This is a genomic window from Rheinheimera texasensis (genome assembly GCF_964031785.1).
GTDB classification, from domain to species: domain Bacteria; phylum Pseudomonadota; class Gammaproteobacteria; order Enterobacterales; family Alteromonadaceae; genus Pararheinheimera; species Pararheinheimera texasensis_A.
Map to the genome: position 1 here is coordinate 461,374 of NZ_CAXIRE010000021.1, position 115,343 is coordinate 576,716.

Annotated in this window: 100 protein-coding genes and 4 tRNA genes (2 of these 104 only partly in view); 63 read left to right on the forward strand and 41 right to left on the reverse strand. The window is 52.2% G+C overall.

The window, feature by feature from the left end; translation table 11 throughout:
• From ABNT34_RS13610 to ABNT34_RS13630, 5 genes are all read left to right on the forward strand, one after another.
• Window positions 1–1,423 carry the 3' portion of a BatD family protein gene (locus tag ABNT34_RS13610; RefSeq protein ID WP_348732510.1) on the forward strand. It extends 224 nt beyond the left edge of the window, so the window shows 1,423 of its 1,647 coding nt (coding positions 225–1,647); its start codon lies off the left edge, out of view; the stop codon is at window positions 1,421–1,423.
• 75 nt (window positions 1,424–1,498) lie between these two features.
• Window positions 1,499–2,008: a sigma-70 family RNA polymerase sigma factor gene (locus tag ABNT34_RS13615; RefSeq protein ID WP_348732512.1), complete on the forward strand. Its 510-nt coding sequence runs from the start codon at window positions 1,499–1,501 to the stop codon at window positions 2,006–2,008.
• Window positions 2,001–2,711, forward strand: coding sequence for a DUF3379 family protein (locus ABNT34_RS13620; RefSeq protein WP_348732514.1), 711 nt, complete (start codon window positions 2,001–2,003; stop codon window positions 2,709–2,711). The genes ABNT34_RS13615 and ABNT34_RS13620 overlap by 8 nt, the downstream gene beginning before the upstream one ends.
• A gap of 156 nt (window positions 2,712–2,867) precedes the next feature.
• The gene (gene putP, locus ABNT34_RS13625; RefSeq protein WP_348732516.1) at window positions 2,868–4,358 is read left to right on the forward strand and encodes a sodium/proline symporter PutP; all 1,491 of its coding nucleotides are present in this window, start codon (window positions 2,868–2,870) and stop codon (window positions 4,356–4,358) included.
• Window positions 4,359–4,486: 128 nt separating this feature from the next.
• Complete coding sequence (locus ABNT34_RS13630; RefSeq protein ID WP_348732518.1) at window positions 4,487–5,710, forward strand: HDOD domain-containing protein; 1,224 nt, start codon at window positions 4,487–4,489, stop codon at window positions 5,708–5,710.
• A gap of 98 nt (window positions 5,711–5,808) precedes the next feature.
• Here the strand turns inward: ABNT34_RS13630 and ABNT34_RS13635 are convergent, their stop codons facing one another.
• On the reverse strand, window positions 5,809–6,129 hold the full coding sequence (locus tag ABNT34_RS13635; protein WP_348732520.1) for a helix-hairpin-helix domain-containing protein: 321 nt from the start codon (window positions 6,127–6,129) through the stop codon (window positions 5,809–5,811).
• A gap of 220 nt (window positions 6,130–6,349) precedes the next feature.
• Here ABNT34_RS13635 and ABNT34_RS13640 point away from each other — a divergent pair, with 220 nt between their 5' ends.
• From ABNT34_RS13640 to ABNT34_RS13655, 4 genes are all read left to right on the forward strand, one after another.
• Window positions 6,350–6,850, forward strand: coding sequence for a glycine zipper 2TM domain-containing protein (locus ABNT34_RS13640; protein WP_348732521.1), 501 nt, complete (start codon window positions 6,350–6,352; stop codon window positions 6,848–6,850).
• A gap of 81 nt (window positions 6,851–6,931) precedes the next feature.
• Entirely contained in the window at window positions 6,932–7,612 is a 681-nt protein-coding gene (locus ABNT34_RS13645; RefSeq protein WP_348732523.1) for a response regulator transcription factor, read from the forward strand.
• Entirely contained in the window at window positions 7,609–8,928 is a 1,320-nt protein-coding gene (locus tag ABNT34_RS13650; protein ID WP_348732525.1) for an ATP-binding protein, read from the forward strand. The genes ABNT34_RS13645 and ABNT34_RS13650 overlap by 4 nt, the downstream gene beginning before the upstream one ends.
• A 137-nt stretch (window positions 8,929–9,065) precedes the next feature.
• On the forward strand, window positions 9,066–9,959 hold the full coding sequence (locus ABNT34_RS13655) for a TIGR01777 family oxidoreductase (RefSeq protein ID WP_348732527.1): 894 nt from the start codon (window positions 9,066–9,068) through the stop codon (window positions 9,957–9,959).
• 7 nt (window positions 9,960–9,966) lie between these two features.
• On the opposite strand, the gene ABNT34_RS13660 is transcribed toward ABNT34_RS13655, so the two are convergent.
• On the reverse strand, window positions 9,967–12,522 hold the full coding sequence (locus ABNT34_RS13660) for an FtsX-like permease family protein (protein ID WP_348732529.1): 2,556 nt from the start codon (window positions 12,520–12,522) through the stop codon (window positions 9,967–9,969).
• On the reverse strand, window positions 12,512–13,228 hold the full coding sequence (locus ABNT34_RS13665) for an ATP-binding cassette domain-containing protein (RefSeq protein WP_348732531.1): 717 nt from the start codon (window positions 13,226–13,228) through the stop codon (window positions 12,512–12,514). The genes ABNT34_RS13660 and ABNT34_RS13665 overlap by 11 nt, the downstream gene beginning before the upstream one ends.
• Between ABNT34_RS13665 and ABNT34_RS13670 the strand changes: the two genes are divergently transcribed.
• On the forward strand, window positions 13,227–13,835 hold the full coding sequence (locus ABNT34_RS13670; RefSeq protein WP_348732533.1) for an arylesterase: 609 nt from the start codon (window positions 13,227–13,229) through the stop codon (window positions 13,833–13,835). The genes ABNT34_RS13665 and ABNT34_RS13670 overlap by 2 nt on opposite strands.
• A 162-nt stretch (window positions 13,836–13,997) precedes the next feature.
• On the opposite strand, the gene ABNT34_RS13675 is transcribed toward ABNT34_RS13670, so the two are convergent.
• From ABNT34_RS13675 to ABNT34_RS13690, 4 genes are all read right to left on the reverse strand, one after another.
• Window positions 13,998–14,073 (reverse strand) — tRNA-Ala (locus tag ABNT34_RS13675).
• Between the two features lie 25 nt (window positions 14,074–14,098).
• A tRNA-Glu gene (locus tag ABNT34_RS13680) sits at window positions 14,099–14,174 on the reverse strand.
• A 29-nt stretch (window positions 14,175–14,203) separates the two neighbouring features.
• A tRNA-Glu gene (locus tag ABNT34_RS13685) sits at window positions 14,204–14,279 on the reverse strand.
• A gap of 13 nt (window positions 14,280–14,292) precedes the next feature.
• Window positions 14,293–14,368 (reverse strand) — tRNA-Ala (locus ABNT34_RS13690).
• 288 nt (window positions 14,369–14,656) lie between these two features.
• On the opposite strand from ABNT34_RS13690, the gene ABNT34_RS13695 reads away from it, so the two are divergent.
• Complete coding sequence (locus tag ABNT34_RS13695) at window positions 14,657–15,724, forward strand: XrtA/PEP-CTERM system-associated ATPase (RefSeq protein WP_348732535.1); 1,068 nt, start codon at window positions 14,657–14,659, stop codon at window positions 15,722–15,724.
• 50 nt (window positions 15,725–15,774) lie between these two features.
• Here ABNT34_RS13695 and ABNT34_RS13700 read toward each other — a convergent pair whose 3' ends face one another.
• The 4 genes from ABNT34_RS13700 to ABNT34_RS13715 are packed head-to-tail and all read right to left on the reverse strand — an operon-like array spanning window position 15,775 to window position 20,508.
• A complete protein-coding gene (locus ABNT34_RS13700; protein ID WP_348732537.1) occupies window positions 15,775–17,406 on the reverse strand; it encodes a hypothetical protein in 1,632 nt (543 codons plus the stop codon).
• A complete protein-coding gene (locus tag ABNT34_RS13705) occupies window positions 17,396–18,271 on the reverse strand; it encodes an XrtA-associated tyrosine autokinase (RefSeq protein ID WP_348732539.1) in 876 nt (291 codons plus the stop codon). The genes ABNT34_RS13700 and ABNT34_RS13705 overlap by 11 nt, the downstream gene beginning before the upstream one ends.
• Window positions 18,268–19,854, reverse strand: a complete 1,587-nt coding sequence (locus tag ABNT34_RS13710; protein ID WP_348732541.1) for an XrtA system polysaccharide chain length determinant — start codon at window positions 19,852–19,854, stop codon at window positions 18,268–18,270. The genes ABNT34_RS13705 and ABNT34_RS13710 overlap by 4 nt, the downstream gene beginning before the upstream one ends.
• 24 nt (window positions 19,855–19,878) lie before the next feature.
• Window positions 19,879–20,508, reverse strand: a complete 630-nt coding sequence (locus tag ABNT34_RS13715) for an XrtA/PEP-CTERM system exopolysaccharide export protein (protein ID WP_348732543.1) — start codon at window positions 20,506–20,508, stop codon at window positions 19,879–19,881.
• Window positions 20,509–20,696: 188 nt separating this feature from the next.
• On the opposite strand from ABNT34_RS13715, the gene ABNT34_RS13720 reads away from it, so the two are divergent.
• The 18 genes from ABNT34_RS13720 (at window position 20,697) to ABNT34_RS13805 (ending at window position 43,083) form a co-directional block, all read left to right on the forward strand.
• On the forward strand, window positions 20,697–22,103 hold the full coding sequence (locus ABNT34_RS13720; protein ID WP_348732544.1) for a TIGR03013 family XrtA/PEP-CTERM system glycosyltransferase: 1,407 nt from the start codon (window positions 20,697–20,699) through the stop codon (window positions 22,101–22,103).
• A 5-nt stretch (window positions 22,104–22,108) separates the two neighbouring features.
• Window positions 22,109–22,966 carry an XrtA system polysaccharide deacetylase gene (locus ABNT34_RS13725; RefSeq protein ID WP_348732546.1) on the forward strand — a complete coding sequence of 286 codons (858 nt, stop codon included), beginning with the start codon at window positions 22,109–22,111 and terminating at the stop codon, window positions 22,964–22,966.
• 24 nt (window positions 22,967–22,990) lie between these two features.
• Window positions 22,991–24,022, forward strand: coding sequence for a FemAB family XrtA/PEP-CTERM system-associated protein (locus ABNT34_RS13730; protein WP_348732548.1), 1,032 nt, complete (start codon window positions 22,991–22,993; stop codon window positions 24,020–24,022).
• A gap of 3 nt (window positions 24,023–24,025) precedes the next feature.
• A complete protein-coding gene (locus ABNT34_RS13735; RefSeq protein ID WP_348732549.1) occupies window positions 24,026–25,237 on the forward strand; it encodes a TIGR03087 family PEP-CTERM/XrtA system glycosyltransferase in 1,212 nt (403 codons plus the stop codon).
• Window positions 25,224–26,648 (forward strand): exosortase A, encoded by a 1,425-nt coding sequence (gene xrtA, locus ABNT34_RS13740; RefSeq protein WP_348732550.1) that lies wholly within the window; start codon window positions 25,224–25,226, stop codon window positions 26,646–26,648. Before ABNT34_RS13735 ends, xrtA begins: the two co-directional genes overlap by 14 nt.
• A gap of 5 nt (window positions 26,649–26,653) precedes the next feature.
• Complete coding sequence (locus ABNT34_RS13745; protein ID WP_348732552.1) at window positions 26,654–27,742, forward strand: TIGR03088 family PEP-CTERM/XrtA system glycosyltransferase; 1,089 nt, start codon at window positions 26,654–26,656, stop codon at window positions 27,740–27,742.
• A 9-nt stretch (window positions 27,743–27,751) separates the two neighbouring features.
• Window positions 27,752–29,638 carry an XrtA/PEP-CTERM system amidotransferase gene (locus tag ABNT34_RS13750; protein ID WP_348732554.1) on the forward strand — a complete coding sequence of 629 codons (1,887 nt, stop codon included), beginning with the start codon at window positions 27,752–27,754 and terminating at the stop codon, window positions 29,636–29,638.
• A gap of 12 nt (window positions 29,639–29,650) precedes the next feature.
• Window positions 29,651–30,859 carry a TIGR04063 family PEP-CTERM/XrtA system glycosyltransferase gene (locus ABNT34_RS13755; protein WP_348732556.1) on the forward strand — a complete coding sequence of 403 codons (1,209 nt, stop codon included), beginning with the start codon at window positions 29,651–29,653 and terminating at the stop codon, window positions 30,857–30,859.
• On the forward strand, window positions 30,856–31,944 hold the full coding sequence (locus ABNT34_RS13760) for a glycosyltransferase family 4 protein (protein WP_348732558.1): 1,089 nt from the start codon (window positions 30,856–30,858) through the stop codon (window positions 31,942–31,944). Before ABNT34_RS13755 ends, ABNT34_RS13760 begins: the two co-directional genes overlap by 4 nt.
• A complete protein-coding gene (locus tag ABNT34_RS13765) occupies window positions 31,944–33,299 on the forward strand; it encodes an AMP-binding protein (protein ID WP_348732560.1) in 1,356 nt (451 codons plus the stop codon). Before ABNT34_RS13760 ends, ABNT34_RS13765 begins: the two co-directional genes overlap by 1 nt.
• A gap of 111 nt (window positions 33,300–33,410) precedes the next feature.
• Window positions 33,411–34,754 (forward strand): putative O-glycosylation ligase, exosortase A system-associated, encoded by a 1,344-nt coding sequence (locus ABNT34_RS13770; protein WP_348732562.1) that lies wholly within the window; start codon window positions 33,411–33,413, stop codon window positions 34,752–34,754.
• On the forward strand, window positions 34,732–35,742 hold the full coding sequence (locus ABNT34_RS13775) for a polysaccharide deacetylase family protein (protein ID WP_348732564.1): 1,011 nt from the start codon (window positions 34,732–34,734) through the stop codon (window positions 35,740–35,742). The genes ABNT34_RS13770 and ABNT34_RS13775 overlap by 23 nt, the downstream gene beginning before the upstream one ends.
• A gap of 40 nt (window positions 35,743–35,782) precedes the next feature.
• Window positions 35,783–37,024, forward strand: a complete 1,242-nt coding sequence (locus ABNT34_RS13780; RefSeq protein ID WP_348732566.1) for a hypothetical protein — start codon at window positions 35,783–35,785, stop codon at window positions 37,022–37,024.
• Window positions 37,003–38,019 carry a polysaccharide deacetylase family protein gene (locus ABNT34_RS13785; protein WP_348732568.1) on the forward strand — a complete coding sequence of 339 codons (1,017 nt, stop codon included), beginning with the start codon at window positions 37,003–37,005 and terminating at the stop codon, window positions 38,017–38,019. The genes ABNT34_RS13780 and ABNT34_RS13785 overlap by 22 nt, the downstream gene beginning before the upstream one ends.
• Window positions 38,019–39,236, forward strand: a complete 1,218-nt coding sequence (locus tag ABNT34_RS13790; RefSeq protein ID WP_348732570.1) for a glycosyltransferase — start codon at window positions 38,019–38,021, stop codon at window positions 39,234–39,236. Before ABNT34_RS13785 ends, ABNT34_RS13790 begins: the two co-directional genes overlap by 1 nt.
• 15 nt (window positions 39,237–39,251) lie before the next feature.
• Entirely contained in the window at window positions 39,252–40,754 is a 1,503-nt protein-coding gene (locus ABNT34_RS13795) for a lipopolysaccharide biosynthesis protein (RefSeq protein WP_348732572.1), read from the forward strand.
• Between the two features lie 2 nt (window positions 40,755–40,756).
• Entirely contained in the window at window positions 40,757–41,893 is a 1,137-nt protein-coding gene (locus ABNT34_RS13800) for a hypothetical protein (protein ID WP_348732574.1), read from the forward strand.
• A gap of 71 nt (window positions 41,894–41,964) precedes the next feature.
• Window positions 41,965–43,083 (forward strand): acyltransferase, encoded by a 1,119-nt coding sequence (locus tag ABNT34_RS13805; RefSeq protein ID WP_348732576.1) that lies wholly within the window; start codon window positions 41,965–41,967, stop codon window positions 43,081–43,083.
• 46 nt (window positions 43,084–43,129) lie between these two features.
• Here the strand turns inward: ABNT34_RS13805 and ABNT34_RS13810 are convergent, their stop codons facing one another.
• Together ABNT34_RS13810 and ABNT34_RS13815 are read right to left on the reverse strand one after the other, a co-directional pair.
• Window positions 43,130–44,266, reverse strand: coding sequence for a hypothetical protein (locus tag ABNT34_RS13810; protein WP_348732578.1), 1,137 nt, complete (start codon window positions 44,264–44,266; stop codon window positions 43,130–43,132).
• A gap of 49 nt (window positions 44,267–44,315) precedes the next feature.
• Window positions 44,316–47,291 carry a hypothetical protein gene (locus tag ABNT34_RS13815; protein ID WP_348732580.1) on the reverse strand — a complete coding sequence of 992 codons (2,976 nt, stop codon included), beginning with the start codon at window positions 47,289–47,291 and terminating at the stop codon, window positions 44,316–44,318.
• A 193-nt stretch (window positions 47,292–47,484) separates the two neighbouring features.
• On the opposite strand from ABNT34_RS13815, the gene ABNT34_RS13820 reads away from it, so the two are divergent.
• Genes ABNT34_RS13820 through ABNT34_RS13830 form a run of 3 tightly spaced genes read left to right on the forward strand, consistent with a single transcriptional unit; the run spans window position 47,485 to window position 51,393 of the window.
• Entirely contained in the window at window positions 47,485–48,564 is a 1,080-nt protein-coding gene (locus ABNT34_RS13820) for a sugar-transfer associated ATP-grasp domain-containing protein (protein WP_348732582.1), read from the forward strand.
• Window positions 48,551–49,555 carry a GNAT family N-acetyltransferase gene (locus ABNT34_RS13825; RefSeq protein ID WP_348732584.1) on the forward strand — a complete coding sequence of 335 codons (1,005 nt, stop codon included), beginning with the start codon at window positions 48,551–48,553 and terminating at the stop codon, window positions 49,553–49,555. Before ABNT34_RS13820 ends, ABNT34_RS13825 begins: the two co-directional genes overlap by 14 nt.
• Complete coding sequence (locus ABNT34_RS13830; RefSeq protein ID WP_348732586.1) at window positions 49,552–51,393, forward strand: alpha/beta fold hydrolase; 1,842 nt, start codon at window positions 49,552–49,554, stop codon at window positions 51,391–51,393. The genes ABNT34_RS13825 and ABNT34_RS13830 overlap by 4 nt, the downstream gene beginning before the upstream one ends.
• Before the next feature lie 57 nt (window positions 51,394–51,450).
• On the opposite strand, the gene ABNT34_RS13835 is transcribed toward ABNT34_RS13830, so the two are convergent.
• The 3 genes from ABNT34_RS13835 to ABNT34_RS13845 are packed head-to-tail and all read right to left on the reverse strand — an operon-like array spanning window position 51,451 to window position 55,732.
• Window positions 51,451–52,893 carry a right-handed parallel beta-helix repeat-containing protein gene (locus ABNT34_RS13835; protein ID WP_348732587.1) on the reverse strand — a complete coding sequence of 481 codons (1,443 nt, stop codon included), beginning with the start codon at window positions 52,891–52,893 and terminating at the stop codon, window positions 51,451–51,453.
• A gap of 45 nt (window positions 52,894–52,938) precedes the next feature.
• Window positions 52,939–54,198 (reverse strand): pyridoxal-dependent decarboxylase, exosortase A system-associated, encoded by a 1,260-nt coding sequence (locus tag ABNT34_RS13840; RefSeq protein ID WP_348732589.1) that lies wholly within the window; start codon window positions 54,196–54,198, stop codon window positions 52,939–52,941.
• Window positions 54,191–55,732 (reverse strand): AMP-binding protein, encoded by a 1,542-nt coding sequence (locus ABNT34_RS13845; RefSeq protein ID WP_348732591.1) that lies wholly within the window; start codon window positions 55,730–55,732, stop codon window positions 54,191–54,193. Before ABNT34_RS13845 ends, ABNT34_RS13840 begins: the two co-directional genes overlap by 8 nt.
• Before the next feature lie 143 nt (window positions 55,733–55,875).
• On the opposite strand from ABNT34_RS13845, the gene ABNT34_RS13850 reads away from it, so the two are divergent.
• Window positions 55,876–56,130 carry an acyl carrier protein gene (locus tag ABNT34_RS13850; RefSeq protein ID WP_031565358.1) on the forward strand — a complete coding sequence of 85 codons (255 nt, stop codon included), beginning with the start codon at window positions 55,876–55,878 and terminating at the stop codon, window positions 56,128–56,130.
• A gap of 73 nt (window positions 56,131–56,203) precedes the next feature.
• The gene (gene prsT, locus ABNT34_RS13855; protein ID WP_348732594.1) at window positions 56,204–58,960 is read left to right on the forward strand and encodes an XrtA/PEP-CTERM system TPR-repeat protein PrsT; all 2,757 of its coding nucleotides are present in this window, start codon (window positions 56,204–56,206) and stop codon (window positions 58,958–58,960) included.
• 509 nt (window positions 58,961–59,469) lie between these two features.
• Here prsT and ABNT34_RS13860 read toward each other — a convergent pair.
• From ABNT34_RS13860 to ABNT34_RS13875, 4 genes are all read right to left on the reverse strand, one after another.
• Window positions 59,470–60,285, reverse strand: a complete 816-nt coding sequence (locus ABNT34_RS13860; RefSeq protein ID WP_348732596.1) for a THxN family PEP-CTERM protein — start codon at window positions 60,283–60,285, stop codon at window positions 59,470–59,472.
• A 135-nt stretch (window positions 60,286–60,420) separates the two neighbouring features.
• Window positions 60,421–62,088, reverse strand: coding sequence for an FAD-binding protein (locus ABNT34_RS13865; protein WP_348732598.1), 1,668 nt, complete (start codon window positions 62,086–62,088; stop codon window positions 60,421–60,423).
• A gap of 67 nt (window positions 62,089–62,155) precedes the next feature.
• On the reverse strand, window positions 62,156–63,034 hold the full coding sequence (locus tag ABNT34_RS13870; protein ID WP_348732600.1) for a PEP-CTERM/exosortase system-associated acyltransferase: 879 nt from the start codon (window positions 63,032–63,034) through the stop codon (window positions 62,156–62,158).
• 156 nt (window positions 63,035–63,190) lie between these two features.
• Window positions 63,191–64,072, reverse strand: coding sequence for a patatin-like phospholipase family protein (locus tag ABNT34_RS13875; RefSeq protein ID WP_348732602.1), 882 nt, complete (start codon window positions 64,070–64,072; stop codon window positions 63,191–63,193).
• A gap of 49 nt (window positions 64,073–64,121) precedes the next feature.
• On the opposite strand from ABNT34_RS13875, the gene ABNT34_RS13880 reads away from it, so the two are divergent.
• Genes ABNT34_RS13880 through prsR form a run of 3 tightly spaced genes read left to right on the forward strand, consistent with a single transcriptional unit; the run spans window position 64,122 to window position 68,412 of the window.
• On the forward strand, window positions 64,122–64,961 hold the full coding sequence (locus ABNT34_RS13880) for a serine protease (protein WP_348732604.1): 840 nt from the start codon (window positions 64,122–64,124) through the stop codon (window positions 64,959–64,961).
• 9 nt (window positions 64,962–64,970) lie between these two features.
• Window positions 64,971–66,995, forward strand: a complete 2,025-nt coding sequence (gene prsK / locus ABNT34_RS13885; RefSeq protein ID WP_348732606.1) for an XrtA/PEP-CTERM system histidine kinase PrsK — start codon at window positions 64,971–64,973, stop codon at window positions 66,993–66,995.
• A 28-nt stretch (window positions 66,996–67,023) separates the two neighbouring features.
• Window positions 67,024–68,412 carry a PEP-CTERM-box response regulator transcription factor gene (gene prsR / locus ABNT34_RS13890; protein WP_348732608.1) on the forward strand — a complete coding sequence of 463 codons (1,389 nt, stop codon included), beginning with the start codon at window positions 67,024–67,026 and terminating at the stop codon, window positions 68,410–68,412.
• 190 nt (window positions 68,413–68,602) lie between these two features.
• On the opposite strand, the gene ABNT34_RS13895 is transcribed toward prsR, so the two are convergent.
• From ABNT34_RS13895 to tkt, 10 genes are all read right to left on the reverse strand, one after another.
• Window positions 68,603–69,859, reverse strand: a complete 1,257-nt coding sequence (locus ABNT34_RS13895) for a hypothetical protein (protein WP_348732610.1) — start codon at window positions 69,857–69,859, stop codon at window positions 68,603–68,605.
• A 2-nt stretch (window positions 69,860–69,861) separates the two neighbouring features.
• Window positions 69,862–70,482 (reverse strand): energy transducer TonB, encoded by a 621-nt coding sequence (locus ABNT34_RS13900; RefSeq protein WP_348732612.1) that lies wholly within the window; start codon window positions 70,480–70,482, stop codon window positions 69,862–69,864.
• A gap of 1 nt (window position 70,483) precedes the next feature.
• On the reverse strand, window positions 70,484–70,885 hold the full coding sequence (locus ABNT34_RS13905) for a biopolymer transporter ExbD (RefSeq protein ID WP_348732614.1): 402 nt from the start codon (window positions 70,883–70,885) through the stop codon (window positions 70,484–70,486).
• Between the two features lie 13 nt (window positions 70,886–70,898).
• Window positions 70,899–71,423, reverse strand: a complete 525-nt coding sequence (locus ABNT34_RS13910; protein WP_348732616.1) for a MotA/TolQ/ExbB proton channel family protein — start codon at window positions 71,421–71,423, stop codon at window positions 70,899–70,901.
• The gene (locus ABNT34_RS13915) at window positions 71,423–72,787 is read right to left on the reverse strand and encodes a MotA/TolQ/ExbB proton channel family protein (protein WP_348732618.1); all 1,365 of its coding nucleotides are present in this window, start codon (window positions 72,785–72,787) and stop codon (window positions 71,423–71,425) included. The genes ABNT34_RS13910 and ABNT34_RS13915 overlap by 1 nt, the downstream gene beginning before the upstream one ends.
• A 6-nt stretch (window positions 72,788–72,793) precedes the next feature.
• Complete coding sequence (locus ABNT34_RS13920; protein WP_348732620.1) at window positions 72,794–73,720, reverse strand: DUF3450 domain-containing protein; 927 nt, start codon at window positions 73,718–73,720, stop codon at window positions 72,794–72,796.
• Between the two features lie 83 nt (window positions 73,721–73,803).
• A complete protein-coding gene (gene fba / locus ABNT34_RS13925; RefSeq protein ID WP_348732622.1) occupies window positions 73,804–74,868 on the reverse strand; it encodes a class II fructose-bisphosphate aldolase in 1,065 nt (354 codons plus the stop codon).
• Window positions 74,869–75,000: 132 nt separating this feature from the next.
• Window positions 75,001–76,182, reverse strand: coding sequence for a phosphoglycerate kinase (locus ABNT34_RS13930; RefSeq protein ID WP_348732624.1), 1,182 nt, complete (start codon window positions 76,180–76,182; stop codon window positions 75,001–75,003).
• Window positions 76,183–76,228: 46 nt separating this feature from the next.
• On the reverse strand, window positions 76,229–77,239 hold the full coding sequence (epd, locus tag ABNT34_RS13935; RefSeq protein WP_348732626.1) for an erythrose-4-phosphate dehydrogenase: 1,011 nt from the start codon (window positions 77,237–77,239) through the stop codon (window positions 76,229–76,231).
• A gap of 77 nt (window positions 77,240–77,316) precedes the next feature.
• Window positions 77,317–79,314: a transketolase gene (gene tkt, locus ABNT34_RS13940; RefSeq protein ID WP_348732628.1), complete on the reverse strand. Its 1,998-nt coding sequence runs from the start codon at window positions 79,312–79,314 to the stop codon at window positions 77,317–77,319.
• A gap of 364 nt (window positions 79,315–79,678) precedes the next feature.
• Between tkt and metK the strand changes: the two genes are divergently transcribed.
• Window positions 79,679–80,830: a methionine adenosyltransferase gene (gene metK / locus ABNT34_RS13945; RefSeq protein WP_348732630.1), complete on the forward strand. Its 1,152-nt coding sequence runs from the start codon at window positions 79,679–79,681 to the stop codon at window positions 80,828–80,830.
• A 165-nt stretch (window positions 80,831–80,995) separates the two neighbouring features.
• The gene (locus ABNT34_RS13950) at window positions 80,996–82,552 is read left to right on the forward strand and encodes an AbgT family transporter (RefSeq protein WP_348732632.1); all 1,557 of its coding nucleotides are present in this window, start codon (window positions 80,996–80,998) and stop codon (window positions 82,550–82,552) included.
• Between the two features lie 70 nt (window positions 82,553–82,622).
• On the opposite strand, the gene ABNT34_RS13955 is transcribed toward ABNT34_RS13950, so the two are convergent.
• The gene (locus tag ABNT34_RS13955) at window positions 82,623–83,648 is read right to left on the reverse strand and encodes an ABC transporter permease (RefSeq protein WP_348732634.1); all 1,026 of its coding nucleotides are present in this window, start codon (window positions 83,646–83,648) and stop codon (window positions 82,623–82,625) included.
• Window positions 83,645–84,571 carry an ABC transporter ATP-binding protein gene (locus ABNT34_RS13960; protein ID WP_348732636.1) on the reverse strand — a complete coding sequence of 309 codons (927 nt, stop codon included), beginning with the start codon at window positions 84,569–84,571 and terminating at the stop codon, window positions 83,645–83,647. Before ABNT34_RS13960 ends, ABNT34_RS13955 begins: the two co-directional genes overlap by 4 nt.
• Before the next feature lie 77 nt (window positions 84,572–84,648).
• Here ABNT34_RS13960 and rsmE point away from each other — a divergent pair, with 77 nt between their 5' ends.
• From rsmE to ABNT34_RS13985, 5 genes are read left to right on the forward strand one after another with little or no spacing between them, the layout of a single operon-like run.
• Window positions 84,649–85,377, forward strand: coding sequence for a 16S rRNA (uracil(1498)-N(3))-methyltransferase (gene rsmE / locus ABNT34_RS13965; RefSeq protein ID WP_348732638.1), 729 nt, complete (start codon window positions 84,649–84,651; stop codon window positions 85,375–85,377).
• A 12-nt stretch (window positions 85,378–85,389) separates the two neighbouring features.
• Window positions 85,390–86,349 carry a glutathione synthase gene (gene gshB / locus ABNT34_RS13970; protein WP_348733720.1) on the forward strand — a complete coding sequence of 320 codons (960 nt, stop codon included), beginning with the start codon at window positions 85,390–85,392 and terminating at the stop codon, window positions 86,347–86,349.
• A gap of 10 nt (window positions 86,350–86,359) precedes the next feature.
• The gene (locus ABNT34_RS13975; protein ID WP_348732640.1) at window positions 86,360–86,917 is read left to right on the forward strand and encodes a YqgE/AlgH family protein; all 558 of its coding nucleotides are present in this window, start codon (window positions 86,360–86,362) and stop codon (window positions 86,915–86,917) included.
• Between the two features lie 27 nt (window positions 86,918–86,944).
• Window positions 86,945–87,361, forward strand: coding sequence for a Holliday junction resolvase RuvX (gene ruvX, locus ABNT34_RS13980; protein WP_348732642.1), 417 nt, complete (start codon window positions 86,945–86,947; stop codon window positions 87,359–87,361).
• Window positions 87,342–87,644, forward strand: a complete 303-nt coding sequence (locus ABNT34_RS13985; protein WP_348732644.1) for a DUF1653 domain-containing protein — start codon at window positions 87,342–87,344, stop codon at window positions 87,642–87,644. The genes ruvX and ABNT34_RS13985 overlap by 20 nt, the downstream gene beginning before the upstream one ends.
• 68 nt (window positions 87,645–87,712) lie before the next feature.
• Here the strand turns inward: ABNT34_RS13985 and ABNT34_RS13990 are convergent, their stop codons facing one another.
• Entirely contained in the window at window positions 87,713–88,837 is a 1,125-nt protein-coding gene (locus tag ABNT34_RS13990) for a PilT/PilU family type 4a pilus ATPase (RefSeq protein ID WP_348732646.1), read from the reverse strand.
• 11 nt (window positions 88,838–88,848) lie between these two features.
• Window positions 88,849–89,901, reverse strand: coding sequence for a type IV pilus twitching motility protein PilT (locus tag ABNT34_RS13995; protein ID WP_348732648.1), 1,053 nt, complete (start codon window positions 89,899–89,901; stop codon window positions 88,849–88,851).
• Between the two features lie 43 nt (window positions 89,902–89,944).
• On the opposite strand from ABNT34_RS13995, the gene ABNT34_RS14000 reads away from it, so the two are divergent.
• The 12 genes from ABNT34_RS14000 to ABNT34_RS14055 all read left to right on the forward strand — a co-directional run bounded on the left by ABNT34_RS14000 (window position 89,945) and on the right by ABNT34_RS14055 (window position 101,283).
• Window positions 89,945–90,664 carry a YggS family pyridoxal phosphate-dependent enzyme gene (locus ABNT34_RS14000; RefSeq protein WP_348732650.1) on the forward strand — a complete coding sequence of 240 codons (720 nt, stop codon included), beginning with the start codon at window positions 89,945–89,947 and terminating at the stop codon, window positions 90,662–90,664.
• A complete protein-coding gene (gene proC / locus ABNT34_RS14005) occupies window positions 90,661–91,476 on the forward strand; it encodes a pyrroline-5-carboxylate reductase (protein WP_348732652.1) in 816 nt (271 codons plus the stop codon). Before ABNT34_RS14000 ends, proC begins: the two co-directional genes overlap by 4 nt.
• Window positions 91,477–91,525: 49 nt before the next feature.
• Complete coding sequence (locus ABNT34_RS14010) at window positions 91,526–92,071, forward strand: YggT family protein (protein ID WP_348732653.1); 546 nt, start codon at window positions 91,526–91,528, stop codon at window positions 92,069–92,071.
• A 2-nt stretch (window positions 92,072–92,073) separates the two neighbouring features.
• A complete protein-coding gene (locus ABNT34_RS14015; RefSeq protein ID WP_348732655.1) occupies window positions 92,074–92,388 on the forward strand; it encodes a DUF167 family protein in 315 nt (104 codons plus the stop codon).
• Window positions 92,389–92,424: 36 nt separating this feature from the next.
• Window positions 92,425–92,865, forward strand: coding sequence for a DUF4426 domain-containing protein (locus tag ABNT34_RS14020; RefSeq protein WP_348732657.1), 441 nt, complete (start codon window positions 92,425–92,427; stop codon window positions 92,863–92,865).
• 12 nt (window positions 92,866–92,877) lie between these two features.
• Complete coding sequence (gene rdgB / locus ABNT34_RS14025; protein WP_348732659.1) at window positions 92,878–93,486, forward strand: RdgB/HAM1 family non-canonical purine NTP pyrophosphatase; 609 nt, start codon at window positions 92,878–92,880, stop codon at window positions 93,484–93,486.
• Window positions 93,487–93,488: 2 nt separating this feature from the next.
• Window positions 93,489–94,652 carry a radical SAM family heme chaperone HemW gene (gene hemW / locus ABNT34_RS14030; RefSeq protein WP_348732661.1) on the forward strand — a complete coding sequence of 388 codons (1,164 nt, stop codon included), beginning with the start codon at window positions 93,489–93,491 and terminating at the stop codon, window positions 94,650–94,652.
• Window positions 94,653–94,708: 56 nt separating this feature from the next.
• Window positions 94,709–96,565, forward strand: coding sequence for a DUF885 domain-containing protein (locus tag ABNT34_RS14035; RefSeq protein ID WP_348732663.1), 1,857 nt, complete (start codon window positions 94,709–94,711; stop codon window positions 96,563–96,565).
• Between the two features lie 140 nt (window positions 96,566–96,705).
• Window positions 96,706–97,674, forward strand: a complete 969-nt coding sequence (locus ABNT34_RS14040) for a magnesium transporter CorA family protein (protein ID WP_348732665.1) — start codon at window positions 96,706–96,708, stop codon at window positions 97,672–97,674.
• Between the two features lie 131 nt (window positions 97,675–97,805).
• On the forward strand, window positions 97,806–99,155 hold the full coding sequence (gene mgtE / locus ABNT34_RS14045; RefSeq protein WP_348732667.1) for a magnesium transporter: 1,350 nt from the start codon (window positions 97,806–97,808) through the stop codon (window positions 99,153–99,155).
• A gap of 92 nt (window positions 99,156–99,247) precedes the next feature.
• Window positions 99,248–100,138 (forward strand): 30S ribosomal protein S6--L-glutamate ligase, encoded by an 891-nt coding sequence (gene rimK / locus ABNT34_RS14050; protein ID WP_348732669.1) that lies wholly within the window; start codon window positions 99,248–99,250, stop codon window positions 100,136–100,138.
• On the forward strand, window positions 100,138–101,283 hold the full coding sequence (locus ABNT34_RS14055; protein WP_348732670.1) for a succinylglutamate desuccinylase/aspartoacylase family protein: 1,146 nt from the start codon (window positions 100,138–100,140) through the stop codon (window positions 101,281–101,283). Before rimK ends, ABNT34_RS14055 begins: the two co-directional genes overlap by 1 nt.
• Before the next feature lie 9 nt (window positions 101,284–101,292).
• Here ABNT34_RS14055 and ABNT34_RS14060 read toward each other — a convergent pair whose 3' ends face one another.
• From ABNT34_RS14060 to ABNT34_RS14075, 4 genes are all read right to left on the reverse strand, one after another.
• Window positions 101,293–102,051 carry a DUF2884 family protein gene (locus ABNT34_RS14060; RefSeq protein ID WP_348732672.1) on the reverse strand — a complete coding sequence of 253 codons (759 nt, stop codon included), beginning with the start codon at window positions 102,049–102,051 and terminating at the stop codon, window positions 101,293–101,295.
• A gap of 96 nt (window positions 102,052–102,147) precedes the next feature.
• Entirely contained in the window at window positions 102,148–103,827 is a 1,680-nt protein-coding gene (locus ABNT34_RS14065; protein ID WP_348732674.1) for a FapA family protein, read from the reverse strand.
• Window positions 103,828–103,923: 96 nt separating this feature from the next.
• A complete protein-coding gene (locus ABNT34_RS14070; RefSeq protein ID WP_348732676.1) occupies window positions 103,924–104,259 on the reverse strand; it encodes a hypothetical protein in 336 nt (111 codons plus the stop codon).
• A gap of 64 nt (window positions 104,260–104,323) precedes the next feature.
• Window positions 104,324–104,989, reverse strand: a complete 666-nt coding sequence (locus tag ABNT34_RS14075) for a DUF2982 domain-containing protein (protein ID WP_348732677.1) — start codon at window positions 104,987–104,989, stop codon at window positions 104,324–104,326.
• Window positions 104,990–105,225: 236 nt separating this feature from the next.
• On the opposite strand from ABNT34_RS14075, the gene ABNT34_RS14080 reads away from it, so the two are divergent.
• The 6 genes from ABNT34_RS14080 to ABNT34_RS14105 all read left to right on the forward strand — a co-directional run bounded on the left by ABNT34_RS14080 (window position 105,226) and on the right by ABNT34_RS14105 (window position 112,845).
• Window positions 105,226–106,278 carry an efflux RND transporter periplasmic adaptor subunit gene (locus ABNT34_RS14080; protein ID WP_348732679.1) on the forward strand — a complete coding sequence of 351 codons (1,053 nt, stop codon included), beginning with the start codon at window positions 105,226–105,228 and terminating at the stop codon, window positions 106,276–106,278.
• 3 nt (window positions 106,279–106,281) lie between these two features.
• Complete coding sequence (locus ABNT34_RS14085) at window positions 106,282–109,386, forward strand: efflux RND transporter permease subunit (protein ID WP_348732681.1); 3,105 nt, start codon at window positions 106,282–106,284, stop codon at window positions 109,384–109,386.
• 199 nt (window positions 109,387–109,585) lie between these two features.
• Window positions 109,586–110,374 (forward strand): ABC transporter ATP-binding protein, encoded by a 789-nt coding sequence (locus ABNT34_RS14090; protein WP_348732683.1) that lies wholly within the window; start codon window positions 109,586–109,588, stop codon window positions 110,372–110,374.
• Window positions 110,371–111,354 (forward strand): iron ABC transporter permease, encoded by a 984-nt coding sequence (locus ABNT34_RS14095; protein ID WP_348732685.1) that lies wholly within the window; start codon window positions 110,371–110,373, stop codon window positions 111,352–111,354. Before ABNT34_RS14090 ends, ABNT34_RS14095 begins: the two co-directional genes overlap by 4 nt.
• Window positions 111,344–111,958, forward strand: coding sequence for a cob(I)yrinic acid a,c-diamide adenosyltransferase (gene cobO / locus ABNT34_RS14100; protein WP_348732687.1), 615 nt, complete (start codon window positions 111,344–111,346; stop codon window positions 111,956–111,958). Before ABNT34_RS14095 ends, cobO begins: the two co-directional genes overlap by 11 nt.
• Before the next feature lie 41 nt (window positions 111,959–111,999).
• Window positions 112,000–112,845, forward strand: coding sequence for a helical backbone metal receptor (locus ABNT34_RS14105; protein WP_348732689.1), 846 nt, complete (start codon window positions 112,000–112,002; stop codon window positions 112,843–112,845).
• A gap of 3 nt (window positions 112,846–112,848) precedes the next feature.
• Here the strand turns inward: ABNT34_RS14105 and ABNT34_RS14110 are convergent, their stop codons facing one another.
• Together ABNT34_RS14110 and ABNT34_RS14115 are read right to left on the reverse strand one after the other, a co-directional pair.
• Window positions 112,849–113,226 (reverse strand): PH domain-containing protein, encoded by a 378-nt coding sequence (locus ABNT34_RS14110; protein WP_348732691.1) that lies wholly within the window; start codon window positions 113,224–113,226, stop codon window positions 112,849–112,851.
• A gap of 51 nt (window positions 113,227–113,277) precedes the next feature.
• Window positions 113,278–114,351: an FAD-dependent oxidoreductase gene (locus tag ABNT34_RS14115; RefSeq protein WP_348732693.1), complete on the reverse strand. Its 1,074-nt coding sequence runs from the start codon at window positions 114,349–114,351 to the stop codon at window positions 113,278–113,280.
• Window positions 114,352–114,440: 89 nt separating this feature from the next.
• Here ABNT34_RS14115 and msrA point away from each other — a divergent pair, with 89 nt between their 5' ends.
• Complete coding sequence (gene msrA / locus ABNT34_RS14120; protein WP_348732695.1) at window positions 114,441–114,992, forward strand: peptide-methionine (S)-S-oxide reductase MsrA; 552 nt, start codon at window positions 114,441–114,443, stop codon at window positions 114,990–114,992.
• 9 nt (window positions 114,993–115,001) lie between these two features.
• Here the strand turns inward: msrA and ABNT34_RS14125 are convergent, their stop codons facing one another.
• On the reverse strand, window positions 115,002–115,343 hold the end of the coding sequence (locus ABNT34_RS14125) for a hypothetical protein (protein WP_348732697.1). It continues 588 nt past the right edge of the window; the window shows 342 of its 930 coding nt (coding positions 589–930); the start codon falls outside the window, past its right edge; its stop codon occupies window positions 115,002–115,004.

Consider the following 115,343-nt stretch of genomic DNA (forward strand, 5'->3'; position numbering starts at 1 on the left):
GCAAATCATTAACGGCCAATCGAGCCAAAGTACCGCCTGGCAGCTGAGTTTATTTCCGCGCCGTACCGGCAGTTTGACCATCCCGGCTTTTACTGTCGGCAATATCAGCAGTGCGCCCATCAACATCGAAGTGCAGCCGGCGAGCCAAAGCAGCGGCAAAGGCGCAGAACTCTTTCTGGAAAACAGCTTCAGCCATGAAGCAGTGCATGTGCAACAGATGCTGTATTACGAAATTAAAATCTACTTTAAAGGCGAATTGCAACGCGGCAATTTAAGCCAGCCTGAGCTTGCCGGCGCTGAAGTGGAGCAAGTCGGCAAAGATGTCGAAAACAGCGAAATCGTCAACGGCGAGCGTTACCAGACGATCACCCGGCGCTACAGTGTGGTGCCGCAAAAAAGCGGAAATTTGACGCTGAATGCGCCGTTTTTTAACGGCGAAATGATAGACCGCGATAATTCGCGTTATGACTATTTCGCCCGCACCAAAGCGGTGTCTGCAGAAGGCGAACCGCTGACATTAACAGTTAATGCCATTCCCGACGGCCAGCAACATCATTGGTTGCCCTCAGAACTGGTGGCATTGACCGAAGAATGGTCGCCTTCGTCGCAGCAACTGGTGCAGGGCGAACCGGTGACCCGCACTATCACTTTAACGGCACTGGATTTGGCCGACCATCAACTGCCGGACCTGACACTTGGCACAGTGAACGGCGCTAAAATTTATCCGGAACAACCACAAAGCCACAAAGCCGAGCGCAAGGGCCGCATCGTAGCGCAAAAGGTGTTCAGCTACGCCATCATCGCCGACAAAAGCGGCACTCTGACTATGCCGGAAGTCCAGGTGCACTGGTGGAATACCAAAACCAATCAGCCTGACGTTGCCGTTTTACCAGCTGTTATTTTGCAGGTCAGTCCCAATCCGCAACAATCCGACAACAGCGTCAGTGCGGCCCCGGAACAAAGGGTCAGCACAGTAGCAGCAGAGCCGGTCTCCGACTGGTATTTCAGTTACAGCAGTTGGCTGTTGCTGGTGTTGTGGTTAGGTACTGTCGCGATGTGGCTGTTGCAGCAGTGGTATCAGCGCCCACCAACAGTCGAGCTGCCGGTCGCAGATTCTGCGGTGCGCTTTAATCCGAGAAAACTGAAACAAGCCTGCCAGCAAAATGACGGGGTCCAGGCCCGTGAACAGCTGCTGCGCTGGGCTCAGCAGTTGATAGACCCGCAAATCACCACGCTGTCTGACATTCTGCCGCACCTGCCGGACGGGGCGTTAAAGTCACAGATCCAGCAGTTGAGTTATCAGGGCTACCAGGCGGCCGGTAAAACCTGGCAAGGCCATGGCCTGCTGGAAGCCTGGGCGCATTTTCAGCATCAACCAGCTCAGACTCCAGCCGGCCTTGCACCGCTTTATCCGGGCCGGTAATTTATTTTTGCTGGCCTGCACAAAAATCGCAGGCCAGCCGGTCTTTGTGGTGATCTCAGAATTTGCGGAGCGCAAATGAGCCACGCCCAACAACGTTATGAAGCTTTGGTCCGGACTTACACGCCGGACCTGTATCGATATGCTTATTGGTTATGCCGCTCCAAAAGCATCGCCGAAGATCTGGTGCAGGATACCCTGCTACGCGCCTGGAAAAATCTGGCGCAATTGCAGGAAGCGCAGGCCGCTAAGGCCTGGCTGTTGACGATTCTGCGCCACGAGAACGCCAGAAGATTTGAACGGAAGCAGTTTGAATACAGCGACGTCGAACAGGATAGTCTCGAAGATCCCCATCAATCGCCGGAGCACGGTGTTGCTACCGATCGGCTGCACCGGATGATCCTGGAATTACCACAAGACTACCGGGAACCTCTGGTTATGCAGCTGTTACTGGGCATGACCGGCGATGAGATTGCCACAGTACTGCAGCTCAATCTCAACACTGTGAATACCCGGCTTTTTCGCGGCCGCGCCCAGCTACGCGCCAGACTGCAACCTGAAGCGGCAGGAGTCCCATCGCATGGATAATCTTTCGTTACGCCGGGCTTTATACGAAGACCCGCGCAGTGTCAGCGCTGAAGCGTTGCAGGACCAGCCGCAACTACTGCAGCTGCAACAGGAATTACAGCAACTCGATGATAGTTTGCGCCAGCAACTCGCCATTGAGGTGCCATCGCAACTGACCGAGCGGGTGCTGTTAAATCAGCGCATGTTGCCCATGCAAAAGCGCTGGTACCAGCGGCCATTGCCTTACGCCACCGCTGCAGCGCTGCTCGTCACTGTCCTGTACTGGCAGCAGCCGCTGCAACAGAGGCCGACCGACCTTGGGCAACATGCGCTGTCGCATGTCTATCACGAGATGGCGGCGCTGCGTGCAGAAGCATTGTTAAGCCCGGCTGATATTAGTCCGATGTTTAGTCAGCTCGGCATCAGCGCCGATTTCCCGGTACCGGTACGTTATGCCCGTTTCTGTGACTTTGACGGTGTCCGATCGTTACATTTGGTGTTGGACATCAATGGCGAAGCGGTGACTTTGTTTGTGGTGCCAGACTCCGGGCAGCCGGTTCTTGCTGCGCCAGGCCGGATAAAACCTGCGCAGTTCGCCGATGCGCGTTTTTTTGGCGAGGCTGTAACCAGGCACCAACACCAGTTGGTGCTGGTGGCGGAACAACCACAGCTGCTGGCGGCGACTAATGCGATGCTGGAAAAGTCACTTCGTTTTAACATTTAACCGTCACTGGTAGCAGCCAACCGGCAGTTCACAGAAAACTGCTGGTTCTGCGCATCGACTATTGCTAGCATGGCGGCGCCAATAACTGCGGCGCTGCCCTACTCTGCACACACCGCCATGGCAGCATAACAATAATCAACAGGTCGAGGAATTTCAGTGGAAACAGGTACCATCCTTGCGCTTGCGATCTATTTCATCGCAATGCTCGCTATCGGACTTTATGCCTATCGGCAGTCCAGCAGTAACTTGTCCGAATATATGCTGGGCGGACGTAAACTAGGCCCCGGTATCACTGCCTTATCCGCCGGCGCTTCAGATATGAGTGGCTGGTTGTTAATGGGCCTGCCCGGTGCCCTGTACGCGGCCGGGATCTCGCAAATCTGGTTGGCTGTTGGTCTGATTTTGGGAGCCTGGGCGAATTATTTGTTTTTAGCACCACGCTTTCGCCTCTACACCGAAATCGCCAACGACTCTATTACCTTACCAGACTATTTTGAACACAGATTTGCTGACAAAACCCGGGTATTGCGGCTTATTTCTGCTCTGGTCATCGTGGTATTTTTCACACTTTATACCGCTTCAGGCGTCGTAGCCGGCGGCAAATTATTTGAAACTGTGTTCCAGCTGGATTATTTCTACGGCTTGGCCCTGACAGTTTCGGTGGTGATTGCCTACACCCTGCTCGGTGGTTTTCTGGCGGTCAGCATGACGGACTTTGTGCAAGGCATCATCATGTTTTTAGCGTTGGTCATAGTGCCGTTAGTGGCATTAAACGTGGTCGGCGATTTTGACACCACCTTAACTATTGTGGAATCGCTGAATCCAAGCCATCTGGACCTGTTCACCGGTACCAGCGCTTTGGGTATTGTTTCTCTGCTTGCCTGGGGTTTCGGTTATTTTGGTCAGCCACATATCATCGTACGTTTTATGGCTATCCGTTCTGTGAAAGATTTCCCTGTGGCACGCCGCGTTGGCATGTCCTGGATGATCATCTCGTTACTGGGTGCTGTGGCGACTGGTTTTATCGGTATCGCTTACGTGCATCAGACCAAACAGCCGTTACAAGACCCGGAAACTATTTTTATCATGTTGTCACAAGTGCTGTTTCATCCGTTTATCACCGGCTTTTTACTGGCGGCTTTATTGGCTGCCGTGATGAGCACCATTTCCAGTCAGCTGCTGGTAACTTCAAGTGCGCTGACGCAGGATTTCTACAAAACCTTTTTGAATCAGCAAGCTTCTGATAAAACTCAGGTCATGGTTGGCCGGCTATCGGTGTTATTGGTGGCGGTGGTGGCCATTGCTATCGCACTGGACCGCAGTAGCTCAATTCTGGATTTGGTCGGTAATGCCTGGGCCGGATTTGGTGCAGCCTTTGGCCCGGTGATCCTCATCAGTCTGTACTGGCGCCGCATGACCACGGCAGGTGCTTTGGCTGGTATGGTCGTCGGTGCCGGCACCGTGCTGTTCTGGGTGTTCAGCCCGCTGCAAATTGAGGGGCAACAGCTCAATCAATATTTGTACGCCATGGTACCTGGTGTGTTCTTCGCCGCCATCGCTGTTGTGGTGGTCAGCCTGCTGACCAAAGCGCCGGATCCGGTCGTCAACAAGCACTTCAACGAGCTGGAAAAGCAGCTGGCAAGTTAACTCCCATAGTGCTCAGCCCCTCTGGCTGAGCACTTTCTCTCCGACAAAAAGCCACAAATTTTATTAGCCAGCCCGCGTGGTTCTTTGCTACATTGCTCAGGGAGCAAATGCCGAGGACACAAGCAGTTATGTACTTTTACGCCGCCCGCCAACCTATCCTTGATCGGGAAAAAAACCTGTACGCCTACGAATTATTATTTCGTGACGGCCTGGCCAATGTCTTTCCGGATATTGATGGTGACGAAGCAACGTCAAAGATGATTGCCGGCAGTCAGTTTAATTTTGGTCTGGACGATTTTTTGGGTGACAAACCAGGGTTTATTAATTTCACGCTGGAAACCCTGCTGAAAAAATTCCCCAGCCTGTTACCGCGGGAACAGGTTGTCGTCGAAATTCTTGAAACCGTGCAACCCGGTAAACGCTTGCTGGCTGAAGTGCAGCAGTTAAAAGAACAAGGTTATGTCATCGCATTAGATGACTATATCCACCAGCCGGTCTGGCGTCATTTTTACCCTTTTATCGACATTATCAAAATCGACTTTCGCAGCACAGACGCTGAGACTATTCAGCAAGTTTTACAGGCTGTGACGCCTTTTCCGCATATAAAATTGCTGGCGGAAAAAGTCGAAACCAATGCCGAATTCCAAAATGCACTGGATATGGGATTCAGTTATTTTCAGGGCTATTTTTTCTCAAAGCCTGAGATGCTGCAAAGCAAGGCATTATCCCCTGCCCAAATGACATTAGCCGAATTGTTGTATGAAACGTCCAAGTCAGAAATGGATTTGGCCCAAATCACCAGCATCTTTGAACGTGACGTCAACCTGTCCTATAAGCTGTTGCGCTATTCCAACAGTGCAGTGTTTAAACGGCGTTCCGAGATAGAAACTATCAAACAAGCCTTAGTTGTACTGGGTCAGGCGGAACTAAAAAAATTCCTGTCAGTGCTGTTTGCGGCGCAAGTCTCCAGTGAAAAACCTGCAGAGCTCATGCGTTTGGCGATGACCAGAGCCAAATTTGCCGAAGGCATTGCGACTTTGCACCGCCAGACAGATACTGCGAAAGCGTTCTTAACCGGCATGATGTCTTTGATGGACGCTATTCTGGATGAGCCAATGTCTTCTGTACTGACCAAATTGCCTTTATCCAAAGACATTAAAGACGCGTTGATCGGCGAACCGGGATTACTGACTGAATATCTGAATTTAGTCAAATGCTATGAGCGGGCGGAATGGCAACAATCAAATGATGCTATTGCAAAGCTTAAACTCGACCCGAAAGTACTGCCGGACAAATACCATGAAGCCGTGCAGTGGGCAAACGAGCAAATGCGGGTGTTAGGAGACGAATAACAATGAGTCGCCGCGTTGCAGTGCCACGGCGACCTCCAGCTTCAGCCCGATAACATTGATAGCCCCCCGACAATCAATGCTACCTGTCTGTAGCTTTGCTAGCCGAAACTGACATAAGTGGCGATGCGATCTGCCATCTTCTCGCCAATGCCTTTGACTTCCATCAGTTGTTTCTTGTCTTTGATTGGCCCGTTTTGCTTAATATATTCCAAAATAGCCTGCGCTTTTTTTGCACCAATTCCCGGGATCGCTTCTAACTGTTGTTGGTCCGCTTTATTCAGCGCCAGCTTGGCCGCGACACTGGCGTTGACCGTTTTCAGGTCAGAATTAACCGGATTATTCAGTGCAGCACTCGCTTGCTGAGTGCCAATACAGGCGAGCGTTGCACAAAGTGCAAACCATACTGATTTCATGTTCATCAGACTTTCCTTGCTGTTCAGAGCATGTTAAAAGGAGCCGGCAAATTCGTCTGCCGGCGTTGTGGACCAAACGCAGCAAGTCGCCACGTCTGGTTTATTCAACTTAGTGTTAATTTACGTTTTTGCAACTTTTTGTTTATCTTTCGTGCATTTTTCAGTTCAGCTAAAGTTAAGCTGATGGCCGCTAAGGTCAGGCCATTGTCCTGTCGGAGAATTTGATATGCGTTATCTGCTGTTGTTATTACCTCTTATCACCGCCTGCTCTGGCCATTACGGCAAAAAGCAATACGTGATGGCAAATGTCACAAAATCAGAACCTGTCTACAGAACAATTGAAATTCATAAACCCAAACGCGTCTGTGAAGAGCGCCAGGTGGTACAGCGTGAAGCAGATTCCGCCACACCGACTATCGTCGGCGCTATCATCGGTGGCGCGCTTGGTAATGCGATCGGCCATAACAGCTCCAACAAAAAGGTCGGCATGGCCGCTGGTGCAGTTCTTGGCGGTTCTATCGGCCATGATGTCGGCAAACAAAATGGCCAGGACGTAGTGCACCTGCAAACGGTTTGTTATCAGGCCGGCACTGAAGTCGAATATCAAAGCGTGGTTGATGGTTACCGCGTCACCTACATTCTTAATAACCGCGAATATACCACGATGATGGACCGGGACCCGGGCGCTCAAATGCCCGTCGTCGTAGAACCACCCCGGAATCAATAACTTCTGCCGGGTCAGACTTTGCGCCTGACCCGCTCTGTTTTACACTGTGATCACTGTTTTTACTGAAGATAAGGATATGCCATGCGCGTGCTGGTTGTTGAAGATGAAACGCTACTTGCTGAACAAGTGAAAAACCACCTGATGCAGCAACAATTTTCAGTAGATTTATCCCATGATGGCTCAGATGGTTTTTTTAAAATCAGCGAGTATCCATACGACCTGGCCATTATCGATATCGGCCTGCCCAAACTGGACGGTCTGGCGCTTATCCGCAAAGCTCGGCAGCAAGACATTAAAACACCGGTGATTATTCTGACAGCCCGTGGCAGCTGGCAGGAAAAAGTTCAGGGCTTAGACGCCGGCGCCGATGATTATCTGACCAAACCTTTCCACATGGAAGAACTGCTGGCTCGTTGTAATGCGCTGATCCGCCGCGCGGCTGGTCAACCGGATCCAACACTCACAGCAGGCCCGATCAGCCTCAATAGCCGCACCCAGCAAGTCTGGTGTCATAGCGAAGAAGTCCCGTTAACAGCCTATGAATACAAAGTTCTCGAATATTTCATGCTGAACCCGACCAAAGTGATCTCTAAAACTGAACTGACTGAGCACATCTACGATCAGGATTTTGACCTCGACAGTAATGTTATCGAAGTCTTTGTGCTGCGTTTGCGCAAGAAGCTCGACCCGGATGGCGAACTCAAGCCGATTGAAACGCTCAGGGGCCGTGGTTACCGCTTTAACCTGGCGGTTGGTGCATGACCCTATCGCTGAAGCTGCGCCAGGCCATCGTGTGCCTGGTTCTGCTGGTGTTTATTTTGCCGGCTTCCTTCCTGGCGATTGAACGCGCGTTTTTTGCCCAATTGCTGACCAGCACCGAACAAAAACTGGAAGTGCATCTCTATTCATTTTTGTCCGAACTCTCCAGTAAAAACGATGTCGTTGAGATTAATAACAGCATTCTGCCGGCCGATTTTTTGCGCACCGATTCTGGTACCAGTGCTTACATAGTGTCGGAAGACAAACTGATCTGGCAATCCGACTCCTCACTGAATCAAAGCTTCACACCACCGGTCCATGAGATGCTGCCCGGCAAGCATGAGTTTGTCGCGCTGGAACAAGACGGTAAAACCTATTGGGTGCTGTCGTTTGCCTTATTGTTTGATATGGGCGAACGCAGTATGCCGCTGACTATCCACATTTTGCAGGACGACCGGCTGCTCGAAGCGCCGATGCAGAGTTTTCGCCAGACGCTGTTGCGCTGGTTTATTGGCATTGGTCTGGTGCTGGCCTTGATTATGTTGTTAGCCTATTACTGGACAACCCGGCCGTTGTCGGCACTGGATCATGAGATCCGTCAGGTCGAAAGTGGCCAGCAACAACAGCTGACGCAGCAATATCCCAGCGAACTGCAGACCATTAAAGAAGATTTGAACTTACTGCTCGACAACCAGAACCGGCAGAAACAACGTTATCGCCATCATTTAAGTGACCTGGCACATGCATTAAAAACACCGGTCGCAGTGCTGAAAACCTCAGCGATGGCGGAACAACCTGAGCTGCGCGACCAGATTGATCGCATCACTGCAATGATTGAACATCAGCTGAAACGCGCCAGCAGTTCAGGCCAGGATATCTGGCTGAAACAAATTCCGGTCAGCCCGGTGGTTGAACAACTGAAAAGCGCGTTGCAAAAAATTTATCGTGATAAACAGATCCATTATCAGCTCGACTGCCCTGCACACGTGATGTTTCGTGGTGATGAAACCGATTTAATGGAAATGCTCGGCAATCTGCTGGATAACGCCAGTAAGGCCTGCCGACATCAGGTGCACTTGTCAGTGCAGGTCAAGCCGCTGCAGCTGAGCGTTGAAGATGACGGTCCCGGTGTACCGGCCGACAAAAAGGCGCAATTATTGGATCGGGGGACCCGGCTGGATACTTACACCGATGGCCATGGTGTTGGATTATCTATTGTCGATGAGCTGACTCAATCCTATCAGGGACGCCTTGAGATCACTCAAAGTTCTTTGGGTGGCGCCTGCTTCACGCTCGTTTTCCCACAGCATCAGTATTAACAGCACCCGGCAGCGACATGTGCAACCGTCAATGCATAAGCGCGACTTGGTGCAATTGGCGCACGCTGCTAATCTGTTGATCTGACTGATAGCTTTCGCCGTAACCTGCGGCTACAGCTTTTGTGCGGGAGAACATTATGCGGATTCTGCTCACTGGCGCGACCGGCCTGATTGGTAGCGCTTTGTGTCAGCGCTGGCAACATCAGCATCAGCTGATTGGGCTTAGCCGGGACATCGCTAAGGCACAGCGACAATCGATGCCAGCACTGCGCTGGGTCGACAATATCAACGACGTCGATTTCAACCAACTCGATGTTGTCGTTAACCTCGCCGGCGAACCTATAGCCGCAAAACGCTGGACTGTGGCGCAAAAACAGCGGATTTGTCAAAGCCGCTGGCAACTGACTGAACAGATCGCGGGCGCTATTCTGCAGGCGCAAACTCCGCCACAACTGCTGATCAATGGCTCAGCGATTGGCTTTTATGGCCGGCAGAACCCGGGTTGCATTGACGAAAACTTCAGTGGTTTTTACCCTGATTTCAGCCATGACATTTGCGCGCGCTGGGAGAACCTGGCACTGCGTGCCCAAACCGACAAAACCCGTGTCTGTATCTTACGCACTGGCATCGTGCTTGCTGAACGCGGCGGAGCTTTAAGCCGCATGCTGCCGGCTTATCGGCTGGGTCTTGGTGGTAAGCTCGGCGATGGTCAGCAATATATGTCGTGGATCCATCTGGAAGACATGCTGGGCATCATCGATTTTGTGTTGCAACATGCTGAATGTCAGGGCATTTATAATGCAACGGCGCCTATGGCTGTGACCAATCAGCAATTCAGTAAACTGCTGGCCGAGCGACTGGGCAGACCTGAACTATTGCCATTGCCAGCCTTTGCCTTGCGTTTGTTATTTGGCGAAATGGCCGACCTGCTGCTGTTTGGTCAGCAGGTGTACCCGAAACGGCTGCTCGATGCTGGTTACAGTTTTCATTACAACCAGCTCAGAGCGGCACTGGCCGCCCTGAAACTGTAGCGTTATTTTAGTTGTGCAAGGCACGCCGGATCAGGCTCGCCGGCGTGGGCTGCAAAATACCCCGCAGTAACAAAGCCCCCAGTACCGTGAGCAGTAACACTCCCGTGACCGGGCCGAGGCCCCACAGGCTCTGATGCAGATTAAACGGCAACTGAAACATCCGCATCTGCACTATCGCCAGCAACACCTCTGCCAACATGGTTGCAAAGACTCCTGCCAATAAACCTAAAGCGGCAAACTCATACAACACGGCCTGGCGCAGAAAGCGGCCACGGGCGCCCAAGGTGCGCAAAATGGCCAGTTCCTGTTCCCGCTGCTCCACTGTGGCCTGCACTTGCGCCACCAATACCAGCACTGCAGCAGCAAACACCAGAATCAGGATCAAAGTCAGCGCCAAAGACACCTGGTCAATGATTGACGTCACCTGCTGTAAAATCACCGCCACCGAAATTACCGACACGGTCGGGAACTGTTTAAGTAATGTGGTCAACACCGATTGCTGCGTTTCTGGCAGATAAAATGCGGTGAGATAAGTTGCCGGAAAATGTTCCATCAAGTCCGGACTCAGCAGCATAAAGAAATTAGGCTGCAGGCTGTTCCAATCCACTTTACGGAAACTGGTGACCTTAGCGTCAAATTGCTGACCACCGATCGCAAACGTCAGCTTGTCACCGAGTTTCAGCTGCAGCCGCTCGGCTTGCTGCTGCTCGACCGACACTTGCGCCGGGCCATCAAACCACTGACCAGCCGTGATTTGGTTATTGGCCGGCAGTTCAGTCAACCAACTCAGATTCAGTTCCCGGCCAAAGCCTTGTCGCCCGGCTGCCGGCGCGGCGGCACCCTGCTGCGCTGCTGATAGGCCAGAAGATTGAGCAGAAGATTGCTGCTTCGCCGCCTGATTGTTGCGTGGTGCGGCCCCATCATCTTGCTCAGGCTCCTGCAGCATTTCACCATTGACCGCCAATACCCGACCGGAAATCATCGGATAAAAAGTACCAGTCGTTAAACCGGCTTGCTGCAGCTGCTGCGCAATCAGGTCTTTTTCAGTCGCGGTCATATTGACCAAAAACTGATTAGGCGCATTTTCCGGCACTTGTTGTTTCCATTGATCCAGCAATTCAGCGCGCAGGAAATACAACACCAGCGTTAAAAACAGCGCCAGGCTGAACGTCATCAGTTGAAAACTATTTTGCCACAGGCGCCGGCGCAAGTTCGCGAGCGCCAGTTTTAATGCACTGCTTTGCCCCGCCGCCATTGGTTTTGCTACCCGCACCAAGACCGCAGCAAAGCCAAGTAAGCAGCAGCCAAAACCGGCGCAGGCGAGAAATAACATGCCGGACAGCCAGATGTCACCGCTAAACAGCCACATCAATGCCAGTACAGCCGTAGAGCCACTGAGCAGCTGCCAATAATCGATGCGGCTATCGTTATTCTGCTGGCGCAGGACCTCGATGGCAGGCACTGCGGTTAAGCGCCAGACCGGCCGCAACGAAAACAGCAAGGAGCAAATCAGTGCTGTGGCAATGGCCAACCAGGCGGATTTGCTACTGAATACAGCCTGATAACCTTCTATCCACTGACCGAGAATGCCCTGCACGGCAAAGTTCGCCAGTAAACCAAGCAATAAACCACACAGACTGGCAAAACCGGTGACTAATGCCAGATGACTGAAATAGATTTTCCGTGCCAGCGGCGCCGTCACGCCGAGCGCTTTAATTACAGCGACCGCCATCTGGTGGCGCTGACTGTATCGGTTCGCTGCGACCGCCGCCGCAGCCGCAGCCAGGACTATGCCCAGCAAGCCGGCTAACAACAAAAAGCGTTCGGCCCGGTCCAGCGCACTGCCAACCGCACTTTGCCGGTCCAGTTGCTGCCAGCGGTCGTTGGCGCTCATAAGCGGAGTGATATCAGTCTCGAGCTGTTTGAGCTTGGCCTCACTGCCGGCAAACAAATAACGATAAGAAATACGGCTGCCCGGTTGGATGACTTCTGTCGCCGCAACGTCAGACAGGTGCATCATCACTCTGGGCTGACCACCAAACAGATTCAGCGGCGCATCGGGTTCTTCCAGAATGATGCCGCCTACTTTAAGCTTCGCAGCACCGACATCAAGTTCGTCGCCTACCCGCACGGCCAGAATTTGTGCTAGCCGCGCCTCCAGATAAACGCTGCCTGGCGCGACAAGCGCATTCCTGCCCGTCACAGTATCGAGCAATAACTCCCCGCGCAGCGGGTACTGCGAAGAGACTGCCTTGACGTTCACCAGCTGCATATTGTCGCCGGCAAACAACATGGTATTAAACTGGATCTGCTGTGCTGTCTGCAGGCCTAACTGCTCAGCCTGTTGCAGAATTTCCGGCTGAAATGGTGAGCTCGAGCGCAAAACTTTGTCAGCTGCAGTGAAGTTACTGCTGCGCTGCATCAGTGCGCTGCGCACACTATCAGTAATACCGCTGAGGCTAACCACAGTCAGCACGGCCAGCATCAACGCAAACGCGATGACCCACAACTCGCCGTTTTTTAATTCGCGCCAGAACAGGCGCCATGCCACTTTAGCCCACATGACTGCGCCCCTCCGCCATTGGCAGAGCTTCGGTCAGCCGGCCGGCGTCCATCAAAAACTGGCGCTGACAGCGAGCCGCCAACTGCGGATTATGCGTCACCAGCACCAGAGTCGTGCCCTGACTGCGGTTCAGTTCAAATAACAAATCCTCCACCCGGCGCCCGGTTGCACTGTCGAGGTTAGCCGAAGGCTCATCAGCAAATAGAATCGCGGGTTGGGTAATAAAAGCGCGGGCTATGGCCACCCGCTGTTGCTCACCGCCGGACAACTGCGCCGGGAAAAAGTGCATACGTTCGCTGAGCCCAACTAACTCCAGCAGTTGCTTGCCCCGGGCTGTAGCGTCGCGTTGACCCGCGAGTTCTGCCGGCAAAGTGACGTTTTCCAGCGCAGACAAAGCCGGCAGTAATAAAAATGACTGAAAAACAAAGCCGACATGCTGAGCTCTGAGCTCAGCCCGGGCATCGTCGCTCAACTGGTCGATCCGCTGGCCGGCCAGTACAACTTCACCGCTGCTTGGCAGATCCAACCCCGCCAACAACCCGAGTAAAGTGGATTTGCCCGAACCAGAAGCGCCGACGATGGCCACACTGTCACCGCGGTTGATTGTCAGATTGATATCCGTCAGGATATTCAGCGTATTACCCGGTAACGCGACTTGTTTACAAAGTTGGCGGGTCTGAATAAACAACTCAGGTGTAACTGACATGCGATTGTTCTTCCTATTTTTTGTACTGTTGATATCTGCCGTGCAGCCGGCTTTTGCCGCCGCAACAAAAACACTACTCATTGTCGGCGACAGCCTGAGCGCCGGATACGGTTTGCCACAACAACAAAGCTGGCCAGTATTGTTACAGCAACGCCTGAATGAGAAAAAATCACCGTGGCGCATTCAAAATGCCAGCATCAGCGGCGAAACCAGCGGCGGTGCTCTGGCCCGTTTACCCGCACTGTTACAGCAACATCAGCCCACTGTCGTGCTGATTGAAATCGGCGGTAATGACGGTTTACGCGGTTTTCCGGTGCCACGCCTGCGGCAAAACCTGGAACAGCTCATCAAGCTCAGCCAAGACGCCGGCGCTACGCCGGTACTGATGCAGATACGCATTCCGCCGAATTACGGACCACGTTACACCGAACAGTTTGTCGGCGTGTATGCTGAAATTGCGCAAAAACATCAGATCAAACTCTGGCCTTTTTTTATGGACAAGATTGCCGTACAGCCGGAGTTGATGCAAGCAGACGGCATTCATCCCAACGCCAAAGCTCAGGGCATTATCCGCGATTTGATGCTGCCGTATATCGAAGAAATGTAATGAGATATTGGCAGAGTTGACAGAATCCTGACACTGCATCACACCGATGCGGTGGCACGGATGTGAAATGAAATCCGGACGGCAGAAAAGATATCGACAAAATTCGACCCAGACATACAGGTTCGTCAGTGGAATTTAGGAGAATAAATTGCTGGTTTGATTTGGTGGAGCTAAGCGGGATCGAACCGCTGACCTCTTGCATGCCATGCAAGCGCTCTCCCAGCTGAGCTATAGCCCCATCGGCTGAACTGACGTTCAAAAGATGGCGTCCCTTAGGGGATTCGAACCCCTGTTACCGCCGTGAAAGGGCGGTGTCCTAGGCCTCTAGACGAAAGGGACGGACTGATATACCTGTTCTGTTTCTGAAGTGGCGTCCCTTAGGGGATTCGAACCCCTGTTACCGCCGTGAAAGGGCGGTGTCCTAGGCCTCTAGACGAAAGGGACACATACAGAAATTTGGTGGAGCTAAGCGGGATCGAACCGCTGACCTCTTGCATGCCATGCAAGCGCTCTCCCAGCTGAGCTATAGCCCCACATCAACAACGCTGGCTAAATAAGCTTTGCGTTACAGAACGAGGCGCATTCTATGGGGCAGCCCCAGGAGTGTCAACAATTTTTTCGGCGCGAAGTTTTGATCGGGCAAAAATTAATCTTCATGCGCAAAAACAACACAATACTGTGGTATTTATCGAAAAAACAATGAGCTAGCGAAAGCACTTTTGCAGGATAACCAGGCTGCTATACCCTGGCATGGCGCGTTATGCTACCCTAGCCGCTTCTATGCGCGTATTGCCGGTTTTTAGCATTCAGGATCAGATGTTATGTATGAAGCGTATTATGGATTAAAAGAGCGGCCGTTCCAGCTGACGCCGAATCCGCAATGTTTTTTTGCCAGCAAACTGCACAAACGCGCCTTAGCTTATCTGCAATATGGTTTGAGTCAGGGCGAAGGTTTTATTGTGATCACCGGCGACGTCGGCACCGGTAAAACCACCATCGCTAACCAACTGCTGGCAAAATTAGACCCGCATCAGATTGTCGCCCGTCAGATTGTCACCTCCAAACTGGAGCCTGACGACTTGCTGCGGATGATTTGTTCGGTGTTTCAGCTGCAGGTCAAAGAACATAATAAAGCCACTTATCTGGAAGCTATTTCGGCCTACCTGCAACTGTTAGCTCAGCAGAAAAAGCGTGCCTTATTGTTAGTGGACGAAGCGCAAAATCTGCCACTGGAGTCCATCGAAGAATTACGGATGCTGTCGAACTTTCAACTCGCTGGCCGGCCGCTGTTACAAAGCTTTTTACTGGGCCAGAATGAACTCAATGCCATCATTCAGTCCCCGCACATGGAACAGTTCCGTCAGCGGATCATCGCGTCTTCTAATCTGTCGGCACTGAATGTGGAAGATTGCCAGGCCTATATCGAATACCGCATTCAGTCTGCCGGTGGCGCTGCCGGTTTACTGGACAGCAGCTGTTTTCCGCTCGTTCATCAGTTCAGTTCAGGCATTCCGAGAAAAATTAATACATTAATGGACCGGGTGTTGCTGTATGGCTACCTGGAAGAAGTGAAGACTTTTAGCACTGAAGATATCCGCCAGGTGATTCAGGAGATCAGTGGCGAAGTCGCCAACCACACGCCAGTACCTGTCGCAGCGACACCTGTGGCTCCGGTAAAGCCGGCAGACACGCCGGCGGCAGTTCAAAGCGACACGACCAACCCGTACCACGCTATGTTGTCGGAATTGTCTGGCTTACTGGACAACTCGCTGCAACATAAAATCCGCATGGCACAGCAACTGGATGAATTGTTGACGCACCAGCAACAACAAGTGCTGCGTCAGGGCAAACGATCTGATGAGAACGATGACGGTACAGATCCAGTGTGACACAAAACATCACGTATAAAAAAACCGCCTGTCGGCGGTTTTTTTATTTATTAGAACTTGTACTCGACACCAATCCAGGCCCGGTTTTCCTGATAATCCCGCGAGTCAGAGCCGTAATCGACATTGACCCGTTTCAGGTTGGCATTTGCCGTCAGGCTTTTGTTGATTTCCCGGGTGAAGGTCAATGTCATTGATTTGACGATACCGGTCAAATCGCCGAAGCTCTCCACACCATCCACCTGATAAACCAAATCAGAGTAGTCGGTCGACAGCGTGACGCTATTGCGGGCATTTAATTGCCAGTTAGCCGACACATTAACAAACTTATCATCGCGTACCGAATTACGTTCAATCAGCTGATCTTTACGCTGGCCAAAACGGGCGGCTAATTTTAACCGGTTAAAGTCATAGCCAAGCAAGTAGGACACATTACGCCGCACGACCAGAAATTCGCTTAAGTCTGACGTCGGGTTCGCAATGTTATAATACTGCTCGCCGCGCGCCGGCAAATAATTTGCGGTTGGCGGCTGGAAACAGCTATCTAAACCAGGCGTGACTCCGGGTGGACACACAAACAAGTTAGTTTCCAGATCGCCTTCATTGAGACCTAACAACGACCCGACAGTGTCACTGACGTTCAACTCCATGCGAAGATGCTTCAGCTGATAGGAGCCCTTTGCTTGCGCAGTACGACCAAAAAAGCGTTTATCCAGCGAGCCTGAAAGTTTGGTCCGCTTCGATGGGACCAATTCAAACGCAGTGCCCAGATATTCTTTGTCGTCCTTGGCGTTATTGACTTTGTTGTAAGTCACGTTCCACCAGGAGCGGTCAGTAATTTTCCATTCCAGACCACCACCTATAGACCGGTGATTACGATATTGGCTGAACACAGAAGAACCGCCATCGATGTTACTGTTGTTTTCGACAGAGCCCGTCGCAATCATCGAAACGCGCCAGAAGAATGGTACGCCAATAACACCTTGTGCGCGGCGGTTATACTGCGACTCCCGGATATCGCGGTCAGTCTTTGTGGCACGACCATTAAAACCCCAGAAAAACTTCCGGTTTCTGTCTCGGGTTTTTAATTCAAAAGCACCGGCCAGCACGCTGTTATCAAGGCCTACTGCTTCACCGGTTTCATTATCAAATTCAGATAAACTGACATCGGAAGACGTGCGGGCTGCATTGACGCTAAAATCCATCACGGCCCAGTCAAAACGATCATGACTATAGGCGACTGACGCAGTTTGTGACTCGACTTTAGCCAGATCAGAGGTTGAGCTGATATGGTCCTGATACCGTGCAGTTGAGCCTGACGCTCTTCTGTTGTTTTGCTGCGCGCCAAGCTGCACATCCAAAGCGTCATTGAGCAAACTGGCGCCACCGGCCCAGCGGTAACTGAATAAACTCTGGTTATCGCGTTGTGCATCATCAAAAGTCAGATTCTGACTTTGCAGATTCAAAGAGCTGCTGAGCCAGCTGCCGGTATAGGCCAGATTGAGCTCAGGCACCAGCTCATACGCCATGCCCTCGTCCGCATCGGCCGTCTGGTTCTTAATGCCGTAGGCATAGACGGCGCTGCTGATTGAAGGGTCAATCTTTACTTCCGCAGTAGCCAGCGCTGGCGTTATTGCCAGCAAAAGCGGGAGCAGATGCAGTGTTGGAAACTTATTACTCCGCATAATAACCATATCCGTACCCATAGCCTTTATCCCTGCTGTAATGCGCCTTGTTAATCACAAAACCTGTCGCCAGATCCGGGGGTAACATACTGATGGCTTTTTCCAGCTCATTCAGTTTGGTTTTGTTTTCTTCCAGCACAATCACGGCCTGACCACACATCCCGGCCAACACCGACGTTTCGTTGACCCCTAATAACGGTGGTGCATCAAAGATCACAATCCGGTCCGGATAACGCGACGCAAACTCAGCAACCAAAGCAGCCATCTTGTCGCTCGCCAATAACTCGGTCGACAAATGGTGCGGTTTACCGGCAGCGATCAATTTCAACCGTTCGACGTTGGTGCTGTACATAATGTCGGTCACGTCGACAGAATCAGAACTCAGGTAGTCGGTCAATCCGCGTGGGACGCTGATTTCCAGAGTCCGGGACACGTTTGGCCGCAGCACATCAGCGTCGACCAGCAACACTGTTTTGTCCTGCTCCAGTGCGATACTCAACGCCAGATTCACCGAAGTAAAGGTCTTCCCTTCCCCCGGCCGACTGCTGGAAACCAGAATCAGGTTCGGGTTTTTCAGACTGGAACTCAGTGGTCCAAAGGCGTTATTGATGAGCTTACGCTTGATCACCCGGTACTCTTCGTAAATCAGCTTGCGCTCTGTCGCTTTGGCAACGAAATTGCGCTTCGATAAACTGTCTAAATCAATATTTATAAACTGACTGGCAGCTTTGTTATCTGCCAGAGCGGCCTGTGCGGCCTGAGCATTAACGAGCGTGTCAGCTGATTCTGTCGTTGGACTTGCAGGAACTGGCTCAGCGACTGCAGCCTGGCCTAACTTATCCAGTGCTTTTTCAATAGTGCTCATATCAGCCATCCTAAAATCTGTTTCGCTGTAATTCCAAATACCAGCTCATTGGTGACCAGCAAGGTATAACAAATCAGCAGGGCTCCGGAGAGCGCCAGGAAATACAACAGATGCTTTTTACTCTGACGCAACAACACATCTTTCGCCGTATGAGAAACAAGACCAAACACCGGGAAATCCGAAATCGTCTTTAACTGCAGTGCAGAAGTGACTACAGGTTGCAGCTGACTTCTGACCAGCGCCATCGTCAAACCAGCAATCACACCGGCCAGCAACACCAGCGTATAAAAGGCAATGCGCGGCGGACCAGAAGGTTTCATCGGAACCCGTGGCGGTTCGATTTCGCGGAACTGGACGTCCTGTTGCGATTCATCAGCTTTTTGGCTGAGGCTCAGGGCATCGCGCCGGCTCAGTAACTCTTCGTATTTCGACTTTGTCAGTTCATAATCGCGGTTTAAACCGGCAAATCTGGCTTCGATATCCGGAATCACGTTGCGTTGCCGCTCCAGTGTTTCGAGTTTTTCTTCAAAACTGCGCACCCGGACTTTGGCCGACTCCACTTCATTTTCCAGATTGGACGTAATGATTTTCAGGTTCTGGTAAACCTCATTGACCGACCCCGAGCTGGCACTTGGGTTGCCACGCGCCGCCGCCTGCATACCGGCAATTTCCTGCTTACGCATCTCCTGTAAAGATGCCAATAAGCGTTTGGTTTCTGCCACATCAGGATGTTGGTCGGTATAGCGGATTAACAAAGCGTCCAGTTGATTCTGCAGGAGCTTAATCCGCTCATCATACACAGTAGTCAGGCCAGCAGAACCTGCGGCCGGATCAGCTGACAACGGGTCTTCGCCCTTCAGCTGACGACGGGACGAGTCCAGTTTGCTCTGCAGCTCTTTTAAGGTCAGTCGGGCTTCTTCTAACCGCTCTTTTTCTGATTCAATCCGGCCATAGAAATTGCTGTCCGACATTGGGCCAAGTGCAATTTGTTCCTTCTTGAATTCAGATAATCGGCGTTCCGCTTCAACCAGCCGGTTTTCATAATCAGCGATCTGCGTGTCAAGGAACTCAGAAGCTTTTTTAGAACTCGCGACCGAGTCGCCTACCCGGTTTTCAATAAAGGTATTCAGTGTTTCCTGCACCACCTTTAATGCCATTTTGGGTGTAGCGTTTGAATAAGAAATGACGTAGATATTTTCCCGGCCTGAAGAACTGAGTTTGATGTCACTTTTCAGCGAATCGATCAGCTTTTCATAGGCAGCACTGTCCGACGCATAGATATCCATATCCGTCGCTTTAGCGATTTTTTCCAGATTCGGCCGGCTCAACAAGGTACGCGCCATCAGCTCTATTTCTTGTTGCGGATTGTCGCGAATGGTCAGCCCTTGTAACACCGGGGCTAATACAGAACGGGTTTCAACAAACAGTTTTGCCTCCGCCTGGTAGGTCGGAGGCATATTAAACACAAACAACCAACCAATCGGACAAATCAGCCAGGCCGTTAAAATCACATAACGGCGTCTGAGCCAGATCCCTTGCAGATAAACCAGCAACATCTCCAGCGCAAGGTTTAATTCCTTCATCTAACTACTCCGCAGATGCGCTTATCAGAACCAAGCTTCAGGGATAATAACGATGTCACCCGGTAAAATATCGACGTTTGCTGAAATGTCGCCTTCACGGACCAGATCATCAAGGCGTACGTCATAAGTCATTTGTTTGCCGTTTTTTACCCGGACTAACTTAGCACCGTTGCCATTGGCAAAGTCGGTTAAGCCACCGGAGGCAATCATCAGATCCAGTACAGTCATGTACTGGCGGTAAGGATAAGATTGAGGTTTTGCTGCCGCACCAATCACACGAACCTGTTCGCTGAATGGACCGACAAAACCGGAGACAGAGACAGTGACAACCGGGTCACGGATATACTTCGCCAGGATCTTTTCCATGTCACGGGCAAACTGCGTCGGCGTTCTGCCTGCGACTGGCACGTCTTCCACCAGAGAAGTACTGATTTTGCCGTCCGGACGGACAATAAATGAACCTGAAAGTTCAGGGTTGCGCCAGACAAAGATAGTGACAGAATCGTTGGGGCCAATCAGGTAGCTGTATTGATCAACAGCGGTTGTGCGGGCTGGTTGTACTGTGGCGCCTAGTAATTCGTTGGTGCTACATGCTTGTAAGCCAAGTAGCATCACGGTTCCAACGACTGTGGCAATAGCAGATCTTGCTTTCATTTCTTATACGTCCTTTGTTACTGATGCGATTTTAATATAACTGAAATTTACATAGCTGTGACGGCTATCATAAAAATTTAATTCCAGTTTTCCGACCATCGGCGTATACTTCTGCCTCTGCTTAACTATGTCAAGATCACTGTGCTGAAATTTGCACTTAATTCAGGTTGTTCCGGGAAGATGTACCAATGAATAAGGCTGTTCGTTACGGGGGAAATACACTGGCAGAGAAACTATTTCTGCTGGGCGAAATGTTGTTGCTGTTAGCATCAAGTTTCGCAGCATCTTTTATCCTTTCTTTTTACCAACCGATAGACCAGGAACTGGCTGCAATTAATGCGGTCCTGTACACCGGTTGTGTGATGTTGTGTGCATTGTCTGTCGGTTTATATGATCAAAAACTGCGTGAAGACACCGGTGGTGTACTGAAGCGTGTGCTGATCACCCTGTTTCTTGCCGGCATTTTATTAGAAGTCTTTATCTTCAGCCTGATCCCTTCCCTGCACTTAGGTTTCCTGTTTAATTTAGTCGCCTCGGTGATTTCTTTAGTGACTTTAACCTCGTTCCGGATGTTGTTTCACTATCACGACATCACTAAAATCAGCCGCCGCCGTGTGCTCATTCTCGGCTCTGGTGAGCGCGCTTCCATTATCGAACGCCGGATGCGTCGAAATGTGGACCGCAAAAACTTTGAAATTCATGGTTTTGTTAAAATTGACGGCGACCAGGAAGAGCAAATTCCAGACTCGAAAATCATCCAGTTCGACTATAAAACCAATCTGTATGAATATGCGGTTGAGCATGACATCGAACAGCTGGTGATCGCCTGTGACGAGCGCCGCAACATGCTGCCGGTTGAGCATCTGTTTAAATGTAAAACCCGCGGTATAGATGTTATTGAAATTCTTGACTTTATCGAACAGGAAACCGGCCAGATCGCGGTGAACCTGATTTACCCGAGTTGGGTGATTTATTCCAACGGCTTTGAAATGAACCACAGGTTCAAAACCAGCCTGGACCACAGATTAAATGCCGTACTCGCGCTGATTGTGCTGGCCGCAGTCTGGCCTATCATGTTGGTCACGGCTCTGGTCATTTATTTTGATGACGGCCGCCGCACAGGCGCTTCGGTGTTTTATCGCCAGATCCGCATTGGCATCGATGGTAAGCCATTCCAAATTCTGAAGTTCCGCAGTATGCGCCCCGATGCCGAAGCCGGCGGTGCGCAGTGGGCCACAAAAAATGACTCCCGCGTCACCAAGATTGGTGGATTTATCCGCAAATACCGGGTCGACGAATTACCGCAGTTATTCAACATTATCAAAGGCGACATGGGTTTTGTTGGCCCGCGCCCTGAGCGTCCGGAGTTTGTCGAAAAGCTGGTCAAGGAAATTCCTTACTACAATCAGCGTCATAACGTGAAACCAGGCCTGACCGGCTGGGCACAGTTAAAATATCCGTATGGCTCGACTACTGAAGATGCGCAGGAAAAACTGAAGTTTGATCTGTATTACATCAAACACCGCACTTTGCTGCTGGATCTGATTATCCTGATCCGGACTGTCGAAATTGTGATTTTTGGCAAGGGCCGGTAATAACGATGTCAGTGGCTTTGCAAAAACTGAATGCAATGACGGTCGACGTGGAAGACTACTTCCACGTGGCGGCTTTTGAGAAACAAATCCAACCGGGTGACTGGGATAGTCTGATTCCGCGTGTTGATTTAAACACCCGCCGCCTGCTGGACTTATTTGACCAGCATCAGGCGAAATCAACCTTTTTCTTCCTTGGCTGGGTCGCGGAAAAGTTTCCCGATCTGGTGAAAGAAGTGCAGCGTCGCGGCCATGAAGTGGCCAGCCACGGTTATGCCCACACTAAAGTCCATCAGCAGACGCCAGCCGAATTTCGCGCTGATGCAAGCAAAGCAAAAGACATGCTGGAACAGCTGACTGGTCAGCCAGTTGTCGGTTATCGTGCCCCAAGTTTTTCCATTAACAAGCAAAGCGAATGGGCCTTTGAGATTCTCAAAGAGCTGGGCCACGGTTACAGCTCCAGCACCTACCCGGTTAAACACGACTTATATGGCGTACCAGACTGGCCACAACAGCCATATCTGCGTCCGGAAGGTTTATTAGAGATCCCGATGCCGACGCTGGTGATGCACGGCAAGCAACTGCCGATCGCCGGTGGTGGTTACTTCCGCCTGATGCCTTATTGGCTCAGCAGCCGGTTAATTTCAAAATTCCTGCAGGAAGATAAGATGCCTTATATGTTCTATTTCCACCCGTGGGAAATAGATCCGGCCCAGCCCCGGGTACAAGGTGCTGGTCTTAAATCCCGCTTCCGTCATTACGTCAATCTGAACCGGATGGAAAATAAACTGGCAGCATTGCTGACCCAGTTTAACTGGGGTAGTCTGGAACAGGTTTATCAGAGCGAACTGCAAAACTCTCAATAAAACAATAACAACTAAGGGAACTAGATGTACAGTATTGCCACCTTAGCGCTGCAGGACTCCAGAAAGTCGGAGTGGGATCAGTTCGTTAAAGATCAGGACGACGGCACTTTTTTTCATCTGTCCGGCTGGCAGAATGTGCTGTGGCACAGCTTTCAGCACCAACCACATTTTTTATATGCCCTGCAGGACAATCGCATCGTCGGTGTGCTGCCGCTGGCTGAAGTAAAAAGTGCCTTATTCGGTTATGCCCTGGTCTCTACCCCTTTTTGTGTTTACGGCGGTGCGTTAGGGCCTGCTGAGGTGCGCCGCGCGCTGGAGCAGGCTGCGCTGGAGATTGGCCAGCGTCTTGGCGTGAACCATGTCGAACTGCGCTATAAACAGGCGCAGGACAACGACTGGATCACCCGTAGCCAACATGCCACCTTTGGTTGCACTCTGGCCGACGACGATGCGGCGATTCTGGCCGGCATTAAAAAGAACCAACGAGCGCTTATTCGCAAGGCGCTGCAGACTGACCTGAGCTGGCATATCGAACAAAACAACGATGATTTCTACCAGATTTACTCGGAAAGTCTGCGTAATCTCGGCACCCCGGTCTTTAGCAAAAAACTGTTAGACGAACTGCAACGTGAATTTGCTGACAGCACCGAAATCCTGACGATCCGCCATCAGGGTCAGGCGGTATCTTCGGTATTTAATTTCTATTTCCGCGACGAAGTACTGCCCTATTACGGCGGTGGCAAACCTATCGCCCGCGAATTAAAAAGTAATGACCTGATGTATTACCAGCTGATGTGTCATGCCAAAAGAGACAAAGCCTGTACTTTCTATGATTTCGGGCGCAGTAAACTGGATTCAGGCGCCTACAGCTATAAAAAACACTGGGGCATGCAGGACAGTTTATTGCACTATCAGTTTAAGTTGGTCAAAGCAGAACAATTATCCAACTTAAGCCCGAACAACCCGAAGTACCAATTATTTATCCGGATGTGGCAAAAGTTACCTTTATCAGTAAGCCGTTTGCTTGGTCCACTTCTTGCCAAGTATCTGGGGTAAGGTATGGCGAAACCAAAGTTATTGTACCTGTGCCATCGCATTCCGTACCCGCCGAACAAAGGCGACAAGATCCGGTCTTTTAATTTATTAAAGGCGCTGTCGGCGCAGTATGAAGTGTATCTCGGTTGTTTTGTCGACGACGAATATGATTTTCAATATATCGACAAACTGGCGGACTGGTGTGTCGAATATAAATGTCGCCGCCTGCGAAAGTCATTTGCCAAGCTGCGCGGCCTCAGCGCTTTTCTGACCGGTAAACCGATCACACTGCCCTACTATGCTGATCATGAATTACAGCATTGGGTACACCAGACCATTGCCAAACATCAGATTGATACCGTCATGGTGTTTTCGTCTTCGATGGCGCAGTACGTCGATTTTCCACAATACGACCAGCTGCATCGTGTCATAGATTTCGTCGACGTTGATTCCGATAAGTGGCGCCAGTACGCAGACAATCAGCGCGGGGTGATGAGCTGGGTGTACCGGCGCGAATTCCGTCAACTGCAAAGGCTGGAGCAGCATTATTGTTCTGCCTTTAATTACAGCCTGTTTGTGTCACCTGACGAAGCTGCGTTATTCCGGCAACTGATGCCAACGACACTGAAAGACAAAATCCAGCCGTTGCTAAACGGCGTTGATGTGCAGTTCTTTGACCCGGCAGCAGTCACTAAAGCGCCGGAATATCCATTGCAACAGCCTTATCTGGTGTTTACCGGCGCTATGGATTATTGGGCCAATGTTGATGCCGTGCTGTGGTTCTGTCAGCAGGTATGGCCACAACTACGCGCGTTACGGCCTGATTTACATTTTTATATCGTCGGCGGCAATCCCTCAGCTGAAGTGCTGGCGTTACATGGCCAGCACCAAGTGCGGGTCACAGGCCGTGTCGATGATGTGCGGCCTTATATTCGCGAGGCTGAACTGGTGGTGGCGCCGCTGCGCATCGCCCGTGGCATTCAGAATAAGGTGCTGGAAGCGATGGCACTGAATAAAAAAATTGTCGCCAGCGATATGGCAATGGAAGGCATTAACGCGCCGACTTCGGCTTATCTGGCACAATCCGACGACGCAGCAGAGTTTCTGCAGCTCTGTAAAACCATGCTGCAACAGGAAGATGCACTTTGCACCAACAGAGAGTGGGTACAACAGCATTTTACCTGGCCTGCGACCTTGACGCCTTTGCCGGGTTATTTGCAACATGCTGAAAAATAACTATTTGCGGATACTGTCACTGTTTGGTTTGCTGTGCGCAGTCTGGGCATTGGTGTTCTGGCCAACCTTACAGAATATGGAAGCGGTCTGGCGCAGCTCAGACACTTATACCCATTGTTATATCATCCCGCTGATTGCCGCCTGGTTGCTGTATGACCAGCGCCAATTCATCAATGCGCCGGCAAAGCCGACTTTGTTGCCACTGTTGCCAGCCCTTGGCTGTGCTGCAGTCTGGCTGGTCGGTTATGCCGCAGACGTCAACAGCCTGACGCACTTCAGTGCTGTTTTTGTATTACAGCTGCTGACCTTGAGCCTGCTCGGCTGGCAACTCGGGCGCCAGGTGGCTTTCCCGCTGTTTTATTTAATTTTTATGGTGCCGTTTGGCGATGCGCTCAATCTGCCTTTGCAGGATTTAACCGCCACGGTCAGCGTCTATATGCTGAATCTGACCGGTATTCCGGTGCTGCGCGAAGGTTTGTATCTGACCACGCCGGTTGGCCAGTTTGAAGTCGCTGAAGCCTGCTCAGGTTTACGTTTTCTGATTGCCTCTATTGCCATTGGCACTTTGTTTTCGTTTTTAACTTACCGGGTTTGGTGGAAACATCTGCTGTTTGTCGGGGCCATTCTGGTCTTTTCGGTGCTGGCGAACTGTATGCGAGCCTTTTTCCTGATTTGGATCGGCGAAACCTCCAATATGCAATATGGCTTTGGCGCTGACCATTTTGTTTACGGCTGGCTATTTTTTGCGCTGGTGATGTTCAGCATGTTCTGGCTCGGCGGTCGTTATGCTGACAAAGCGCCAACCGGGCACGCCGGGGCCACGGTCGCAGTTCCGGCAGCATTTTGGCAACCGGTCGGTTGTGCTTTGCTGGTGTTAGGCGCAACGCTGCTATTACGTAGCCAAATCACTGAAATTGCAGCGCCGGCACAGGCCGAGCAACTGGCTGCTCCGACAGGTTTTAGCACTGAACCCGCCCGCCATTGGCAACCAGGTTTTCAGGATGGTCTGGCGCGTTTGCAAGTCTGGGATGCAACAGGCAATGGCTATCTATTGGCCCGTTATGGCCATAAACAGCAAAAAGGTGAGCTGATCAGTTGGAACAACCGTTTGTATCAACGCAAAACCTGGTCGGAAACGAACCACAAGACGCTGACACTCTCCGGTGAGTCCTATCAGTTGATGGAACTGCGTAGTGAATCCGGCGAACAGCAAGTGCTGTTTTATCAATACAGAATTGCCGATCACCGCACTACATCAGCATCAAAAGCCAAACTTTATCAGGTGCTGGCGTTACTGAGCGGCGACCAGAGTTATTCGGAAGTCCGGGCTGTTAACCTGCCAGGTGCTTTATTGGACATGCAGCCGCAGCAACTCGAACAGGCTGCAGCCCGCCTGCAGACACTGCCCTGACCAAGATGAAAAAACCTTTAATCGCCCATTTAATTTATTGTCTGGATACCGGTGGCCTGGAGCGGGTCATGCTCAATTGTATCCGCCAAATGCACGGCCAGGATTATCAGCATGTGGTGATTAGCCTGACCCACGCCACTGAATTTGCCGCGCAGTTGCCATCTGACGTCGCGGTGTATTGCCTGCATAAAAAACCGGGCGCAGATTTAGCCATGCACTGGCGGTTATGGCGTTTATTACGCGAGATCCAGCCCGATATCCTGCACAGCTACAATCTGGCGACGCTGGAGTATCACCCGGTGGCCTGGCTTGCCGGTGTCACAGGCCATCTGCACGCCGAACATGGCCGGGACATTTCAGATCCGAAAGGTGAAAACAAAAAGTATCAGTGGCTGCGCCGGCTCATCAGCCCGTTTTTACATTGTTATGTTGCCGTCAGCGGCGAACTGCATCAATGGCTCGGCGCTGTGGTAAACATCAGCGCGCGCAAAAACCGGCTGATTTATAACGGCATTAATCTGGAGCGTTTTTCGCCGCAGCAACAAAAAACTGAGCCTTTTACTTTTATCCATGTCGCGCGGCTTGCCACAGTAAAAGACCAGCATACGCTGCTGCACGCCATCGCTTTACTTCGCGCGAAAACCACCCTGCCGTTTCAGTGCTGGCTGGTTGGCGATGGCCCTGAGCGCCAGTCTTTGCAGCAAACTGCGGCTGACTTAGCTTTAATTGCACCAGAGCTGCAGTGGCTGGGGGAAAGGCAGGACATCGCCGAATTGATGGCGCAAAGTCACGCCTTTGTGTTGTCGTCAGTCGCCGAAGGTATTCCGATGACGGTGCTGGAAGCGATGGCCTCTGGCCTGACTATTGTCGCAACTGATGTCGGCGGCTTGCCTGAACTGATTAGTCCGGCGCAAGGTCAGTTGGTACCAGCCCGCGACGCTCAGGCACTGGCTGATGCCATGTTGGTATTTTTAACGGACCCGGCGGCAACTGCTGCCGCCGGTACCCAATGCCGGGAAAGAGTTTGCCGGCAGTTCAGTGAACAGGCTATGGTAGCGCAATACCTCGCGCTTTATCGCGAAATTAACCAATAGGAAGTTGTTATGTGTGGCATCGTTGGCATGTTCCGGCTCAAGCAGGGACGCCCGGTAGACGCAGCGCTGTTGGCGTCAATGAATCAGGCGCAGTTCCACCGCGGACCGGATGAAGGCGACCAGTATATCGATGAGCAGGTTGGCCTGGGCCATCGCCGCTTGTCTATTATCGACCTTGCCAGTGGGCAGCAACCGATGTCCGACGAATCGGGCCGTTATGTGCTGATTTTTAACGGCGAGATTTACAACTTCATGCAGCTTCGTGCTGAACTGGAAACCCTCGGGCATCAGTTTAAGACGCATTGCGATACCGAAGTCATCCTGCGTGGCCATATCGAATGGGGCGATAGCTGCGTTGAAAAGCTGCAGGGCATGTTCGCTTACGCCTTTTGGGATAAACAACAACAACGCTTGTTGTTGGCCCGCGACCGGCTTGGCATCAAACCGCTGTTTTACACCCTGCTTGATGACTCCTTATATTTTGCCTCTGAGCTGAAAAGCCTGAAATTACTGCCGGGTCTGGATAAAACCATCAACGCCAAAGCCATTGAGCAATATTTTGCGCTCGGTTATGTCGCAGAACCGGACACTATCTACAGCTCGGTGAAAAAACTCTGCCCGGCGCAAACGCTGGTGCTATCCACCACAGCGCCAACTCCACAGCTCAACACCTATTGGCAGCTGAGTTACCGGGAGCAAGTCGAGCTGTCAGATCAGGATTATCAGCAGCAGTTGGTTGAGCAGCTCAACACTGCGATCAGAAGCCACCTGGTCACCGAAGTGCCGCTTGGGTCGTTTTTATCCGGCGGTGTTGACTCCAGTGCCGTGGTGGCGCTGATCGCCGGTATGTCAGACCAGCCGGTGAAAACCTGTTCTATTGGTTTTGACGTCGCTGCATATGATGAAACCAGCTATGCGCAGCAGGTTGCCACGCGTTATCACACGCTGCACGACAGCAAAATCGTTAAAGCTGACGATTTTGAGCTTATTCCGAAGCTTGCCCATTTTTATGACGAGCCTTATGCCGATTCATCAGCACTTGCGACTTATCGTGTCTGTGAACTGGCGCGCAGTAAAGTGACGGTCTGTATGTCCGGCGATGGCGCCGATGAACTATTAGCCGGCTACCGGCGCTACAAGTTATTGATGGCTGAGCAGCAGGTGCGCGACAAGTTACCGCAGTGGCTGCGCAGCGCGGTGTTTAAACCGTTGGGTAAGCTTTACCCGAAACTGGACTGGGCACCGCGTTTCTTGCGCGCCAAAACCACTTTCCAGTCGCTGGCGATGGATTTAGTCGAAGGCTATTTACACGGTATTTCACTGCTGAAACAGCAACAACGCGACGAGTTGTTCTCTGACACACTCAAAGCGCAGCTGCAGGGCTACAACACGCTGCAGTTATTCCGCGAAGTCGCCGCTGATTTTGATGGCGCAGAACCCTTGGCGTTATTGCAATACATTGATATCCGCACTTATTTGGTCGGCGACATCCTGACCAAAGTCGACCGCGCCAGTATGGCCAACAGCCTCGAAGTGCGGGTGCCGTTTTTGGACCACAAGTTTGTTGAGTGGAGCGCCAAGGTGCCAACAGCGCAAAAACTACGCGCCGGTGAAGGCAAATATGTGCTGAAAAAAGCGATGGAACCTTATCTGCCAGCTGACATTCTGTACCGGCCGAAGATGGGCTTCCGCGTACCGCTGGCTGAGTGGTTCCGTGGCCCATTGCAACAGCAGGTCCGTGCTGCACTGCTCAGTGATGTGATCAAAGACAGCGGCCTGTTCCGGATGGACACCATCGCCCGCTGGCTGGATCAACACCAAAGCGGCCAACGCGACCACAGCACCGCTTTGTGGACGCTGCTGATGTTTGAAAATTTCCTGCGCCAATCGAACTAAAGGAACTCAGTTGTGAAGGTTTTGCATATTTTTGACCATTCAATTCCGCTGCATAGTGGTTATACCTTTCGCAGCCGTTCGATTTTAAACGAGCAGCGCGCGCTCGGCATTAAAACCTGTCATGTCACCAGCCCGAAACAAGGCAATGCCAGCGAGTCGGTCGATACCGTCGACGGCCTGACCTTTTACCGCTCAGCACAGCCAACGGGTTTGCTCAGTAAAATCCCGGGCCTGAATCAGCTGGCGTTAGTTGGACCTATGACACAGCGTATTCTTGCGGCCATCGACGCGGAAAAACCGGACATTCTGCATGCCCACTCGCCGGCACTGAATGGCCTGGCCGCCCTGCGCGCAGCCAAAATCAGCGGCTTGCCGGTGGTTTATGAAATTCGCGCCTTCTGGGAAGACGCCGCAGTGGATCACGGCACCTGCAAAGAAGGTGATTTGCGTTACACCTTAACCCGGCAGCTGGAAAACTATGTGGTGAGCCGTGCCAATGCCGTCACCACCATTTGTGAAGGCCTGCGTTCAGATTTAGTCTCTCGCGGTTATGCCGAAGATAAATTCACCGTGATCCCGAATGCGGTCAATATCGAGCAGTTTCAGCTCTGTGGCCCAAAAGACGCGGCACTGGAAGCCGAACTAGGACTTGCCGGCTGTGAAGTGCTGGGCTTTCTTGGTTCTTTTTATGCCTACGAAGGCCTCGACCTGGCGGTACGTGCCTTAGCCCAAGTGCATCAGCAGGCGCCGCAGCTGCGGTTATTGTTAGTTGGCGGCGGTCCGCAGGAACAACAACTGAAACAACTGGTACAGCAGCTTGGCCTCAAAGACAAAGTCATTTTTACCGGCCGGGTGCCACATGCCGATGTCGACCGTTATTACAGCCTGGTTGATTTGTTGCTGTATCCGCGTAAATCAATGCGCCTGACTGACCTCGTTACCCCACTGAAGCCGCTGGAAGCGATGGCGCAGGGTAAACTGGTGCTGGCCTCCGACGTTGGCGGTCACAAGGAACTGATTCGCGACGGCGACAATGGTTATTTGTTTCCGGCTGATGATGTCGAGGCGCTCGCTGCTAAAATGCTGCAGCTGTTAGCCGCCCGTGAGCAGTGGCCGCAAGTGCTGCAACGCGGCCGCGATTATGTTGAAAACGTGCGCAACTGGCGGGTCAGCGTCAGTCATTATCTGCCGTTATACCAGCGGCTGACGGAGCGCAAATGAGCCTGAAGCAGCTGACAATTGTTGGCCCGCTGCCACCACCGGCCGGCGGTATGGCTAATCAGACTGCCAAGCTGGCTGAACTGCTGCGCGCTGAAGGCTTGCAGGTCAACGTGATCCAGACCAATCCGGCTTACCAGCCCGCCTGGGTGGGTAAGTTGCCGGTGCTGCGCGCCGGCGTACGGTTGTGGCAATTCTTTCGCACACTACAACGTGAATTAACCCCGCAGGTGCAGCTGATCCATCTGATGGCGAACTCCGGCTGGTCCTGGCATCTGTTTGCTGCGCCGGTGATCTGGGTGGCACGGCACAAAAATATTCCGGTGGTGCTGAATTACCGGGGCGGTTATGCCGATGCGTTTTTTGCCAAATCCTGGGCTCGGGTTGACGCATCCCTGCGCCACTGTGCGGTGATTTTGGTGCCCTCGACCTTTTTGCAGCAAGTCTTTGCCCGCTATGGCAAAGACAGCGTCATAGTACAAAACGTGCTGGATACTGAGCTCTTTGTGCCTGTAGCAACAGCCGGCCGCGACGCTGACGCTCCGCATGTAGTTGTCACGCGCAATCTGGAAGCGATTTATGATGTCGCCAGCTGTATTCGTGCTTTTGCCGTCATTCAGCAGCAATTTCCGGCTGCGCGGCTGAGCGTCGCCGGTACAGGACCAGAGCTTGCAGCCCTGCAGCAACTGGTCAGTGAATTGCAACTCAGACAGGTGAATTTTGTTGGCCGTTTAACACCGCAGCAGGTCGCAGCGCTCTATCAGGATGCCGATTTAATGTTAAACGGCAGTCTGGTCGACAATACGCCAAACTCGTTAATTGAAGCCATGGCCAGTGGTGTACCTGTGGTGTCAACCGACAGTGGTGGTATTCCGCAGTTAGTGACGCATCAGAAAGATGCTTTGCTGGTTCCGGCCGGTCAGCCGGCTCAGCTCGCCAGCGCGGCATTAGCAGTGTTGCAGGATGCTGCGCTCAGACAAAGTTTAATCGAAGCCGGTCTTGCCAACGCGGCCCGTTTCAGTTGGCATAAAGTCTGGGAATTGTTACAACAGCAATATTTGCAAGTTTTGGCACGGAGAACACTCTGATGGCGAGTTCCTGGTACACCTGGCTGGTCAGCCGCTGCTTGTTTCCGCTGCATGAGCGGCTGAAAAAACATGACACTGTGGCCATTTTCCGCCAGCTGGAACAAAGCCAGTGGCAAAGCCCGCAGCAGCTTGAAGCCGCGCAGCAACAGCGTTTACAGGCCTTTATCCGCCGCATCAGCACTGAAGTGCCCTACTACCGCGATTTGTTAACACGCCTTGGACTCAAAGCCTCGGACATTCAAAGCCGCGCCGATTTGGTCAAATTGCCGTTTTTAGACAAAGCCACCATCCGCGCCCACAGCGAAAGCCTGAAAAACCCGCAGGCCACTTTAGTGCGGCCTTTTACCACTGGTGGCTCCAGCGGTACACCGCTGACATTTTTACTCGGTAATGAACGCATCAGCCACGATGTGGCCGAAAAATGGCGCGCCACCCGCTGGTGGGGCGTGGATATCGGCGATAAAGAAATTGTGGCCTGGGGCTCACCGATTGAGCTGAATAAACAGGACAAAGTAAAAATCTGGCGCGACAAACTGTTCCGCTCGCATCTCATTCCGGCTTTTGATTTAACCGAAGCGAAAATGCTGGGGTTTATTGAGCAAATCCGTGCCATTCAGCCGGCCATGTTATTTGGTTATCCGTCGGTATTTCACCTGATTGCCAAAACCGCGCAGCAGCATGACATCGACCTGACCGGTCTAGGCATCAAAGTGGTGTTTGTCACTTCAGAGCGCTTATATCCCTATCAGCGTGAACTGATTGAACAAGTGTTCCGCGCGCCGGTGGCCAATGGTTATGGCGGCCGCGATGCCGGTTTTATCGCCCATCAATGTCCGGCCGGCAGTATGCACCTGAGCGTCGAAGATATTATTGTCGAAATCATTGACCGCGACGGCAACCCGCTGCCCCCAGGGCAAAGCGGTGAAATTGTTGTGACGCATCTGGCCACGTCCGATTTTCCATTTGTGCGTTATCGCACCGGCGATATTGCTGCGCTGTCCGACAAAGTCTGCAGCTGCGGCCGTGGCCTGCCGGTGCTGGAAAATATCGAAGGCCGCAGTACCGATTTTGTTGTCGCCAGCAATGGCACTATGATGCATGGCCTGGCGCTGATTTATGTCATCCGCGAACTGCACGGCATCAGCAACTTTAAAATTGTGCAGGAAAGCCTGACCCATACCCGGGTGCAGCTGGTGCTGGAAAATGGTGACGCGCCGGCGCTGGCCGATAAAGTCCGCCACGGCTTAACCGCGCGCTTAGGCGCCGATGTTGAGATCAGCATCGAGTGGGTCGACCAGATAGCCGCTGAGGCTTCAGGCAAATACCGTTATGTGATCAGTAAGGTAACTGCTTAATGGAAAGCGCATTATTTGCTCTGGACCTGATTGCGGTCGTCGTGTTGTGTTACTTCGCGATGAAGCAGGACGATAAGGAACAGGCCGCAGCGACTCAGGAGAAAAAACACGATGCGTGACGCGTTTTTTCTGCTGATTTTTCCGGCGCTGTTGTATTTTTGCTTTAAAAAGCCCTTTATCGGCGTGACTTTATGGCTTTGGGTGGCGCTGTTTTACCCCAAAGGCTGGGTCTATGGTTTTGCCAGCGGCATCCGCTATAACCTGATCATCGTCGCCGCGACTATCCTGTCGTATTTCATGATCAAAAATAAACCACAGACCAAATGGGACGGCCTGAGCTGGCTCATTATGTTGTTCCTGTGTTGGACCTTTATTACCAGCGTGTTCACCATTTCAATCCCTGATATCGTCTGGACTGAGTGGATTGAGTTCCTGAAAATTTGTTTATTGTATTTCTTTGCCATCGCCATTATCCGCACCGAAACCCATATCAATGTACTGTTATGGGGCGTGGTGTTTTCGCTTGGTTTCTACAGCGTGGTCGAAGGCCTGAAATATATCAGCTCCGGCGGTGGCCACGTGTTATCCGGCATGGGCGGCCACGTGTTGGGTGACAGAAATGACCTGGCGGTGGGGATTATTCTGATGATCCCGCTGGTGGCTTATCTGAGCAGTATCACTGAGCAAAAATACTTAAAACTCGGCCTGACCGTGGTGATTTTTATGGCGGTGGTCTGTGTGCTGGGGTCTAATTCACGCGGTGGTTTTGTTGGTATTGCGGTACTGGGCGCGTATTTCTGGTTCCACTCGCGGCAGAAATTTATCTATTTACTGGTGGTGCCGGTCATCGTGTATTTCGGCCTGGAATTTATGCCACAAAGCTGGCATGCCCGGATGGCCACGCTGGAGAATGCTGATCAGGATATGTCATTCCTTGGCCGGATCATGGCCTGGAAACAAGCGATTTTAATGGCGATGGACAATATTACCGGCGGTGGTTTTAAAGCCGGTCAAAGTAACCTGATTTGGTTCCGCTATGACCCGCAGCAGAATTTAAACTGGCTGTTTGACACCTCCACTGTCTATTTTGATGGCGCTAAAGCCGCGCACAGTATCTATTTCCAGGTACTGGGGGACCATGGTTTTATTGGTCTGCTGCTGTTTTTACTGATCCTGTTTGTCGCGTTCTCTCAGGCACGGCTGGTGGCGAAACGACTGAAGAAACAACAAGGCATGGAAAATCTGGCCAAGCTCAGTTCGATGCTTAGGGTATCGCTGCTAGCCTATGCCATCGCCGGCGCTGCGGTGAGTCTGGCCTATTTCGATTTATTGTTTGCCATTTTTGCCATTACCCATGTGATGAACCGGATCAGTCTCGAACACCGAGCTCAACATTCGCTTCACGTTCAACCGGTTGCAAGGAAAGCTGTCCATGATCACCGCCACCATGCTTGAACTGTCGGTTCGTTGCCTGAACCTGTTTGGTTCGCGCCAGAGCTTTTCGGTGCTGAATTACCATCGGGTAATGCCCAATACTGACCTCTGTTCTGAGCAGGCCTTACCGCCGGAGTTATTTGCCGAGCAGTTACGCCACCTGAAACAACATTTTCAGGTGTTATCTTTGCCTGAGGCTTTTGCTTTGTCGCAGCGCCAGCAATTGCCGAAAAACTCCGTGGTGATCACCATCGATGACGGTTTTGCTGATTGTTTTGATTATGTGTTTCCGCTGCTGCAACAGCATGGCCTGACCGCGACTTTCTTTATCAGCACGGCAGGCCTCAACGAAGGTTATTTGTGGGAAAACCAGATCTCGCAGGCCATTCAACAGGCGCCGTCGCAGGTGCAGGCCATTGAAATGCTCGGCGTTAGTTATCAGATAGACAGCGCTGATAGCCGTCGCAGCAGCATTGCCGCACTGACCGAACAGATTAAATATCAGCCTGTTGCGACGCGGCGCACCAGTATCACGCAGCTGCTGGAACAGACCGGCCAGCCGAAGATGGTGCACCAGTTTGTCAATGCTGACCAGCTGCGCCAAATGCATCAGGCCGGCATGACCATCGGTGCCCATACGGTGAACCACCCGATTCTGGCGCTGGAAAACCCGGAGCAGGCGCGGCTGGAAATCGCCCAAAGCAAAACCGAACTGGAACAGATCATCGGTGCGCCCATCGAGTTTTTCGCTTACCCCAATGGCAAATATCAAACCGATTTTACCGATGCCCATATCGAGATGGTGCGCGAACTTGGCTTTACCGCCGCATTCAGTACCGACTGGGGCGTGGCTGAAACCCGCGCCGACCTGCTGTTTCGCTTAAAACGCTTCACGCCATGGGACAGAGACCCAGCACGCTTTTGCCTGCGCCTGGCGCTGAATAATCTGGCGGACCGTTCTCATTTTAAAATTTTTCAAAGTCGGGTAAGACAACATGTCAGCTCCTAATTCATCGCCAGCGCACGCTGGCACACAGCAGACCACAGGCATGGCCGCGGTAGCTAACGGCAAAGCCGCCATACCAACAGGCAAAGCCGCGATACTAGTGCCGCAGGCCGACTCGATGGGCGCCATCGGCGTGATCCGCTCCTTAGGCCAACATGGTTACGCCGTGCATGCCGCCTCGAGCAAAGCCGGCGCTTTAGGCTGCCAGTCGGCTTTTGCCAGCGCCAGCTATCGGTGCCCGCCTTATGACGACAGCAATTATCTCCCCTGGCTGCGCGATATCATCCGCACGCAGCAGATTGCCGCCATTATCCCAAGTGAAGGCTTTTTGCTGGCTATTCGCCATTGTTTTGCTGAGTTCAGCCCGCTGATGGCCATTCCGGCAGATCCAGAACTGGTCTACGGCTGTTTATCCAAAGTCTGGGTGTTTGACAAATTTCTGCAAAGTGACGATGACAGACTACGTCAGCATATCTCGCGCACTGCGGTACTGAATCAGCCGGCGGAACTGGATGCAGTGGATTTCAGCCAATGGCGTTTACCGTTTTTTGTCAAAGGCGATGGCTTTTACGCCAAACGAGGTGACCAGGCGCTGGTGCGTAAAGTGCGCTCAGTGGCAGAGGCGCGGCAGGCGGTATTGGAGGCTTTTGCCGATTTCGACAAAGTGCTGTTGCAGGATTGCAGCAGCGGCGTGAAAGCCACCGTCAACCTGTTGATGCAGGATGGCAAAATTCTGGCCGAATCGATGGCGGTCGCCAGCCACGAAAATCCGCACAGCGGCGGCCTGACCTCGCTGCGCAGCAGCTGGTGGCATCAGCCGATGTATGAAGATGCGGTGCTGCGGATGCGCGCATTGAACTGGAATGGTCCGGCCATGGTTGAGTACAAGTGGGACGCTGCCAGTCAGACTTTTGATTTTATCGAACTGAATTCCCGGTACTGGGCTGCGCTCAATCTGGATATCCACGCCGGGCTGCATTTTCCGGTGATCCAGCTGCAGTCGTTTTTACAGGGGCAGACGCCGGACACCGCGCAGCGCCTGACAAAAATCATCACTGTACGCCACGCCTTTCCGGCCGATTTTGGTTATTTATTATCCAAATTAAAAGATCCGCAGGTGGCGCCTGTAGCCAAGTTAAAAAGCGCAGTCGGCTTTTTGCTGTACTTTATCCATCCGGGCGTTAAATCAGATTTGAATTATCCGGGTGACAGGCGGCTGGCCTGGCTCAATACCAAGGCATTTTTGACTGAATTGGGACAAGCATGTCTAAAAAAATTAAGTTAACCCTGTTAAAGCTGGCAGAGCTATTTGGCGTGTTTGCGCTGTGCCGTTATCTCTACCGCAATCACCTGCGTGTGCTGTGTTATCACGGTTTTGCCTATGCCGACGAGCACCTGTTCCGGCCAAAACTGTTTATGACGCCGCAAACCTTCCAGGCACGGCTGAAATATCTGGCCAACAGCCGCTATCAGATTGTGTCCTTAAGCGAAGGCCTGGCTCATCCAGAGCGGCCGCTGCAGCTGGCGCTGACGATGGACGATGGCTGGTCCGGCACGGCGGAATTAGTCGGCGATGCGCTGGCTCTTCATAAGTTTCCGCTGATGTTGTATGTCACCAGTTATTATGCCGACAAACAAATTCCGGTATTGAATGTCGCGGTGTCGTACCTGCTGTGGAAAACCACAGCCAGCGCCTTACACCTGAAAGTGCCGGGAGTCGATGCGTCGCTTGACGCCAGCCTGCCGGCGCCAGACGCTGCGGCGTTGGTCCGGCAAATTTGCCAGATGATTGATCAGTTACCGGAGGCCGCCTCACGCGCTGAGGTGCTGTATCAGTTGGCTGAGCAGCTGCAGGTGTCGTTACATCAACAAGGCCGCCCGCTGTTCCGTTTGCTTGATGCTGATGAGCTGCGCCGCCTGCAACAAGCCAATGTTGAGCTGCAGCTGCACACCCATCGCCATTGCAGCCCGCTGGATGCGGTAGCCTTAGCGGCTGAAATCGAGCAGAACCGCCAGTGGCTGGCCCAATTTACTGCACCCTCCACGTTGGTGCATTTCTGTTATCCCAGCGGCGAATATCAGCCGGCGCATCTGCCGTTGTTGCAACAAAATGGCGTACAGACCGCAACAACCACCCACATTGGCCTGCACAAGCAAGGTTCTGATGTGCTGCAAATCCGCCGAATTCTGGACGGTGAAGACGTACATTGGCTGGAACTGGAAGCGGAATTATCCGGCTTCAGCGACCTGGTGCGCCGCGTGCTCGGAGTCGCGAACTGATGGCCAAGCCGCTGAAAATTTTATTGATTGCTTTTGAGATGCCGCCGGCACGCAGCGCGGGCGTGCAGCGGCCTTACCGCTTCGCCGAATATCTGGCAGAAATGGGCGCAGAGCCTTATGTGTTAACAGCGAGCGCAGATATTTATCAGCGCTTTGACCACGAACTGCAGATTTCGCCATTGCTACAAGACCGCATCTTTCGCAGTAAAGCCACAGACGCCAGCAAACTGTTTTCACTGTTTGGCCGCTCGCCGGCTGTTGCGGCGGTGCCAGATCGTTACTGGCCCTGGTATTTCAGTGCCGTCGCGCTTGGCCAGCAGCTGATACGTGAACATGACATCGATTTAATCTGGTCCACCTACCCGGTACTGACCACCCATCTGATTGGCCGCAGTCTCAGCAAAAAAACCGGCAAGCCGTGGGTAGCCGATTTTCGTGACCCGCTGCAATGCCATTACAATCCGGCCTATCAGCACTTTAATGGCCTGATGCGTTATCTCGAGCGCAAGGTCATCACGCAGGCAAGCGCTGTGGTCACGACCAGTCAGGCGGCTGCCGGCTTGTATCGCAGCCTCTACCCGGCCGAACCGCCAGCCAAGTTTCAGATCATTGAAAATGGCTTTGTGCCGCTGGATTTACCGCCAGCGACGACACCGGATAAATTCAACTTGCTCTACAGCGGCGCTTTGTACGGCAATGGTCGTGATATCAGCGGCATCTTCCGTGCTATCGCCGACTTACAGCAACAAGGGCTGATTCGTGCAGATAATTTTGTGCTGAAGTTCCGCGGCAGTGCCAAGCCGGAGCAATTTGCCGCCACGCTGGCGCAGTTTGGCATCAGCGCATTGGTTGAGTTTCTGCCGGCAGTGCCTTTTATGCAGGCGCAAGCCGAGATGATGCAATGCTCGGCCAATTTGTTAATTCAGGACCAGATTTTTAACTATCAGGTCCCGGGTAAGCTGTACGACTACATTCAAAGTGGCAAACCGCTGCTGGCTATTTGCCCGCCGGACAGCGCCACAGCGCAGGCCTGTTTGGCCATGCCAAACGCTGTGCAGGCCTGGCAGCAGGCTGAATTGACCACGGCGCTGCAGCGTCTTATCACTGAGCCGCCGCAACCGGGCCTGAGCCCGGCGCAAGCCCAGCCATTTAGCCGGCGTCAGCGCACGGTGGAACTTATGGCGCTTTGTCAAAAACTGCTGAACCAACAACCTTAATATTGTGGAACCTGTGTGGACCAACTGAAAAATAAAACGCTGCAAGGCCTGATGTATCTGGGGCTTGGTAAAGGCGCAGCCAAACTGATTTCTTTCGTCAATACGCTGTTACTGGCGCGGCTGTTAACCCCGGAAGATTATGGTCTGATGGCGCTGGTGATGGTCGTCGTCGGCTTTATCGGCTTTTTTAACGAAATTGGCCTTGGCAGCGCCATCAAGCACCGGCTGGATATCAGTCAGGCCGAATTAAACGGCGCTTTTTCGCTGGCGATCCTGATCAGTGCCTCGCTTTATGCCGGCCTTTATGCTGCCAGCCCATTTTTAGCCAGTTATTTCGGTTATCCGGTGCTCAGCGACATGCTGCAGGTGGTGGCGCTGAGCTTTATCATCGGCGCTATTGCCACAGTGCCGGATGCGCTGATCGCGCGGGACATGCGCTTTAAACTCTATGCCGGCATCGATTTTGCGATGATTTTACTGCAGTGCGTGGTCACGCTGTTACTGGCCTGGTTTGGCTTTAAAGCCTGGGCACTGGTGTGGGGCTTTTTAGCCTCACAGATTTTTAAAACCTGCAGTATTTTCTGGTTCAGTCAGTGGCGGCCAAGCCGCATCGGCGATTTACGTGCCGCCCGCGCCCTGATGAAATTTGGCGTCACTGTCACCTATTCGCGCCTGACCTGGTATTTCTACAATAACGCCAAAACCGTGATCATCAGTAAGGTGTTAAGTGCGCAGCAAATGGGCATTTATTCGATGGCGGCGACTTTATCGTCACTGCCAACTCAGTACATCACCAGCCTGGTGATCCAAATCGCCGCGCCGCTGTTCTCGCGGATGCAAACCGACCTGAGCCGGCTCGATAACGCCTTGCGCCGGCTGACCTCAGGGATTGCGCTGATGGGTTTTCCGATCATGGCCGGCATGGGCCTGACGTCTGCAGAACTGGTGCCGGTGCTATTGGGTGATAACTGGCTGGACGTGGTATTTATCCTGCAAATTCTCTGTTTGCTTGGGCTGGTGAAGTCAGTCGACCCATTGATCACTCAGGCCTTTATTTCAATCGGCAAACCCAATATCACCGCGAAATACACCACCTTGTGTGCTGTAACTATTCCGCTCAGTGTCTACATCGGCGCGGTATTTGGCGGCTTGCCGGGCGTGGCGCTGGCGATGGTCATCGCCTACCCGCTGTCGTCGATTTATTTGTTTTATCAGGCCCGCCGCGTGCTGGATTTCTCACTGCGTCGTTACCTGCGCGCGCTGCAAACGCCGATTGAAGCTTGTCTGTTTATGGCGGCTGTGGTCTGGCTGACTCAGCTCGGTTGTTATCATTATCTGCCGCAGCAGCTGTTGCTGACACTCATCTTAAAAACCGTCGCCGGTATTTCAGCTTATGGTTTTTATCTGGTCTATGTGCGCCAGAGCGGGCTGCGGGATTGCTACGAAGTGCTGACTGAATTAGGCGTCAAACCAGCCAAGCTACAGCGCTGGCCTTTTACCCGATTAAAGGAACAATGATCATGCAACGAACTCAGGTGGTGGTCGTTGGCGGCAGTGCCAATGCTTTAGGTGTGTTGCGTTCATTGCCGCATTGTCAGTTGACACTGTTATGTGACTCACCCAATGCGCCGGCCTGGCACAGCCGCTTTGGCCAGAAAAAGCTGGTGGCTGATACTAAAGCGCCCGGCATAGTGCAGGACTTGTTAGCGCTGGCGCCGACCTTTGCCGGCGTTAAACCGGTGTTATTGCTGACCGAAGAAAAAACCGTGTTGCATGTCAGTGCGGCGCGCGACGCCCTGGCGCCTTTTTATCAGTTTTTATTTTGCCCGCATCCGCAACTGGTGGCTCTGCAATCGAAAGAAGGTTTTGCCGAAGCAGCACAACAAGCCGGCAGCCCGGTGCCGCAAGGCGTGGTGTTACACAGCTCGGCAGATTTAGCCGCCATTGCAGCGCTGCAATATCCTTGTGTGTTTAAGCCGCTGGAGCAAAACGAAGCCTATAGCCGCAAGTTTAAAAAAGCCTATAAAGTCCAGTCCGCAGCAGAAGTCGCCACTTTGTACCAGCAAATTGAACCTGTGCTCAGCGAAATGATTGTGCAGGAATGGCTGGAAGGCCCGGACAGCGCCATTTATTTTTGTCTGGCGTTTTACGACCAACACAGCAAGCTGGTGCAAAGTTTCACCGGCCGTAAATTACGCTCCTGGCCGTTACAGGTCGGTGGCACCGCCGCCTGTACCAGCGCGCCGGAAGCGGCGGCAGAACTCGAAACGCTGACCACGCAGTTTGTCAGTGCCATTGGTTATACCGGCCTGATTGGCATGGAATTTAAGTTTGATGCCAACCGCGGCGGTTATTACATGATTGAGCCGACGGTCGGCCGCACCGATTATCAGCATGAAATCGCGACCTTGTCCGGCACCAATCTGCTGGCGGCTATCGTGGCGTTTTTTGCCGGTGAGCCGACGCCAGCGGTACGCGCTCACAACAACGTGGTGTGGTTTGATGAAATTGCCGACGCCAATGCCTTAGCGCACGGCGCGCCTGCCGATCAGTGCAGCGATTATACTCAGGTTGCGGCTGTGCGGCGGCTGACCGACCCGCTGCCGGGAATTCAGGCTTTGCTGCAGCGGATAAAACGCCGGTTTAAGCGTCTGTAACAGGCTGGTAGCACATGAAGAAGATGCACGGCGTCTGAAAGTGAAATTAGTGTTGGTAGTAAGGAAGATGAATGGATAAGCAGTTTTCACTGTATCTGGATCTATGCCGTTTTATCGCTGCGGTCGTCGTGGTCCTTACCCATCTCATTGATTTTAATATTCTGGCGCCGCAATTCAGTTATCTGATCCCAACCAACGGCCGTGACGCCGTCATTGTGTTTTTTGTGTTGTCAGGTCTGGTGATTTTTTACACCGCCAACAAAGCGCCAATCACGCTGTCGGATTACATCACAGCTCGCGCCACGCGGATTTATTCAGTCGCAGTACCAGTGTTATTGCTGGCGGTTTGTGTTGACCTGATTGGCCTGCAGTTTAATCCGGATAACTACAGCGGCCTGTATCAATACGCCAAGTTGTATATTTATCTGCCCTTTCATCTGGCCTTTTTAGGCGAAATTTGGACCATCTCGGAACAGCCTTTTACCGTACCGCCGTATTGGTCTTTGGGTTATGAGGTGTGGTATTACGCCTTGTTTGCCTTGCTGTTTTTTTATCGTGGGTTAAAACGGGTGATTTTGTTCACTGTGTTATTGCTGGCGGTGGGCTACAAACTCTGGTTATTGTTCCCGATCTGGCTCGCCGGTGTGTTATTGCTGTGGCTCATCGAGCACACAACCCCAAAACAATGGCTGGCCTGGTTGTTGTTTCTGTCGCCGCTGGTGCTGTATCCGCTGTACAAATTCACTGAAACCGACAAAGTGCTGATAGCGCTTGGCGAGCAGCTGTGGCCATTTGCGCAGTTGTCGCTGGGCAGCGCGGCCAAATATGGCTCGGATTATCTGGTTTGTGTGCTGTTTTTCAGTCACCTCTATGGCGCCCGTTTTGTCCGGTTGAACTGGCTGATGCAGTTCCAGCGTCCAATCACGCTGCTGGCGTCTTACACTTTCACGCTGTATCTGGTGCACGCGCCGGTGATGAAAACCATTGAGCACAATATGACGATTGATGCCAACAGCATCAGTACCTCTTTGGCGGTACTGGCGCTGGTGGCGGCCGTCACTTATGGCCTCGGCACTTTGACCGAGCAGCGCAAGCATCTGTTTAAACCGGCGGTGAAACGCGGCGTGCTGGCACTGAAACAGGGGGTGTTGCTGTTACGTCTGGCGCCACTGCTGCGGCCAAACCGCTAAGAATTTAAGTTTGTTGCAGCCTGTGTCTTTTGCCGCACAGGCGGTTTTAAGCAGATGTCGATTGCAGTAAATACAAACCGTAATGGCCAGGCTGACAATTCACCGGGGAATACAATAACTGCCCCGCCGGCGTTGTGCCTTTCGGCAGCAGCAGATAACCATATTTGCTGACACCGCGCCGTGGCTGATGTTGATAATCCAGGCTTAGCAATTGTTGCCAGCCGCCATCAGCAGGCCTGTGCCACAACGCAGCCGTTTCCGGCGTGGGTTGCAAGCGGCCCGGTTCATAAGTCGTTTGCAGCCAGACACTGCCGTCTGCACCGGTCAGCGCCGCATACACCGGATTGCCGACTTGCTGCAATAACATTGGTGCACCGGCCGCTGCGCCACTCTCGTCAAGCTCCACTCTGTACAGCTGGTTCATCGCCTCAGCCGGTGCGTCTTTGCCGGCATCCATGCCCCATTCGATGCCATTGGCGTCAAACCACAGCGCAATAGCCCGCCACTGCTGACTGCCACGGCCCAGGCAATGCAAAGTGGCAAATTCATCGTCGCTGTAATAAATCGCCGATTCTGCGTCGGTGTCGCCGCTACATAACCACAACCGGTTACGCAATGGGTCGTAATGAATGGCGTGTACATGTTTGATTTCACTGCGGCTGAATTGCCAGCAGACGTGTTGCTGCTGCGTCGCCGGGTCAAAGCAGATGACGCGGATGTCTCTGCTGTGGCCATTGAGGTACTCGCCATAATACAACTTGCCACTGACGCCATGTTCAGCAATGCCACCGCGCAGCGGCGGCGCCGCTTTTGGTGTTAGTGCCAGAGTCTGCGCACTGGCGATGACCCCGCTTTGCCCGGCGCGGTACAGATAAATCCGGTCATAAATAATCACGATATCGCCGCGGCGGGTCTGATGCACATGACCAAGGCCGGCAGTCGGCCGCAGCCATTGCAGCAAAGCGCTGCGCGCCAGCGCGTCTTTGATGCGGCCTGTGAAGCTTTGTTGCTGCGCCGGGACGCGGCAAACTTTAGTTAAGGCACCGCTTTGATAGTGATAACGATACACCCAGTGATCGCGCACACAAAGCGCTGACTCAGTATCGGTCCAGTGCACCAGCATCTCTGGTGCAATCAGCCGGCTGCTGTAACCGGCGTTGATACTGTGTTGTTGTTCCGTCACCCGCTACTCCTTCTGCGTGTTCTTCCGCTTTGCCGCCTTTGGCCCTGCGCTATTTTTTCCGCGGCAAAATTGCCCATTTCGGGTTGCCGTTAAAATCGGTTTTGTTACTTAAGCGGGCATTGTAAAAATTAAACACTTTGTCGCCGTTTGGCAGGTCGAGCAGATAAGACGACGTGCCCCAGACAATTGAGTTATAACCAAACTCTTCATCCACCACGACTTCAGCCTGATAACGGGCAATAGTATCAATCCGGAACGCCGGCAGGTAAGCGTCCTGCACTTTTAACCAGCTGTCAAACCACAAACCATCCGGCTGGCGGATAGAAGGCTGGCGATAAGCCGATAACAGTTCCAGCGCAAAACCGGGCTCGGCCGCAGGCCCGGTCAGCATCTGGCCGACATAAGCTTTCATTGGCCCGGCCGGATACCCCAGCTCTTCTGCCCGGCCCAGCGCTAAAATCACCAGATGCGCCATCCAGGGCGAAGAACCGCCGGCCGCTTTGGTGTAATCGTAAAACTCATCGGTGTAGCTGGTGTCGCGCGCTGCCGAATGGCTCCACTGCCCCAGTGGTGAAGGCACACCTTTGCTGTTCGGGAATTCTTTCGGTGCTATGGTGTTGCGGGCGAAGTTCCACAGCTCCGGATAAGCCTGTTTCGGGTTTTGTACATTAAACAGCCCTTCCCACAGCGCCAGCGCTTTGTGCGTTAAAGTATCAAAATACAACCGTTCCGGCAGGCCATCCGGCGTAATAGATGCGGTGTGTACTCGGGTTCTGAGCGCCCAGCCCTGAGCACGTGATTCGTCAGCGTACAAAGCACCTTCACTGCCGGTCGGGCCACGGCCCAGCGTGCTGCTTTTTGCGGTGGCGTTGTTGTCCATCGTGGTGTAAGCGGCGGAGAACCAGCTTTGCTCGAGGAAATAATAGTCGCCGGTCAGCAGATATTGCGCTGAGCTCATATCCGGATGATGCGCCACATCCGGATTCCAGCGCGTGGTGCCAAGCGTAGCGACCGGAGTAATTTTGTCTTTGGCGACAATTTCGTGCCAGTCAATCCGCGTCAGCCAAGCCGTCGGCCGGCCGCCCTGGTTAATTGATAAAATACGGCCAAGCCCAGAGACGGTTTTAGCTTCATCAAAAGTCCGCTCCGGGTCGCCTTCGCGCACATGATAAGGCCAGCCACCGCTCATTTCGGCCTGACGCATAGCAATCTCAGCTAAACGCCAGTCGCCGCTGAATATCCAGCGCACTGTCCAGGATGGATAGATACCAATTTCCTGGCGGCCGCCAGCCGTCGCCATGGCTTTTTGCCACTGTCCGCCGCCGTAGAGGCTATTGTCCGCCGTCAGCCAGGATTTATGCCGGGCGCTGATAGTCGATTCCGGAATTTTCCGGCTGGCGTCAAAATTCGGAATGAGTTTGGTGCGTACCAGGTAACCGACCTGATGATTCAGCGACACTACCGGCACCGGCGTGCCCAGCCAGAATTGCCGGGTCCAGCGTGTCATCGCCTGATGTGGCACTGCAGTTTGTTGGTACAGTTGCTGCGGATTTTTCCAGCCACCGGTCAGCGTCAGATCATAACTTTGATCCTGCAAGGCCTGTGTATTGGTGATTTCGCCAACAAAACGCACCTGCACTTTTTTAATGCCGGGCCAGAAAGTGGCGTAAAACAACGGCCGCACAGAACGATGGGCGTCGCTGCCAAAATCAGCGCTACGCTCGACACTGTGATCGGCAATCAACACTGTGGTGGCGACCGGGCCTTGAGCCCAATAACTGAATTTGCCCTGGCTTAACATATCCCGGGCTGAGCGGATTTGAGTCTGGGCTCCGGTAAAAGTCGCCTGAATTTGCGCGTCAAAATCAAAGTCGTCGCTGAGCATTTGTTGTGCGCTCAAGCCACTTTGGGCGGGCAATACCGCCTGATTGACAAATTGCAGCCGCACACTGCCACCGGCCGGGATTTCTGGCACCACCACACTGATAATGGCATGGCGCACACTGCCATCGGCGTGACGCTGTTTGACATCGGCCTGAGTCGGTAGCAGTTGATCGCCCAGTTTCAGCTGCGGTAATTGGCTGATCTCGCCTTCAACAAAAGGCCGGGCAAATTGCAGCGGCAGATTGCTGATGGGCTGGTCGGTAGGATTGGAGACTGTGACATAATTCGCACCATCCGCCACCGCATCGGCGACAAAACCGGCACTGACGCTTTTATTGGCATCCATCGTCAGCTTGCAGGGGGTGGCCGTGGTACAAGGCGCGCTGAAACCACTGAAACTCTGACCGGCATCAGGTACGGCTTTGAGCTCGACTTCGCTACCAGCATTGACTTTCACCGCGCAATCACCGCGGCATGGTGCAGCGAGCGCCGCGCTGCTGACCTCGCCCTGACCACTGACGATAATGCGTAATTCAACCTGGCGGCTGACAAACTTGGCGGTCAGACTAATAGCCTCGCGGGCGATAAACTCGCAGCTTGGCACTGTGGCCGTACTGATACAGACATTCTGCCAACCGGCAAAATCATGATAAGCGGTTGATTTTGCCTGCAATAACACTGTAGTGCCGTAGGGAAAAGTTGCTGTGCAACTGTCACTGCAGGAACCGCGCACCGAGCCTGCACTGTAATCAATGCTGCCACCGGCCTGAGAATTGAGGCGGATATCGATATTACGGGGTACAAAACTGGCAACGACTTTGGCTGATGTGACAGTGGTTAGATCCAGCCGGCAGCTGCCAGTGCCGGCGCAATCCTGTTGCCAGCTGTCAAACTGGCTGGCCTCGGCGGCCTGTGGGGTCAGTTCAAGGCTGGTGCCACTGACCGTTAATGTGCAGCTTTGCTGGCAAGTCTGGCCATCACTGAGGCGCACTGCCCCGGTGCCATTGATGGTCAGCTGTACTGTTTTATTCGTCACTACCGGGGTTGGTGCCGGCGTTGCAGCTCCACCACCGCCGCCACAACCGGACAACATTGTTAACCCGAACAGCAGCTGTCCGATCTTCAGTAATAGCCTTGTCATCCTTCGCTCCGATGCTTCATTCCGGCGTTATTATGCCACAGGGTCAGCAGTATTGACCCTGTCATCATCGATTAAGTTTAGCCAGCGCGGCAATCGTTTTTGCCGCGTCGCCCGGCGCCGGGGCCAGCCTGTTCAATTTCCTTCACTTCAGTTAATATCGCTGTTCGCTGTGTAGTGCTCACAAGGATCTGTTTTGACAAAAGTTATCCATGATATCCGTCGCTGCTGGCAGGCGCTGGACCAGCTGAAGGAACCGCAGTTACCCAAGTGGCGTCAGTTACTGGAAATGAGTTTGTTGCTGGCCATTCGCGGCATAGGCCCGGGCTCGTATTTACAAAGCCGGTTCTGGCGACCGGAAATTCCGTTTGCGGACAAATGGGAACATGCCAACCGCAAAGAATACAACGCAATGATTGACCGCTGGAACGCCAGGCCTTATCAGAAAACGTCACAGCACAAGGTCGTTGAAAAAGCGGTCCTGACGTTACAGCAAGTACCGACGCCTGAATTTATCGCTTTTTTTCATCAACAGTCCGGCGTTTGCGCTTCCGGTGCGCCGCTGCGAAGCTTTGCTGATTTCCGTGAGCTTTGTTGGTCGTTAGCCGGCCAGAAAATCTGCTTAAAACCGGTCGAAGGTTTTGGTGGCGCTGGCTTTTGCGCCTTTAGAGTCTGCACCAACGCCGACGATGTCTGGTTTGAACATCCGTTCAGCAATGCTGTCACTACTCTGCAGCAGTGGTGGGAGCAGGCCCGGCAGAATCCGGACGGTTACATCATTGAACATTATCTGGAACAGCATCCGGTGGTGGCGCAGTTTCATCCGCAGTCGGTGAATACACTACGTATCTGGGTTTATCAGCTGCCGGGCAGTACAGAAGTCGCCTGTGCCTTTTTACGCGTAGGTCAAAAAGGCAGTCTGGTTGACAACACCACCAGCGGCGGTTTGTCATGCCCGGTTGATATCACCACGGGTCGCCTGGAGTTTGGTTTTAACAAACTTGAACCCTGGCGATTGCTGCAACAACATCCGGACTCTGGTGCGCAAATCGCCGGCGTGCAGCTGCCTTATTGGCAGGAATGTATGCAGCTGGCAGGTCAGGCACTGCGCGCTTTTCCACACGTACATATCGCCGGCGTCGATGTTGCGATTGCGGCTGATGGCCCGAAAATGATTGAACTGAATGTGCGGCCCGATCAGATTGGTCCAACGCGGGTGAACCTGCCATTACGACGACTGGACCGTCAGTTGCGAGAGGCCTATGGCAGAGCCTGAGGCCGCGCCTCAGCAGCAAGCTGATGCCAGCCAGGCCATGACCTCACTGCAGCCATGGCAGCAACGGGGCCTTTGGTATCAGGCGCTGGCGCGGTTTGTTGGTCTGGCAGAAAGCGATTATTTTTACCTGCAAGCTGAATCAGACACACCCGGCTGTTGGCAACTGGCGTTATATTCAGACGACCACGGCCTGCAAGCCAAAAGCCTTAGCAACTATTACAGCTGTGCTTTAGGGCCAACACCGCCTGCCCCCCCAGCGCAGTGGCAACAATGTTTTCAGCGGCTGACGGCGCACTTGCCCAAATGTCGGCAACTGCAGCTGGAGCCAGTCAGCGCCACAGAACTTAGCCTGTTACAGGACGCCCAAATTCCTGGCTGGGGGCTGCTGGCGGTGCCGATCAGTCAAAACTGGCAGGCATCGACGGCGGATTATTGGTCAAAACGCAGTTCGCAGCTGCGCCATACCATAGCCCGCAAGAAGAAAAAACTCGACCAGCTCGGCGCCACAATCAGCATTTCAACTGTCATCAGCGAGCCACTGCAGCAACATTATTGGCAGGTCTACCAACGCAGCTGGAAACCGGCCGAACCGACCCCGGATTTTATTAATCAGTTGCTGCAACAGGCATCAAGCCAAGGCACACTGCGCTTAGGCGTGTTGTATATCGCAGAGCAGCCGGTCGCAGTGCAGTGCTGGCTGGTCGCCGGCGGCGTCGCGGCCATTTATAAACTGGCACAGGATCAGCAGTTTGACGCGCTGTCCCCCGGCACTGTGCTGACCGCCGCAATGGCTGATTATGTGATGGCGCAGGACCAGGTGCATACACTGGACTTCCTGACCGGCGATGATGCCTACAAAGCGCAGTGGATGGATAGCTGCAGCCCGCTGTACCGGGTGACGGCATTCCGCCTGAACAACCCCATAGCTTTGCTGCAATTTACAGTGCTGCGCCTCAAAACCCGGCTGCAACAGCTTCGGAGCAAACTTTGAACCTGAATCAACAAAGTGCCATGACGCCGCGGTTCACGTTGGATGCCGAATATATTCAGGGCGGACAAGGCCTGTGGCTGCTGACGCGCTGGCGCGCAGCCGACAACGACAATGACAACGACAACGACACAGCACTGCTGATACTGCCGCCTTTTGCTGAAGAAATGAATTGCTGTCGCCGGGTTTTTGCCACTCTTGCCGCAACTCTCGCCGACACGATGACGGCAGCGGGCACTGCTGCTGGTCCCGCTACCGGCATCGACTGTTTTTTACCGGATTTTTACGGCACCGGTGACAGTGAAGGTGATTTTCATAGTATCTCGCTGCAGCAATGGCGACAGGACATGCTGAGCTTTTTGCCACAGCTGGCCGGCTATCGGCAGGTGCATCTGCTGGGCTGCCGTTTTGCGGCGGCATTGTTGCTGGACTGGCTGGCCGACATCAGACAAATCCTGCCACTCGGACAAGTGTTACTCTGGCAGCCGCAATTAGATACAAAGCGCTTCTGGCAGCAATTACAGCGTCTGCAGCAGTTTGGCGAGCCTGGTGGTCAAGCTGGTGTTACGGCGGCAAACACAGCGACAAACCCGGCGGATACTTTGTCTGTCGCAGGTTATGCAATTCCGCTGTCGCTGCAGTCAGAAGCGCTGACACTGAACACTCAGCTGCCGGCAGATGTCAGTCAGTTGTATTGGTTTGAATCGACGCTGACCGGGCAGCTCTCACCGGCTAGCCTCAGACTACAGCAAAATCATCCCAATCTGTTGATGCAGGCTGTGAACGGCCAGCCCTATTGGCTGAGTCAGGAACCGGTTGATACTCAGGCTTTGCTGGATGCGACTATTGCAGTGCTCAGAGGCAGTGCTGCAATAAACAGCCCGACAAGCAAGGTCAACAACGTCACGCCTGCGCCCACCGATAGCATCGCAACAGGCATTACGGCAAATATCACAGCGAATATCACAGTGCCCCAAATCATTTCGCTGCAATTGTGTGGCAAACAAAGCCTGGGCATTTACCTTGCAGCAGCGTCCGATGTGCTGATTGTGATGATAAACGGCGGTGCACAGACCAAAGCCGGTAGTCACCGCATGCAGCAGCAACTAGCCCGGCACTGGCAACAGGCAGGCTTTGCCAGCCTGCGCTTTGATTTTCCGGGTTTTGGCGATGCTGAAGGCAAGCCTGGCGATTTTATCGACCACGGTCGTTATCTGACGGCGTTGCCGGCTGAACTTCAACGCGTGTTTGGCAAACACCGCCGTCTGGTTTTATTTGGTTTATGTGATGGCGCGACAGCGGCTTTATTGGCCAGTCCTGCCCTGCAACCGGATGCCTTGTTGTTGCTCAATCCCTGGTGCCGGCTGCAGCAAAACCATGCCCGCACTATGCTGAAGTTTTATTATCTGCAGAGGCTTATCAGTAAAGAGTTCTGGCAAAAACTGCTGACTGGCAGGCTGAACCTCAAAACCAGTGTTGCTGCGCTGCGGCGCTTTTGGCAGGCCAGTAGCCCTGGCAACGATTCAGCCAATCAGACGGCTGAGCTTGCTAAATCAGCAGTAGCGTCAACTACTTTGCCAGCACTGAGCCCGGATCAGGCAGTGCTGCGGGCCATCAAGCACTGGCAACAATTAACAGTCCCGCTGCATTTAACGCTGAGCGGTGCGGATTTAACTGCAGCGGAGTGTGCTGAACTGCTGAAAAGAACCGATTTACAGCACCTCAGGCAACAGGCTGAATGTCTGGAGATTGCAGGCGCCAATCACACGCTGAGCGGCGAAGGGCATTTAGCTGCGCTGATGCAGGCATCGGTCGACTTCCTGCGCCGGCTGCCGGGCTGAACCAGCCGACCGGCGCCTCTGCATTATTTTGTCAAAGCAGCACACCCTGCCGGGCTATCAGGGGGTTTGGCCAGGTTTCAGGCAAAATTCTTCACCGGCAAAAGCGCCCAGATAGGGCTTTTGTACTAAGGCACCACAAAAATCACTGATTTGACCATCGGCATTGCGCTGCTCGGCTGGTTGCTCCGGATAGGCTTGTGTCCAGCTGAAATCGGCTAAATCCGGTGCGGCAAAATAATCTTTGAGCTCATCCCGGCCGGTGAAAAAATCGCGCGCCACAATCAGGTTGCTATCCAGCTGATGCTGACCGCCCTCACGATTGTTGACCCGGCCGCTGATGACGTTATTGACAAGCAACGCGCTGCTTTGGCTGTAACGCACATCCACCCCGACCGTGTTATAAACAATATTGTTTTCCAGCAGGCTGTCTTTGGCTTTGTTCAGGTAAATGCCGACATCATTCGGGCAATGCAGAATGATATTGTTGCGCATCACGCCGCCGGTGGTTTCAGTGCCGGTCACGCCGTCGCGATTATACGCCGCACCGGTACCGCCGCCGCCAAACGACAGGCCAAGCGCATTGTGGCGCCCGCCTTTTAAATTGGCTTCACACATCACCAGATTACGTTCAAACACACCGCCACTGGCATTGCCTTTGATAAAGCCGGCATAACTGACTTCATCGCCGGCGTTTTTCTGGATATCAAAGATAAAGTTGGCGCGCACGACCCAGTCGTTGGCGGCGACAATATCAACCGGCGTGGCCGGGCCTTTGGTTTTACGTGGGCTGGTGTTGTAAATCGTGTTGCTCTCCAGCAAGCCGCGGTCCGGATAGTTCCCCTTCAGGCCGTTGACCTTGATAGCGGAATTAAAATCGCGAAAGCTGTTATTGCGGATCAACACGTCGCTGGCTCTGCCGCTGATATGCAGCGCATGCTGACAGCTGTCATGGGTATCGCAATTGCCGATAAAACTGATGTTCTCAAACTGCCAGTGCGGAGCCAGTAACAACAGCCCCTCGCCTTTGAGCAACAACTGCACCTGATGCATGCGCCGTCCGGTCAGCCGGATTGGCGCTTCCGCCGTGCCAGCCTGACGCATTTCAAAGGTGCGTTCAAAAGCATAAACGCCGGGTTCCAGCATAATCTGCTGACCCGGTTTGGCACTGCTCAGGGCTTTTTTCAGACTGTCGGTATCAGCGACGACGATCAGCTCCCCTTGTTGCACCGGCGTAAAATCCGGCCGCGCACCGGCGCCATGCCACTGGGTGGGGTCCAGTTCGCGGAAATAATAGTTTTTTTGCTCAAAACTGCCGAAAAAATCAAACAAAGGTGCGACAAAAGCCACACTCGGATAATTGACCCGAAGGTCAGCCGCTACTTTTTGACTGTACAGCGGTAACGGCAAGCCGAGCCAATATATACTGCGCGCCCAAATCAGCAACACCCCAAGCAAAGCCAGATTAGCGAGCACCCCGCTCCAATAAAAATACTTACGCATCAAAGCCTCCGCTGCTGCCGACCAACACACCATCTATCCAGTGTTTCATAACAATATTTCTGCCACAGCACCGTGACTTAAAAAACCCTGTGGGCTGGCGCTGGCACCATAAGCGCCGGATTGCAGCACAGCAAACCAGTCGCCGATCGCAGGCTCAGGCAGCAACACTTTATCTGCTAATACATCCAGTGGCGTGCAGAGCGGGCCTACCACCTGCAGCGGGCCGGCCACCGGTTGATTGAGCTTGTTGGCCAGCAGTACCGGGTAATTACGCCGCACCACCTGACCAAAATTACCGGAATTGGCCAGATGATGATGCAGACCGCCATTGGTCACGACAAAAGTGCAGCCATGAGAGGTTTTGATATCAATGACACGACTCATATAAACGCCGGCATCAGCCACCAGATAACGCCCCAGCTCCAGCACTATTTCAAGGCCGGCGATAGTTGCGGCGAACTCATCGAGCAGGCCGCGCATACCAGCACCGACCGCATCGAGGTCTAATGGTTTGTCCGCCGGGAAATACGGCACGCCAAAACCACCGCCCAGATTAAAAAAGCGTAAATCAGCGCATAAAGGCCGCAATTGCGTGAGCAACTGCAGGCTTTGCCGCTGACTTTGCAAAATGGCATCGGCGTGCAGATTCTGTGAGCCACAATACAAATGAAAGCCGATGAGCTGTAGCGGGCCTTGCTGGACTTCATCAAGCAGCGCAAATACCTGATGTTGGTCAATACCAAATGCCTTGGCACCACCAGCCATTTTCATGCCGGCGCCTTTGAGTTCAAATTCCGGATTGATCCGCAGTGCAACCTGCGCTGTGGTATTTGCTGCCCGGCAAAGCCGCTGCAACCGGCGCATTTCAGTGGCCGATTCCAGATGCACTACACAACCGGCAGCAATAGCGGCAGCAAGTTCGGTATCGGTTTTACCGGGGCCGGCAAAGCTGATGTGCGAAGCCGGCATACCACTTTGTAATGCCAGCAGCAGTTCACGTCGCGACGCCACGTCCATACCATCGACCAGGCCCGCCATCTGCTGCACCACAGGCCCGTATGGATTCGCCTTCACCGCATAATGCAGTTTAACTGCGCCCGGCAGAGCATGGCGCAGCTGCTCCACTTTGTGCTGCAAAGCCATTCGGTCATAGGCGTAAAATACTTCGGCATCGAGCATTGCCGCGATTTGCGCCGGCGTTTTGCCACCAATACACAGCATGCCGTCCACAGAGGAAAAAGCACCAAGCGCTGCGGCCAACTGCGGCTGAGCACTGAGCTGGCTATTGTCTACTTTGTCACTCACCGGCACTGAAATATTCCTTATAAGTGATACTTAACTGCTTGCGGTCGAGTTTACCATTGACGGTTTTGGGTAATTGTTCCAGTTGCAACACTGCTTTGGGCTGCATATAAACCGGTAAAGCCTGTTTCAGCGCCGCCATAATTGCTGCACAGTCTTGCTTAACTGCCGAGCTGAAGACCAACAATACAGCGTTATCCGCATTGGCAAGCGGCACCGCTATCGCCGCCGCATCGGTCACGTCCTTTACCAGCACATAAAACTGCTGTTCAATCTCGGTCGGACTGATGCGGATGCCAGAACATTTCAGCATCTCATCGAGCCGGCCAATATAAAACAGGTCACCATCGGCATCGCGGCGCACCTGGTCACCAGACCAGACTGCGGCAGGTCTTTGCAGCACTGAAGGCGGCAGTAACGGATCGGGTTTAAAGCGCTCGGCAGTGACATCGGGCCGTCCCCAATACCCCAGACTCACCAGCGGCCCACGGTGCACTAATTCACCCGGCTCATCAACATCACACTCAGTGCCATCGGGCCGCAGCACCCGCACATCGGCAAAGGGGATGGCCTGGCCAATTGAATCCGGCTTTTGCGCCAGTTTCTCCGGCGCCAGATAAGTGGAACGAAACGCCTCGGTCAGGCCGTACATCAGGAAAGGCTGTGCCTGGCGAAACAGCTGTTGCAGCCGGTGTAGCAGCGCTGGTGGCATAGCGCCGCCGGAGTTAGTCCAAAGCCGCAGACTGTCCGCGCTGTTGTCCGGCCATTTCGCCTGCGCCAGCGCCGACCACAGCGGCGGCACTGCGGCCAGTACGGTCACCTGATGTTGGCGCACCAGCCGCACCACGTCCTGTGGCAACAAATAATCGGTTAGCACCACAGTCGCACCGACTGTCCAGGCGCTTAACAACTGATTAAGACCATAATCAAAACTAAACGGCAGCAGCGCTAACACCACATCCAGTTGTTGCAACTGCAGATACTGACTGACGGACACTGCACCTAACAATAAATTCAGCTGCGAAACCACCACGCCTTTGGCAAGACCAGTACTGCCGGAGGTATATAAAATAGCAGCCGGCAAGCTGCTGCAACCGCGGCTATCTTGATGCTTCTGATCTGGCAGGTTCTTGTCAGCTGTGTCCGGGTCAAACCAGGCGGCGCCCGGCGGTAACAATAAATCAGGCGCCAGTTGCTGCCTGCGCAGCGGCGCCATGCTTAACAGCTTTGGCTGGCAGTCATCGACTATATGCTGTAACTGCTGCAACTTCAGGCCCTGATGCACCGGCACAGCGATAGCGCCGAGGCTCCAGGCGGCAAAGAGCTCAATCACCAGTTCACGTTGTTTCGGTAATAACAACAACAGCCGGTCACCGGCCGTTAACCCTGCCCCAGCCAGCTGTTGCCGCCGTTGGCCTACTTCGGCCAACACTTGCACAAAGCTCAGGCTGCCAGCCTGATCTTCCAACGCCGGATGGTGCGGCCAGCGCTTTGCAGCCAGCATTAATAAGCCATGCAGAGAATCCGTTTGCAACATGCCAAGTCCAGTTAGTCCACCACTGCGGAACAAGCCATTTCACTGATTAATGGCAAGATTTTTCCGGCGGCAAAACACTTTGCCGTTAAATAATCTGTGGTAGAGTACATTGAGCAAATATCTGATGTCCATTGGAGTTCACAATGAGGGACCAACAAACTCAGACCTGGCAGATGCTTGAACAAATTCTGCGCAGCGTCCTGGGGCCACACCAGCAGATCACCCCGCAGACGCCTTTGTTAGGGGCCATTCCTGAATTCGATTCCAGCAGTATTATGACCATCCTGACCTTGCTGGAAGATCAGTTTGACATCGTGTTTGACGATGCCGAACTCAGCGCTGAGTTATTCAGCAGCACTGCATCGCTGTACCAATTTTTACTGGAAAAACTAAATTAGGCTTCGCCAATCTGATAATTAACAACACGACCGGCATCTAAGTTCGGCCATCGCTGTATAAAGGATTAAACAAATGAAAAAAACACTTCTGGTCAGCTGTATTCTGGCGGCATTAGTCACTCAGGGTTGTGGCAAAAAAGACGCTGCACAACATCTGCAGGACGCGCAAAATTTTATCAACAAACAAGAATATCCGGCTGCGGTGATTGAACTGAAATCAGCCTTGCAACAAGAACCGGAAAACGCCAAAGTCCGGCTGACGCTGGGGCAGATTTACCTGCAAGTCGGTGATGGCCTGTCGGCCAGCAAAGAACTACAAAGAGCCAAAGAATTTGGTGCCGACCTGAACGAACTGGCCCTGCCAATGGCGCAGGCATTTTTCCTGGCCGGTCAATTCCCGGAACTGGCAAGTCTTGGCAAAGAAGCCGGCTTGTCGGCGCTGAATCAGGATTACATTCGTTTATATCAGGCTTTATCATCCATTGAAGCGGCCGAAGCGGCCGAAGTAAAAGCCGAGCTGCAAGCCTTGTCGTCTAACAGTGATGCCGGTATTAAAGCGATGGCGGCCGCGCAGTTACAAATTATGGACCGCAAACATGATGCGGCGCTGGCTGCTTTAAATGAGATCCCAACTGAAAACCCGTTGTTCCGCGAAGGCCTGTTATTAAAAGCAAAACTACAGAATATTCTGGGGCAGTTTGACGCCTCAATCGCCAGTTTTCAGCAGTATCTGAAACTGAATCCTTCCGGTCATCAGGCCCGGTTGTTATTGGCACAGACTTATGTCGCGCAAAACAAGTTTCCTGAAGCTAGTGCTGAGCTTGATAAGTTACTGAAACTTTTCCCGAAACAACCGCTGGCCAATTATCTGAAATCAGTCATTGCCTTTGAAGCCAAGGATTTCCAGAAAGCCAAAGAGTACAGTGAAACAGCCATTAATTCAGGGCTCAGTTCGGTCAGTACCAGAGTAATGGCTGCGCTGGCAGCCTCTCAACTGGGCCTGTCTAATCAGGCACTGAATCACTTACAAGCAGTACGCGGTGAGCTGGACAGCTACCCGCCGGCGCAGAAACTGTTTATCGCACTGCAGTTGCAAAGTGGCAACACTGACGTTGCCCAGCAACAAATTTTGAAAAATGAATCAGCCGCCAACGATGTACAGCTGGTCACGGCTACTGCGTTCCAGCTGCTGAAACAACGTGCCAATGGCGCGGCGGAAGAGCTGATCAATAAATATGAAGCCGGTTCTGAGCAAAAATCCGGGCAAGACCTGATTGCGATTGGCTCGATTAAACTCGGCATCCCGGGTCAGGAAGCGCAGGGTCTGCAGCTGCTGGAACAAGCCGCCCAACTGGCACCAAAAGAGCAACAACCTAAATTGTTACTGGCATCAGCTTATCTGCAGCAACGCAAATTCAAAGAAGCCGAAGCCTTAGCCACTGAATGGTTAAAAGACGATGCGATGAAAGTCCAGGGCTTAAACATGCTGGCTTTTATTGCGCTGCAACAAGATCAGGATGAAAAGGCACTGAAATATATCGCTGATGCGGTCGCCGCCAACAGCGATTTACCTTTCACTTATCTGTTAAAAGCGGTGTCGGAACAAGCGAAACAAGACCCCGCAGCAGCAAAAGCAACATTAACCACATTGTTGGATAAACACCCGTCCTATTTGCCGGCACTGGAACAGCTGTATGCCCTGACTCGTCAGGACAGCGACAGCCTTGCTCTGCAACGGGCTGAAGCTTTATTTAATTCCGACAAGGCCAACTACAACGTGGCCGTTTTGTATGCCCGCATGCTGGTTGATCAGAAAAAGCAGGAGCTGGCATTAACAGTACTGGAAGAAGGTAAGCAACCCGTTGCTGAGCGTCACGCCTTACATTGGGCGTTGCTGATTGAACACGAGCGGGTGGTCAACAAAGACATCAAAAAATCCTTAGCCGTCGCAGAGCAGTGGTATCAGCTGAATTCAGCAGACCGGGAATCTGTTTACAGCTATATCCGGTCGCTGATTCTGGATAAACAACTGGCGAAGGCGCTGGCAGTCTCCACCGATGAACTGAAAAAATCACCAGACGATAAAGTGCTGTTTGGTACTCAGGTGCAATTACTGGCTGAGAACGGCAAGCATGCCGAAGCATTAAAACTGCTGGCAACTTTACCTGCTGAGGAAGCAGGCAAAGCCGATGTGCAATTTATCAAAGGCCGTATTCTGTTGGCGGATAACAAACCAAAAGAAGCGTTGGTGGCGTTAAATGAAAGCTATCAGCAAAGTCAGTCGACGATGGCCGCGCTGATGATTGCTGATACTTACGAGCGCAGTGGTGAGCTGGATAAAGCTAAACAGTTTGTCGAGCAACATTTCACGACCAAGCCAAACGACGGTCCGTTACAGCTGTTTTATGCCAATTTATTACTGAAAAGTGATAAGCAAAAGTCTATTGAGGTGTTTAGCCAGTTGCTGAGCAAAGAACCCGAGAATGTGGCTGTGCTGAATAATCTGGCCTGGACCTTATTGGAATCCAACAAATTAGCTGAAGCGACAACCCATATTGAAAAAGCCATGACACTGGCCCCGCGCAATCCAGACGTGCTGGATACTTATGGGGCAGTACTCTTGGCATCAGGTAAAGTGGAACAGGCTATCCAACGTTTTGAAGACTCGCTGAAAGTCCGACCAGACCACCCGTCAGTTTTACTGAATTACGCGGATGCCTTGATTAAAAAAGGCGAGAAAGACAAGGCCAAAGCCATTTTAGACAAGATCACCGGTGATAAGTCCATTTCGGCGGCGCAGGTTAATGCGTTAAAGGCGAAATTGAACTGATACAACGATAACCCCGCATCAAAGGCTGCCCTGTGCAGCCTTTTTTCTTTTGTTTGCCCTCATCTGACATGAACACTTTCTCACCTTTATCCTGAACGGGCTATCAACTCTGCCTGATGGCTATGTTGCTGCAAGTTCTTCAAAAGCCGCAATTTCGCAGGCAGTCTCAGTTGGCTGGCGCGACATTCAGGCTCCGGTTGCTTAGCTGGCGTCGTGTTGTCTGACATCTGAGAAGCCGCAACACAGATAGCCCTGAGACGTCTGGCTTTGACAGCAAACACTGCAATTGCAGCTGGCAATTTGCTGCACAAAACCGGCAAGCAGGTCGGTTATACCATGAGATAGCTGCAATAAGGCGCGAAAGTGAACCTTCAGGGTCACCAACAAAATGCACAGTAACGGGAGATTTAGTCCAGTGTTATCGACGACTCAGCCAGGAATAATTGCTGGCATAAAAAAACCGGGCATTCAGCCCGGTTTTTCAAATTCAGAACAATCTTTGTACTGAATTACTTTTTGTTACGGCGACGCAGGCCTAACATCACCAGAGACAGACCTAACATACCAACTGTCGCTGGCGCAGAAACTTCTGACATGGTCAGCTGAGCTAACAGTTCCAGCTGGTTCACTGTACCTTCGCGAGTCACCAGTACGATAGAACCATCTGGGTTCACGACTGACTGAGTAACACCTGACAGTGGGTTCAGTTTGAAAGTGATAGTGTATTTTTCTTTACCCACTGCGAATTTAATCGCTGGCAGGTTCAGATTAATCAGGAATGTGTCGTCACAACCTGTACCTGACAGTTGTGGGATTGGGCAGTTCGCTGGATTTGGTACGTTCGGTGTTTCATTGAACGTAATACCAACTTTGGCTGAATTTGAACCCAGTGGTGGATTCACCAGCGTGAACAGCGTTTCCAGGTCTAAGGTGTACAGTGAACGTGAACCAGCTGGAATGGTTTTGTTTGAGTGAGTGATTAAACCAGTTTGAACCCAAGCGCCGTTTGTGACCAGAGTACCTGACTGAGAAACAATGTTTAAACCGCTTTTTGCAGTTGTTGAACCCCAGGTCACTGTGTCATAGGCATTTGGCAGACCAGCTGCGCCAGTGAAAGTTAAACCACAGCCGTTTGCTGCGCTTGTAGTGCCTGCAGCACAGTCGTAAACAGTGCCGTTGGCTTGTTTGCTTGAAGAGTTTACACCATCAGCTAACCAGCCAGACTTAGTTGCGAAGTCGATTGCCGGGATGATTGCAGCTTGTGCAGAACCGATGAATGTAGCGATTGACAGAGCGCTTACTGATAAAAGAGTTTTGAATTTCATGTTACTACCACCTTGTATTATTAACTGCCTTACCAGTGACTGTCAGGCTAAAACTACTACTGACAGATATAAAGCAACTCACGTGCCAACTTTAATTAACCTTTAATATCAACAACTTAATATCATTCTTGTATATTATTGCTTTGTCTCTGTAAATTTTTTTGACGATTCTGCGATATAACGTCCTGGCGATAATATTCCTTTTGGATCTAACGCCTGCTTCAAATCTGCCAGAACACTCAGATATGTGGCGTCACCAAAACGCGTCATCTCTGCCATTTTGTTCACATCGGTGCGATATGGATAAAAGCCTTTTTCAAACATCGCCCGATAAAGCTGGTCCCGGCACATCACAGCCTGTTCGTCCCAGGATTTTCCATTTGGTGCTGATGCGTTCCTGTCAAAGGAAATACTCACAACGGCGTCGATACAACGCTCATTTAACAAAGTCAGGGTCACCGCAGGTTCAAAGCCATAGGACGGCAGCACCTGATCGACTATTTGCATTAACTCTCTGGCATTGTGCGGATCTGCCGGGGCGACAAAAGCACTCCAGATTAAGCCGACACCATCTTTATCCATATCAAACTGCCCATCTGGTGCCTGTTTCATCCGCCAGTATGAACTGGTTAAAAACTGCGAGCTGGGCTGCCCTTTCATCATGTCGTGCACCGGGCGAAGGACTTTCAACATTCCCGGCAAATCCATTCTGGTAACAAATGCGATAGGTTTTTGGAAAATTTCAATGAACCGCAGCAGTTCATCGCTAATAAAGTTCAAGCGCGCGCCTTTGACTCTTTTGAGCGCTTTGCGAACTTGCGCTCTGGCATTAGCAACCTGTTCTTTGGTGCCATACAAAGCACCCGAAACATTCCAGGTTCCGACTTGCCATTGTTTTTTTAACTGCTCCGTAACTCCACCGGGCATTGGATATGGGGTTGCACCTGAATCAAATAGCGGCCACGGATATTGCTGCATCCCGCCTAACACCCGATAAGCATTGGCAATATGCGGCAAACTGGTAATAACACCACTGCGTTTTAGCGGCACCAAAGCCGCAACGATTTGTTCCAGCGCTTCTTCGCTGCCGGCCGACAGGTAAAATGCCACAAACTTCTCCGGTTTTGGCATCAACCAGATGGTCATACTCAGCACGATGCCGAGGTTCGATTGTAAAAACAGCTGATCGAACGCCGGTCCTAGCCCCCATTTGTACATGCCACAAGCTTTCGCCCCGGGGAAGCGACCAAAGCCGGTTTTGACTACCCTGCCGTCAGCCAGCAGCACTTCCATAGCACCAATAAAATTCGCGTGTTCGCCGTAGGGAGTATGGCCAAAGCCCCGCTCTACGGTATTACCGACAATACTGCAGTCAGGATGTGAGCCGGTACAATCCATCCAATCGCTGCCCCCTTGCGCTTTTAGATAGTCAGCGAGCTGGCGTTGGGTAACACCAGCGCCGACGGTCACCAGATGATGCGCCGGGTCGTAGTCAGAAATCTCGTTCAGTCGCCGCAAGTCCAGCAACACTGCACTTTTTGAACTGGGCACCCGCGAGCCGTAACCCCAGTTTTTCCCGGAGCTAATGGTATAAAGCGGGATCCCGTGTTCACCTGCGATAGCGACTGTGGCTGCTACCTGATCTTTCGCCGGTCGTAAAATAGCGAGGACTGCGGAATTCGTCGGCAAAGTCGCCGACGCAGCAAGATGCAGATTCTGACTGTCAGTGATTACATAGTCAGCACCGAGTAACTGCTGCCACAAACTTATTGCTACGCTGATATCAAACTGTTCTGCATTCATCTTCTGCTCCTTGAATCAATAAAAACGGCAGTCGATATGACTGCCGCTTAAAACGCCGCAACTTCGCTTAATGTTGCGCAGAAATTATTTTTGTCGTCTCTTTCACTGGCTCCAGCGGCCCATTGACAAAACCGTGATCTTTCACCGAATTTGCTAATGATTTTTCAATTTCCCGCAGCAAGCGTTTAAAACCCGGCGAGAGTCCATCAAATAACATCGGTTTGTTAATATAAAACGGCGCACGTCTGCCGTGGTATTCGATCACCGGACCAATCTGATGGAACTTGATCCCAACAAAAGCCAGACTGCGAGCCAAACGTGGTTCCATCATAACAAAGGCATGTTCTTTGTGAGCATGAAATGCCGTCGACGCAGCGGCAAAATACAGACAAATCGCGATATACGGGAAGCAACGCAGTTCATTTTCGGAATAAGCTTCGACGTTAATTGCACCTGTCGCGGCGCCTTTAAATTTATCTATTTCACGGCGGCGGAATTGCTCAAGCACTGCTAATCGCGAGATTTCGCAAATTTTATTGCGTGGAAAAGCCGCCGGACTGTACTCATGGTCAGTGATCGAATGCAGACAGAATTTTTCGATGGGTAACAGCTCAGTTTCGTTCGATGACGTAATCAAACGCACAGTCCCGGCCATGTTGCCAGAGGACATATGTTTGACAAAACAGTGAATGGAATGCGCATCGAAATCATCAACTTCAACCCGATCCGGCCGCTCAGCTTCAAACTTCAGCTCTTCACAATAGACCTGGTGCCGCACATTGTAGACTTGTTGTTTTAACTCTTCGGTCAGTGCCAGCTGTGGCTGTAAAAACTGGGAAAAATGCTTGGAAATATTACTCGCGTTATTACTGACCATCACTCCGATGGCCTTTTTAACCAGGTTCCCGACGATGGGCAGATCTTGTAATTTCTTTAAATGCTTCATAAAAAACCTGGCAATATCCTCAATGTTCAACTGAGATTGTCACCCGCCATAGCGGTGCGACCCTCTTTCCTTATGCCTCAGCAGTCACTTGCGTCTCTGTTACTGCACCTGTTACTGCTGATATCAGGTCCTTTTCTAGTATAGAAAATCCCGACTCTATGACAATCCAAAACACCGTTCTCTTTGATTTGCGGCAATATCTGTGCAAATCCATCCGAGTTTATGCGGGATCACCTGCATCGTTGTATCATAGCCTTGGCGCAAGAGTTCCTCTTTTTTCCCCACCGGCAGCGCAAAATCAACTGACGAGACATCGCCGGTATTGATCAGCACAGTGTTATGCCAGTATTGCGCATGAACATACTCACGCGACATTGCGTTCATAAACGTTTGAATTAACATGAGAATATATGAAACGAGCGGAAATAGTCTACGTCTGCTGATCGGTTTATCTTCACCTTCGCTTTTCAGCCGGAAACAGACCACCGGAACATTGCGCCCTGACCAATCCTGATGCAGTGCATCCTCAGCCAGGATCACGCCATCAGCCATCACATGATTCTCAAAAGTCTTGAATGAAAACAGCAAAGGAATTGACATTGAATACCGCACAGCCTCAGAGACCTTCATCTGCGGTGTACGGGTTTTGTTAAACACAACCGGGCCACCACCGTTTATATCCGTAGCAAGCACGTGCAAATCCAGTACCAAATCACAAAAACGGGCTCCGGCCAACTGCTCGTCCATCCAGCGTTCAAAAGTATCACCACTGGACAAACCACCGGTACGGATTAAGTTCATCAGGGAGAAACCACGAAACTGTTTAAAATCAGTATGCAGGGCCAGATTCTTCATCTGGTCAATCGATTTTCCGGCAGCAACCATGGCCGCAACAATACTGCCACCGGACACCCCAACCAGACTGCGGAAGTCCAGATTAAGGTCATTTAATGCTTTTAAGATCCCGACATAACAGGGCAGTCTGGTACCGCCGCCGGAAAAAATCGGCACTATTTCATGTGATTGCAGTTGTGTCATACTGGCCACCAAGACATCATGCATCTGCCACTGAACTGAGAGTTTCAGTATGTACCAATTTAATAAAGATGCGAATTCGATTTTAGTCCAGCATGGATCGAGCCTGTCACGAATGGAACTTTCAACACACAGCCGTTGGTTAATCTTAATTAAACTATTGTTATTAACCACATTTACACGAGCGCACGCTGCGGCTGACTTACCAGCGTTAATCACACAGCTCAAACCTTCAGTCGTCGCAATTGCTTTATATAATCCAACCGCCGCTCCCCGTTTAAAACTGCTGGGTTCAGGATTCGTTGTCGGGCCCGGTAACGTCGTGGTGACGAATTATCACGTAATCAGTACCCCAGCAGACATTGCCAAAAACGAAGCCTATGTCGTGTTATCTGGTCACGGTCAGCAACCGCGAGTTCACCAGATTAAACAAACACGTACCGATGCCCGGCATGATCTGGCCTTGCTGGAAATTGATGAGAAACTGCCTGCAGTCAAACTCGCTGATGCTGAATATATCACCGAAGGCACTGAACTGGCATTTACCGGCTATCCGATCACCGGCGTGCTTGGACTTTACCCCGCGACGCACCGGGCTTTGCTCAGTGCCGTGACGCCTATTGTCATTCCGGCGGATCATAGTCAGACACTGAGTGCAGCCAGTGTGCGACAAATGCGTGACCCTTTTCTGATTTATCAGTTAGACGGCACCGCCTATCCAGGCAATAGCGGTAGTATGTTATATCGCCAGGACAACGGTGCAGTGGTTGGCATTATCAACATGGTATTGATTAAAAAGTCCAAAGAGGCCGTTTTGAGTGACCCCAGCGGCATTTCATATGCGATCCCGGTGAAGCATCTGCACCAGCTGTTGCAACAACTCCAACCTTAAGGCCTTGTTATGCTTATTGAATTGTCTCCGGGTCAAACAGGATTTCTGCTAGCAGCGCTCGGATATTTGCTGTTCTTTGCCCTGCAGCTGACGGTCCGCAATAAAACGTCGCAAAAGTCGTTGTTGTCGGCCTATACAGTGTTTTCGGTATTTTGGGCCATTTTCAACGGCACCACGCAACAATTGACCTTTGTGTCTGACACCTCCTTTGCCATTGAAACGATCCAAAAATCTTTTCTGTTGATGTTTTTACTGTCCGCGCTGAGCAAAACCGATATCCCGCTGCGCCAATGGTTTGCGGTTAAAAAAGTCCGTCTGACTCTGGCCATTCTGGTCAGCTGGTTGTTGTTTGGCAGTTTTGTGATTGCCACGGCCGGCTTGCGTCTGATGGGAACCTTATTGCTGGTGATCACGATGCTGGCGATGGTCGAAACTTTATACCGGCAGTCCGGCGCGCAAAAGTGGCAATTTAAACCGCTGATTATCGCGATCGGGATTTGCCTGCTGCTTGATTTCTACTTGCTGGCCGAAGCGGCACTGCTGAGTAAAATCAATCAACAAACCTGGCAGGCACGTGGTTTTATCCATTTATTTATGCTGCCGTTTTTAGTGGTTGCGGTAAAACGGGTGAAGTCCTGGGGCATCAACGTTTATGTGTCCAGAGACATAGTCCTGCAAAGTTCTTTAGTACTGGCAGCCGGTATCTATCTTTGTTTACTGGCGGTTGTTGGTTATTACCTGAGTTATATCGGTGGCAACTGGACCACTTTGTTGCAGGTGGTATTTGTCGTCATTGGCACCGCGGTGCTTGGCACTTTGTTCTTTTCCGATGGCTTGCGCCGCAAAGGCCGGGTTTTTATTGAAAAACACTTTTTTGCTAACACCTTTGATTATCGGGAAAAGTGGGTTGAATTAACCCGCGAACTGAAACAAATTGAGTTTGCCAGGGAAAATACCGCGCAGGTCTGTCTGAATGCCTGGTGCCGAGCCATCGGTTACAGCCATGGCGCTTTGGTAAAATGGCAGCATGACCAGTTCCAGTTGTTGGCGAGCAAAGGTCAGTTGACGATCGCAGAAACTGAGCGTAAAGCCTTGGCACTAGTCGCTGCTGAACAGAAAAATAAACAGTGGCTACTCGACTTCAGCGACAGAAAAGACCCGGTTATCGCTGAGCTGAGCAGAGTGCTCGAGAATCAACTGCCATCGTTTAGCATCCTGATCCCTATCCTGAAAAATAATCAGCTGTGGGGCTTTTGTCTGCTACATAGTTTGGTCAACGAAAAGCTGAGGCTGAACTGGGAATTACGCGATTATCTCAATGCAGTCACAGAGCAAATTGCCAGTTATCTGTTTATGGATGAAGCCAGTAAGGCGCTGTCTGAAAACGCACAGTTTGTTGCTTTTAGCCGGATGTCGGCGTTTGTGGTGCACGACTTAAAAAATGTCAAAGCGCAAATCGATATGCTGTTAAAGAATGCGCAGAAACACCGCCACAACCCGGAATTCGTCGATGATGCCTTTGCCACTATCGAAGCCATGCAAAGTCGCTTACAAAATATGCTGGCGCAGCTAACCAACAAACAAAGCGGTCAGGAGCATGTTAAAAAAACCGCATTAGCACCGCTCCTCGAAGCCTTGATTAAAGAGCGTTGCAGCAGCACCCTGCCTACGCCGGCGCTGCAGCTTGATTCCGATTATCTGCTGACCATAGACGCAGAACGATTCGCCAACGTGTTGTACCATTTGATCGATAATGCCCAACAGGCAACTGCGGACGACGGCAAGGTGGAAGTATTAGTCCGTTCTGAGCAGGACCAGCTCTGTATCCAAATATCAGACACGGGTTGTGGTATGACTGAAGAGTTTATCCGAAACCGTCTGTTTAAACCCTTTGATACCACAAAAGGCAATGCGGGCATGGGAATTGGCGCGTATGATGCGCAGACCTTTGTACAACAGCAGCAAGGTCAACTACTGGTCGACAGCACGGTTAACCAAGGGACTACCTTTACGATTTTGCTTCCTTTACACTAAACCAACTTACTGATACACGGAATGTTGTATGAAAACATTACTCGCAATTGATGACGATCTTGGCATACAGAAGCAGCTCAAATGGAGTCTGACTGACTATGAAGTAGTTTTTGCCGAGGACCGCCCGTCGGCGTTACAGCAATTACGTCGCTACGAACCTGCAGTTGTAACCCTTGATCTTGGCCTGCCGCCTGATCCAACCAATGCCTCTGAAGGCCTGGCTTGTCTGACCGAGATCCTGCAGCATAATCCAAATACCAAAGTCATAGTGATCACGGGCAGCACAGATACTGAACATGCTTTACAAGCTATCTCGCTCGGAGCTTATGACTACTATCAAAAACCTATTGATGTCGACGTTTTAAATGTCATTGTCGCCCGAGCATTCAAGCTCAGTGATATCGAAACGGAAAATCGGGTCCTTAAAGCTACTGCATACAAACAACAAGACATTATCGGTAACAGCGAATCGATTCAAAAAGCCTGCCGGATGGTTGAGAAGATTGCGCCGACCGAAATCACGACGTTATTGCTCGGCGAGTCTGGCACTGGTAAAGAAGTGTTTGCCCGCTCGATTCATAAGCAAAGCCCACGCGCAGATAAACCTTTTGTTGCGATTAACTGTGCGTCAATCCCCGATAACCTGTTGGAAAGCGAGTTATTTGGTTATGAAAAAGGCGCTTTCACCGGTGCACATAAAACCACTTTAGGTAAAATCGAAACCGCGAATGGCGGTACGCTGATGCTCGACGAGATTGGTGACATGCCGCTGGCACTGCAGGCAAAAATGCTGCGTTTTCTGCAAGAAAGGGTCATCGAAAGAGTTGGAGGAAGGACCGAGATTGAAGTCGATGTGCGCGTCGTATGCGCCACACACCGTAATCTGGCCGACATGGTCGCAGAACAAAGCTTCCGCGAGGATTTATTCTACCGGGTCAGCGAAATCACGTTGAATATTCCACCGTTACGCAATCGTGGCCATGATATCGTCATCATCGCCAAGGCCCTGCTCCATCGCTTTAATGCAGAATTTAATACGAATATCCAAGGTTTTACCGAGGACGCTATTAACGCCATGTTAGGGCATCGCTGGCCCGGCAACATTCGTGAACTGCAAAACAAATTAAAATCAGCAGTGATCCTGGCTGATACAAAGTTTATCAGCGCCGAGGACCTTGGCCTTATCACCTCTAACCAGCCCAACACCTTACCAACATTGCGTAAAGTCCGGGAACAGGCAGAGACACAGGCGATACGTCATGCGTTTAATGTTGCTAATGGCAATTTGTCAAAAACGGCAGATTTACTGGGTGTGACGCGCCCCACCCTGTATTCATTGATCGATAAATACAAAATGCTGGATTTACGGCCACAGGATAACGAACACCCCGGTGCCGCACTCACTGAAGAGCAGTGACACCATGCGAACATAAAAGGGGCTTATTAAGCCCTTTTTTATTGTTTGTGAGCAGTCACATTAGCGCTTTAGTTGATGAACTCCAGAGCCTGTTATCTACTTAGCAGTTGAAGCCAACATTATTAGTTTCGCAGAATAAATGCAGGACATAAAAAAACCCGCCAGTCGGCGGGTTTTTTAAGGTCTGAGCTTAAAGCTTAATGCCTTTCTTCTCAGCGCGTTCTTTCACGTATGGGCCCCATGAGTTAGCCATCTTTTCCTGTCCATTCTGGCGAGCCAGTTGAACATGTTGGTAGGCTTCCCGCATTTTACCCTGATAGAAATAAGCGCCGATTAAAGAAACGTGCACTTTACCTTTATCTTTGGTACCGACTTCTAAAGCTTTTTGTAACGCAGTAGCAGCTTCAGCGTTTTTATTCGCCATCGCCAGCGCATCACCTTGACGACGATAAGCATCACCGTCATTTTCTTTAGCGCCTAACATACCATAGAACTTGGCTGCCTTTTCGAACTCACGGGCCGAAGAGTATGAACTTGCGATACTCATCAGGATTGCCCGATCATTTTTCAGCAAACCAGCAGTTAAATGTTTTTCCAGCAATGCAGCGGCTTTATAAGGCACGTTGTTATTGTTGTACAGGTTCGCGAGCAGTTTAATCTCGTTTTCTGTCTTCAATAAACCCTGCTTATAAGCCATATCGATAATTGCTAACGCTTTATCGTACTGCTCGTCTACAGAGTAGAACTGGCCTAACATAACCCAAGACTGCTTCTCATTCGGGAAGATTGGCAACATAGTTTCCAATACTTCAATCGCTTTCTTGGTCTGCTTCAGCTCGTAGTATGAAGCGAACTTCATTTGGTACGGCTCTTTTTTCGGCGTCTTCGAGTGTTCAATAGCACGATCAGCCGGTGCAATTACTTTCGCATACTGCTTCATTTCGTAGTACGCATTAGCGATACGCAAATCAACGTTTGCGTCCATTTCACCGGTGAAATCAGACCACTTGTTATAGTAAGTGATCGCCTGCTCGTACTTTTTCGCCATCAGGCTTAAGTCGCCGATGTTACGCAGCAGAGTCGCCTGGTCAGTAAAACCCAGTACATCAGGTTGGACCGCTTTAATCATGTAATTTAATGACTTAGACGGATCTTTCTCGATGTACAGCTGGCCGATAAATTTATCTAAATAAGCTTTATCGAAGGTGTTTGACGCTTCGATTGGCTCTAATAATGCCAGTGCTTCACCGACTTTATTTTGGCCATACAGCTCATAAGCTTTACCGATTGCTTTACCAACTTTTTCGCCGACAGCCTGAGACTTCTTCGCTTTACGCTCAGCAATCTTAGCTGCGTCCGGAGCTGCGAACGCAGAGCTCACTGGCAGCGCGGCAACGCCCACTGCAGCAAACACCATCAACGCAGATGTAAGTTTGTTAAATTTCATACTTAACCTCCGGCATTATCAAGGTTGAAGTCTAACTGCACCATAATCCCGGTCTGCTTTAAGGCCTGACCGTTTTCGATTTTTGGTGAGTACTTCCAACGTTTTAATGCACGAATTGCTTCGCGGTCAAATACCCGCTTCGGCTCAGCATCAACCACTTCAATTTCGTCTACAGAACCATCCGGCATAATAGAGAAACGCATTTTTACCCAACCGTTGATACCGTCACGAGCAGCCTGTACAGGATACTTCGGTTCGATACGAACGATTGGCGTTGCGTCACCATCACGCATCATGGCGCTTGCCGGGTCACCGATACCGCCGCTGACTCCACCTACATCAACAGTCGGTGCGTTGAAACCGATAGTACCTGCGTCGGTACTAGAAGCTTCCTGCACTACCTGCTGCTTTGGCGGCTCTGGCGGTGGTGGCGGTGGCGGTGGCGGTACCCGAGTCCGGGTCTGAGCTTTAGACTCAGGCGGCGTCGAGTTTATCTCAATAACGATAGATTCCTTCTTCGCACTGCTGAACGTATCATCTGCATCAACCAGGTACGCCATCAGCACATACAGGAAAAACGTTATTACCGCACCGACTAAGAGTGAAAGTAATAACCGGGCCATATTACTTGTTCTCCGCCGCGATTGAGATCTTCTCAATACCTGCCAGCTTAATTTGGTCCATTACAGAAACGACCACACCGTGCTTCGCTTCTTTGTCGGCCTGAACAATAACTGTATCCGTTGGTGATTCAGCTAACAATTTTTCAATTGTCGCGCCAACACGCTCAACGTCAACTGCACGTTTGTCCAACCAGATTTCACCGTTTGCACGGACTGCAACGAAAATAGTTGCTGAAGGTTTAGACTGTGCTTTGGCCGCTTTTGGACGGTTTACATCAATACCAGCTTCTTTGACGAAAGAAGTGGTTACGATGAAGAAGATCAGCATGATGAATACAACGTCCAGCATTGGCGTCAAGTCAATTGCAGCTTCTTCGGCTTCACGTTTATTTCTACGTGCCATAAATTACTCTCTATCAATGATGCGGTAAGCTGTCAGCCAATTCGTGGATCGCTGACTTGATCTTACCTTCCAATTTGGACGCCACGAAAACGCCAGATAAACATGCAACCATACCGGCCATTGTCGGAATTGTTGCCATTGAAATACCTGCCGCCATCAGTCTCGGGTTACCGGTTCCTTGCAGTGCCATAATCTCGAACACTGCAATCATCCCGGTTACTGTGCCTAACAAACCAACCATCGGACAAACGGCAATCAAAGTATTGATGACGTTCATGCGCTGAGTCAGCTTGGCTGAGGCTTCAGATACCCACGCATCACGGATTTTATGTGCATACCAAGAGGTTGTGTCAGTCCGGGCATTCCACTCAGACACGATTTTGTCGCGTAAGACTGGATAATCCCGGGTCACAAACCAAAAGCGCTCTATGATCAACACCCACATCGCAAAGAGCACGAAGGCGACAATATATAAAACGCTGCCGCCGGTAGCGATAAAATCCCTGACAGATTCCCAAAGCTCTATCAGGCTATGCATTATGCTTTCTCCTTCTCCGCGTGAGCAGCAATCAGACCAGTGCTTTGCTCATCGAGGATATGCAGGATTGAGTTTGATTTAGACTGTAACAGCGCGTGAACGAACAACATTGGCAGAGCACATAACAGACCTTGAACTGTAGTAACCAGCGCCATTGCGATTTGGTCAGCCATGATTTTCGGGTCGCCAGTACCGTGCAGAGTAATCATCTGGAACGCACCGATCATACCAACTACTGTACCTAACAGACCCAGCAGAGGACCAACCGCAGCGATCAGTTTCAGTAAACCGATACCCGTTTCGATAGACGGCGTTTCACGCATGATGGCTTCGTCCAGTTTCAGTTCCAGGTTTTCCACGTCAGCTTTTTTGTTGTCATGGTAAACTTTCAGGATACGACCCAGAGCGTTTTTCTCTGAAGGTGCACTCAGATTTTTCAGCTGTGAATTGATACCAGCTTGAGCGCTAGACAGAGCGATATAACGGATTACACCGATGATCAGACCCAGGATCAGTAATGCAGTGATTACATAACCTACTGAACCACCTTGGTGGAACTGGTCTTCCAGAGAAGCTTCCTGAGTTTTCAGACGCAGCAGGTTACCACCTGTTGGGTCGATGAATACTGGTTTCACTTCGCCGGCAGCAGCGCCTTTGAACGCAGCAGCGTCAGACAGGATGTGTGACTCTGGCTGTTTGCCCAGTGGTTGCATTTCTTTGGTATCAGCGTTGTATACCAGGTAACCGTTGTCAGAAATCAGCACAAAAGAACCAACACGTACAACGTTAGCCTGAGCAGAAGTACCATCCAGGTTTACAACGTTGCCGTCGAACTTAGATACTTTTGCAGACTCAGTCATTTCAGTTTGCAGAGCGATCCACAGTTCTTCCAGTTCAGTGATAGTTGGCAGCTCTTTTGCTACTGACAGTTTTTTCAGTAACTCTTCACGACCTTTATACTGTGCACTGATGTTTGAAGTAGCGATAGAACCGATAGTTTCAGTGGCGTTACCACGAACGATACCGAACATTTCGCCCAGTGTACCTTGTGCAGTTTGCAGTTCTTGCTCTTTCGCAGCCAGTTTGCCTTCGTTGTCAGCGAACTGTTGAGTCAGAGACTTGCCACGCGCTTCTTCAGCAGCGAAAGCAGCTTTTGCTTTGCTCAGTAAAGCTTGTTTGTCAGCACGGTCAGACAGGAATTCCTGCTCGCGGGCAGCATCCAGTTTGGCATCAGCAGAACGGTTTTTCTTAACTTGTTCTAACAGCTGGTCCAGTTTAGCCGTGTCAGCAGCAGCGTTTAAGCAAACGCCGGCAGACATCGTCACAGCAGCTGCAATCATTAAACCTTTAAACACTTTCTTCATTTATTCTTACTCCGCTGCTAACACTGGAAGTTTTAATAATTCTGGGGCAGCTTGTTTACCCGCAACACGAATCGCTAACTTGGTTGATTCCAGGTATTCAGGACCCAGTTCATCCCATTTTGCTGTGGTTTTGTTCCACATCCACGCGCGTTTGTCATCCAGTGTCTGAGCTAACAGAGCAACACGGCCAACGTATACGTAGTTTACAGAGATATCTGTGCCATCTACGTTCAGTTTGTCAGTGTAAGTAACCATGGCAGTACCCAGATCTTTTTCGATTTGGTACGCTTCGATCACCAGGCGGTACATTTCAGACGTGTTCACGTTTGAATTGCCCAGCACATCGCGCAGGCGCTGGATGCGCTCTAAACGCTTGGTGATGTCGATTGGCATGTCAGCTTTGATAAAAGCTTCCAGCGTGTCGACCATTTTGTACATCAGAGGAACGATGCCTTGTTTAGTACCTTCGATAGTACCAATTTGCTTGTCTAAAGAAGCAAGCTGAGCATTTTGGTCAGCAACCAGAGTGTTTACGTGATCGTTGTAAACTTTCAGGTTTTCAGTCTGTTCAACCAGTGAGCGGTATTCCGCCAGCAGTTCCTGAGACTGATCATAGATGTTGTTGATTTTTTCCTGAGAAGCTGCAGATGCTTTAGCAGCCTGGACACCGGTATTGGTGACTTCTGCGAGAGTCGTTGCTTGAGCAACGCCACCGAACATGAAAGCACCAACGATTGCCGATGCGATCAGGTTTTTACGAATGTTATTGTTAGACATAGTTCCCAACCAATAATTGCTGATTAACGTAACCTGTATTTTGAAGGCCAAACTTGTAAAAAAGAATGACCTGGTTAGAGGGTAAACCGCCCGCATCATTGCAGCAAAACCAGTGGTTGTCAATATAACAAAGACAGCCAGCCAGACCTGTTTCACTGCAATATTCGCTTACAGAATTACCCGGAATGTATCGCTTAAATTTCTGTCTTGAAAATTTAATAGAACATTCATTTTTCTGCTTATTTAATGTTCGGCGTTAATTTACCCGAATCATATAACTTCACCATTTTCTCCAGAGAAATGGCTTTGATTTTCGACCCCTGCCCGGCACAACCGAATGCCTGGTAGCGGTCTTTACAGATCTCCATCATAGCTTTGACAGATTCCTGTAAATACTTGCGTGGATCAAATTCCGCCGGGTGCTGTGCCATAAAACGGCGGATCGCACCGGTGGAGGCTAAACGCAAATCAGTATCGATGTTGATTTTACGCACGCCAAATTTGATGCCTTGCTGAATTTGTTCGACCGGCACGCCATAAGTTTCCGGAATTGCGCCGCCGTATTCATTGATCACTGCCAGCCAGTCTTGTGGCACTGAGCTCGAACCGTGCATCACTAAATGTGTATCCGGGATACGGGCGTGAATGGCTTTAATCCGATCAATCGCCAGAATATCGTCTGTTGGCGGCCGGCTGAATTTATAAGCGCCGTGTGAGGTACCACAAGCAATCGCCAGCGCATCGACACCAGTAGCTTTGACAAACTGGGCAGCCTCTTCCGGATCAGTCAGCATCTGATCGTGGCTGAGTACACAATCAGCGCCGATACCGTCTTCTTCACCGGCAGCACCTGTTTCCAATGAGCCGAGACAACCTAACTCACCTTCGACGGAAACACCGCAGGCGTGCGCCATTTCAACAACGCGACGGGTTACATCGACGTTATAGTCGTAATCAGCCGGCGTTTTACCATCTGCGCGCAATGAACCATCCATCATCACCGACGAAAAACCCAGCTGAATCGACTGCTGGCACACGGCCGGCGAAGTGCCGTGGTCCTGGTGCATCACCACCGGGATATGCGGAAACTCTTCAATTGCAGCCAAAATTAAATGCCGCAGGAATGGAGCGCCGGCATATTTGCGGGCACCGGCAGACGCCTGCACAATCACCGGACTATCGGTGGCATCAGCTGCCAACATAATCGCGCGCATTTGTTCAAGATTGTTGACGTTGAATGCAGGGACGCCGTAACCAAATTCTGCAGCGTGATCCAACATCTGACGTAACGAGATAAGAGCCATGAAATCCTCACTTTTTGTAGGGTCAGTTTCAGAGCTGTCACCGAACCCGGCGCTTTTGCGCTGGCTTTGCCGGTCAATATCTGCCGGCTTATTAAGATGTTTCGGCGAACAGACTGTTTTATAACATCATTTTTACGCGGTTTTGCCGCGTTGTTCAAGAATTTCAACTGCTGGCAAGGTCTTTCCCTCTAAGAACTCGAGGAAAGCACCGCCACCGGTAGAAATATAGGAGATCTGGTCAGCAACGCCGTATTTATCAATGGCGGCCAGCGTGTCACCACCACCGGCAATACTAAAGGCATCGCTCTGCGCTATGGCTTGCGCAATTGCTTTAGTACCAGCTTCAAACTGTGTAAATTCAAACACACCGACCGGGCCGTTCCAGACGATAGTACCGGCTGACTTTAAGAGCTCAACCAGCGCCGCAGTGCTGTCCGGGCCGATATCAAAAATCATGTCGTCGGCCGCAATGTCACCGACCGCTTTCAGGCTTGCCGGGGTATCTTCAGCAAAGGCTTTGCCGGTTACTACATCCGTTGGTACCGGAATATTGCCGCCATTGGCTTTTGCCGCAGCCATCAGGCGCTGCGCTTCCGGAATTAAATCAGCTTCATATAAAGATTTGCCAACAGTCGCGCCCGTTGCCGCAATAAAGGTATTGGCGATGCCACCACCAACAACCAGCTGATCGACAATACCGGACAGCGACTCCAGCACTGTCAGTTTAGTCGACACCTTTGAGCCACCGACTATCGCCACCAGTGGCCGCTTCGGATTTTTCAGCGCAGCGGCTAAAGCTTCAAGCTCTGCAGCTAACAAAGGACCGGCACAGGCAACAGGTGCAAACTTCGCTACGCCGTGCGTAGTGGCCTGAGCCCGGTGCGCAGTGCCAAATGCATCCATCACGAACACATCACAAAGTGCAGCTAACTGCTTTGACAAAGTCTCGTCGTTTTTGCCTTCGCCTTTGTTAAAGCGCACGTTCTCAAACACCACCACTTCACCGGCGGCAACATCGACACCCTGCAAATAATCTTTCGCCAGCCGCACCGGTGCTTTTAATGCGTTTTTAAGATAATCCACCACCGGCTGCATCGAGAACTCTTCGGCATAAACGCCTTCTTCCGGCCGGCCTAAATGCGAGCAAACCATGACTTTAGCGCCTTTGCTGAGCGCCAGTTCGATGGTTGGCAGTGCAGCGCGCAGACGCGCGTCTGACGTCACCACGCCATTTTTCACTGGTACGTTTAAATCTTCGCGGATTAACACGCGTTTGCCGGCTAAATCTAAATCAGCCATTTTAATCACGGACATGTCCATCTCCTTCTGTTGATTTGATTAATATTCTGCTGAGAATCGTTTATTTGGCCTGCATCATAGCGCGGGCCGTGTCGATCATCCGGTTGGCAAAACCCCATTCGTTGTCACACCAGACCAGGCATTTCACTAAACGCTTGTGGCTGACGCGGGTTTGCGAGCCGTCTACAATGCAGGAATGCGGGTCATGGTTAAAATCCACCGACACTAAGGGTTCCTCGGTGTAATCGAGAATACCGGGCAAATCCGGTCGCGCCTGTTGCAGCGCTTGGTTGACTGCGTCGACTGTGACGTCCTGATGTAAAGTCACAGATAGATCCATCGCTGTAACATTCAGCGTTGGCACCCTGACCGCGATGGCTTCAAAACGACCGGCCAGATGCGGCATGATGCGTTCAATACCGCGAGCGAGTTTGGTATCTACCGGAATAATAGATTCACTGGCAGCCCGGGTGCGGCGTAAGTCCGGATGATAAGCGTCTATCACCTGCTGATCGTGCATGGAGGCGTGAATAGTTGTGATAGTGCCGCTTTCAACACCAAAGGTTTTATCCAGCACGCTGAGCACAGGGACAATACAATTTGTGGTGCAGGAGCCGGCAGAAACAACCCGCATCGTCGCATTCAGTTGCTGATGGTTGACACCGTAAATCACCGTCGCGTCAATATCAGCGCCAGCAGGATGGGAAAACAACACTTTGCCAGCACCGGCTTCGAGATGTTTCATCGCATCAGCACGACTGCCAAATACGCCGGTACATTCCAGTACCAAATCCACCTGCAAACGCTGCCAGGGCAGCAAAGCCGGATCTGGCTGATGCAGCAGTTCAATCCGCTGGCCGCCGACCATTAATTGCTCACCGTCCAGCGTGACTTCTGTGCCAAACCGGCCGTGGCTGGAATCATATTTTAATAAATGCGCGATACCGCGGGCTTCGGCCAATTCATTGATGGCGACTACCTGCACTTCGTCTTGTAAATGCTGTTCAAAAATGGCGCGGACAATGCTGCGGCCGATTCGGCCAAACCCATTGATCGCGATCCGGATTGTCATGAGCGCTGTTACCTGTCTGACCTGTCACGAAGTTAAACAGAAGGGGCTCCAAGCCCCTTTTGCATTCAAAGTACCACTTACGCCAGTAGCTGTTCGGCCGCTTCCACCACAGCAGCGGTGGTGATACCGAAGTATTCAAACAGCTGCTCGGCCGGGGCTGATTCACCAAAGCTGGTCATGCCGATAATTTTACCGTTCAGACCCACATATTTGTACCAGCTGTCGACGATACAGGCTTCGACCGCCACGCGTTTTGTTACTGCAGCCGGTAATACGGCTTCGCGGTAAGCGGCGTCCTGCGCGTCGAACACGTCGGTCGATGGCATCGACACCACGCGGACTTTGTGACCAGCATCAGTCAGTTTGGCTGCAGCCTGCACTGCCAGTTCAACTTCTGAACCGGTCGCGATGATGATTAAATCCGGCGTGCCGGCGCTGTCTTTCAGCACATAACCACCGCGGCGAATAGCAGCAACCTGCTCGTCGGTACGGGCTTGTTGTGCCAGATTCTGCCGGGTAAAAATCAATGTGGTTGGGCCTTCGGTACGTTCAATTGCGGCCTGCCAGGCCACTGCAGATTCAACCTGGTCACATGGACGCCAGTTCATCAGATTTGGCGTCACGCGCAATGATGCCAGCTGCTCAACCGGTTGGTGTGTTGGACCGTCTTCACCGAGGCCAATCGAATCGTGGGTGTAGACAAAAATCACCCGTTGCTTCATCAGGGCGGCCATGCGCACTGCGTTACGGGCATATTCCATAAACATCAGGAAAGTCGCGCCGTATGGCACAAAACCACCGTGCAGTGCGATACCGTTCATAATGGCCGACATACCGAATTCACGTACGCCGTAATATAAGTAGTTGCCGCTGGCATCTGCAGCACTGATGCCTTTAGAGCCAGACCAGATGGTCAGATTTGAACCGGCCAAATCAGCCGAACCACCCAGTAGCTCAGGTAATAACGGGCCATAAGCATTTAACGCATTCTGCGAAGCTTTGCGGCTGGCGATGGCCGCCGGTGTTGCCTGTAATTTGGCGACATAGGCGTCTGACTCGGCTTTCCAGTTGGCTGGCAATTCACCGCTCAAGCGGCGTTTTAATTCAGCGGCAAGTTCAGGAAACGCTGAGGCATACGCGGCAAATTGTTCATTCCAGTTTTGCTGTAATGCACCGCCCTTGGTTTTGCCATCCCATGCCGCATAGATGTCTGCTGGCACTTCGAATGGCGCGTGCGGCCATTGCAGGAATTCGCGGGAAGCGGCGATTTCCGCATCGCCCAGCGGCGCACCGTGGCAATCATGGCTGCCAGATTTATTCGGTGAACCATAACCAATGATGGTTTTGCAGCAGATCAACGTCGGTTTGCTGGTTTGCGCCTGTGCCGCCTGAATAGCCGCAGCAACAGCTTGTGCATCGTGGCCATCGACGCCGGCAATTACATGCCAACCGTAGGCTTCAAAACGCGCTGGAGTATTGTCGGTAAACCAGCCTTCAACATGGCCGTCAATCGAGATGCCGTTGTCATCCCAAAATGCGATGAGTTTACCAAGACCCAAGGTACCCGCCAGCGAGCAGGCTTCATGCGAAATACCTTCCATCAGACAGCCGTCGCCGAGGAACGCATAAGTAAAGTGGTCGATAATGGCGTGGCCCGGCTGGTTAAATTGTGCCGCCAGCGCTTTTTCAGCAATCGCCATGCCGACCGCATTGGTGATGCCCTGCCCTAATGGGCCTGTAGTGGTCTCTACACCTGGCGCATAACCATATTCCGGGTGGCCCGGTGTGCGAGAGTGTAATTGACGGAATTGTTTTAAATCGTCGATGGACAGATCGTAGCCAGATAAATGCAACAGCGAATACAACAACATCGAGCCATGGCCATTAGATAACACAAACCGGTCGCGGTTAGCCCATTGCGGGTCCTGTGGATTGTGCTTTAAAAAATCACGCCATAATACTTCGGCGATATCCGCCATGCCCATAGGGGCGCCCGGGTGGCCTGATTTGGCTTTTTGCACTGCATCCATACTTAAAGCGCGGATGGCGTTGGCGAGTTGTTTGCGGGACAGCATTGTCACTCCTGCTACTGAATTATCGGAATCATATCCAAGTGGTTTTTTATGTTGCCTGCATCGCTTCGGCTGGCGTGATACTGTTTTTTGATAAACAGGCAAATTTATTTTACGCGTCGCATCGGTTCGGCGTTATTTTCCCAGACCATGCCCCCCTTGGCAATGAATAAAACCGGATCCATGCTGTTTGCCTTAAGTTTTGATCCGTTCATCCGATACACCGTACTGTCCTGTTTGGAAAACAGATAGAAAGACGTCCGGGCGGCAAAAAACTATGGCAAACTGCCATTTGTTTCTCTAGAATACGCAGCCCAATTTTCCGGCGCCTGGCGCTTTAACAACCAACCCATTGGAATAAGTTAGAATGGCACAACACATTTTTACCTCTGAGTCAGTTTCTGAAGGACATCCGGATAAAATCGCCGACCAAATCTCTGATGCGGTGTTGGATGCCATCCTGGAACAGGACCCAAAAGCCCGTGTCGCCTGTGAAACCTTCGTCAAAACCGGTATGGTGCTGGTTGGCGGCGAAATCACAACTTCTGCCTGGGTCGATATTGAAGAACTGACCCGCAGCACTATCCGTGATATCGGTTATGTGCATTCTGATATGGGCTTTGATGCCAATTCCTGCGCTGTATTAAGCGCCATCGGTAAACAATCTCCGGATATCAACCAGGGTGTTGATAAAAAAGACCCGAAAGATCAGGGCGCCGGCGACCAGGGTTTAATGTTCGGTTACGCCAGCAACGAAACCGACGTGCTGATGCCAGCCCCAATCACTTATTCGCACCGTCTGGTGCAACAACAAGCCAAAGTGCGTAAAGACGGCACCCTGCCGTGGTTGCGCCCGGATGCTAAATCTCAGCTGTCTTTCATCTACGAGAACGGCAAACCAGTCGGCATCGATGCTGTGGTGTTATCCACTCAGCATTGCGACACCATTTCTACGGAAGACCTGCGCGAAGCGGTGATGGAACACATCATCAAGCCGGTGCTGCCAGCGGAATGGCTGCGTCAGAGCACCAAGTTCTTCATCAACCCGACTGGCCGTTTTGTCATCGGTGGCCCAATGGGCGATTGTGGTCTGACCGGCCGTAAAATCATCGTTGACAGCTACGGCGGCATGGCCCGTCACGGCGGTGGTGCTTTCTCTGGTAAAGATCCATCAAAAGTTGACCGTTCAGCGGCTTATGCTGCGCGTTATGTGGCGAAAAACATTGTCGCGGCCGGCTTAGCTGAGCGCTGCGAAATTCAGGTGTCTTATGCCATTGGTGTGGCAGAGCCGACTTCTATCAGCGTTGAGACTTTTGGCACCAGCAAACTGTCAGAAGACCAGCTGATTAAACTGATTCGCGCGCATTTTGACCTGCGCCCGGCAGGCCTGATTGCGATGCTTGACCTCGAGCGTCCAATCTACAAGGCGACAGCGGCTTATGGCCACTTCGGCCGCAACGAGTTCCCGTGGGAGCAGACCAACAAAGCCGACGCACTGCGTGCCGAAGCGGGTCTGTAATTCCGGACTCAGATAAACAGGGAGCTTCGGCTCCCTTTTTTGTGCCCGGCAGCCACGCGACCAATAAAACACAGCTTTAACCTTACCTCCGTACAGTTTTTTCCTGATTGCCAGTCACGCCTGATAACTTTTATAACGGCTGACTAACAACAATAAGGAAACTCTATGTCATCTGAAACGACCAAACCCTGGTTGCAACGCAGTCTGGATGCGATTGAACGCGCCGGCAACAAACTACCCGACCCTGCGGTGTTATTTGCGTTGTTTATGCTCGCTGTCTGGCTGATCTCCTGGGCTTTGTCTGGCGTGCAGTTCAGCGAAATTGACCCGCGCACCGGCAAACCTATTGTCATCGTCGATTTATTAGATGGCGCAGCACTGACCACTTTTATGAGCAAGATGGTCAGTACTTTTGTCAGCTTTCCACCGCTTGGCGTGGTGCTGGTGGCGATGCTGGGCTTAGGTGTGGCTGAGCACACCGGTTTTATCAACGCTGGGCTGCGCTCGATTTTAAATGTCACACCAAAAATGTTGCTGACCCCAGTATTAATTGCCGTGGGCATTTTAAGCCATGTCGCGGTCGACGCCGGTTATGTGCTAGTCATTCCGCTTGGTGCAGTGATTTTCTACGCCGCCGGCCGTCATCCGCTGGCGGGTATCGCCGCCGCTTTTGCCGGTGTGTCTGGTGGTTTCTCTGCGACCCTGTTTGTGCCTTCGAGCTTAGACCCGATGCTGGCAGGACTTACCCAAGCCGCCGCGCGGTTATCCGCCGATCCGGCCGCGGCGAATATGTTGATTAACCCTTTGAATAATTACTTTTTTACCAGCGCCTCTGCAGGTTTAATCATTCTGGTGGGTTGGTTCCTGACCGACAAAGTGATTGAACCACGACTGAAACAGACGACGGTCGACGGCGACCCGGCCAATTTACCGAAGCTGGATGCTTTAACGGATGCCGAGCGCAAAGGCCTGCGCTACGCCACAGTGTCGATGCTGGTGTCGGGTTTATTGCTGATGTGGTCAGCCTCAGGCGCGGATTCCGCCTGGCGCGGCAGCGACGGCTTGTTAACCAGCGCCACAGCGCCGCTGATGCAGTCGATTGTCGGCATTATCTTTGTGTTTTTCTTAATTCCGGGAGTGGTCTATGGCTATGCCTCGGGCTCGGCGAAAAATCACCGCGCTATCGTGCAGGGCATGAGTAAAGCGATGTCGGGTATGGGTTATTACATAGTCATGGCGTTTTTCTGTGCCCAGTTTATTTACGCTTTTGGTCAGTCGAACCTCGGCGCTTTATTGGCGATTAAAGGTGCGTTGGCACTGAAAGAGCTGGCGTTGCCGCTCGGGGTGACGTTGGTCGGGATTGTGTTGCTGACCGCGTCAGTCAATTTACTGGTCGGCTCTGCCTCAGCAAAATGGGCTCTGATTGGCGCCATTATGGTGCCGATGTTGATGGAACTTGGTGTGTCGCCGGATTTGACCCAAGCTGCGTACCGGGTTGGTGATTCTTCTACCAACATCATCACGCCGTTGATGCCATATTTCCCGCTGATTGTGGTGTTTTGCCAGAAGTATGTGAAATCGACTGGTATTGGCACGCTCATCGCGTTGATGTTACCATTCTCGGTCTCTTTCCTGGTGTTATGGAGTAGTTTCCTGTTGCTGTATTGGGCTTTAGGCATTCCGCTTGGCATCGGTGCACATTACACCTTCCCTGCCCTGTAAAAGAAAAACGCCTGAAAAGCGCAGTTTGCTTTTCAGGCGTTTGTGGCATTTGTGGTGTTGGGGCCAAAAATTAGCGCCCGTCGCCAGCCCAGCGGAACAGCGCCGCAGCCGCAGCTAAAAACACCAGGCTCATCGCTGCCATCACCGTTAATTGCACACTAACATCGGCAAAACCAGCACCATCGAGCATCACAGCCCGCGCCGCGCTGACCAGATGTGTCAGCGGAAACAGCTGCGCAAACCACTGGACCGCTTCCGGCGCGCCTTCGAGGCTGAACCAGACGCCGGACAAAATCATCATTGGCCAGCTGGTCATATTGAGCAAACCTCCGGTCAGCTCTTCACTTTGCAGCCGGCTGGCAATCAACAGCGCTAACGCAATCATCGACAATGCGCCAAGCGCCGCCACCAGTAACAGCAAAACATAACTGCCAAGCATCATCAGGCCGAATAACTGCTGACAACTGATAAACACTACACCGGCAATGACTAAAACGATAACCAGCCGCGAGACCACCTGAGCGCCAACAAACTCAAGTGCCGTCAAAGGCGTGGCCTGCAGACGCTTAAGCACAGAGTTCTTGCGGTAGCGTACCAGCACATAACCAACACCGAATAAACAGGAAAACATCATGTTCATGCCCAAAATACCCGGTAAGACAAAATCGACATAACGGATAGCCTGGCCAGTGACTTCTTCACGCTTGGCGCCGGGCCACTGCTGCAGCAGGATTTTTTCCACCAGATAGCCTTTGGCTGAATCCGGATTGACCACGTAGCGGTTTGCTGCAAGGTCCAGCACCAAATCTATCTGGTGATGCGCCAGCCGCTGTTTGGCCAGCGCTTCGGTCTGATAAGGCACAAACTCGATAAAACGGGTGCTCAGCAGCGGATGCTGAGTTTTATCCAGCACCGCACTTTGTTGTAACACCCCCACTTTGTATTCGGCTTTTGGCTCGCCCGAGAACACAAAAGCAAAACCAGCCACCAGTAAAAACGGAAACAATAAGTTCCAACCCAGTGCCGCGCGGTCGCGCCAGAACTCCAGATTGCGCGCCTTTAACACGGCAATAAAACGTCTGAAACTAAACATCATGCAGCCTCCGTGGTGACAGCGCTTAAGGCATGGCCGGTTAATTTAAGGAATAAATCATCCAGCGTCGCTGATTTCACCAGCAAGCCCTGCAGCGGCACTTGTTGCTGCAACAGCGCCTGAATGCTGAGCTGGACATCCGGCGTCTGAATACATAGCTGACCGCCCTGTACACTGACCTGCTGACAAACCGGCATTTGCGGCAGAAAACCCGGGGCTGGCAGCTGCAGCAAAGCACCTTCAAAGTGCTGCCTGAGCAACGCCTGCGGTGAACCCTGCGCAATGATTTGGCCTTTGTCGACGATAATCAGCTCGTCACAGAGCTGCTCGGCTTCGTCCATATAATGCGTGGTCAGAATGATAGTGCGGCCCTGCTGTTTAATGCGCTGGATTAACGCCCAAAAATTACGCCGCGCATGCGGGTCAAGACCTGTAGTCGGTTCATCTAAAAACAGGATTTGTGGCTGATTCACCAGCGCCAGTGCCAGCAATAAACGCTGGCGCTGCCCGCCGGATAATTTCTTGTGGTCCTGGGTTAAAAAATCCTGTAAATCACAAAGTTGGATCAGCTCTGCAATGTCAGCCGGATTGGGATAAAACGCGGCAAACATCTGTAACGTCTCTTCGACGGTGAGAAAGTCCTGCAACGCCGTTTGCTGAAACTGCACACCCAGTTGCTGAAAATGCCGGCGCGAAGCGATTTCGCCCTGATAATAAATCGCGCCACTGTCTGGTTTGATAATACCTTCGAGCATTTCCAGCGTGGTGGTTTTGCCGGCACCGTTAGGCCCAAGCAAGCCAAAACACTGTCCGGCTTTGACACTGAAACTGAGGTTATTGACCGCTTTAAGCGCACCATAACTTTTACACAGCTGCGACACGGCAAGCACCGCCGGTGTCGCAGAGACAACTTGCTCTGCGTCCATACAGGACTCCTTTGGAGATACCCTTAGCGTCAAGGGACTGCTACCATATCAGTTTTTGCAGTTTCGAATCATATCTCATGCGCACAATACGTTTATTTCAGCCCGGCGTGCTGACGCCGGGGCAAACTGTGGCACTCTGTGAAGATGCCGCCAATCATGCCGGTAAAGTGCTGCGGATGCAGGCCGGTGATGCCCTGGAATTATTTAATGGTGATGGCCAGAACTATGCGGCCGAGATCACCGAAGTTGGTAAAAAACAGCTGTGGGTGCAAATTGAGGGCGCGGCGGCAAACCCAGTGGAGTCGCCACTGCATTTGCATTTAGGCCAGGGTATTTCACGCGGCGACCGGATGGATTTTGCCATTCAGAAAGCAGTCGAGCTGGGTGTCAGTGAAATTACGCCGCTGTTTACTGAACGTTGTGGTGTGAAGCTCGACGCCGAGCGGCTGGAGAAAAAACGCGAACAATGGCAAAAAATTGTGATCAGCGCCTGTGAACAAAGCGGCCGTTCTGTGGTGCCAGCAGTCCATCTGCCGGTGACATTAGAAAAATGGCTGGCACAAGATGACAATTGTCTGAAGCTGACCTTGGATCCATGGACCAGCGCCACCATTAAACAGTTAACCCCGACCAACCGGCTGCGCCTCGTGATAGGCCCGGAAGGTGGTTTCAGCGACCGCGAAGTTGCCGCCACCACTTCAGCCGGTTTTCAGCCGGTGCGGCTTGGTCCGCGTGTGCTGCGCACCGAAACGGCCGCACTAACAGCCATCGCGGCATTGCAATTACAACTGGGCGACCTCGCCTGATTAAGGAGTAAGCTGTTGATTAAACTCGGCATCGTGATGGACCCAATCAGCGCCATCAATATCAAAAAAGATTCCAGTTTCGCTATGTTATTGCAGGCGCAAAGCCGTGGTTACCAATTACATTACATGGAAATGGCCGATTTATACCTGTTAGAAGGTCAGGCCCGCGCCCGCACCCGCTTGCTGCAGGTTGAACAAAATCCGGCGCGCTGGTACGAATTTCAGGGTGAGCAGGACATAGCGCTGGGTGATCTCGATGTCATTCTGATGCGCAAAGATCCCCCGTTTGATACCGAGTTTATTTACGCCACTTACATTCTGGAACGGGCTGAAGACGCCGGCGCGCTGATTGTGAACAAACCACAAAGCCTGCGTGACGCCAACGAAAAGCTCTATACCAGCTGGTTTGCCGAGCACACGCCAAAAACCCTGGTCAGCCGTGATGCCGCTCGGTTAAAGGCTTTTTATCAGGCCGAAGGCGATGTGATTCTAAAACCGCTTGATGGTATGGGCGGCGCATCGATTTTCCGCTTAAAACCTCAGGACCCGAATGTCAGTGTGATCCTGGAAACCCTGACCGCGCATGGCACTATGTATGCGATGGCGCAGCGGTATATTCCACAGATCGTCGACGGCGATAAACGCGTATTAGTCGTCAATGGTGAGCCTGTGCCTTATTGTCTGGCGCGGATCCCGGCCAGCGGCGAAACACGTGGCAATCTGGCCGCCGGCGGTCGTGGTGAAGCCAGGCCGCTGTCTGAGAGTGACTGGGCCATTGCCCGTGCTGTTGGCCCGGCGTTAAAAGCCAAAGGTTTGATTTTTGTCGGTCTGGATATTATCGGTGACAAGCTGACCGAAATTAACGTCACCAGCCCAACCTGCATCCGCGAAATTGAAGCCGCTTTTCCGGTTTCTGTCACCGGCATGCTGTTTGATCAGATTGAAGGGTTGCTACAGGCGAAAAAAGCCTGAGGAGTTTGCCATGGATAGTCTGCAAAACCATTTATTGATTGCGATGCCAAGCCTCGAAGACCCACTGTTTAGCCGCAGTGTCACTTATATTTGTGAGCACAATGCAGACGGCGCCATGGGCATCGTCATTAATCACCCGCTATCGGTCGACGTTGCTAACTTACTCGAACAACTGGAAATTGAATTTGATGCCGGTTCCGATGCAGCAAAACGCAAAGTCTGCGCCGGTGGGCCGGTGCAAAATGACCGCGGTTTTGTGTTGCACACACCAAAAGCCGGTTTTACCAGCAGTATGCAGCTGAATCAGGATTTGATGATCACCACGTCCAAAGACATTCTGGAGCAACTGACCACCGAAGATGCGCCGGAAAAGTTTATCCTGGCGCTGGGTTATGCCGGCTGGAGCGCGGGTCAGCTGGAACAGGAACTGGCAGACAACAGCTGGCTGGTGATCCCGGCTGACAACAAAATTATTTTCGATTTACCACACAAAGAAAAATGGCAAGGCGCCACGGCAAAACTTGGCATCCAAAGCTGGCAGCTAAGTGCGCAGGCAGGCCATGCCTGAGCGCAGGCCATCACAACAGGAAAAAGCATGAGTTGTATTCTGGCATTTGATTATGGCCTGAAAAGTATTGGCGTTGCCGTCGGGCAGCAGCTGACCGGCACCGCCAGCACGCTCAAAGCGCTGAAGGCGGTGGACGGCACCCCGGACTGGAACCAGATTGAGGCCTTGCTGAAAGAATGGCAGCCGACGCTGGTGGTCGTTGGTTTACCCCTGAATATGGACGGCTCCGAGCAACCCTTCACGGCGCGTGTGCACAAATTTATCAACCGGTTACACGGCCGTTTTGGCGTTAAAGTAGTAGCACAGGATGAACGGCTGACCACGGTCGAATCCCGTGCTGAGTTATTCTCGCAAGGTGGTTTTAAAAAACTCAGCAAAGGCGCCGTCGATTGTTATTCGGCGAAGTTAATTCTGGAGAGCTGGTTTGAGCAACAACATAGCTGAGCTGCCACAGACCGGTTTTTACCGGCACTACAAAGGCCGCTATTATCAGGTGTTAGCCATAGTCCGGCACAGTGAAGAAGACGCGCCTTATGTGTTGTATCGCGCTTTATACGGCGATTTTGGCCTGTGGGTGCGGCCGCTTACGATGTTCACGGAAAGTGTCAGTATTGATGGCGAGCCGCTGCCGCGCTTTGCTTATATCAGCGACACAAAACCTGCTGAACTTGAACTGCCAACACCGTTACCCGATGCCCTTTTATGGCCGGGCCTGGTTCAACGATAAAGCAGCCTTAAATCCGCCATAAACAAACAACGCGACCAAAGCCGCGTTGTTTGTTTCAGCATATCAACTCAGCGGTCTGGTTTTTCCAGCCCGTCGACGGTGACATTCGCCAGCATACCGGCGCCTGAAGTTTCATTGTTGCGCAGTTTAATCATCAGGCGTAAGTCATTTGGTGAATCGGCATGGTGCAGCGCATCGGCGTAACTGATTTGATTGCGCTGATACAGGTCATACAGCGCCTGGTCAAAGGTCTGCATGCCGAGTTCACGTGACTTCGCCATCACCGCTTTAATCTCATCAATCTGACCTTTTTTAATCAGGTCAGCGACCAGTGGCGAGTTGGTCAGCACTTCAATGGCTGCCATGCGTTTGGAACCATCTGCTGTCGCTATCAGTTGCTGTGCGACGATGCCGCGCAGGTTCAGTGCCAGGTCAAACATCAGTTTGGCGTGTTTCTCTTTCGGCACTAAGTGCAGGATACGGTCAATCGCCTGGTTAGCGTTATTGGCGTGTAAGGTGGCGATACATAAGTGGCCGGTTTCGGCAAAACTCAGCGCATATTCCATGGTGTCCTGACTGCGGATCTCACCAATCAGGATCACATCCGGCGCCTGGCGCAACGAGCTTTTCAGCGCAGCTTCAAAAGATTCGGTATCAATACCGACTTCGCGCTGCGTGATAAGGCTCTTGGCATGGTCATGCACAAATTCAATCGGATCTTCGATGGTCAGGATATGGCCACGGGCGTTTTTGTTGCGATAGCCAATCAACGCCGCCAGGGACGTCGATTTACCGGTGCCGGTGCCGCCGACAAACAGCAGCAGGCCGCGTTTAGACATGATCAGTTCTTTTAAAATCGGCGGCAGCCCCAGCTCATCAACGTCCGGAATTTTGGTGACGATACGACGCACCACCATCCCCGCCTGATCGCGCTGGAAAAACGCCGACACCCGAAAGCGGCCAGCGTCATTGGCAATGGCGAAATTACATTCTTTGTGCGTCAGAAATTCGTTTTTTTGCTTGTCATTCATACAGGCCAAGACGATTTCCAGTGACGCTTCGGCGCTTAGCGGCGTCTCTTCAATCGGCTGCAACTCGCCGTTAATTTTGGCGGCGACCGGCATGCCGGCGGTGACAAACATATCCGATGCTTTGGCATCGACCATTTTTTGCAGCAGTCTGATTAATTCCATCATCGTCTCCGTTAAATCCGGCCCATGGCGCCAAAGGCGTTTTTATCCTGCGCTTTAGCCAGCGCATCCTGCCGGGTGATCAGCCCCCTGTTCACCAGATTCAGCAGACACTGGTCCATAGTCTGCATGCCGTGGGAAGCGCCGGTTTGAATGACCGAATACATCTGGGCAATTTTGTCTTCGCGGATAAGGTTGCGGATAGCAGGCACGCCGGTCATGATTTCATGCGCGGCGATACGACCACCGCCGATTTTTTTCAGCAGCGTTTGTGAGATAACCGCCCGCAGCGACTCCGACAACATAGACCGCACCATGGCTTTTTCCTCGCCTGGGAACACGTCGATGATCCGGTCAATGGTTTTTGGCGCCGAGGTGGTGTGCAACGTGCCAAACACCAGGTGACCGGTTTCTGCTGCCGTCATAGCTAAGCGAATAGTTTCTAAGTCACGCAATTCACCGACCAGAATCACGTCCGGGTCTTCCCGCAGCGCTGAGCGCAGGGCGTTGGAGAAACTTAAAGTATCGCGATGGACTTCCCGCTGGTTAACCAGGCAAAGTTTGTTGTGGTGGACAAATTCGATCGGATCTTCAATGGTCAGAATATGCTCATGCCGGCCAGTGTTGATGTAATCAACCATTGCCGCCAGCGTGGTGGATTTACCGGAACCGGTCGGTCCGGTTACCAGCACCAGGCCACGCGGATTGTCAGCAATAGTGCGGAACACTTCCGGTGCACCTAAATCATCAAGGCTTAACACTTCGCTGGGGATAGTACGGAATACCGCCGCCGCACCGCGGTTTTGCACAAAGGCGTTAACCCGGAACCGTGCCAGCCCCGGCACTTCAAAGGAGAAGTCCGACTCGAGGCGTTCTTCGTATTCTTTGCGCTGCTTATCGGTCATAATGTCATAGACCAGTGCATGCACATCTTTATGTGTCAGTGGCGGGATGTTTAAACGGCGGACGTCGCCGTCAACACGGATCAGCGGTGGCACACCGGCCGATAAGTGTAAGTCCGACGCTTTGTGCTGTACGCTGAACGCCAGTAATTCGGTAATATCCATGACGACATACTCCTGTGTCAGTGAAGAGGCAAATCAGGTTTAGATGCATAACACCATAGCAGAACGCTTACAGACAGCCTACAGGGCACTTGCAGAAATTCAGCCACCAAGCGGCGCGACTGTTCAGTTAATCGCCGTCAGTAAAACCAAGCCAGTCAATGACATAGAACAAGCCTATTTGGCGGGGCAGCGTTTATTTGGCGAAAACTACGTGCAGGAACTCAGCAATAAAGCGCAGGCATTGGCAACCCTGGCCGGCCTGCAGTGGCATTTTATCGGGCCGTTGCAATCGAATAAAACCCGTGATGTCGCCTTGTACGCCGATGTGGTGCACAGCGTCGACCGGTTAAAGATTGCCGAGCGGCTGTCGGCGCAGCGCCCGGCCGATAAAGCCCCGCTTCAGGTGTTATTGCAGGTCAACATCAGCCTGGAAGCCAGCAAATCCGGTGTGTTACCGCAAGATGTGCTGCCATTGGCGCGACAGGTTGCGACACTGCCGAACATCGCGCTGGCTGGCCTGATGGCCATTCCGGCACCGGCAATCGATGGTGATAATCAGCAGGCCTTTGGGACGATGCAGCAGCTGTCAGCCCAGCTGCAGGCTGAATTTCCGCAAGCAAATCAATTGTCGATGGGCATGTCGGACGACTGGCAACAGGCCGTTCTTTTCGGGGCAACTATGATAAGATTAGGCACTGCCATTTTTGGTAGCCGCACTGCAACGGCAGAAACCGGCGCCACAACCAACGACATATCAGCATGAATGACAACACAGTAGCCTTTATCGGCGCCGGCAATATGGCGCGCTGCATTATCGGTGGCATGGTGAAAACCGGTTATCCGGCCGCCAATATCATCGCCGCCAATCCAAGTACGCCAAAACTCGACGCGCTCGCCGCAGACTTTGGTATTGAAGTCACCCAGGACAATTTACTGGCGGTGACCAAAGCCGACGTCATAGTGCTGGCGGTGAAGCCGCAACTGATGGCAGAAGTCTGCACGGCGCTTATCGCCGGTGTGCCGGACATCGCCGAAAAGCTTTTTGTCACTGTCGCTGCCGGCTTGCCGGTCAGCCGCTATGAAGAGTGGCTGGGGCCGGTCCGGCTGATGCGGACTATGCCCAATACTCCGTCGTTAGTCGGGCTTGGCGTCACCGGCATTTTCGCCAGCCGCTGTTCAAATTATGAAAAATCCTTTGTTGACGGCATGTTCAGCGCCACCGGCAAAACCGTTTGGCTGGAACAGGAAAGTCAAATCAACGACATCATCGCCGTCACCGGCAGTGCGCCGGCTTATTTCTTTTATTTTATGCAGGCGATGGCGCAAAAAGCTGAACTGCTTGGCTTCAGCGCGGAAGAAGCCCGCGTGATGGTGACGCAAACTGCGCTTGGCGCCGCAACTATGGCTGCGCAGTCCACATTGAGCTTTGCTGATTTACGCGCTCAGGTGACCAGTAAAGGCGGCACGACGCATGAAGCCATTGAATCGATGCGAAATGCAAACTTAGAACTGCTGGTCGCTGATGCAATGCAGGCCGCTATCCGCCGCGCGGAAGAAATGGCCAGAACGCTGTGATCCAAACAATTTTTACTGAACAAGCTTTAACGTCTGACAAGGAAACCGCATGAACAACGCTTTTTATTTTCTGCTGGACACTGTATTTAACCTGTACCTGATGGTGGTGCTGCTGCGCATTTGGTTACAGGCCAGCCGCGCTGATTTTTATAATCCACTGAGCCAGTTTGTCGTCAAAGCAACCAATCCGCTGCTGGTCCCGTTACGCCGGCTGCTGCCAAGCATCGGCAAACTGGATACCGGTGCCGTGGTGCTGGCACTTTTAGTCAGTGCGGTAAAAATGTTATTGATCCAGCTGTTATTAGCCGGTCAGTTTAACCTGCTGGCAATTTTCACTGGTGCTGTCGTCACAGCAGTCAAAGAAACCTTCAGCCTGCTGTTCTGGGTACTGATTATCCGCGCCATCATGAGCTGGTTCTCGCAGGGCCGTAACCCGATGGAACTGGTGCTGATGCAGCTGACCGAACCATTGCTGGCGCCGGTGCGTAAAGTCATTCCGCCAATGGGCGGCCTGGACTTGTCTGTGCTGATCGTATTGGTTGCGCTGCAATTTCTGCAGATCTTACTGCAGAGCTTTTTTATCGGTTTACTTTGAGCATGACGGCAGCAACAACGCCCTGGAGCTGGCTCGGTACAGATTTGCAGTTACAACTGTATATCCAGCCCAAAGCCAGCCGGGATCAGGTGGTTGGTCTGCATTGCAATGCCATTAAGCTTGCTATCACGGCGCCACCGGTTGACGGCAAAGCCAATGCCCATGTACTGAAATTACTGGCGCAGTGGTTTGCAGTGGCGAAAAGTCAGGTGGAACTGCAACGCGGCGAGCTGAGCCGACACAAACAGCTATTGATCCGCGCGCCAGAGCAAATTCCGCCAGCTTTTGCTGCGCTTGGTTTGACGCGTTCGGCTTAATGCGCACTGTCTCATATTGATTACAAGGAGTCTGCGATGAAACTTTCTGTAATAAAACTCTGGTCCTTTATTGCTTTGCTTTCCGGCCTGTTGCTGAGTTTTGCAGTGACCGCTGAACAAAAACAACAACTGGGCAACTGGGATGTGCATTACATGCTGATGCCGACCACCCTGCTCGATGCTGATGTGGCGAAAAACTATCAGTTAAGCCGCAGCCGTAACTACCAGCTGCTGAATATCTCTGTACTTAACACGAAAGACCAGCAGGCGCAGCAAGTTGAACTGAGCGGCACAGCCACTAACCTCGCCGGCCAGCGTCAGCAGCTGAGCTTTAAGCCGGTGAAAGAAGGTGCCGCCTTGTATTATCTGGCCGGCGTCGAAGCGCGTTCTGAACAGAAAATCACCATTGAACTGACCATCCGCCAGGGCAATGAAAGCCAGGTGTTAAAGTTTACCCAGGATGTTTATCCGGAATAGCAGGTTTCCTCCATGTTTAATCAGTTAGTCCTGGCCAGCAGTAACGCCGGTAAAGTGGCAGAGCTGCAAAGCCTGTTGGCCGATGCAGGTATCGAAGTACTGCCACAAACGCAATTTGGCGTACCGGATGCCGATGAAACCGGGCTCAGTTTTATCGAAAATGCCATCTTAAAAGCCCGTCATGCCGCAAGATTAACCGGCCTGCCGGCTATCGCTGATGACTCAGGCCTTGCCGTGTACGCCTTGGGTGGCGCACCGGGGATTTATTCGGCGCGTTACGCCGCTATGCACAACGCCCTGCAGAACGGCGAGACCAAAGACGCCGCCAATATCCGTTTTTTACTGAAGCAGATGGAACATCAACAAGACCGCCGGGCTGAATTTCACTGTGTGCTGGCGCTTGTGATGCACGCGGACGACCCAGTGCCGCTGATCGCGCATGGCCGCTGGGCCGGCCAAGTCAGCAACCAGCTTCAAGGCGAAGGCGGTTTTGGTTATGACCCGATGTTCTGGCTGCCTGATTTGCAGAAAACTGCGGCACAGCTGTCCAAAGCCGAGAAGTCTTTGCTAAGCCACCGCGGCCAGGCTTTGCGCCTGCTGCTTGACATGCTGCAGACCTGACCATGTTGCAGTTACCGCCACTGTCGCTGTACATCCATATTCCCTGGTGTGTGCAAAAATGTCCGTATTGCGACTTTAACTCGCACGCGGTGAAACAAGGCATTCCGGAAGCCGAATATATCGCCCATTTGCTGGCTGACTTAGATCAGGATTTGCCATGGGTGCAAGGCCGGCCGCTGCACAGCATTTTTATCGGTGGTGGCACCCCCAGTACCTTCAGTGCTGAAGGCATTGCAGCGATCCTCATTGGTGTACGCGCCCGCATCGATATGTCGCCTGGCACTGAAGTGACGATGGAAGCCAATCCGGGCACCATCGAAGCCAGTCGTTTTGCCGGTTATGTCGCGGCTGGTGTCACGCGGTTTTCGATTGGCGTGCAAAGTTTTCAGGCCAGCCAGTTACAGGCACTGGGGCGTATTCACAACCCGGCGCAGGCACGACGCGCCGCAGAACTGGCAACTAAGCTGCGCGGTCAGGGCCTTGCGAGTTTTAATCTGGATTTAATGCATGGCCTGCCGCAGCAGGATGTCAGCGCGGCCCTCGCTGATTTACAGCAAGCGATCGACTTAGCACCGCCGCATCTGTCCTGGTATCAGTTAACTATTGAACCCAACACCGCTTTTGCCTCACGCCCACCGGTGCTGCCGGAAGATGAAGCTTTGTGGGATATTCAGGAGCAAGGCCATGCGCTGTTGACCGCAGCCGGTTATCAGCAATATGAAACCTCGGCTTACAGCAAAGCGGGTTACCAGTGCGCGCATAATCTGAATTACTGGCGTTTTGGTGATTATCTCGGCATTGGCTGTGGCGCCCATGGCAAAATCACCACCCAAGCGGATGACACAAATCCAGCCGGCACCATCATGCGCAGCGTCAAAATCAAACACCCGAAAGGCTATATGGATTTGAGCCGCGGTTATCGCGACAGCACCACTGCAGTCGCTGCCGACGATCTGCCCTTTGAGTTTTTTATGAATCGCTTCCGCTTGCTGGAAGCCTGTCCAAAAACGGACTTTACCGCATATACCGGGTTGCCTGTCGAAACGGTGGCACCTGCGCTTGCCCGTGCCGTGCAGTTAGGTTTAGTTAGCGAAACGCCACAGCACTGGCAAATCACCCCACAAGGGGTGCGTTACCTCAATGAGCTGTTGCAACTGTTTTTATAACACCAGCGAACGGCTGGTTTCACCGCCACAATAATGAAAAACAACCCGGGGACATCATGAAATTAAAACTTCAATTGCTGAGTTTGGCTGTGTCAGCCGCGCTGCTGGCCGGCTGTAATAAAGCACCGGAGACAAGTGCTAGCCAGACCGCGCCTGTTGCGGCCGCGCAAACAGCACCAGAAACGGCACAAACTGAATCGGCCAAAGCCAATGCGTTTTTTGACCAACATTTTATGGCCGCAGCGGCTTTAAGCCCAATGGCGCTGACCCATCTTGGCATCAAGCAGGATTACGATAAGTGGGACCAGCTGACTGATGAGCAAAGTGACAAAGAACTGGCCCTGACCAAAAAAGCACTGGCCGATTTAGCCCAGTTTGATGTCAGTAAACTCGACACTCAGACGGCCTTGAGTTACCAGCTGTTTAAACAGCAACTGGAGCAGGATATCGCCAACGACAAATGGCGTTATTACAACTATCCGGTAAACCAGATGTTTGGTTTACACTCCGGCGTCCCTTCTTTACTGATCAATCAGCACCAGATTGAAAATGAATCGGATGCGAAAGCCTATATCGCCCGGTTAAATGGCATTCCACAGCTGTTTAAACAGTTAGAGGCGCAACTGACCAAACGGGCAGAACTCGGCATTATTCCACCGAAGTTTGTGTTCCCGCTCGCCATTGAAGCCAGTCAGAATATTATCAAAGGCGCGCCATTTAGCGCCGGTGCTGACAGCACCTTACTGGAAGATTTCCGCAATAAAGTCAACAAGCTGACCTTAGATGATGCTGCCAAACAACTGCTGATCAAAGAAGCCGAAGTGGCGCTGACCAGCAGCGTGAAGCCGGCCTATGACAGCCTGATCGCCTATTTAACCGCGCAGGAAAAACAAGCCGGTACCGACGATGGTGTCTGGCGTTTTAAAGATGGCGAAGCCTTCTACAACATGGCGCTGGAACGCACCACCACCACCAAAATGACCGCTGACGAAATTCACCAGCTTGGTCTGACTGAGGTGGCGCGTATTCACGATGAAATGAAAGCCATCATGCAAAAAGTTGGTTTTAAAGGCGATCTGCAGGCATTTTTCGCTTTTATGCGCGATGACGCGCAGTTCTATTATCCGGACACTGCAGAGGGCAAAGCGGCTTATCTGGCCGAAGTCACACGGCTGATTGACCATATGAAATCGCAGCTCGACAGTCTGTTTCTGGTCAAACCCAAAGCCGATCTGATTGTCAAAGCCGTGGAACCGTTTCGCGAAGAATCAGCCGGTAAAGCCTTTTATCAGCAGCCATCGATGGATGGCAAAAGACCGGGCACTTATTACGCCAATCTGCATAACATGAAAGATATGCCGAAATATCAGATGGAAGCACTGGCCTATCACGAAGGCATTCCGGGCCACCATATGCAAATTGCCATCGCGCAGGAGCTGGGTGACCTGCCGAAGTTCCGTAAATTCGGTGGTTACACTGCTTATGTGGAAGGTTGGGGTTTATACACAGAGTTGCTGCCCAAAGACATTGGTCTGTATCAGGACCCCTACTCTGATTTCGGCCGCTTAGCCATGGAACTGTGGCGCGCCTGTCGTCTGGTGGTTGACACCGGTATCCATGCGAAAAAATGGACCCGCGACCAGGCTATTCAATATTTAGCCGACAACACGCCGAACGCCCGCACCGAGGCCGTGAACGCGATCGAGCGTTATATCGTGATGCCATCGCAGGCCACCGCGTATAAAATCGGCATGATTAAGATTGTGCAGCTGCGCGATAAAGCCAAAACCGCTTTGGGTGAAAAGTTCGACATCCGGGAATTCCATGATGTGGTGCTGAAAAACGGTGCTGTACCGCTTGATGTGCTGGAATCGCTGGTCGACGCTTATATTAAAAGCAAACAAAGCGCTTAATCATCCGGTGCTTTAGTTGATACAGACAACCCCCGGCCTGGTCCGGGGGTTGTTTTTTGTCATCATTCCAGCACTTTTCTACTGGTTCAAAGTCATTGAACTGCTTATGCTGGCAAAAATGGACGTTGAAAGGACCCCGCATGTTGATCCTGCATTTGTACAATCCTGAAACCAACAGCTGGCAAACCGGCGACATCGCAGCGTTACAACTGCCGCTGCACGGCGACCAAAAAGCCTGGATTGATTTGTCTGCGGCAAGTTTCTCCGAACAACAACAGGTGCTCAGCCGGTTTCAAATCCATCCGGTGATTGCCGAAGACTATCTGCGGGAACGCCATCCACCTAAGCTTGAAGCCTATGATGGTTTTACCTTATTGATTTTGCGGGGTTTTGCCGGCGAAAACTTTCACGAATACCCAGGCCATGCCCAGCTTAGCCTGCTATTTTCCAATCAGGTGCTGTTATTTAAATGCCAGCTGCCTGAGCAAAACGGTCACTATAAAATCAATACATTTGATGTCAGCAAGCCAGTCACCCCGATCAAAGAATGGGTGAAAAGTTATATCCACGCCGTCTCCGCCAGTTATCTGGAAAAACTGATTAATTTTGAAGATGAGCTGGGGGAATTCGAAGATGCGATGCTGACGCATGGGGACGACCATAAAATGAGCCGCATCATGCGCCTGCGCTCTGTATTTCGCAAACTTGACCGTAACCTCGCCTATCAAAAGGAAATGTTTGCTGATTTGCTGACGCCGGAGGAAGGTGCTGTGGGCGTAATGTCACAATTCGAAGCGGTCGAACTGCGTGATTTTTATGAAAAATTTGAACGGTTGCACTCGATGACCCAAATGTATTACGACCAGCTCGGTGATTTGGTCAGCAGCTATATGTCGACGTCGTCGCACCAAATTAACGAACGGATGAAGTTACTGACTATGGTGTCGACGGTGTTTATTCCGCTGACTTTTATCGTCGGGGTCTACGGCATGAACTTTGACAATATGCCGGAACTGCATATGCCAATGGGGTATTTCTGGACCCTGGCCGGCATGGCATCGGTAGCCCTTGGCATGTTGCTGGCGTTTAAAATCAAACGCTGGTGGTAAAATGGTCAATCAATTGCCACCGCCTCGAAAAATGCCGTTGAATTGACTATAAAAATGTGACCTTGCTGCGGTATCATCCGCAGCAAATTTTCACTCAGGGACTACAACGTCCTGCCGACAGGGCCCGGATTATGGCTGAAACCCAGCTGCTGGATATCGAAGAGATAGTCCGCGACAGTTTTGACGAGCAGGAAGCCGAACTGCTCGGGGAAAAACTCAGCCAGCTGGAGCCGGAAGAGATCGCCGTTGCACTGGAAGCGATGCCGCTGGAGCAGCGTCTCAGCACCTGGCTGGGCCTGCATCCGGACGAACAAATCCACGCCCTTGGTTACATGCGGGAAGACGCCCGCGAAAACATTTTTAAACAGCTACCCGACGCAGCCCTCACCGAACTGGTTGAGCGGATGGACGTCGACGACCTGATTGAACTGCTCGATGAATTGCCAGCCGCGGTGTATCAGGCAGCTTGTTCCAAACTCGACGCCAGCGAAAAACTCTGGCTTGCCACAGCGCTGGCCTACACCGACGACCAATGCGGCCGTTACGCTGACCACGACGTACTGACCATCCGCAACAACGCCAAAGTCCGTGACGCGGTGCGGATGTTCAAAAAACTCAATGAAGACGCCGAATATCAGGACTCGCTGATGGTAGTCGACCGCACCGGCCGTTATGTCGGCCAGTTGCACGGCACACGTCTGTTAGGCGCACCGTCGCATTTACCCGTCGTCGAATATATCGATGAAGATGCGCCTGTGGTTGAAGGTGAGATGGATTTAGATACCGGCTCAGATATCGTCGCCCGCTCAGGCTACAGCGCTTTGGCGGTGGTCGATGAGGAAAGTAAGTTACTGGGCCGGATCTCGATTGGTGAAGCACTGGAGAACGTGCGCAGAAGCCTCGAAGGCCAGTTTATGCATACCGCTGGTCTTGATGAAAACGAAGACTTGTTCGCACCTGTGATCGCCAGCGCAAAAAGCCGCGCGGTTTGGCTTGGTATCAACTTACTCACTGCATTTCTGGCGGCCTGGACCATAGGTCTGTTTGAAGCCACTTTGCAGCAACAGGTTGCGCTTGCCGTGTTAATGCCCATTGTCGCCAGCATGGGCGGTATCGCCGGCAGTCAGACCCTGACCCTGATTATCCGTGGCCTGGCGCTTGGCCAAATCACACCCCAAACCTATTGGACGCTGATGCGCAAAGAACTGGGGGTTGGCCTGATCAATGGTATTTTATGGGCCGTGGTGATTTGTGGGGTGACCTATCTGTGGTTTGGTGACTGGATCATCGGCATGGTCATTGCGCTGGCGATTGTGATTAATATCTTGGTTGCGGCCTTCTCCGGCGTGTTGATCCCGGTCTGGCTGGAAAAAGCGCGAATTGACCCGGCACTATCCGGTTCGGTGATCCTGACCACTGTCACTGACGTCATTGGCTTTTTTGTGTTTCTGGGCCTTGGTTCTTTATTGCTGTTGCCATAGATCTGCAAAAAGGCTGGTCACTTTCCCGCTTTTAAAAAATCCGTCTAGAATCAGGCAATTCCTGAAAAGAATTTGCGAGCTTCGGAGTCCGCATGAAAATTGCTGTGTTATCCCGTAATGCCGAGTTGTACTCCACCCGCCGCCTGGTCGACACCGCCATCGCACGTGGTCATCAGGTGGAAGTGATAGACCCGACCTTGTGTTACATGAATATCAACCACAACGCCTTATCCATTCACTACCGTGGCGCGGCGCTGGAAGGTTTTGACGCGGTGATCCCGCGCATTGGCGCTTCTATCACTTTTTACGGCAATGCCGTGCTGCGTCAGTTTGAAATGATGGGCGTTTATTGCCTCAATACTGCGGATGCCATCAGCCGGGCGCGTGACAAACTCAATTCAATGCAACTGATGGCACGCGACGGCATTGGCCTGCCGGTGACCGGTTTCGCTGACAAACCCGGTGATATTCCGGATCTGATTGAAATGGTCGGTGGTGCGCCGCTGGTCATTAAGCTCCTCGAAGGTACACAGGGCATTGGCGTAGTGCTGGCCGAGACCCGTACTGCCGCCGAAAGCGTCATCGAAGCTTTTATGGGGCTGAATGCCAACATCCTGGTGCAGCAATATATCAGCGAAGCCAAAGGCGCCGACATCCGCTGTTTTGTCGTCGGCAACAAGGTGGTGGCTGCAATGAAACGCCAGGCCAAAGCCGGTGAGTTTCGTTCCAACTTACATCGCGGCGGCACAGCGACTGCAGTAAAACTCAGCGCTGCTGAGCGAAAAACCGCGCTGCAGGCCGCTAAATGTATGGGCTTGGCGGTGGCCGGCGTCGATATTTTGCAATCCAGCGACGGGCCGGTAGTGATGGAAGTCAACAGCTCACCCGGACTTGAAGGCATAGAAGCCGCCACCACAGTTGACGTTGCCGGCGCAATTCTGGATTATCTGGAACAACAATGGTTAAAACTGCAGGACCGCTGATGCCAGAGCCAATCGACTTATCTACAGATGCAGAGCATGATGGCGCCACCGCAGCAGTTGATGAAACTGCAGCCTTAGCAAGCACTAAACCCCCTGCACCGCTGCAGGCGGATTTTGTGCTCGGCAACAGCCAGATAGCACCCGGACAGCGAATGGTCGTGGATATTCCGTTTGGCAAACTCTATACCCACACTGAACTCAATATCGGCGCTCATGTGATCCACGGCAAAAGGCCGGGGCCGGTGCTGCTCATTACCGCTGCCCTGCACGGCGATGAAATCAACGGTGTGGAGATTTGCCGGCGTTTATTACGGCTGCCGCGGCTGAATAACCTCAAAGGCACCCTGGTGGTAGTTCCTATCGTCAATACCTATGGTTTTGTCCAGCAAAGCCGGTATCTGCCGGACCGGCGCGACCTGAACCGCAGCTTCCCTGGCAGCGAAAAAGGCTCGCTCGGCAGCCGGATGGCCTGGCAGTTTACCGATCGTATCCTGAAAAAGTGTACGCACGTGATTGATTTACACACCGGCGCTATTCATCGCAGCAACTATCCCCAGGTCCGTGCGACGTCAAAAGACAAAGTGTCGCTGAAAATGGCTGAGAGTTTTAATGCGCCCATTATTATCAAAGCGGCCAGCCGCGATGGCACTATGCGCGGTACCGCCAATGGCCTCGGTATTCCGATCATTTTGTACGAAGCCGGCGAAGCACTGCGCTTTGACGAACAGGCCATCAATATTGGCGTGCGTGGCATCGTCAATGTGATGCATAGCCTTGGCATGCTCAGAACCTTAAAACGCCAGCAAAAAACCGGGTCATTGTTTTCGAAGAAAAGTAGCTGGATCCGCGCCGAACATGACGGTATCGCCCGCTATTATCAACGATTGGGGCAAATTGTGACCGCAGGCGACGTGCTGGCCCATATCTATTCACCATATTCAGATTTTGAAGTAGCAGTGCTGGCACCGTTCAGCGGCATTATCATCGGCCGCAATAACCTGCCGCTGGTCAACGAAGGCGAAGCTTTGTTCCATATCGCTGAAGTCAGCGAACTGGCCGAAGCGGAAAAAACACTGGATGCGATTAGTGATGAAGTGGATAACGCCATGCCGGCGGCTTTGGGCAATGATTACAGTGTGGTGTGAAACCTTCTGTTACTTGGCGATCACCACATCGTAAGCCGCCAGGCCCGGCACTCTTTGCTGCAGTTCGGTTTCTATCTGGTCAATTTCAACCAGGCGGTTACAGAATAACAAGGACTTGGCTTCCAGCTCTTCGGCTTTAGCATCAAGCCCCAGATTAATTTTGTCAACCAGTTGCTCTACCGGCTGCCAGTCGCGGCTGTCGTTCAGTTCAAAATTGTCGTCAGTTTGTTGCAGTGCATCACGTAACGCCTGCCAGACGGCGCCAACAGTGTTTTTTGCCAGTACATTTAAATTGTTTTTCAGCTCGCCGTGCAAAAATGCATCCATTTCGTTCAGGCTTTGTGGTGCCAGATAAAAATGCTCACCGCTGCGGACAAAACGTGACATGATCTGATAGGTCGTCTCCCGCACCAGCGCCTGCCACTCTTCCTGCTGCGCTTTACTGCCAACCCCAACCAGCATGCTTTCAATTGCCTGCAACCCCAGCTCCATGCTGTCAACGGCAATGCCAACCACTTGCGGTACAAATTTACGCAGGCTGTGGCTGTATTTTTGCAACACGACCACATCATCGGCCGAAAGCTGTTGCAATTCGCCCTGAATAAACAGTTGTTGATCATCATTGATTTGATACTGAGTGCGGTAATCGGTCTGAATGCGGATCTGATCCGGCGCTATTAAAATACCGTGGCGAAATGCCATTTTGCATTCGCTGGCCACAGCGAATAACGGCAAACAACAGAAGAGAATAATCGCAGCTAATTTCATGGCGTGATCCGCAACAGCTTTGGCAGTAATTTTATCAGTTAGCTGTGGTCAATGCTGCGGCTAAAGTCGCAGAACTGTGGGGATTGGTCGGTTTTATCAGTTGACCCATGGGTCTATAAGCAATCGATTGTCCTGCATCAATATCTTGCTCGGACCATGCTCCCGTTTGACTGGTAACACCTCGGCCCCCAGGCGAAATTCAACACCGGCGTACATTTCCTGTTTGACCAGCACCAGTACTTCGGCCATTTTACTCAGCCGGTCCACTTCGAGTAGCTTCACATCTTCAATCAACGCCAGTGCTATCGCTTTTTGCGCTTCGAAATCATCGACCAGATATTTCATCTGCTCGAGCACTGCGGCTGAACGCTCCTGCTGTTTCATTTGTTCCAGCGACTGGCGGATCTGTTCCATTTCCTGTTTCACCATAGCGATGTTTTGCTTCAGTGCCTGCTGTTTTTCCAGCACCGGGTCAATGCGTCGGTTCAGGTTGATTTGCAACGAACTTTCCGACAATGAACCCAACATACCGGCTTTCAGGCCAAAATCCAGATAAAAGCGGCCGCCAACAATCTTACCGTTCAGTTTGTCCTCTGAACCGGCAATGACGCTGCGGGCCGTCACATCACAATGGTTAATCTGTTTGACGGCGATAAAATCGCCCTGACATTCAATGCGGGCATATTGCGCCAGTGCACAACGAATGGTGCCTGCGGCTCGCACCACTGTGCTGTAACTTTCAATATGTGGCTCTTGCGCCGAAAACTGGTGGCCAATGATGGCCCCACCAATCTGTATATCGCCGCCGGATTCGATCAAAGCACCCTCAGCGACCCCTTTGATAAAAACGTTGCCGCCGGCGATCACTTTCATGCTCTCAGTGACGTCTCCATTGACAATGACTGCCCCTTTGAACTGGACATGGCCGGTGCTCAGGTCGACTTTTTTCACGGCATAAACTTCATCAACCGCAGCACCGGCGTCCTGCACTCTTGGCATGCCGTCCCGGTTTGCAATTAACAAATCCGGGTCGGCCGGGCTGATTTCCGTGCCTTCACCGGGTTTCCATTCAACCTGCTGGCCCGGCGGGGCTAAAGTAATATCACCCCGTACAGAGACTCCGTCGACACCTTTAGTCGGCGGTAGACGACGCATCACTGCGTCGCCGCTTTGCACAGAAGGGATGACACCAAAATCGCGTAAATCGACTTTAGACTCGCTGACCTGCAAAGGCCGGTTTGGCCGGACATTTAAACCTTCAACTAAGGCTTCAAAACGGGCATTTTGACCAGGCTGCATGACCCGGCCAATCGCAATGACCTGCGACGATTTGCTGCCGGGTTCAGCTCTGCTGGCGCTGCCCACTAACTGCACTATCGCGTCTTTTTGAAAACCAAAACTGACGCCCTGCTCCTGCGCTTTTTTCACCAGTTCGTTAGCCGACACTGGTGCGCCGCCCCAGGCTGCGATTATTTCCGCCACAGCCGTCATACCGTCCGGTGCGGCCTGAATAGACACAACAGCGTCACGACGCTCAGCGATTTTGCGGCGAATAACCACGCCTTCCTGTAGTTTGTTTAATTTGATGTCGTTTTGCAGCGCCTGATAATCGGCGAGTAACTGATTGATTTGTTCAGTGAGGATAAAACAGCGGCCGTAGCCTGCTTCATGCAAAGCATCGCGCACGGCCTGAGCGGTCAAATCATTCAATCCGACGGCGACTTTGACTTCAATGAAATCTTGATCCTTGCCGAACTGCATAACGACTTTATTCACGACAACATCACTTCAGGCAAATGAACAGTGAGGTTACTGAAACAAAATTCTGGTCTGAAAGCAAGCAAATGTGTTCCAGTACCAGCAGAAGTGATTTTATATATAGTTTTCCTGGTGCACCCGGATAAACAAATCGGTACCAACTTTACTGTAATCAATTTTGTATTCTTTATTGTTTAAGGCCTGTACAAACAATAATGTTTTTGATTCGCCAAACACATCTGAACTGCCGATATCAACCAGTTCCATATAACGCTCTTTGGCTTCAACCCGGTTTGCCGGCACAGGTTCGTCAAACTTTTTCACACCGGTGCGCGACACTAAAACCACCGGATCGTTATCGCCGTTAATAATGACCAGATCGAGTTTTTTCTGCTTGTGAATAATTGTATTGCGGCCACTGACCAGAAACGGTCTTTCGTATGTACTCATTTTCGAATTCACCAAATCAGCTGGGGGACTTTTTTTGCATTATGTACCAGCGGTTTCAGTGTGTCTAGCCGTTGTTTTCTGGGGTAAAATTCAACCGTTGCCGGTTGATAAACTGACTGAACTCCCGTGCCGAGCAATCTTTGAAGTCGGCGGGAATCAGTAAATCGGTCTGCAGCAATTGCCGTAAATTCGCCATGCGCTGGCCAAACATCGCCTGCACACCTTTATAAAAACGCTGCTGTGTGCGAAATTCTGTCGCATCCGCCAGATAATCGCCGGCGCAGCGCCCGGTTGGACAAGCGCCGCCGGCTGCGGCAATAAGCACAGCCCGCTGTTCAATTAATAAACGCACGGCCAGCCGCAGCGGAATGGTCTGCAGCAACTCATCGTAATTGTGCAGACGGACACCAATCCAGGCCAGTTCCCGCCCCTGCAGCTCAATCTGCTGGACATGTGCGACTTGCTGCCAGGCTAAACGCCAGCTGCCACGTGGATGATGATAAATCAGCGCCTCTGCCGTCGCCTCCACTAAGACCACCGGCGCCGCCAGCTTTTTCAGCCCGACAAAAGCCGCCACTGCGGTCAGCAAAAACCATAACACCCAGGCTTGTGAACTGGCCAAATCTGCGCGCACCGCCAGCAACAGAATGCCGAACAAAAACATCGAAGCAGCACTGAGAAATAACACGGCGCCACCACGCGCTGAGGCCGAAAAAAACTGTCTGTCCATCAAATTGTCTTCAGATAAAAATACATCAATATGCTCATCAGAATGGTCCAGATCAGATAAAACCGAATCATTCTGCACCTTTCACATTTTTTTTCTGCCATTTGCAACTTCTCCTCAGCCAGGCTAAATGATACGACCAATCGACCTTGTGCTGCGATAATACCGACATCCATTCCGGCATCGATTCCCTACAATACATCAGGTTTTACTGAATGACACCGTTCGGAGTTTTGACATTGAATAAACATTCCCGCCTGATTTGGATCCTGCTGTTACTGTTAGCCGGCTTTTTGCTCTATCTGTTCTTGAGTAATGCTACACCGGAACAACAAAACCGCAGAGCCGACAGCAGCATTTTCGTCACCACCAGTCAGGTGCAAAGTGCCCAAATCACCCGCAAAGTCGACGCCTTAGGCACGGCGCTGGCCTATGACTCGGCCCGCATCGTTAATGCCAGCAGTGATTATCTGATTGAACTGAATATCCGCGAAGGGCAGCCGGTGAAAAAAGGCGATTTAATCGCCCGCTTTAACGACACCGAAGAACGTGCCCGCATCGCTGAACTCAAAGCATTGATGACGGAGCAAAACCGCCAGCTGGCCCGGCTGAAAAACTTAACCCGCACGCAGGCCAGCGCGCAGTCGTTACTCGACGAGCAACAAGCCAAAGTCAACGCCACCCAGGCGCAGCTTGATGCGCTGGAAGCGCGGCTCAGCGAACTGGTGATCCACGCGCCATTTGACGGCGTGTTAGGCTTGCGTCAGGTCAGTAACGGCGCTTATCTGGCGAGCGGCACTGAACTGACCACGCTGGATGATATCAGCAAAATCCGCGTTGAATTTAATGTCGCTGAACGTTATCTGGCTGCGCTGCAAACCGAGATGCCGGTCAGCGCTGATAATATCGCCTATGCCGGCCACCTGTTTAGCGGCAAAGTCAAAGCGATAGACCCGCGGATTGACCCGGTCACGCGTTCGGTCAAAGTGCACGCCGTGATCGATAATGCCGATTTAAAATTAAGACCCGGCATGCTGCTGAACGTCCATGTCGAACTGGCCAAAACGGACGTGGTACAAATCCCGGAAAAAGCCGTGATGCCGTTGCAAAGTAAACATTATGTTTTTGTCGTGGAAGCTGGCGACAAAGTACGTCAGGTCGAAATTATCCCGGGCCAGCGTTTGCCAGGTTTGGTCGAAGTCGTTTCGGGCCTCAAAGCCGGTGATGAGATTGTCACGCAAGGCAGCCAGAAACTGCGTAATGGCGTGGTGATCACCAGAGCGGAGCAATAACAGATGCTGTTATCTGATCTTTCGGTAAAACGCCCGGTGTTTGCCACCGTGATCAACCTGGTGCTGGTGATTTTTGGTGTCGTCTGTTTCAGCATGCTGCCGCTGCGGGAATATCCGGATATCGACTCGCCGGTCGTAACCATCAGCACCGATTACCCCGGCGCTTCCGCCGAAATTGTCGAATCAAAAATTACCCAGCCGCTCGAAGATTTAATCAGCGGCGTGGAAGGCATTATCAATATCAGTTCCAGCAGCCGGGTTGGCCGCTCGAACGTCATTATTGAATTTAACGTCAACCGCGATATCGACGCCGCTGCCAACGACGTGCGCGAGCGCGTGTCGCGCATGATGGAACGGTTGCCGGATCAGGCCCGCCCGCCGCAGGTGGTCAAAGCCAATGGCGATGACGACACCATCGCCTGGTTTTTACTCAACAGCGATACCATGACCAACCTGGAGCTGACCGATTATGCCAACCGCTATATCGTCGAGCGGTTTTCGGTCGTCGACGGTGTGGCGCGGCTGCAAATCGGCGGTGAGCGCAAATATGCGATGCGCATCTGGCTGAATAAAGATGCGATGGCATCGCGTAATGTCACAGTCGCTGATATTGAAAACGTGCTGCGTAACGAAAACGTCGAGTTGCCGGCCGGTAATGTCAAATCACATGATCGCGATTTTATCGTCCGGGTGATCCGTACTTATAAAACGCAGGACGACTACCGCCGGCTGGTGGTGAAAAAAGGCGATAACAATTATCTGGTCCGGCTGGGTGAAATTGCCGATGTCACTTTAGCTTCAGAAAACGAAGAAAGTGAATTCAGGAGTGACGGTAAAAACGTGCTGGGGATTGGCATTATCAAGCAGTCCAAAGCCAATACGCTGGATGTTGTGCGTAATGTCCGCGCTGAAGTGGAGCGTATTTCCGCCAGTCTGCCGCAGGGCACAACTATAGTGCCGGGCTATGACTCCTCGTTATTTATCGCTGAATCTATTCATGAGGTCTATGTCACGCTTGGCATTGCCATGGTGCTGGTGGTGCTGGTGATCTTTGCTTTTTTGGGCAGTGTGCGCGCGACTTTTATTCCGGCGATCACAGTGCCGGTGGCGCTGATAGCGGCTGTGACTGTGCTGTATGCGCTGGATTTTTCTATCAACTTACTGACGCTGCTGGCGATGGTGTTGGCGATTGGTCTGGTGGTCGATGATTCGATAGTGGTGCTGGAGAACATTTACCGGCGCATTGAACGCGGTCAACCGCCGCTGCTCGCTGCTTATCACGGTAGCAGAGAAGTGGGTTTTGCCGTGGTCGCCACCACGCTGGTGCTGATTGCGGTCTTTGTGCCGCTGGTATTTATGCAAGGTGATTTAGGCAAACTTTTTACTGAATTTGCCCTCGCGGTCGCGGCCGCCGTGGCGTTTTCCGCCATTACAGCGCTGACGTTGTCACCAATGCTCTGCAGCAAAATGCTCAAAGTACAGCAGGAAAAACGTGGCTTTAGCCTGTTTATTCACAACGCGATGGAGAAAGTTGAAGCCGGTTATCTGCGCCAGCTGCAGATGGTCACCACAGTGCGCTGGCCAAGCTGGCTGTTGCTGTTGTGTTGTATGGCCATCAGCGTCTTTCTGGTGTTTAAACTGCCGTCGGAATTATCGCCGCAGGAAGACCGCGGCACCTTTTTTGTCATGATGAGCCCGGCCGAAGGTGCAAGCTATCAGTCGAATTTACAAAATATGCGGCTGATTGAAGATATCCTGCTGCCCTACTACGAAAAAGGCGAACTGAACCGGTTGTTAATCCGGGTGCCAGGTTTTGGCAACAGTGGCGGTATGGCGATTGTCGGCAGCGAAAACTGGCACAATGGCCAGCGCCGTACGCCGGAGTTGATGCAGGAAATTGGTCAGAAGCTTAATAACCTGTCCGATGTGCGCGCCTTTACCAATATGCGCAGTGGCCTGACCGCAGGCCGTGGCGGCGGTGGTGGTGGCCGGCCGGTGCAGTTTGTCATTCAGGGTAATACCTATGAAGAGCTGGCGAAATGGCGTGATATTGTGCTGGCCAAAGCGCGGGAAAACCCAAACCTACAGATGCTTGATCACGACTACAAAGAGACTGTGCCGCAAATTCTGGTGGAAATTAATACCGAACGGGCAGCCGATTTGGGCATTTCAGTTGGTGTAGTTGGCCGCGCATTGGAAGCAATGCTGGGCGGCCGGCGCGTCACGACTTTCCTCGACCGCGGCAAAGAATATGACTTAATTCTCGAAGGTGCCGATTCGGATTTCACTGACCCCACCAGTATCACCGGGGTTTATGTGCGCTCCAGCGGTTCAAACCAACTCATTCCGCTGGATAACCTGGTGACGTTAAAAGAAGAAGCCACCTCGTCGACGTTAAACCGCTACAACCGGATGCGCGCTATCACCATTATGGCCAACCTGGCACCAGGCTATAGCCTCGGTGAAGCGCTGGAGTATCTCGAAGGCGTGGTTCGTACTGAGATCAAAGATGTCGGCGGTATCGACTACAAAGGCGAGTCGCTGATGTATAAAAACAGCGGCGAATCGACGCTGCTGATTTTCGCGCTGGCGCTCATCATTACCTATCTGGTGTTGGCGGCGCAGTTTGAAAGTTTTATCCATCCATTTGTCATTATGCTGACAGTGCCGCTTGGCATGGCTGGCGCGCTTGGCGGCCTTTATCTGGCTGGCATGACGCTGAATATCTACAGCCAGATAGGGCTGGTGATGATCATTGGTCTGGTGGCAAAAAACGGCATTCTGATCGTCGAATTTGCCAATCAGCTGCGTGATGCCGGCGTTGAGTTTACCAGCGCTATCCATCAGGCGGCCGTGCAGCGTTTGCGGCCTATTACCATGACCGCTTTTACCACAGTGATGAGTAGTATTCCGCTGATTATCACTTCAGGCCCTGGCTCAGAAAGCCGCATGGTGATTGGGATGGTGATTTGTGCCGGCGTCGGCGTCGCAACTTTGCTGACGGTGTACATAGTGCCGGTGGCTTATGTCGCACTGGCGCGTAATACCGGCTCGCCGCAGGATATCGCCAAACAGCTACACAGTCTCGATAACAAAGCAGATCTGTAAACTTGCCGGGGCGCGGCTATGCTGCGCCCCGCTTTCTCCTTCCCGCACCTTCTTCGCGCTTTGCCCCAATCAGCTTTCCCTTTGATAAAACCTGCCTGAGCATTGCCTGGGACTGCCGGCTGCGCTGGGCGGCGCGTTGAATATTTGTTAGTATTCAGCATCCTCCTCGCTACAGACTCCGGACCCGCCGGCAGTTGCGGTGAAAAAACGCATGTCAGATTTGTTGTTGCACTGTGCACAGCTTGAATTACGCCAGCCCGATGGTTTTATGTTAGGGCCACTGAGCCTGCAACTCAAAGCGGGCAAGATCTACGGCCTGCTGGGCGCCAATGGCGCCGGCAAATCCACGCTGTTGCAGCTATTGGCCGGACTCAAACAGCCTGATCGCGGTGACATCATACTGGCGCAACAAGCGCTGTCGGCTTATACCGCGACAGCACGCGCGCGGCATTTAGCCTTTCTCAGCCAACAACAAGCACCGACCGAAATGACAGTGCGCCAGTTGCTGCATTTAGGCCTGTTACCGCATAAAGCGCTGTGGCAGCGTGATAACCAAAATGACCGCGATAACATCAATCGTGTTTTGCTTGATACCGGGCTCAGCCAACAAGCCGACACGCTGCTTGGTCGCTTGTCTGGCGGAGAGCAGCAGCGTGCGCATCTGGCCCGCGTGCTGGTACAGCAAGCGCAGTTGTTATTACTCGACGAGCCGGTCAATCACCTCGATATCCGCTTTCAGCACCAGCTACTGGCGACTTTACGTCGCAGCGGCCTTTGTGTGCTTGCCAGTTTCCACGACATCAATCTGGCCGCGACTTATTGTGATGAACTGATCCTGTTGCAACAAGGCCAGCTGATTGCTGCCGGCACACCGCAGCAGGTGCTGCAGCCGGATTTGTTGCAGCAGGTGTTTGGCCGGCCTTGTCTGGTCGACCAAAGCCCTTTTACCGGCAGTTGCCGGGTGACCTTCGCGCCGGAGCCGATATGAAAAATGCACTGCGGCTTATATGCGGGGCCGGTCTGCTGTTTGCCAGCCTGTTGGCGGCACTACAGATTGGCGCTGTTGATGTGTCACTCCCTTCGCTACTGCTAGGGAGCCGCAGCGATGCGCTGCAAGCGGAGATCTTCTGGCAACTGCGGTTGCCGCGGGTGTTGCTGGCCGGGCTTGCCGGCGCTGCGCTGGCCGTTTGTGGCGCTTTGTTGCAGCTGCTGAGCCGCAACGCGCTAGCCGACCCTTATTTGTTTGGTGTGGTCTCTGGTGCGGCGCTGGGTGCGACTATCAGCAGTTTATGGTTACCCGCGCTGGCGTTGCCGGTGGCGGCCTTTGCCGGCGCTATTTTTGCAATTCTGTTGGTGTTGGCCTTGGCGCAGCAGGCCGCCCGACAAGGCATGCAAAGTATCAGTACTTTGCTGTTGACCGGTCTTGCCGTGTCGTTTTTTTGCAGTGCCGTCGCAAGTCTGTTGCTGTATCAGGCCGACAGCTTTGCCGCCAACCGCATCATGTTCTGGCTGATGGGCAGTTTAAGCCGCGCCGACTGGCCGGCGGTGCAACTGCTTTGTATCACGCTGACACTGACGCTGGTTCTCTGCGCCTTTGGCCGGCGCCAGCTGACGGCACTGAATTGGTCTGATGATATGGCCAAAAGCTTAGGGGTTGCGGTGCAGCGCTGGCGGCTGGTGCTGCTGTTACTCTGCGCATTGTTAACTGCTGTTGTGGTGGCATATTGCGGCGGTATCGGTTTTGTCGGCCTGATGATCCCGCATCTGGTCCGGCTGCTGTTCGGCAGTCAGGTGGTCCCGCTGTTGTTTGGCAGTGCCCTTTGTGGCGCCATTTTTCTGATCTGGGTCGACAGTGCCGCCCGTACTGTGCTGGCACCACAAGAACTGCCACTGGGTATCTTAACCGCCTTGTGCGGCAGTATTTTCTTTTTGTTGTTATTAAGCCGCCGGAGTGCCAATGAATTCTGAAACCGAACAGCCGGATGACCAGAGCGGTCATCAAAAACGCCAGCAAAAACTCAAAGCACAAGTGGATGCCCGTATTGCCGCCGCCACCGAGGACAAAGGTTTGTTACTGGTGATCACCGGCAACGGCAAAGGCAAATCGACCGCCGGTTTTGGCATGGTCAGCCGGGCGACCGGTCATGGCCAAAAAGCCGCGGTGGTGCAATTTATCAAAGGTGGCTGGGCCTGTGGCGAGCGCAATTTACTGCAGCAGCATGGTGTGCCTTTTGCCGTGATGGCAACCGGTTTTACCTGGGAGACACAAAACCGCGACACCGACCGCGCCGCCGCGCAGCAAGTCTGGGCAGAGGCGCGGCAATTTCTGGCAGACCCGGCTATTGCGCTGGTGCTGCTCGATGAACTGACTTATATGGTCGCTTACGATTATCTGGATTTGGACGAAGTACTGGCGGTGCTCAAAGCCCGCCCGCCACAACAACATGTCGTCATCACCGGCCGTGGCTGTCACCGTGCGCTACTGGAACTGGCCGATACCGTCAGCGAAGTACAAAACGTCAAACATGCTTTTGATGCCGGCATCCGTGCCCAGCAGGGAGTGGACTGGTGACGGACGGACTGGTGAGAAATCGATTGGGGAGGAGCCAACCGGTGAGACTGCTGACTGCCCTGCTGCTTCTGTGTAGCTTTCAAGGAATGGCAGCGACACCACCACGTCTGGTGGTGCTGGCACCGCATCTGGTCGAGCAGTTATATAATATCGATGCCGGCGAGATGATTGTCGGAACCGTCGAACACGCCGATTATCCGGCCGCTGCCAGTAAAATCCCGCGGGTTGGCAACTATGCCGGCCTGCAACTCGAGAGTATTCTGGCGTTAAAACCGGATCTGGTACTGTACTGGCAAAGCGGCAGTCCGGCCGCCGATATCAGCCGGCTACAAAGCCTTGGCATCCGCACTGAGGCCTTCGAAGCCAAAACCCTGGATGATATCGCAGGCGATTTACTACGTCTTGGCGAGTTAACCGGTCAGCAGCAACAGGCTAAGCAGCGAGCCGCGGAGTTTCGCCAGCGCTTAGTAAAACTGCGCCAGCAATATCAGCAGCAAACCACAGTGACAGTGTTTTACGAGTTATGGGACGAGCCGTTGTCAACCATTGGCCCGGACGCCTGGCCGATGCAGGCACTGAGCCTGTGCGGCGGCAAAAATGTCTTTGCTGACGCCAGCAGCGCTTATCCGCAGGTCAGCGCCGAAGCGCTGTTGCAACGTCAGCCGCAGCTTATCCTGCAGCCGACATCTGCCACTGAAACCCGGCGTCTGACTGACTTCCCACAGCGATTTGCCAGCTTACGGGCAGTTCAGCTGAAACAACTGGCACAGCCCAATGCCGATTTATTACACCGAGCCACGCTCAGAACCCTTGATGGCGTCGCTGAGCTCTGCCAGATCCTGGCAAAAAGCCGGGCTTTTTATGCCGATAAGGCCGCGCAACACTAGTGTTTAGCGACAGGCATAAGTCGCCAGCGCTTTTTGCACTGCGACTATATTGCTGTCTTTACTAAAGGTTTTGCGGATAGGTTCATTGGTGCTGCTGAGCCAAATCAGCAGCTCGGATTCGAGGTCAAAGTGACCTTTGGTTTCTGCCGAAAAGCGCACGATGGAGCGGTAAGGTACTGACATATATTCTTTTTTCGAACCGGTAATGCCCTGTTTATCAATCAGGACCAGCCTTTTGTTGGTAAACACTATGATATCGCGCAGCACTTTAAACGCCTGCTCGGCCTGCTCACCGTCGGCGAGAAATGCCGCCAGCTCTGCTTCGACATCAGCCAGTTCGACTGCGCCGGCATTGCCTAATAACCCACTGAATAATCCCATAATCACTCCGTTGCTGAACGCCGTCCCTGTGACTGCGTTGCCATATTGTTGCTAGTCAGCAGCCAGCATAAAGTCCGCTGCGGTCGCTGACAAGTCTGGTGCTTTAATCTGCGCCGGCAACAGCTGACTGGCAGCCATAAGGCCCGCCAGCCAGGCATTTTCAACCCGGCCACCGAAACTCCAGTCGCCGGCGACCACCAACCGCTGCGCCGGTTCGCTGAAAACCCCGGGCGATGGCAGCTCTGCATTGTAACTGGCATACAACCAACGATGGCAAAGCGCTGAGGTCACCTGAAGTTTCTGACCAACGATGTGACTGAAAGCCTGCTCCGCAACAGCGGCCACTTCCTCCGGCCTGGCTTCAAGCAGCTGCAGACTGCTCTTTGCAGTCAGATGCAACACCCAGTGCTCAGCGATACCAACACGGCCCGGTTTAGCATGATTGCGTGCACACCAACTCAAAGCGCCTGACTTGCCGAAAATTCCCACCGCCGGATGGGTCACCGGCTCAGCAAGCTGCAACGCCACAGCCCAGCACGGCAACAACAGGTCAGCCGGGAGTCGTTCGGCCAGCGGCTGTGTAGTTAACAACTGCCGGCATTGCTCTGGCGGACAGGTCAGAATTAATGCATCAAAACCGGCATAGCTGGCACCATCAGCGGTACTGACAGTCCACTCACCACATTGCTGGCTGCTGAAACTGCTCTGACTGTAACTGAGCTCTGTCACAGTGCAACTGTAGTGCTGGTCCAGCGTACCCAGCTCGGCGCGCAGCATCTGATGCATCGCCGGTGTGCCGACATAACGAATGGCTGCATCATCGGATGGCAATAACAAGCCATGCTGCCAGACATGCGGCGCGAACACCCAGCGCTGCACCAGCCCCTGCTGCTGCCATTGCAACACCTGGCGTAAAAACCAGGGGTGGCGCGCGGTGAAGTACTGCGCGCCCATATCAAGTTGTAAATATCCGCCGGCCGCCGGGTCGGTTTGCAGTCGTTTCGATGACATGCGTCCACCCGGGCCGCGCCCCTTATCAAAGATGGTCACTTCAGCGCCGGCACCAGCCAAAGCTCTGGCGGCACTGGCTCCGGTCATCCCTGCGCCGATAATTGCAATCCGCATAATTTTCTCCCTGTTTCACATCTGTTGGCCTGCTTTGTCGTATTAGACTACGCTATCGGGCAACAGGCAGATCGGTGTAAGGAATCAAGATGGCACAACTGGCAACTTTTGCAGGCGGATGTTTTTGGTGTATTGAAGCGGCGTTGGCCCGGGTACAGGGCGTGTCGCAGGTCGTCAGCGGCTATATGGGCGGCAGCAGCGCCACCGCCAATTACCGCGCCGTTTGTACCGGCAGCACCGGCCATGCCGAAGTTGTGCAGCTGCAATTTGACCCGGCACAGGTCAGTTTCGAATTATTACTGCAGATGTTTTTTCAGCTGCATGACCCGACCACGTTAAACCGCCAGGGCAACGATGTTGGCACGCAGTACCGCTCGGAAATTTTTGTCCACGATGAGACGCAGTTACAGGTTGCACAGCGGTTTATTGCCGATAAGCAGCCTGAGTACAGCGCGCCTATCGTCACCGCCATCAGTCGCGCCAGCACCTTTTATCCGGCGGAGGCCTATCATCAGGATTATTTCAGCCAGAATCCTGACCAGCCGTATTGTGCTTATTTAATTGCGCCAAAGCTGGCGAAATTCCGCCAGACTTTCGCCGCAGCTTTAGGCGAATCAGACATCACGGCAGAGCTGCAGTGAAGTCCGCGATTATTCCCAATCAGACTCAATGACGCAGCCTGGAAACTGCGCTGCAGCAAAATAGGCGTTGGGATCTTTATATTCCAGCAGGCGATGGTTAAAGCTGATTTTTAGACTGACGCTGTCGCCGGGTTGTTTCCCCTCAAGGCCGCGCAACGGGACTAATACACCTGGCTGGATATTGGCGTTATAAATAATCCGCGCCGGCAATGCTTCACCAACCCCTAAGGCATTGGACAGACGCACGCTAAAACGACCCAGCTCTGCCTGCAGCTTTCTGATGATGTTCGGCGTAAGTGTGTTCAGCAACTTAAAAATAAAAGGCACATCGACCTGATGCGACACTTGTGG

Coding starts and splice junctions, on each gene's coding strand:
- ABNT34_RS13615 (WP_348732512.1), top strand. CDS start 1,499: ATGAGCCACGCCCAACAACGTTATGAAGCTTTGGTCCGGACTTACACG.
- ABNT34_RS13620 (WP_348732514.1), top strand. CDS start 2,001: ATGGATAATCTTTCGTTACGCCGGGCTTTATACGAAGACCCGCGCAGT.
- ABNT34_RS13630 (WP_348732518.1), top strand. CDS start 4,487: ATGTACTTTTACGCCGCCCGCCAACCTATCCTTGATCGGGAAAAAAAC.
- ABNT34_RS13635 (WP_348732520.1), bottom strand. CDS start 6,129: ATGAACATGAAATCAGTATGGTTTGCACTTTGTGCAACGCTCGCCTGT.
- ABNT34_RS13640 (WP_348732521.1), top strand. CDS start 6,350: ATGCGTTATCTGCTGTTGTTATTACCTCTTATCACCGCCTGCTCTGGC.
- ABNT34_RS13645 (WP_348732523.1), top strand. CDS start 6,932: ATGCGCGTGCTGGTTGTTGAAGATGAAACGCTACTTGCTGAACAAGTG.
- ABNT34_RS13650 (WP_348732525.1), top strand. CDS start 7,609: ATGACCCTATCGCTGAAGCTGCGCCAGGCCATCGTGTGCCTGGTTCTG.
- ABNT34_RS13655 (WP_348732527.1), top strand. CDS start 9,066: ATGCGGATTCTGCTCACTGGCGCGACCGGCCTGATTGGTAGCGCTTTG.
- ABNT34_RS13660 (WP_348732529.1), bottom strand. CDS start 12,522: ATGTGGGCTAAAGTGGCATGGCGCCTGTTCTGGCGCGAATTAAAAAAC.
- ABNT34_RS13670 (WP_348732533.1), top strand. CDS start 13,227: ATGCGATTGTTCTTCCTATTTTTTGTACTGTTGATATCTGCCGTGCAG.
- ABNT34_RS13665 (WP_348732531.1), bottom strand. CDS start 13,228: ATGTCAGTTACACCTGAGTTGTTTATTCAGACCCGCCAACTTTGTAAA.
- ABNT34_RS13695 (WP_348732535.1), top strand. CDS start 14,657: ATGTATGAAGCGTATTATGGATTAAAAGAGCGGCCGTTCCAGCTGACG.
- ABNT34_RS13700 (WP_348732537.1), bottom strand. CDS start 17,406: ATGCGGAGTAATAAGTTTCCAACACTGCATCTGCTCCCGCTTTTGCTG.
- ABNT34_RS13705 (WP_348732539.1), bottom strand. CDS start 18,271: ATGAGCACTATTGAAAAAGCACTGGATAAGTTAGGCCAGGCTGCAGTC.
- ABNT34_RS13710 (WP_348732541.1), bottom strand. CDS start 19,854: ATGAAGGAATTAAACCTTGCGCTGGAGATGTTGCTGGTTTATCTGCAA.
- ABNT34_RS13715 (WP_348732543.1), bottom strand. CDS start 20,508: ATGAAAGCAAGATCTGCTATTGCCACAGTCGTTGGAACCGTGATGCTA.
- ABNT34_RS13720 (WP_348732544.1), top strand. CDS start 20,697: ATGAATAAGGCTGTTCGTTACGGGGGAAATACACTGGCAGAGAAACTA.
- ABNT34_RS13725 (WP_348732546.1), top strand. CDS start 22,109: ATGTCAGTGGCTTTGCAAAAACTGAATGCAATGACGGTCGACGTGGAA.
- ABNT34_RS13730 (WP_348732548.1), top strand. CDS start 22,991: ATGTACAGTATTGCCACCTTAGCGCTGCAGGACTCCAGAAAGTCGGAG.
- ABNT34_RS13735 (WP_348732549.1), top strand. CDS start 24,026: ATGGCGAAACCAAAGTTATTGTACCTGTGCCATCGCATTCCGTACCCG.
- xrtA (WP_348732550.1), top strand. CDS start 25,224: ATGCTGAAAAATAACTATTTGCGGATACTGTCACTGTTTGGTTTGCTG.
- ABNT34_RS13745 (WP_348732552.1), top strand. CDS start 26,654: ATGAAAAAACCTTTAATCGCCCATTTAATTTATTGTCTGGATACCGGT.
- ABNT34_RS13750 (WP_348732554.1), top strand. CDS start 27,752: ATGTGTGGCATCGTTGGCATGTTCCGGCTCAAGCAGGGACGCCCGGTA.
- ABNT34_RS13760 (WP_348732558.1), top strand. CDS start 30,856: ATGAGCCTGAAGCAGCTGACAATTGTTGGCCCGCTGCCACCACCGGCC.
- ABNT34_RS13765 (WP_348732560.1), top strand. CDS start 31,944: ATGGCGAGTTCCTGGTACACCTGGCTGGTCAGCCGCTGCTTGTTTCCG.
- ABNT34_RS13770 (WP_348732562.1), top strand. CDS start 33,411: ATGCGTGACGCGTTTTTTCTGCTGATTTTTCCGGCGCTGTTGTATTTT.
- ABNT34_RS13775 (WP_348732564.1), top strand. CDS start 34,732: ATGATCACCGCCACCATGCTTGAACTGTCGGTTCGTTGCCTGAACCTG.
- ABNT34_RS13780 (WP_348732566.1), top strand. CDS start 35,783: ATGGCCGCGGTAGCTAACGGCAAAGCCGCCATACCAACAGGCAAAGCC.
- ABNT34_RS13785 (WP_348732568.1), top strand. CDS start 37,003: ATGTCTAAAAAAATTAAGTTAACCCTGTTAAAGCTGGCAGAGCTATTT.
- ABNT34_RS13790 (WP_348732570.1), top strand. CDS start 38,019: ATGGCCAAGCCGCTGAAAATTTTATTGATTGCTTTTGAGATGCCGCCG.
- ABNT34_RS13800 (WP_348732574.1), top strand. CDS start 40,757: ATGCAACGAACTCAGGTGGTGGTCGTTGGCGGCAGTGCCAATGCTTTA.
- ABNT34_RS13805 (WP_348732576.1), top strand. CDS start 41,965: ATGGATAAGCAGTTTTCACTGTATCTGGATCTATGCCGTTTTATCGCT.
- ABNT34_RS13815 (WP_348732580.1), bottom strand. CDS start 47,291: ATGACAAGGCTATTACTGAAGATCGGACAGCTGCTGTTCGGGTTAACA.
- ABNT34_RS13825 (WP_348732584.1), top strand. CDS start 48,551: ATGGCAGAGCCTGAGGCCGCGCCTCAGCAGCAAGCTGATGCCAGCCAG.
- ABNT34_RS13835 (WP_348732587.1), bottom strand. CDS start 52,893: ATGCGTAAGTATTTTTATTGGAGCGGGGTGCTCGCTAATCTGGCTTTG.
- ABNT34_RS13845 (WP_348732591.1), bottom strand. CDS start 55,732: ATGTTGCAAACGGATTCTCTGCATGGCTTATTAATGCTGGCTGCAAAG.
- ABNT34_RS13850 (WP_031565358.1), top strand. CDS start 55,876: ATGAGGGACCAACAAACTCAGACCTGGCAGATGCTTGAACAAATTCTG.
- prsT (WP_348732594.1), top strand. CDS start 56,204: ATGAAAAAAACACTTCTGGTCAGCTGTATTCTGGCGGCATTAGTCACT.
- ABNT34_RS13860 (WP_348732596.1), bottom strand. CDS start 60,285: ATGAAATTCAAAACTCTTTTATCAGTAAGCGCTCTGTCAATCGCTACA.
- ABNT34_RS13865 (WP_348732598.1), bottom strand. CDS start 62,088: ATGAATGCAGAACAGTTTGATATCAGCGTAGCAATAAGTTTGTGGCAG.
- ABNT34_RS13870 (WP_348732600.1), bottom strand. CDS start 63,034: ATGAAGCATTTAAAGAAATTACAAGATCTGCCCATCGTCGGGAACCTG.
- ABNT34_RS13875 (WP_348732602.1), bottom strand. CDS start 64,072: ATGACACAACTGCAATCACATGAAATAGTGCCGATTTTTTCCGGCGGC.
- ABNT34_RS13880 (WP_348732604.1), top strand. CDS start 64,122: ATGTACCAATTTAATAAAGATGCGAATTCGATTTTAGTCCAGCATGGA.
- prsK (WP_348732606.1), top strand. CDS start 64,971: ATGCTTATTGAATTGTCTCCGGGTCAAACAGGATTTCTGCTAGCAGCG.
- prsR (WP_348732608.1), top strand. CDS start 67,024: ATGAAAACATTACTCGCAATTGATGACGATCTTGGCATACAGAAGCAG.
- ABNT34_RS13895 (WP_348732610.1), bottom strand. CDS start 69,859: ATGAAATTTAACAAACTTACATCTGCGTTGATGGTGTTTGCTGCAGTG.
- ABNT34_RS13900 (WP_348732612.1), bottom strand. CDS start 70,482: ATGGCCCGGTTATTACTTTCACTCTTAGTCGGTGCGGTAATAACGTTT.
- ABNT34_RS13905 (WP_348732614.1), bottom strand. CDS start 70,885: ATGGCACGTAGAAATAAACGTGAAGCCGAAGAAGCTGCAATTGACTTG.
- ABNT34_RS13910 (WP_348732616.1), bottom strand. CDS start 71,423: ATGCATAGCCTGATAGAGCTTTGGGAATCTGTCAGGGATTTTATCGCT.
- ABNT34_RS13915 (WP_348732618.1), bottom strand. CDS start 72,787: ATGAAGAAAGTGTTTAAAGGTTTAATGATTGCAGCTGCTGTGACGATG.
- fba (WP_348732622.1), bottom strand. CDS start 74,868: ATGGCTCTTATCTCGTTACGTCAGATGTTGGATCACGCTGCAGAATTT.
- ABNT34_RS13930 (WP_348732624.1), bottom strand. CDS start 76,182: ATGTCCGTGATTAAAATGGCTGATTTAGATTTAGCCGGCAAACGCGTG.
- epd (WP_348732626.1), bottom strand. CDS start 77,239: ATGACAATCCGGATCGCGATCAATGGGTTTGGCCGAATCGGCCGCAGC.
- tkt (WP_348732628.1), bottom strand. CDS start 79,314: ATGCTGTCCCGCAAACAACTCGCCAACGCCATCCGCGCTTTAAGTATG.
- metK (WP_348732630.1), top strand. CDS start 79,679: ATGGCACAACACATTTTTACCTCTGAGTCAGTTTCTGAAGGACATCCG.
- ABNT34_RS13950 (WP_348732632.1), top strand. CDS start 80,996: ATGTCATCTGAAACGACCAAACCCTGGTTGCAACGCAGTCTGGATGCG.
- ABNT34_RS13955 (WP_348732634.1), bottom strand. CDS start 83,648: ATGATGTTTAGTTTCAGACGTTTTATTGCCGTGTTAAAGGCGCGCAAT.
- ABNT34_RS13960 (WP_348732636.1), bottom strand. CDS start 84,571: ATGGACGCAGAGCAAGTTGTCTCTGCGACACCGGCGGTGCTTGCCGTG.
- rsmE (WP_348732638.1), top strand. CDS start 84,649: ATGCGCACAATACGTTTATTTCAGCCCGGCGTGCTGACGCCGGGGCAA.
- ABNT34_RS13975 (WP_348732640.1), top strand. CDS start 86,360: ATGGATAGTCTGCAAAACCATTTATTGATTGCGATGCCAAGCCTCGAA.
- ruvX (WP_348732642.1), top strand. CDS start 86,945: ATGAGTTGTATTCTGGCATTTGATTATGGCCTGAAAAGTATTGGCGTT.
- ABNT34_RS13990 (WP_348732646.1), bottom strand. CDS start 88,837: ATGGAATTAATCAGACTGCTGCAAAAAATGGTCGATGCCAAAGCATCG.
- ABNT34_RS13995 (WP_348732648.1), bottom strand. CDS start 89,901: ATGGATATTACCGAATTACTGGCGTTCAGCGTACAGCACAAAGCGTCG.
- ABNT34_RS14000 (WP_348732650.1), top strand. CDS start 89,945: ATGCATAACACCATAGCAGAACGCTTACAGACAGCCTACAGGGCACTT.
- proC (WP_348732652.1), top strand. CDS start 90,661: ATGAATGACAACACAGTAGCCTTTATCGGCGCCGGCAATATGGCGCGC.
- ABNT34_RS14010 (WP_348732653.1), top strand. CDS start 91,526: ATGAACAACGCTTTTTATTTTCTGCTGGACACTGTATTTAACCTGTAC.
- ABNT34_RS14015 (WP_348732655.1), top strand. CDS start 92,074: ATGACGGCAGCAACAACGCCCTGGAGCTGGCTCGGTACAGATTTGCAG.
- ABNT34_RS14020 (WP_348732657.1), top strand. CDS start 92,425: ATGAAACTTTCTGTAATAAAACTCTGGTCCTTTATTGCTTTGCTTTCC.
- rdgB (WP_348732659.1), top strand. CDS start 92,878: ATGTTTAATCAGTTAGTCCTGGCCAGCAGTAACGCCGGTAAAGTGGCA.
- hemW (WP_348732661.1), top strand. CDS start 93,489: ATGTTGCAGTTACCGCCACTGTCGCTGTACATCCATATTCCCTGGTGT.
- ABNT34_RS14035 (WP_348732663.1), top strand. CDS start 94,709: ATGAAATTAAAACTTCAATTGCTGAGTTTGGCTGTGTCAGCCGCGCTG.
- ABNT34_RS14040 (WP_348732665.1), top strand. CDS start 96,706: ATGTTGATCCTGCATTTGTACAATCCTGAAACCAACAGCTGGCAAACC.
- mgtE (WP_348732667.1), top strand. CDS start 97,806: ATGGCTGAAACCCAGCTGCTGGATATCGAAGAGATAGTCCGCGACAGT.
- rimK (WP_348732669.1), top strand. CDS start 99,248: ATGAAAATTGCTGTGTTATCCCGTAATGCCGAGTTGTACTCCACCCGC.
- ABNT34_RS14055 (WP_348732670.1), top strand. CDS start 100,138: ATGCCAGAGCCAATCGACTTATCTACAGATGCAGAGCATGATGGCGCC.
- ABNT34_RS14060 (WP_348732672.1), bottom strand. CDS start 102,051: ATGAAATTAGCTGCGATTATTCTCTTCTGTTGTTTGCCGTTATTCGCT.
- ABNT34_RS14070 (WP_348732676.1), bottom strand. CDS start 104,259: ATGAGTACATACGAAAGACCGTTTCTGGTCAGTGGCCGCAATACAATT.
- ABNT34_RS14075 (WP_348732677.1), bottom strand. CDS start 104,989: ATGGACAGACAGTTTTTTTCGGCCTCAGCGCGTGGTGGCGCCGTGTTA.
- ABNT34_RS14085 (WP_348732681.1), top strand. CDS start 106,282: ATGCTGTTATCTGATCTTTCGGTAAAACGCCCGGTGTTTGCCACCGTG.
- ABNT34_RS14095 (WP_348732685.1), top strand. CDS start 110,371: ATGAAAAATGCACTGCGGCTTATATGCGGGGCCGGTCTGCTGTTTGCC.
- cobO (WP_348732687.1), top strand. CDS start 111,344: ATGAATTCTGAAACCGAACAGCCGGATGACCAGAGCGGTCATCAAAAA.
- ABNT34_RS14110 (WP_348732691.1), bottom strand. CDS start 113,226: ATGGGATTATTCAGTGGGTTATTAGGCAATGCCGGCGCAGTCGAACTG.
- ABNT34_RS14115 (WP_348732693.1), bottom strand. CDS start 114,351: ATGCGGATTGCAATTATCGGCGCAGGGATGACCGGAGCCAGTGCCGCC.
- msrA (WP_348732695.1), top strand. CDS start 114,441: ATGGCACAACTGGCAACTTTTGCAGGCGGATGTTTTTGGTGTATTGAA.